We start from the raw sequence: 97,627 nt of genomic DNA, 5'->3' as shown, positions 1-97,627 counted from the left end.
CATCAATCAAAGGAATCCCACCCGGCCAAAAGACCGGGACAGGGTTCAAAAATTGGCATTGAACATAGTGCACGCTGTTGAGTTCTCAAGGAACGGACGCACCCGAGTTTCGGCCTCGCGGCCTGCCCTCAGGGCAACCTATCTACCATACCACTTCAATCGCCGGACCCGATCACTCGGATTCACACGGCTGTCGCTCTCACAACAAGAACACGACTCGAGAGCCATGTTCGTTCTGAAGTGGGGGTTTCATCTTAGGCTTGAAATCACCGAGTCGCAATGCGACTTCGAGGCTATTTGGCTAAGAGTGTCGCCGTCTCGGCCGAGAAGCCCTGATCTCTCAGCCGCTTCCCGCACCGCCGTGGCGATAAGTAAGAATTTACGCGGATCCCCGCACCCCGGCAAATCCGCCGTGCATCCCGGGCGTGTCGCGCGGAAATGCGCGGATCCGCGGCATCCGCTCAGCTCACGTCGTCGGGATGCGAACTCACTCGGCCCTCACGCTCGAGCGCGGTGATCGCGTGCATCTCGGCGCCGCTCAGTTCGAAGTCGAAGACGTCGAAGTTCTCGGCCATGCGCTCGCGCCGGTTCGACTTCGGGAAGACGATGTGGCCGCGCTGGAGGTGCCATCGGATCACGACCTGGGCAGGACTCTTGCCGTGCGCGGCAGCCGCTTCGGCCACGTCAGGCAACTCGAACAGCGGGTACTTGCCCTGGCCGAGCGGCCCCCAGGCCTCAATCGCGATACCGTGCGCCTCTGCGAACGCCGTGGTCGCCGGCTGCTGGTGCGCGGGATGCAGTTCGATCTGGTCGACCGCGGGCACGACGTCGGTCTCGTCGAGCAGCCGTTCGAGGTGCGGGACCAAGAAGTTCGAGACGCCGATCGAACGCACCCGCCCGCTCGCGCGGAGCTGCTCGAACGTCTTCCACGTCTCGACATAGCGGTCGTTGGCCGGTGCCGGCCAGTGGATCAGGTAGAGGTCGAGATACTCGAGCCCCAGCCGCTCGAGGCTCGCGTCGAACGCGTCGAGGACCGACTGCGTGCCCTGATCGTCGTTCCACAGCTTCGTCGTGATGAAGAGCTCTTCACGAGGGATGCCGGAATCGGCGAGCGCGGCACCGACTCCGGCCTCGTTGCCGTAGATGCGCGCGGTGTCGATGTGGCGATAGCCGACCTCGAGCGCATCCGTCACGATGTGCTCGGTCTGCTTCGGGTCGACCTTGAAGACGCCGAAGCCGAGCTGCGGAATCGAGTGGCCGTCGTTGAGCTGGATGAGTGGCACAGAAGTCATCCTCCATCCCACCACGCCGCCTGCAGCATCCGACAGACCGTTCGCTGCCCGCGAATCAGGCCGCAGCGTCGCCACCACGCCGCCTGCAGCATCCGACAGACCGTTCGCTGCCCGCGAATCAGGCCGCAGCGTGACCTTCGTCGTCAGCACCGGCACCAGCACCGGCGGAATCGAGCAGCGGATGCCTCGTGGCGAGCCGCTCCCCCGCCCGCAATGCGACCGGCCAGCGGTTGCCGGCGGGCGGCAACGGGCAGACGTACTCGTCGGAGAACGCACAGGGCGGCAGGTATGCGCGGTTGAAGTCGACGGCCACCCGGCCATCGGAGTCGGGCTCTGGCACTCGCAGGAAGCGGAACCGGTAGCTCTCGCTGCCGCTCGTCGCATCCGCGAGCACCGCCGAAAGGCCGTACGAATCACGCGTGACGGTGAGCGTCACGGCAACCCCGTCGATCTCGAGCGCGATCGTTCCCCCGAGCTCGTCGATCGACTCGTGCCCGTCGACCGAGGTGACATCGAGCGTGGAGCCGGCGCCGGCCGGCGTGAATCCGCCGATCACGACTCGGCCGCGCGAAGGCTCGTAGGCGTCGATGCACTCGAGGCTCGTGCGGCTCGGGGCATCCGGATCGATGACGCGAAGGGCGAGCGAACCATCGCGCTCGAACACGCGCAGGCGGATGCCGTCGAGCTCGAGTTCTTCATCCGCCGCGAGCCGCACGACGTCGTCGGAGAGCGGCACCCGGTCGTGGCGCCCAACGCCGACGATGCCGGCCGGCAAGGATTCACCGACGACCTCGGTGCCCTGCACTCGCCAGCGACCGGGCGCACCGGCGAACTCGGCGGAGTCTGTCGTGAGCCAGTGCGTGTGACGGAGAGCGGCCGTGCCGTACGGCGCCGACACCGCCTGCCATCGACTCCGTCGCCACTCGTGCCACTCGTTCTCGAAGTCGCTCTCGCCCATGCGGAGACGGTATCCGCCCGGCGGGCCCGATCGAAATCGTGTTCGCCAGGAGGCGAGCGCGAGCCATGTACCGAGCGTCGCGTGCCCGAGCCCACCGGCGCCGCGACATCCGTCGAGGGAGTTCGACCACGACCTCGCTCGCGCCGCATACGATGGAGGGCTGTGCTTGCCGCGATCACCTACCCCGCCGAGCTGCCCGTCTCCCGGCAGCGTGAGGAGATCGCGCGCGCCATCCGCGAGAACCAGGTCGTCATCGTCGCCGGCGCGACCGGCTCAGGCAAGACGACGCAGCTGCCGAAGATCTGCCTCGAGCTGGGCCGTGAATCGATCGGGCACACGCAGCCGAGGCGGCTCGCCGCGCGCACGATCGCCGAGCGCATCGCCGAGGAACTCGGCGAAGAGGTCGGCGGGCTCGTCGGCTACCAGGTGCGCTTCACCGACAAGGCGACGGCCTCGACTCGCATCAAGCTCATGACCGACGGCATCCTGCTGAACGAGATGCACCACGACCGGATGCTGCGTCGCTACGACACGATCATCATCGATGAAGCCCACGAGCGCAGCCTCAACATCGACTTCCTGCTCGGCTACCTCAAGCAGTTGCTGCCGAAGCGGCCCGATCTCAAGGTCATCGTCACGAGCGCGACGATCGACCCCGCGAGCTTCGCGAGGCACTTCGCGGATGCATCCGGCGAACCGGCCCCGATCATCGAGGTCTCGGGCCGCACCTATCCGGTCGAGATCCGGTACCGCCCGCTCGTCGCGGAGGAGTCCGCGAGCGACGACCCCGACGAGGTCGCGACGATCGGTTCCGGTTCGACGAACTCCAGCGGGCGGGCCGCGGCCGACGACAAGGACTACCTGCAGGGCATCATCGAGGCGCTCGACGAACTCGACCGGGAGTCGCGCGGCGACGTGCTCGTGTTCCTCTCGGGCGAGAACGAGATCCGCGACGCCGAAGAGGCGGTTCGCGGGCACTACGCCGGCGGCGGGGCATCCGTCACCGAAGTGCTGCCGCTCTATGGTCGCCTGTCATCGGCCGAGCAGCATCGCGTCTTCCAGCCCTCGACGGTCGCCGGGGTACGCCGTCGCGTCGTGCTCGCGACGAACGTCGCCGAGACGAGCCTCACCGTGCCCGGCATCAAGTACGTCATCGACGCAGGAACCGCCCGCATCAGCCGGTACTCGGTGCGCTCGAAGGTGCAGCGATTGCCGATCGAGGCGATCTCCCAGGCCTCGGCGAACCAGCGATCGGGCCGCTCGGGCCGCACGAGTGACGGCATCGCCATCCGCCTCTACTCCGAAGAGGACTTCGCACGGCGACCCGAGTTCACCGAGCCGGAGGTGCTGCGCACCAACCTCGCCGCCGTCATCCTGCAGATGATCTCGCTCGGCCTCGGCGACATCGAAGCCTTCCCCTTCCTGACCCCACCCGACTCACGCGGCGTGAAAGACGGCGTCGAGCTGCTGCGCGAGCTGGGCGCGGTCGACCCTTCGACAAACTCAGGGAGCGGATCTGCCGGGTCAGGGAGCGGATCGACCGCGTCGGGAGCCGGGCCACGGCTGACGAAGGTCGGTCGCGCACTCGCGAAACTGCCGATCGAGCCTCGTTTCGGGCGCATGGTCGTCGAGTCGAAGCAGCACGGCGTGAGCCGCGAGGTGCTCGCGATCGTCGCGGGGCTCACGATTCAGGATCCGCGCGAGCGGCCGCTCGAACGGCGTCAGCAGGCCGACGAGCGCCACGCCCGCTTCGTCGACCCGACGAGCGACTTCATCACGCTCCTGAACCTTTGGAACCACCTCGAGACGCAGCAGCGCGAGCTCGGCTCGAGCGCGTTCCGGCGCATGTGCAAGAACGACTTCCTGAACTACCTGCGCGTGCGCGAGTGGAACGACGTCTATCGGCAGCTGCGGCAGATGGCGAAGCCCCTCGGGCTCACGATCGACGACAAGACTCCCGGTGGCAAGGCGGCGCCCGACGCGGATCTCATCCACAAATCGCTGCTCGCCGGCCTCCTCAGCCACATCGGGTTGAAGGATGCCGCGGCGAGCACGCAGCAGTCGGGGGCGCGAGGCCCCGCGGCATCCGGCGGGCGCAAACCCAAGGGCGAGTACCTCGGCGCCCGGCAGTCTCGGTTCCTGATCTTCCCGGGTTCGGCGCTCGCGAAGAAGCAGCCCGACGCCATCATGAGTGCCGAACTCGTCGAGACGAGCCGTCTCTTCGCTCGGATGAACGCGGCGATCGACCCCGCGTGGGCCGAACCGCTCGCGGGTTCGCTCGTCAAGCGCAGTCACAGCGAGCCGCACTGGGAGAAGCGGCAGGGATCCGCGGTCGCCTACGAGAAGGTCACGCTCTACGGAGTGCCGATCGTGGCGCGCCGGCGCATCCAGCTCGCACGCATCGACCAGGCGTACGCCCGCGAGCTCTTCATCCGGCACGCACTCGTCGACGGCGACTGGCCGAACGACATCCGCCGCGACCGGCTCTTCGACTTCGATCGGCAGAATCGCAAGCTCCGCGCCGAGCTCGAAGCGCTCGAGGAGCGCAGCCGCCGGCGCGACATCCTCTTCGACGACGAAGCCGTCTTCGAGTTCTACGACTCGCGCATCCCGGCCGACGTCACCTCGACCCGGCTCTTCGAGACGTGGTGGCGCGCGACGAAGCAGGAGTCGCCCGAACTGCTGACGATGACGGCCGAGACGCTCGCTCCCGATGACGCGCCGACGATCGACGAAGCTGCGTTCCCGCCGACCTGGCGGCAAGACGACCAGACGCTGACGCTGCGCTACCGCTTCGAGCCCGGGGCATCCGACGACGGCGTGACCGTGCAGGTGCCACTCGTGCTGCTCGCCCGGCTGCGGCCGGAGGGCTTCGACCGGCAAGTGCCGGGGCTCCGCACCGAACTCGTCACCGCGATGATCAAGGCGCTGCCGAAGATGATCCGCCGAAACGTCGTGCCCGCCGCCGACTGGGCCACGAAGATCGTCGCCGAGTTGGGTGAGACGGATGCCCCGGCGGGCATGTCGTTCGCCGACGAGGTCGCCGCCGTCATCAATCGCCTCACCCACACGCCGGTGACCGCCGCCGACTTCGCGATGGACCGCATCCCGCCCCACCTCCTGATGTCGTTCCGCGTCGTCGACGGCCGGGGCAAGCAGCTCGCCGTGGGCAAGGACCTGCGGGCGTTGCAGGCCCAGCTCGCAGAGAACGCACGAGATGCCATCGCCGACACGTTCGCGAACCCCGCCCGCGGAGAACGCGGGCCCCGCGGGCCGAAGCCGGTCGACGGCCGGGCGACGCCCGACACGATCGCGGCAGCCGGTGAGGCACCGGGCGCCGGCATCGAGCGCAACGGCCTCACGAGCTGGGACTTCGCCGAGCTGCCCCGGTTCGTCGACACGACCGTCGGCGGCAATCGGGTGCGCGCCTACCCCTCGCTCATCGACGACGGCACGACCGTGAGCATCAGGCTGCTCGCAACCCCCGAGGAGCAGGCCCGGGCGATGCCCGGCGGCATCCGTCGCCTGCTCATGCTCGCGACGCCGTCGCCGGTCAACTACGTGCAGCAGCACCTCACGGGCAACGAGAAGCTCATCCTCGCCACGAGCCCGTACCCGAGCACGGCCGCCCTGTTCGCCGACTGTCTCGTCGCCTGCGTCAACGACGTGCTCTACCGCGTCAAGGACGACGGCATGCTCTTCACGAAAGTGGAATTCGAGACCGTGCGCGACCGCGTCTCGGGCGTGGTCATGGACACGATGTTCGAGACCGTCGGACTCGTGGCCGGTACCCTCGGCGCCCTCCGCACCGCAGAGAAGGCGGTGAAGTCGGCGACCAGCCTGGCACTGCTGCCCGCCCTCAGTGACGCGAAGGAGCAGCTCGCCGGGCTCGTGTTCCCCGGCTTCGTCTCGCGAACCGGGCTCGAACGGCTGCGACACGTGCCGCGCTACCTCGAGGGCGTCACGATGCGGGTCGGCAAGCTCGTCGACAACCCGGGGCGCGACCGGGTATGGATGAACGAGGTGCAGACGGCTCTTGCTCGGTTCGCCGACGCGGGCGGCACGATCCCGCTCGCCCCTGACGCCTCGACGAACCTCGTTCGCGCGCGCTGGCTGATCGAGGAGCTGCGCATCAGCCTCTTCGCTCAAGAACTGCGCGCCGCCGAGAGCGTCTCGCTGCAACGCATCACGAAGCTGCTCGCCTGAGCGGCGTCGGGCGGTAGTTCGCACGCTCGGAGCGCTGGTCGTGATCCGCGTGCGAGGTGCGTGCCTCCGCGGCATCCGCCTCGATAGAGTGATCGCACCGTGGGAAGCTACTCCGATCTATTGAAAACCTCGGGCGTCGCTCGCATCATCGCCGCCCAGCTGACGGCACGGTTCCCGTCGGGAATGCTCTCGCTCGCGTTCCTGCTGCACGTCGAACAGCAGACGGGTTCGTACGGTTACGCCGGACTCGTGCTCGCGGCCACCTCGATCGGCCAGGCGATCGCCGGTCCGATGACGAGCCGGCTCATGGGACGACTCGGCATGCGACCCGTGCTCATCACGACCCTCATCGTCTGCGTCGCGGCCGTCGTCGCGATCGGCGTGCTGCCGCTCACGGTGCCCCTCTACATGGCGGTCGGCTTCGTCGCCGGCATCGCGACACCGCCGGTGCAGCCGGCCGTGCGCACGATCTACCCGAAGATGGTGAACTCCCGTCAGCTCACCCCGTTGTTCTCACTCGACGCGTCGGCACAAGAGATCATCTGGGTCGTCGGACCCGTCGTCACGACCTTCGTCGCGACGCAGGTCGGCACGGTATGGGCGATCCTCCTCGCCGCCGTGCTCATGGTGATCGGCGGCATCTGGTTCATCTCCTCTCCCGAGCTCGGGCGCGTCCGCATCCCGCGTTCGAAGCGGCGATTCGGCGTCGTGCTCGGCAGGCCGCCGGTGCTCCTCGCGACGATCGTCGGCTTCCTCCTGATCGGAGCGACCGCGGCGATCGAGGCCGGCGTCGTCGCCGTGTTCGGCCACGGCGGTGCCGAGGCCGGCATCGTGCTCGCGATCTTCTCGCTGGGTTCGCTCGCGGGCGGCCTCTTCCTCGGGCACGTGCCGATCGGCCCCTGGTCGACCGCGCGCCGCATGTTCATCGTGTTCGCGGGCACGGCGCTCGCTGCCGGGCTCATGGACTTCTGGTGGCTCTCCGCCACCCTCTTCATCGCGGGCCTCGGCATCGCGCCGGCGCTCGCCGTGCTCTTCGCGATCGTCTCGGCGAGCGTGAAGTTCTCCGACACCGCCGAAGCGTACGGTTGGGTCGGCACCGGGCAGCTCATCGGCGCCGCCCTCGGCTCGGCCCTCGCCGGATTCCTCATCGACGGCTACGGGGCGCAGGGCGCATTCTGGGCAGCCGCGGCGCTCGCGCTGCTCGGGTTCATCGTGCCGGTACTCGGTCGGCGATGGCACCCCGACCTCAGGGGCCGCGATGCGAGCCCGATCCCCGATACCGAGCCCGTTCCACTGCAACCGAGCTAGACCAATTCAGAGAGGCGCTCCGGATGCCGCAACCACTCCCTCCCGCACCGCGCGTGCCGCTCGCCGACGGTGCGAGCATCCCGCAGCTCGGCTATGGCCTGTACAAGGTGCCGCCGACGGATGCCGCACGCCTCTGCCTCGACGCGATCGACGCAGGCTATCGGCATCTCGACACGGCTGCCTTCTACGGCAACGAGCGTGAGGTCGGCGAGGCGGTGCGCGCATCGGGCCTGCCTCGCGAGGAGCTCTTCGTCACGACGAAGGTGTGGAAAGACGACAACGGTTACGAACTCGCGCTGCACGCCTTCGACCTGTCGATGCGCGCTCTCGCGCTCGAGCAGCTCGATCTCCTCCTCATCCACTGGCCAGTGCCGTCGACCGACCGCTACGTCGAGACGTGGCGCGCGCTCATCCGGTTGCGCGACGAGGGACGGGTCCGCTCGATCGGCGTCTCCAACTTCCACGCGCACCACATCGAGCGGCTCGTCGCGGAGACCGGTGAGGCGCCCGTCGTCAATCAAATCGAACTGCACCCGTGGCTGCCGCAGACGGCGCTGCGAGAGTTCGATGCTGCGCACGGCATCCGCACCGAGGCATGGTCACCGCTCGCGCGCGGCCGGGTGCTCGGCACTCCCCTGCTCGACGACCTCGCGGCCAAGCACGGTCGCACGCCCGCGCAGATCGTGCTGCGCTGGCACGTGCAGCTCGGCAACCTCGTGATCCCGAAGGCGTCCTCGCCCGAGCGCATCCGCGAGAACCTCGACGTCTTCGGCTTCGAACTCGACGCCGACGACTTCGCCGCGATCGCCGCGCTGGAGACGGGCGAACGCACCGGGCGCGACCCCGACGACGACTGACGGCAGCGACGAACGACGGCTGGAATCGACGTGTTGAACGGGCGAACCACGCCGAACGTTGGGGCCTCTCCTCGATTCACAGTGAAGCGCAATCCGATCGTGACCCGACTCCCAGCGGGGTTCCAGACATCGGGTTCCGGCCGCGGAATACAGTGAGCGCATGAGACGACGACTCGCACCAGCGGCGGCCGCGGCCGCGCTCACCGCCCTCCTTCTCGCCGGCTGCTCGGCCGGCGGCGCCAGCTCGTCGTTCGAACCCGGCGTGGCCCCCGGCGAGATGATGCCCGCACCCGATGCGCCGCAGAGCGCCGAGGGCGACGCTGCTGCCGGCGGCACCGAGGTCACCGCCGAGGCCGAGCGCAGCGTCATCACGACCGGATCGATCTCGGTCACCGTCGACGACCCGATCGCGACGGCCGAAGACGCGGCCGACATCGCCGAGCAGGCCGGCGGACGGGTCGACAACCGCCGCGAGACGCCCGCCACCGACACCCGGCTGCCGAGCGCGTCGCTCACGATGCGGGTGCCCTCCGACGAGCTCGACGGGGTGGTCGCGAAACTCCGCGAGCTCGGCACCGTGAACTCCGTGTCGATGAACGCCTCGGATGTCACGCAGCAGCACCAAGACCTCGACGCTCGCGTCGAGGCGCTCACCGCATCCGTCGCCCGGCTGCGCGAGCTTCTCGGCACCGCCACCTCGATCGCCGACCTCATCGCGATCGAGTCCGAACTCACGACCCGGCAAGCCGAGCTCGACAGCCTCACCCAGCAACGCGACTGGCTCGTCGACCAGGTCGACTACTCGACGATCACTCTCGAGCTCATCACGGAGGACGTGGCTCCCGATGCGGCGCCCGGCGATTTCTGGAGCGGCCTCGTCGCGGGGTGGGGCGCACTCGTCGCGTTCGCATCGTGGCTCGGTGTCGCGTTCGGCGTGCTCCTGCCCTGGCTCCTCACGGGGCTCGTCATCGCCGCGATCGTCGTCGCGATCGTCGTGGCCTCGACGCGCGGCCGGCGCAACGGGCGAGCGGATGCCGCGGCATCCGTCGACCCTGAAGCGGTCGTCGACGGGTCCGCCGTCTCGGCCACGCCGCCCCGGTCGGGCACCACGCCCGAGGCGTAGTCTGGCGGCGTGAGCACCACGCCGGAGACCCCGAGACCCGAGACCCTGCTGCACGACGATCTGATCGAACGCATCCGCGAACGGGCGGCCGGCTACGACCGGGCGAACGCGTTCTTCGACGAGGATCTCGCCGAACTCCAAGAGGCGGGCTATCTGACGGCGCTCGTTCCGGTCGAGCTCGGCGGGCTCGGCTGGAGCCTCGCCGACGCCGTTCGCGGGCAGATGCGGCTCGCGGGCGCGGCGCCGGCGACCGCGCTCGCCGTGAACATGCACCTCGTGTGGACGGGCGTTGCGAAAGTGCTCCGCGACCGCGGTGACGACTCTCTCGAGTTCGTGCTCCGCGAGGCGGGCGCGGGCGAGATCTTCGGTTTCGGCATCAGCGAGGCCGGCAACGACCTCATGCTCTTCGGATCGCGCACCGACGCCGAACCGCAGGAGGGCGGCGGCTACCGGTACACCGGTCGCAAGATCTTCACCTCGCTCTCACCGGCGTGGACCAGGCTCGGCACGATGGGCCTCGACACGGCCTCGGCCGACGCGCCGAAGATCGTCTACGGCTTCATCGACCGCGAAGATCCCGACGTGCGCATCCTCGACGACTGGGACACCATGGGCATGCGGGCGAGCCAGAGTCGCACCACCGTGCTCGACGGCGCGTTCGCTGCGGCCGACCGCATCGTGCGCCGGCTCGACCCGGGGCCGAACGCCGATCCGCTGATCTTCGGCATCTTCGCGAACTTCGAACTGCTGCTCGCCTCGGTCTACGCCGGCATCGGCGACCGCGCCCTGCAACTCGCCGTCGCGGCGGCGCACCGGCGTACTTCCCTGAAGAACGACGGCAAGCCGCTCTCGCAAGATCCAGACATCCGCTGGCGCATCGCCGATGCCGCACTCGCTCAAGAGGCCATCGAGCCGCAACTCCTCGCCATCGCACGCGATCTCGACGAACTCGTCGACCACGGCGGTTTGTGGTTCGCGAAACTCGTCGGCGTCAAGGTGCGCGCAACCGAGACCGCCAAGCACGTCGTCGACCAGGCCGTGCGCGTCTCAGGAGGCTCGACGTACTTCGCAGGCTCGGAACTCGGCCGCCTCTACCGCGACGTACTCGCGGGCATCTTCCACCCCTCCGACGACGAATCGGCCCACTCGACCGTCGCGAACGCATGGCTCGGTCCGCTCGAGTCGTGACCCTTCGGCGCGTGGTGTTCGAACGTTAGACTTGGCCGGGCGGCGCGGACCGCCACCGGAATTCAGGAGGTCGCTGTGAACGTCGTCGCCTTTGTCATCTCGATGGGACTCTTCATCTTCGGCCTCTGGCTCATGGGCACGGCGCCCGTGCTGACCGAATTCCAGGCACCGCTGTTCTTCGGCGGCATTCTGAGCGTGTCGATCGCGATCGGCATCCCCTTCCACGTGCTCGGTCGCAGCGACGGCGTCTGAGCCTCGATGGCACTGCCTGCGCGCGATACCCGCGTGACCTATGCCGACGGCGCCCTCGAGGCCGAGTCGGTGGTGCTGCACGTCGAGGCCGCCGGTGACGGGCTCTTCGCCGTCATCGCCGAGACGACGAGCTTCCATCCCGTCGACGCGGCCTGGCCCGACCAGCCGGCCGACACGGGTTCGATACTCACGCGCGGCACCGAGTACCCGATCGTCGACGCCGTTCTCGCCGCGACCGACGGTAGCGCCCTCTTCCTCGGCGCCGACATCCCCGTGCGCAAGGGCGCTGAGGGCTGGGCGTTCCTCGTCGCGCACCTCGTTCGCGGCGAAGCCGCGATCAACGAGGGCGATGCGGTGACGGTGCGAGCGGATGCCTCGACGCGACGCGCGCTCTCGATCGGACACACTGCCTGCCACGCGGCCTCGCTCGCGTTGAACCGCGCGCTCGCCGGGCACTGGTCGAAGCCCGCCCGCGAGGACGCGCTCGGCAATCCCGACTTCGACGGCATCGCGATCACCTCGAGCCGCATCCTGCAGGGCGGCTCCGTCGACGTCTATCGGCTGAATAAGTCGCTGCGCCGCGCCGGGTTCGACACCGGGGCGCTCGCGGCCGACGGGCTCGGCGAGCTCGCGGCATCCGTCACCGCCGCCATCGCCGACTGGGCCGGCGCCGGCGTCGCGGTGCGCGTCGAACGCGAGGGCGACGGCCTCACCGACCGCCGGTTCTGGGTGGCCGCCCTTCCCGGCGGCGACGCCCGCATTCCGTGCGGCGGCACGCACGCGGGCTCGCTCGCGGAGCTGGGTACTGTGACGGTCGAGTTCGAGGTCGGCGACGACGCCGGCACGCCCGTACTGACCATGCGCACGCAGGCCAAGTCGCACGGCTGAGCGCGGTGGGCCGCGACGCGCCCGCGCGGGGTTACGATTGCCACGTGGGTATTCGCATAGAGAAGGTCGACCTGCCCGGAATCGGCATTCGTCACGACCTCGTCACCGAAAGCGGTCGACGCATCAGCGTAGTTTCACACCGGGATGGTGAGCGCGACCTCGGCCTCTTCGATGAAGACGACCCCGACGCTTGCCGTGACTCGATTCCGCTGAACGACGACGAGGCTGCAGCCCTCGCCGACGTGCTCGGCGCCTCGGTCATGCTCAGCCGACTCACGAGCCTCAGCGATGAGACGGCCGGCCTCTACACCGAGCAGATCGCATTGCCGACCGACTCGCCGTACCTCAATCGCACGCTCGGGGCGACGAAGGCGCGCACCCGCACCCATGCCTCGATCGTCGCCATCGTTCGCGACGGCACGATCATCCCCTCACCCACGCCGGCAGAGACGCTGCGCGCGGGCGACGTCATCGTCGTCGTCGGAACACGTGAAGGACTCGACGGGGTAGCCCGGCTGCTCGCCAACGGCCCCGACTGAGGCCGCGCGTATGCACGAGACCACGCTGCTCCTCATCGAAGTCGGCGCGCTGCTTCTCGGCATGAGCCTGCTCGGACGCCTCGCGAACGCGCTCGGAATCTCGCCGATCCCGTTCTATCTGGTCGTCGGTCTCGCCCTTGGCGAGGGCGGACTGATTCCACTCGACGCGAGCTCCGAATTCTTCGAGGCCGGCGCCGAGATCGGCGTCATACTCCTGCTCGCACTGCTCGGTCTCGAGTACACCGCTTCCGAACTCTTCGGGAGCCTGAGGTCGGCGCGCACCGCCGGTCTGCTCGATGCGGCGCTGAATGCCACACCGGGTGCCATACTCGCGCTGCTGCTCGGGTGGGGGCCGATCGCCGCCGTCGCCCTGGCGGGCGTGACCTGGGTGTCGTCATCCGGGGTCATCGCGAAGCTCCTCCGCGACCTCGGTCGGCTCTCGAACCGCGAGACGCCCGCGATCCTCGCGGTGCTCGTCATCGAGGACCTCGCGATGGCGTTCTACCTGCCGGTGCTCTCGGCGCTGGTCGTCGGCGTGAGCCTCTTGCAGGGATCCATCGCGGTAGCGATCGCCGTCGGAGTCGTCGCCCTGCTCCTCTACATCGCGCTGCGCCACGGCCACATCGTGTCGCGCCTCTTCCCGGCCGACCAGCACGAGCCGTTGCTGCTCGGTGTGCTGGGGCTCACGATGCTCGTGGCCGGCATCGCCGCAGAGGTCAGCGTGTCCGCCGCGGTCGGCGCGTTCCTCGTCGGCATCGCACTCTCGGGCCGGGTCGCGGCCAACGCGAGCCAGGTGCTCACTCCACTCCGCGATCTGTTCGCCGCCATCTTCTTCGTCTTCTTCGGTCTCACGACCGATGCGTCCGCGCTCTTGTCGATGCTTCCTGCGGCATTGGCCCTCGCGCTCGTGACGGTGCTCACGAAGCTCATCACCGGCGCGTTCGCAGCCCGCCGCGCCGGGGTCGGTACGCTCGGCCAATGGCGCGCCGGGCTCACCCTCGCGCCCCGGGGCGAGTTCTCGATCGTCATCGCCGGCCTCGCGGTCGGCGCTGGCGTGGCGCCCGAACTCGCGCCGCTCGCCGCGGCCTACGTGCTCATCACGATCATCGCGGGCACGTTCCTCTCGAGGCTGCCCGACGCCAAGTGGTTCCGCGCGGCCGTGCGCAAGCGACGCCCATCACCGGTGTCGAGCCCGACGCCGCCTGCGGCGTGAGTTCCGAAGCGGGTAGCCGGTCGAGCCTGTCGAGACCTCGAGGGGCCGCCGTGCCGTTCGACAGGGTCGATCTGCAGCGCCCGCGGGTTCAGTCGAGCGGCCGGTCGGCGGATGCCGCTGCATCCGCTCGATCGGCGGCGCCGAGGTCTGCGACCGCCGCGAGTTCGGAATCGGATGCATCGGCCGCGGCGAGGAGTTCGCGCACGCGCGGAACCACCTCGGTGGCGTACAACTCGATGCTGTGCATCATCGCCTCGTGCCCCAGCCCTCCGTTGGAGTACTTGAGGTCGAAGCGGGTCGCACCGATCGCGCGCATCGCTCCGGCGATCTTGGTGGCGACCTTCTCGGGCGAGCCCGCATACAGGGCACCGTTCGGGCCGGCCTCGTCTTCGAAGTGCTCACGGCTCACCGGGCCCCAGCCGCGTTCGCGGCCGATGCGATCGATGATGATCTTGTAGTGCGGCCAGAGCGTGTCGAGCGCCTCGTCATCGCGGTCGGCGATGAAACCGGGCGAGTGGATCGCGATCGGCTGCAGCGGATTGCCGAACTGCTGGAGCGCGCGGCGGTAGAGGTCGGCGAGTGGCGCGAACCGGGCCGGGCTGCCGCCGATGATCGCGAGCACGAGCGGCAGGCCGTAGCGTGCAGCGCGGACGACCGATTCGGGGCTGCCGCCGACGCCGACCCAGGTCTTCAGCCGGCCGTGCTCGACGGGTGGGAACACGAGTTGGTCGGTGAGGGGCGCGCGGAGCTCGCCGGTCCACGTGACGGGCTCCTGCGGGAGCAGCGCGGCGAAGAGGTCGAGCTTCTCGTCGAAGAGCTCCTGGTACTGGTTCAGCTCGAAACCGAAAAGCGGGAACGACTCGATGAACGAGCCGCGGCCGAGGATGACCTCCGCCCGCCCGCCCGAGATGCCGTCGAGGGTCGCGAAACGCTGGAAGACCCGCACGGGGTCGTCGGAGCTCAGCACGGTGACGGCGGAGCCGAGGTGGATGCGCTCGGTGCGCCCCGCGATCGCGCCGAGCACGACCTCGGGCGCCGAGACGGCGAACTCCTCGCGGTGGTGCTCGCCGAGACCGAAGAAATCGAGGCCCAGACGGTCGGCGAGCACCGCCTCCTCGACGACGTTGCGCAGCACCTGCGCGTGCGACAAGGGGGCGCCATCGGGCCCGATCGTGACGTCGCCGAAGGTGTCGAGACCGAATTCGTAGCGCTCAGGCATCCTGTTCCCTTCCGTGGTTCCATGCGTCCGCATGCACATGGCGGAACCCCCGTGAGGTCGAGACTATTCCCCGGATGCCTCGCGGTCACGAACCCGGGAATTCCCGCACCAGGCGCCACGTTCACTTCCATGACGACGCATCGATCCGATGCGCCGATGGATGGGAGAATCGAAGCGTGACGGATCGGCCGATCATCGGAATCTACGGCGCGGGCAAGGTGGGCACCGCCCTCGCTCGCCTGCTCGTGGCATCCGGTCATCGCGTACTCATCGCCGGATCCCCGCGCCAGACCGCCCTCGACCTGCTGGTCGAGGTCGTCGCTCCGGGCGCAGAGGTCACCACACCCGAGACGCTGGCCCGCACCGCCGACGTCATCATCGTGGCTGTGCCGTTCGGCAAAGCGGGTACGGTGCCGTGGCCCGAGTTCGACGGACGCATCGTGATCGACGCCATGAACTACTGGCCCCCGGTCGACGGCAACATCGCCGAGATCGACGACGACCCGCGCACGACGAGCGAGATCAACGCCGCCCGCAACCCGCGCGCCCGTGTCGTGAAATCCTTGAACCACCTCGGCTACCACGAGATGGAAGACGACACCATGGAAGCCGGCTCCCCGCTCCGACGGGCACTCGCGGTCGTCGGCGACGACCTCGAAGCGCGCGCCGTCGTCGCCGCGATCATCGACGATCTCGGGTTCGACCCCGTCGACGGCGGAGACCTCACCCACGGCATCGCCCTCGAGCCCGGCCACCCGGCCTTCGGCCGCGAGCTCTCCGCCGGCGAGCTCGCCGCGCTCCTGACGCCCGCCGCGCATCTCGCCGCTTGAGGCACCGGTAGGGTGTGTTGCACCTCACCCGAAGGAGCCTCGATGTCGCGCGCTGTCAGACTCGGACCCGTCGCCGCGATCGTCGGATTCCTCGCCTTCGTCGAATTCACGAGCGGCATCCTGCAGGGCTTCTACACTCCGCTGCTGACCGACATCGCGCGGCACCTCGGCATCCACGACGCCGACGTGAACTGGCTCGAGGGCACGCAGCTCATGCTGTCGGCGCTCGTCGTGCCTGCGTTCGCAAAACTCGGCGACATGGTCGGGCACAAGCGCATGCTCGTCTGGTCGACGGCGGTCACGGCCATCGCCTCGATCGCGCTCGCGTTCACCGACCAGTTCTGGGTGTTCCTCGCCGCGTGGGCGCTGCAGGGCTTCTACGTCGTGTGGCTGCCGCTGGAGATCGCCCTCATCTGGTCTCGGAGTCGTTCGGCCGACCGTCCGGCGGCGATGACACGCAAGGCCGCGGGCCTCCTGGTCGCGGCGCTCGAGCTCGGGGCCATCGCGGGCGCACTCTCCGCGGGCGCACTCGCCGAGGCCCTGCCCATGCAGCTGCTCCTGCTCGTGCCCGCGATCGCCGTGGTCGCGTGCTTCTTCGTCGTGCTCTTCGGGGTGAAGGAATCGCCCGATCTCACAGGCGGAACGCTCGACACGGGCGGTCTCATCCTCATCTCGCTCGCACTGCTCTCGCTCACGGGCGGTCTCAGCTTCATGCGCCTGAACGGGCCGGCCGACCTCCTCTCGTGGGCGCTCGTCGCGCTCGGCGCCCTGCTCGTCATCCCCTTCGCCCGCTATGAGCTGAAGCACCCCGATCCGCTCATCGACGTGCGCCTGTTCCGCCAACCGACACTCTGGCCGGTCTTCCTCACCGCCGGCCTCTTCGGGGTGAGCGTGCTCGGCGCCCAAGCGCCGCTGTCGACCTTCGCGCGAACGGATGCCTCGGTGTACGGTTTCGGTCTGAGCGCGACGACCGGGCAGACCTCCATCCTCGTCGGCGCCTATGTGCTCTCACTCGTCGTCGGCGCGATGCTCTTCCCGCTCGCGACGCGCTGGGTCACGCCGCGTGTCGCGCTCATCGGCGCCAGTTCGCTCGTCGCGGTCGGGTATCTCCTGTTCCTGCCCTTCCACGACGGCTACGTGCAGGTACTCGCGAACATGGTCATCGCGGGCATCGGCTCGGGCGCGCTCGTCGCCGCACTTCCGGCCGCCGCAGCGGCTGCGGCACCCTCGCACCAGACCGGCGTCGCGACCGGCCTCACCAACTCGGTGAAGACCGTCGGCGGGGCGATCGCCTCCTGCGTGTTCGGCATCGCACTGCTCGGAGCAGCCGGCGAGGCAGCCACCGGCACGGCCGGCGCGTTCAGCGGCTACGTCACCGTGTGGCTCGTTTGCGGGCTCACGGCGGCCGTCGCAGCCGTGCTCCTCGCATTCGTGCCGAAACTCGCGTTCTCAGACAGCCCAGTCGCCGAAGCATCCGCCGTGCGCTGATTCCCGAAGATGCGGACTTGGTCGCTTCTGACCTGATCCATGCTTTACTACCTTGCTGTGCTACGGTAGCAGCATGGAAGACGATAGCAAGCTCGCGGCGCTCCGCCGCGGCATGCTCGAACCCCTCGTGCTCGCATCGATCGAAAGTCGGCGCCGCTACGCGGCCGAGATCGTCGCCGCCCTGCGAGAGGCGAAGTTCCCCGTTCAGGAAGGAACCCTCTACCCGCTTCTGAACAGGCTGCGGCGCGACGGGCTCGTGGGGCACGAATGGGAGGAGTCGCCATCCGGGCCACCCAGGAAGTACTTCTCCCTCACCGAAACGGGACGAGCGCAACTCACCGATTTCCGTGACTACTGGCGGACGCTCACTGCAACTCTCGAAACGATTGGACGTTGACGGTGGAACAGACTCGATACATCAGATTGAGCGGACATGCGGAAGCGATCCCTCTGACGGCCGCCGCACACGAGCGTCTCCTTCGATATCTCGAGGACGCCCGCCTGGCGCTGACGTCGGACCCCGACGCGGACGAGACCATCCGCGATCTGGAGGCCTCGCTCGGCGAGCAGATGCGCCACGGCGTCGACGCATCCAGAGACCCGATCAACGATACGCGCATGAGTGAGCTGCTGACTGACACCGGCACGGTCCGCACCCCAGACGACCGGACTGGGTCCTTTCGAGCGCAAGTACGAGGTCCGTTCTGGTGCCGCATCGACCAGGGAAAGTGGTTCGGTGGCCTCTGCCTCGGCATCGCAGCCCAAGGCGAGTTCCGCGTCGACTGGGTGCGCACCATAACCATTCTCCTCGCACTGGTCACCGGCGGCCTCATCGGCATCGTCTACCTTGCGCTGCTCCTCTTCATTCCCCGCGTCGACACGCTCGAGGAATATCGGAACCTCCGCGGTGCCCCGAAAGCGCAAGCAGCTCGGACATAGCCCATCAGCTCTCGGGGCGTGGCACGAGATCGGCACGCTCCCGCCTCATCACCGACGATAGGAAGCGATCGATGCCGGATGCCGCTGATCTGATCCTCACGCTCGAGAAGCTCGCGAGCGACGAAGAGCGTGAGAAGTACACGAAGTACTTCCCGCCCGACCCCGACGCTCCGTTCATCGGGGTGCGCATGGGCGCGGTGTTCGAGCTCGCGAAGACTGCGCTCGACCTGCCGCCCGCCGAACTCGAGCTGCTGCTCGAGCAAGCGACGCACGAAGTGCGCGCGCTCGCCTGCAGCATCATGGGCAAGTCGGGTGCGCGAGCCAAGACCACCGAGGCCCGGCGCACCGAGCTGTATGAGCTCTACCTCCGGCGACACGATCGAATCGACCAGTGGGACCTCGTCGACCTCGCCGCACGCGATGTCGTCGGCGGCTACCTGCTCGAACGCGATCGTGCGCCGCTCGCCGGGCTCGCGGCATCCGCGTTCTGGCCGGAGCGCCGCACCGCGCTCGTGGCGACCTTCGCTTTCCTCCGTCGCGGCGAACTCGACGATGCGTACCGGTTCGCCGAACTCCTCGCCGACGACCCCGAACCGTACGTGCAGAAGGCGCTCGGCTGGGTGCTGCGCGCGGCGGGCGACCTCGACCGGGTACGGCTCACCGCGTTCGTCGACGCACATGCGGCGACCATGCCGAGGGTCGCACTCCGAGCGGCCATCGAACACTACGACAAGCCGGAACGCACTCGAATCCTCGCGCTCCGCTGAGGCCTCGAGGTCTCCCGCGGTCAGGCCTCGCCTGCCTCCGCCGCGCCGAGCGCACTGCGCTGACGTCGACGCGCGCCGAGGTCGGCAATGCCGATCGCGAAGGCGATCGCGACGAGGATCGCGACAGCGAGCATGCCGACGCCGTAGGCGTCGTGGTAGACGGCGAGGTCGGGGGCGCCGTTGGACTCGCGGAAGATCGTCGAATAGAAGAGCGAGAGCGTGACCGCCGTGCCGATCGCCGTGCCGATGCGCTGGCCGAGCTGGCCGACCGAGCCGGCGAGGCCGCCCTGCTTCACGGGGATGTCCATGAGCGTCAGCGTCTGGTTCGGCGAGACCACGAGACCGCCGCCCGTACCGCCGATCACCATCGCCCCCGCCATCGCCCACGGGGTCATCTCAGGCGGCGTCACGATCGCGAACAGCACGAGGAGTCCGATGCCGACGAGCAGCAGCGCGAGACCCCACACGACGAGCGGCCGCCCGATGCGGTTCACGAGCGTGCCGCCGACCCACGACCCGACCGCGCTCATGAGCGCGAAGCCGATGCTGACCATGCCCGCGAAGACGGCTTCGAGGCCGAGCCCGAGCTGCAGATAGAGGGTCGTGAGCAGGAACATCGACGGCATCGCCGCGAAATACACGCTCGCGAGCGCCGTCCCGTTTCGAAACGAACTCACGCCGAAGAGGCTGAGCGGCACGAGCGGGTGCTTGCCGGATGCCGCGTACCGTCGCTCCCACGCGATGAAGCCCGTGATCGCGAAGACGAAGACGACGAGCACCCACCATCGGGCCGGGTCATCGCTCGGCGAACCCGTCGTGAAGAGGAACGGCCACAAGAGCGAGATGACGGTCACCGCGAACAGCGCGAGCCCGACCGGATCGAGCGACAACGGCTTCGTCGACGGACGCCTGGTGACGGGCAACAGCCAGATCGCGGCCGCGATCGCGACGAGCGCGAGCGGCACGTTCATCCAGAAGATGCCGCGCCAGCCGTCTTCGGCGCCCCCGATCGCGATCGCGAGGCCACCGAGCGTCGGCCCGAATGCGGTCGCGAGTCCGATCGTCGCGCCGAACAGACCGAACGCCTTGCCCCGTTCCTTGCCGATGAAGAGCTCTTGGATGAGGCCGAGCACCTGCGGCATCTGGATGCCGGCGGCCACGCCCTGCAACAGCCGGGCGACGAGGAGTACCGTGATGTTCGGTGCGAGCGCCGCGACGAGGCTCGTGATCGTGAACAGGCTGAGCCCGACGATGAACAGGGTCTTGCGCGAGCGTTGGTCGCCGATGCGCCCCGCGGGCACGAGGGTGAGGCCGAAGGTCAACACGTAGCCGGCGACGATGAGCTGCAGCTCGGTGGAACCCGCACCGAAGGCTTCCTCGATCGCGGGGAGGCCGACGTTCACCTTCGACAGGTCGAGGATCGTCAGCGCCGCAACCGCGACGCACACCCAGTACGCGCGCCACCGGTGACCTTCGGGCAGGGTGATCGACCGGGTCTCAGGCGCTTGCGTCATCTGTTCCACCATACGCCCGGGCCACCCGGCGCCGCGGGAGGCGGCCGACGTGACGGCTGCAATGCGGGAAACGTGGTTGCGGTGTTAGCTCGCGTGCCGTACCAGCCGGGTCCTCGACGTTCCAGACGGCGTACGACTGCACGGCATCGAGAGCTCACGCGTCGCTGCGTCGGCCGCTGGAATCACAGCTCGAGCAGAGCGAGACACCGCCGGAAACCGCGACAGCCCTGCTCTCAACGGGGCAGGGCTGTCGCAGCGTATCGGTGGACCCAGGGGGATTCGAACCCCCGACCTTCTCATTGCGAACGAGACGCGCTACCAACTGCGCCATGGGCCCGAGCGAGAAAAAGCTTATCATCTCGCGAGCGTTGACTCGGACCGGCGCGGTCGTCAACCGGCCTGCCGACGGCGGCGCAGCACTGCATCGAGGTCGTCGATGCCGGGCCGCGTGTCATCGACGATGCCCATGCGGGCATACGGACTCGCGGGAGCCTTCTCACGCCCTGCGCCGGCGACCTGCCGAGCACGGTCAGCGGATGCCGCAGCCGGCGCGACCGGTCTGATCGCGGGCACCTCGGGCACGAGCTCGGCGGCCCGACGCGCGATATCGTCGCCAGCCTCGGCGCGCTTCAACTCGGCAGCTGCTTCGATGGAGGCCATCGCCGTCGCAGCGATCGTGCCGCGTGAGAGGTGCAGCGGTCGCGGGAGCGGTTGCGGGGTCCAGCTCTCGGTGATCGGCTCGGCTTCGGGCAGATCGATCGGTTCGAATGACGCGGTTTCGACGGTGCGCACGGGTTGCGCCGCTGCGGTGCGGGCCGGGCGCACGCGCGCGAGTCGGACGACACCGGCGATCGCGAGTACGACACCGAGGGCGCCGGCGCCGGGCGCGATGAGCGTCGCGCCGAACGCAGCGGCGATGCCGCCGGCGACCAGGGTGACCAGCGAGACGAGCAACACGAGCGAGCACAGCGCCCGTTTGCGCCGAAGCGCACGGCGTGCCGCGGCGCCGGTGCGGACCGTGGCTCGTTCGCTCGTCGACGAGCCGGGCTCTTCTGCTGCGGCGTGCGCGACCACGGAGATCGGCTCGGTGACGGCTGCTTTGACGGCGAGCGCTTCGACGGCACGACCACGCGCGGCATCCGCTGCCCCCTCTGCTGCGCGGAACTCGGCGAGGGCCTGCTGCTCGGCGGCCTCGGCGGCGAGCCTGGCCGTTGCCTCGCGCTGCTGCAGGATGCGTTGCTGGGACGCGACCTCGCGCGCCGTCGCCTCGATGCGAACCGGTTCGGGCGTCTCAGCCGTCTCGGCGAGGATGCGGAGGGTCTGCTGGAGACGAACGGCATTGCGCTCGGTCGCGAGGTATTGGCGGCGCCCCAGCCAGCTCGGCAGCAGGTACGCGATCCACAGCGCGGCTGCCACAGCCACGAGCAGTCCCCCACCGATCACGTCCATGGGACAACGCTAGGTCACTGCATGCCTTCAGCCGTACTCGACGCCCGCGTGTTCACCGATCGGCGAGCGGCAGGGGGTGTGCGGATGCCGCGCGGTCCTCTGCGCTCACCCGCGCGACCCCCTCGGGCACCCGCCCGTCACGCCAACGGCGTAGGACTCCATGTGCCACTTCTTCGGACACGAGCGCGAACGCGAAATGGTCGCTCCACACGCCGTCGATGTGAATGTAGCGCCGCCGGAAGCCCTCGTAACGAAAGCCGAGCTTCTCGACCACGCGGAGCGACGGGCCGTTCTCGGGGCGGATGCAGATCTCCATGCGGTGCAGCCGGAGCACGCCGAAGCAGTAGTCGGTCGCGAGCGCGACGGCCGTCGGCGTGATGCCGCGCCCCGCCACGTTCTGCGCGACCCAGTATCCGATCGTCGCCGAGGAGAGTGAGCCGTAGGTGATCGACGACACGTTCAGTTGGCCGACCAGGTCGCCGTCGACTTCGAGGATGAACGCGAGGGCGTGCCCGGTGCGAGTGTGCGCCAGCAGATTTCGAATGCTCGCGCGCGTGTCGATGACCGAGCCGCCGCCCGGATATGTCGCCTCCCACTGCCGCAGCCAACCGCGATTGGCCAGCAGCACCCGCTCGAGCGGCTTCGCATCGCGAACGCGGATCGGGCGCAACGTGACGTCTCCGTCGCGCAACGTGGGAACGGCGACTGCGGGCATGCTCAGACTGTATCGAGTCCTGCGGCGTCCGTATCGAGTCCTGCGGCGTACTCGATGAGCCAGGGCCGCAGCTCGGGTCCGATGTCGTCGCGATCCGAGGCGAGCTGCACGACCGCCTTGATGTAGTCGAGCTTGTCGCCCGTGTCGTAGCGACGCCCTCGGAAGATGAGTCCGTAGACGCCGCCGGTGCCCTCGACGTCGTTCGCCATCGTCATGAGCGCATCGGTCAGCTGGATCTCGCCGCCCTTGCCGGGCGGGGTGTGCTCGAGGATCGCGAACACCTCGGGCTTCAGCACGTACCGGCCGATGACGGCGAAGTTGGACGGTGCGACCTCCTTCGCGGGCTTCTCGACCATTCCGGTGATGCGCACCACGTCGGGATCATCGGTGGACTCGATCGCGGCAGCGCCGTAGAGGTGGATCGAATCGGGGTCGACCTCGAGCAACGCGACGATCGAGGCATCCCTCACGCCCTGCTCCTCGAGCATGCGGGTGAGCAGCGTGTCACGGGCGTCGATGATGTCATCGCCGAGCAGCACGGCGAACGGCTGGTCGCCGACGTGCATGTGGGCGCGGAGCACCGCGTGTCCGAGCCCGAGCGGGTCGCCCTGTCGCACATAGTGCATGTCGGCGAGGCCCGTCGACTCGTTCACCTTCGCGAGCTTGACCGTGTCGCCCTTGGCTTCGAGGGTCGCCTCGAGCTCGGCAACGCGGTCGAAGTGGTTCTCAAGGGCATTCTTGTTGCGCCCCGTCACCATGAGCACGTCGGTGAGTCCGGCGCTGACGGCCTCTTCGACGACGTACTGGATGGCCGGCTTGTCGACGACGGGCAGCATCTCTTTCGGCATGGCCTTGGTGGCGGGCAGGAACCGCGTTCCGAGTCCGGCTGCGGGGATGACGGCCTTCGTGATGCGTGAGCTCATGCATTCGAGCGTATCGGTGGAGGCGGCGCACCACACAGGACCAGCGGCGCGTCAGCCTATGATGTGTGACATGCCCGAGGACCCGGACGTTCAGAAGCGCGTACTCCGCGCGGAGCTCCGCGAGCGGCGGCAGAACATGCCCGCACACGAGCGCGAGCTCGCGACCGAAGGCTTCACCGCTCGGCTCGAAGAGCTCATCGGTTCGACCGGGGCCGAGTCCCTGTCGTGCTATCTCTCGATGCCGACCGAGCCCGACACCCGGCCGTTCGTGAACTGGGCCGAGGCCCGCGGCATCCGTGTGCTGTTCCCTGTGACCCGCGAAGACGGCCTGCTCGACTGGACGGTCGGCGAGGAGGAGACCGAGACGCTCGGCCTCTACGGCATGCCCGAGGCCGTCGGCGAACTGCTCGGCCCGATGGCGATCAACGACGTCGACCTCATCATCGTGCCGGCAGCGGCGGTCGATGCAACCGGCATGCGGCTCGGCTGGGGTCGGGGCTATTTCGACAAGACCCTCGGATCAATGGGAAAATGTCCTCCGGTGTACGCCGTCGTCTTCGACAGCGAGTTCGTCGAGACCGTGCCACGCGAGGTGCACGACCAGCCCGTGAACGGCGTCGTGACGCCCACACGCATCATCGCGTTCTGACCGGCCCGGTGCCGGCGCGCGACCAGAAATCGGAAGAAGCTCCATGCCCACGTATTCATACCGTTGCACCGAGTGCGACAACGCCTTCGACATCCACCAGGCGTTCACCGACGACACGTTGAGCGTCTGCGATGTCTGCGGCGGCAGATTGCGCAAGCTCTTCAACACGATCGGCGTGACCTTCAACGGATCGGGATTCTACAGCACCGATTCGCGAAGCAACGGATCCGGGTCGGGTTCGAAGGCCGGCTCCGGCGGTTCGAGCGGCTCGTCGGAGTCCGGCTCGGGCTCCGGTTCGTCGGGGTCCGGTTCGTCGGGGTCCGGTTCGGGCGGCTCCGGCTCGTCGGGCTCCGGTGGCGGATCCTCCGCAAGCGGTTCCGGGTCGTCATCATCGACGGGCGGCAACTCCTCCGCTAGCGTGGCCTGAAGGAGGCCGCCCACGCGGCCTCGACTCCAGGAGGAACCATGCTCAAGGGTTTCAGGGATTTCATCACGCGAGGCAATGTCATCGACCTCGCCGTCGCGGTCGTCATCGGTGCCGCGTTCACCGCAGTCGTGAATGCGATCGTCGACAGCCTCATCAATCCGCTCGTCGGACTCCTGTTCAACGCCGAGAGCCTCAATGACGCGATGATCGTCGCAGTCGGCGACGCGCAGCTCAAATTCGGCGCCGTCCTCGCCGCGATCATCACCTTCCTCGCGGTCGCGCTCGTCGTCTATCTCGTCTTCGTGCTCCCGATGAACACGTTCCGAGAACGTCAGGCAGCGAAGGCCGCGGCCGGACAACCGACCGACGAGCCACTCACCGAGGCCGAGCTGCTGACGCAGATCCGCGACCTCCTCGCCGAGGCGCGGGGTGGCAGCGGAGCCCACCGCGACTGATCAGGTCTGCTTCCAGTGAGGCGGCCGGTCCCGCGTCAGTCGTTCGTCATCGGATGACGCGGGGCCGGCCTTCTCCGCCTGCGTCGGCGCCGGTTCGTCGGGCCGGTCGACCGGCACCTCGGGCGAAGGATCGGAGCCCGGTGCCGGCGTGAGCCTGGCACGGCGTGCCCGACCCGCGGCACGCTCGACGCGCTGACGTGGCTCCTTGCTCATCGGGGCGCGGCTGCGGCATCCGTCGACCGCTCGGCCTCGGGCCGCCCGAGCAGTGACGCGACCCTCGAGGCGACCGCCTCGGGGTCGCCGAAGAGTTCGAAGCTGTGCACGCGCAGGTAGTGCCAGCCGAGGCGGCGCAGCACGTCGGGGCGCAGTCGGAGCGACTCGCGAAGGCTGAGACCGGCGAGGGCGTCGTCGGTCTCGACGACGACGGCCTTGCCCGCGTTCGCGGCGGCGAGGGCGAGCCGGCCCCGATGACCGACGCTCACCCGGATTCCGCGGCGCTCGAGTCTCCCCGCGAGGTCGCGCAGCATCGACGGCCCGTCACCGGTCTCGCCGGCTTCCGCCGCTCGCTCTTCGGTCTGGGTGAGCACGTTCGCGAGGGCGAGCACGCCGTGGCTCTGCCGGTCTTCGTCGATGTCATCGGGGTGGAACGCCGAGACGAGGTCCATCGATCGCCTGGCGCGGGTCATGCCGACCGCGAGCAGGCGGTCGCCACCCGGTTCGCCGAGCGAGCCGAAATTCGAGAGCAGCCGGCCGTGCGGCGTGCGACCGTAGCCGACGGAGAAGATCACTCGGTCGCGGCTCTGTGCAACGGCCTGCTCGAGCGTGAGCACCGTGAACGGCTCCGCCCGGTCTTTCAGGATGAAGTCGGAGAGGTCGGTGCGCTTGGCGAACGCGGCGAGCACCGACTGGTGCACGCGGGCGGCGTGCCTCGTGCTCGCGGTGATGACCATGAGCGATTCGCGTGGGCGCTTCACCGCATGCTCCATGACGAGTTCGACGACCTTCGCGACCTCGGAGTCGATCGACTCCACTGTGCCGGTCACCGAGTCGGGCAAGCCGTTGCCCGAGACGTAGTGCAGGCCGAGACTGCCGTGGCCGAGGAAGCTGCCCGCCCACGGCAACGACACGATGCGCCCCGCGTAGAAGCGGTTGTTGACGAGTTCGGCGAGGTCTTCGCCGCCCGCCCGGTAGCTGCGCGTGAGCGTGAGGGTGGGCAGCAGCTCGCCGAGTCGGGCGAGGGCCGAGTCGGCGTGCAGGGCGTCGACGCCGTGCTCTGTCACCGGCGCGCCCGTCTGCTCGACGTCGTCGATACCGGTCTCGAAGAGGGTCGGTGTCTGCGTCACGGGGTCGCCGAACGCGACGACCTGCTTCGCACGGCGGATCGCACCGAGATTCTCGGCGATGCTCGTCGCGCCCGCATCGACGAGGATCACCGTGTCGAAGCCGATCGAGTCGTCGATCGCGGCGACATCGTAGGGCGACGCGAGCCAGACGGGGGCGAGCGCGCGGAACAGGTGCGGCGATTCGGCCTGCAGCGCTTCGGGGCGCACGCGGTCGCCACGGAGCATCCGCTTCAGTCGACCTGCCTCGTCGGGGTGGTCGACGAGCGCGACCTTCCAGTTCTCGGCGAGCCGCCACGCGAGTTGCGGCCCGGCGGCGGAGGCATGGGCTTCGTCGACGAGTCGGAAGTCGCTCTCGAGCCGGTCGAGCACCGTCGTGTTCGCACCGAGCAGGGCCTTCTCGCCGGCGAGCACCGATTCCAGCACCGACTGCCACCAGGCGAGTTCGAGCTCGGCAGCGACGGACCGCTCGGGCACATGGCGCTTGGCGAGGTCGAGGAGCAGGGGGTCCAGACCCAGGTCGCGAAGGCGCCCGAGCACCGCGGTGCGTTCCTGCAGGTTGGTGAGCACCTCGGACTCGGCAGCGAGCCCGGAGAGGGTCGAGGTCAGCTCGCGCACCGGTCGGGCGGCGAGCTGCCGCGGCGTGCCGACGATGCCGAGCGGGGCGTCGAGGGCCGCGAGATCGGTGGCGACGTGCTGGAGGGCGACGTGTACGTCGTCGATGCCGACGGGCACGCCGGGGATCGCCCCCGCCTCCGAGTAACGCTGCCAGAGCGTGCGCTGCTGCTGGATGCCGCGGAGGGCGGAGTTCAGGTCGGTGACGTGCACGCCGGGGCGCACGTATTCGAGCGCGTGCCGGCGCAGACGCCGTCGGTTCGCTCCGGACATGCCGGCCGAGTCGCGCCGCGACGAGGTCGCGGCGATGAGTTCGCCGAGCGGCCGGTCGAAGACGGCGGGCTGGAACCGGTCGAGCGTCTCGCGCACGTCGAGGAGCAGCCTGAGGAACACCCCGAGCTCGGCGACCGACTCGAACTCGCGCAAGCGCGTCTGCGCGATGAGCGCCCGGCCGCGATCGAGCAGTCGCGGTAGATCTCTCGCCGAGAGGCGCTTCGCGAGACTGTGCGCATTGCTCGCCTCGTCGGACGAGGTGAAGGAGGCGCCGTACCAGGGGGAATCACCGGGGCCGTAACGGAATTCGCCGAGCGCTGCCGCGCGAGCGAGGTCGCGAGCGACCTCGTCACGGTCGTCGGCGATCGCGACGAGCGCGTGATGGTCGAGCCGGGCGGTGGTCGATGGCGACTCGGGCGCGAGGGCGAGCCGCGCGAGCTCGCTGAGCGCGTCGAGCACCGAGACATGCAGCTCGGGGTCGGCGCGGGTGAGCGCTGTGCGATAGTCGAGGAGCACCTTCCGCAGGCGCACGAGCGCGTCGTCGACGTCGGCGACCCTGGGGCGCTCGGCCTTCTCGTTGCGCGAGATCGACTGGATGAGTTCACGGCGCAGGCCCGCGGTCGTCACCGCGGCTCCGCCCAACCCGACCTGGCCGAGTCGGTGGGCGATGCCGTCGAGGCTCGCCCTGCGGGAGCCGACGACGAGCACGCGCTTGTCTTTCGCGACGAGTGCGCCGATCGCGTTCACGATCGTCTGGGTGCCACCGGTGCCGGGCAGGGTCTTCACGACGACCGAGGTGCCGGCCTCGATCTCGGCGACGGCCTGCTCCTGTTCGGGGTCGGCGTCGAGCAGCAGGGTGTCGGTCGATGGCGGGCGGGCGTCCTGCGCCACCGCGCGCACTCGTTCGCCCGTCGCGGCGATGACGGTCGCGCGAGCAGCGGGGTTGCCGGCGATCGCATCGATGACGGGGTGGTCGAGTTTCGCGGCATCCGCTGCCATCGACGGCCCGACCTCGGCGAACGAGGAGACGACGAGCCGCGGCGCGACGTGGAACCACGGCAGGTGGCTCGTGAGGCCGCGGAGCCGGTCGATCACGGGCTGCGGCTTGAATACGCCGTTGGTGATGGCGAGCGCGACGAACGCCTCGGCGTCGAGCGTGATCTGGAACTGCTCGCGAAGCTCGCGGGCGAGGGCGGGGTTCAGGAACGGCTGGCCCTTGAGCTTCAGTTCGAAGTCGCGGCCGTAGCGACGGATGGCGAGCGGTCGCAACAGCACCGGGGCGAGATACTCTTCACCGGCGTTGCGCCACGACGCGAGCCCGATGGCCAGGTGCACCGACTCGATGCCGCGCACGGAGCGCAACTCGATGCCCTTCTGGGTGATCTCGGCTGCGGCGAGCCGGGCGTTGCGCAGAGCCAGCTCGTCGCGGATCAAGCTCGAGAGCAGGGTCGACTTGCCGGTGATGAACTGCGGCAGGCCTCCCGGGTGCGTCGTCGAGAGCTCGATGCGGGTGCGCGGGGTGTCGACGAATCGAGCGAGCGGCGAGCGGGCGCCCACGCCGGCGAGCTCGCCGTGCCAGCGACGCCACGCGGGCTCGGCAACGTTGCCTGCGACGAGCTCTGGGTCGCCGAGGCTGAGGCTGTCAGGGCTCGTGGTGTCGTGTCGCATGGGATCCGGTGTGAGTTGTTCCGCGGCAGCATCGGTCTCGGGATCGAGGATGTCATCCTCGTCGTGATTCCGATCGAGCCGCCGCACACGGACACCATACGTGGTATCGCGCGGAATCCATGTCAGCATCGCCGCGGAGCGCTGTGTCGAGACCGCGGGTAACGTTGGACGGACCCCGCCCGACCATTCCAGGAGCTCCGATGCGATCCGCCATTCCCCACGACGTGCACGCGATCGCCGACGCCGTCATCCTCGATGTGCGCGAACCGCACGAGCTGGTACAGGCGCGCATCGACGGCACGCTCGACATCCCGCTCGGCGAGCTCGTCGACCGAGTCGGCGAAGTGCCTCGTGACACGACCGTCTACGTGATCTGCCATGTCGGCGGGCGCAGCGCTCAAGCCGTGGCGTACCTCGAGTCGCAGGGCGTCGACGCCGTCAACGTCGAGGGCGGCATCATGGCGTGGCACCGGGCGGGCCTGCCGGTCACCCTCGACGCCCCGACGGTCGAGTAGCGCGAAGCGCGTATCGAGACCCCTCGCAAGGCCTCGACACTTCGCCTGTCGAGGAGCGCGAAGCGCGTATCGAGACCCCTCGCAAGGCCTCGACACAGTCGTGGCTGCGCCACGACGAGGTGCAGCTCAGATCGACGCGAGCTCGAGCCCGTGCGCCGCAGCGACGCCCTCGTTCGTGAGGCGGCCGGCCGTGGCGTTCAGCCCCTTCGCGAGCGCCGGGTCGGCGGCGAGCGCGCCCTGCCAGCCGAGATCGGCGATCTGCAGCGTGTACGGCAGCGTCGCGTTCGTGAGCGCAGGAGTCGAGGTCGCGGGCACCGCCCCGGGCATGTTGGCGACGCAGTAGTAGATCGCGTCGTGCACGCGGAACGTCGGCTCGGTGTGCGTGGTCGGGCGTGAACCCTCGAAGCATCCGCCCTGGTCGATCGCGATGTCGACGAGCACCGAGCCCGGCTTCATCGCGGCGACCATCTCGTCGCTGACCACCTTCGGTGCCGCGGCGCCCGGCACGAGCACCGCGCCGACCACGAGGTCGGCGTCCTTCAGTTGGCGCGCGATCTCGTACGGCGACGACGCCAGCGTGTGGATGCGGTGGTCGTAGCGGGCGTCGATCTCGCGCAGCTTCGGCAATGAGATGTCGAACACGGTGACGTCGGCGCCGAGGCCGAGTGCGGTCGCGGCCGACTGCTCACCCGCGACGCCGCCGCCGATGACGACGACCTTCGCGGGCGAGGTGCCCGGAACGCCCGCGAGGAGCACGCCGCGCCCACCCCGCGAGGCGAGCAGCTCGGCGGCACCGACCTGCGGCGCGAGGCGGCCCGCGACCTCGCTCATAGGCGTGAGGAGCGGCAGCGAGCGGTCGGCGAGTTGCACGGTCTCGTACGCGATCGCCGTGACGCCCGAGTCGAGGATCGCCCGCGTGAGCGGCAGGTCGGCCGCGAGGTGGAGGTACGTGAAGAGCGTCAGGTCGTCGCGCAGGAAGCCGTACTCGGCGGCGATCGGCTCCTTGACCTTCAGCACGAGGTCGGCCGACCACGCCTCCTCGGCGGTCGCGACGATCGTGGCGCCCGCGGCGGCGTACTCGGCGTCGAGGTAGCCGGCGCCCGTGCCGGCTCCGGCCTCGATCGCGACGTCGTGACCGCGCCCCGCGAGCGCGTGCACCCCGGCGGGCGTCATCGCGACGCGGAACTCGTTGTTCTTGATCTCTGCGGGCACGCCGATGCGCATGGGTTGCTCCGATAACTGTGGGCCGAATGTCGTGATGACGAGTGCCATTATTTTCGCCGCTTGTTCGATTGTCCGAAAGATCAACCGCACAGAATTCGGTAGAATGGATGCATCCGCTGCACTCATTCGAATCAAGGATATCCCGATGCCCGATGCACCGCAGATCAGCGCACCCGGCGCCGAACCGACGCCGGTCGTGCTCGATGCTGTCGACCGTCAGATCATCGCCCGGTTGCACGAGAACGCCCGCACGCCGAACGTCGACCTCGCGCGCGCCGTCGGAATCTCCCCGTCGACCTGCCTCGCTCGGGTGCGGTCGCTGCGCGAGCGCGGGGTCATCGTGCGCTATACCGCCGAGATCGACCCCGCCGCGCTCGGCTACCATCTGCAGGCGCTCGTGAGCGTGCGCATCCGCCCTGGCGCCCGGCACCTCATGGAGCAGATCTCCGACGAACTGCGCACCCAACCCGAAGTCGCGCAGCTCTTCTTCCTCGGCGGCTCCGAAGACTTCCTCATCCATGTGCGCGTGCGCGACAGCGATCACGTGCGCCAGTTCGTGCTGAAGAACCTCTCGGCGAACCCGGCCGTCGCCCTCACCGAGACGAACCTCGTCTTCGAGCACCACACCGCGCTCTCCGCGGGGCTCCGCGCGGTGATCTGAGCGGGCACACCGAATCGACGACAGATGCCTCGAGCTCTCGCCAGCCGCGCCATCCGGTCATATCGTTGACGCCATGGCGCCCACCGAGATCGTCGCTCCCATGCTCGCCAAGGCCGTGCCGACCGTGCCCGAGCCCGACTCCGTTGCCGGCGGTCTCGCCTACGAGCCGAAGTGGGACGGCTTTCGCGGCATCGTCGCATTCGACGGCGAGCACGTCGAGATCGGCAGCCGCGGGGCGAAGCCGCTCACTCGGTACTTTCCCGAACTCGTGGAGGCGTTCGCTCGCATGCTGCCCGGGCCGTGCGTGCTCGACGGCGAGATCGTGGTCGCCGCCGGGCCGGCCGGCAGCGCGCGCCTCGATTGGGAGGCGCTCTCCCAGCGCATCCATCCCGCTGCGAGCCGTGTCGAGATGCTCTCCCGAGAGACGCCCGCGATGTTCGTCGCCTTCGACCTGATCGAGGAGGCCGGCGTCTCGCTCATCGACGAGCCGTTCTCCGCACGCCGGGCCGCACTCGAACGACTCGTCGGCGAACTCGGCGACCCGATCAGCTTGACCCGCATCACGAGAGACGTCGCGCTCGCGCGTCGCTGGTTCGAGGAGTTCGAGGGCGCCGGGCTCGACGGTGTCGTCGCCAAGCCGCTCGCGGCACCGTACTCCCCCGGCAAGCGCGTCATGCTGAAGGCGAAGCACCACCGCACCGCCGACGTGGTCGCACTCGGCTACCGCATCCACGCCTCGGGCAACGGGGTCGGATCCATCCTCCTCGGCCTGTACGACGACTCCGGGCAGTTGCGCAACGTCGGCGGCATGTCGGCATTCAGCAACGCGCGGAGACTCGAGTTGATCGACGAACTCAAGCCCTACGTCGTCCGCGACGACGACGGCGGGGCCGTTACCGGCGAGACCGAGCGCAGCCGCTTCTCATCGGGCCGCGACGTCTCCTTCGTGCGCCTGCGCCCCGAGCTCGTCGCCGAAGTGCGTTTCGACCAGCTCGAGGGCGAGCGTTTTCGGCACACGGCCCAGTTCGAGCGCTGGCGCCCCGATCGCGAGCCCCGCTCGTGCACATTCGAGCAGATCGATCGTCCGGTCGCGTACGACCTCGGCGAAGTGCTCGGCTGAATCTGATCGCCTGAACCGTCTCGGGCTCCGCGAGTAGCATGCGCCCCTCGAAGGGTCAATCCCCTGTCGATGCCGACTCCGCGCGCGTACGTTCGAAGATGTCGGCTCCGATGCCGCAGCCGACTCGAACGAGGAGTACACACCGATGAGCGATCCCGCCCCTTCCGTATCGCGCCCGGAGGACGAACTCGACCAGGCCGTCTATGCCGTCGAGCAGCACCAGCAGGCCGAAGAAGACGCCGACCCGAACGAACAGGTCGTCGTCCGCGACCCCGAGACGGGCCGCACGAGCGAGGAGCCGGCACAATGAGCTCGATCCTCGACGAACCCGCACACGATGAGCGTGCCCGGCGCTCGCACGGACTTCCGCCGATCGGACTCTGGTGGCCGATGCTCGAACGCCCGCTGCAGATGGAAGTGCTCGAGAACCTCGATGCACCGCTCCGAGCCGTCGTCGTACGCCGCATCTTCGAGCTCTGCGAGCTCGAGCCCGGGAGCACCCCGAACCTCGGCGTGCGGCTCGGCGAGAACGAGCGCGCGTACATCGCCGGCTGGATGCACGCAGCCGACTGGGACTGACGCCGATCCGACTGACGCCGATCCGACTGACGCCGATCAACGGCGGGTCGGGCGCTGAGCGGCGCGCGCCCGCGGCAGACTCGACCCGTGAGCGCGACAGCAGAGCCCGAGCGAACGTACGGACGGGATTCAGTCGAGTTCGCACGAACCTTCGCGTTCCTCGACGCCGTCTACGCCATCGCGCTGACCCTGCTCGTCGTGAACATCGACCCGCCCGCGGCATCCGACTGGAAGAGCCCGACGACCCTGCTCGACAGCGGACTCGGCTGGCAGCTCCTCGGTTTCGCGATCAGCTTCGCGGTGATCGCGGTGTTCTGGCGGGTGAATCATCGCATCGTCGCCGGCTTCGACGCGATCACCTCGGCCACCATCGTGGTGAGTCTCGTGGCGATCGCCTTCGTCGTGCTCATCCCCTTCTCGACGCAGGGCATCAGCGACTCCGAGACCGCCGACCAGCCCCTCGCGGTGTCGGTGTACGCGCTGAACATCAGCGTGGCCGTATTGGCCCAGGCCGCGGTCTTCTTCGTGGCGCGTCGCGATGGCGTCCTGAAGGATCCCCTCCCGCGCCGAGCCGACACCGTCAAGCTGCTCGACACCCTGACGACTCCGGCTGTGTTCCTCGCCTCCATTCCCATCGCGTACCTGTTCGGCACCGATTGGGCGCGGTACACGTGGGCGCTCCTCATCGTCATCAGTCCGCTCACCGGGAGATGGGCGGCGCGTCGAATCGCGCGGATCCGGGCTTCGGCGAGCGCGCATCCGTCAACGCCCGTCGGCACGCGCTGAACCCTTCGCCGTGCAGCGGAACCGTCCACGAGTGTCTGCGAGGAGTGCGACGATTGAAGGATGACCGTCGACACGTACCCGTTCGTGGAGGAGCTCGCGATCGCCAGGTTCGTCGGTCCGCTGGCCCTGAGCCGGGGGCGCACGGTCGAGCGCGCCGGGGGCGTCGTCTCGCTCACCTGGGATCCCGCGCATTTCCGGCTGAGCGCCGACGTCCGCGGAACCGCGCCCGAGCCCTACCGCTCGAGTGTGAAACTCGACCTCGGCATGCCGGGGCGTGCAACGATCCTCGCGGGTGCCTGCACGTGCCCGGTCGGCCGCAACTGCAAGCACGTCGCCGCGACGCTGCTCGCTGCCGCCGAACATCATCGCCGTGCGCAGTCCGAGGCCGCGGAGTCGGCGTCGCGCGATGCCACGAGCGCGGCGGAAGATGGATGGCGCGGCGAGCTGGCGGCGCTCGCGGGCGCAACCGGCGGTTCGGGCGAAGCGGATGCCGCCGCCCCGCGCAAGCCGTTGGCGCTGCAGTTCGAACTGCGTGAGCGCGTCGCGCGTCGCGGCAGCCGGCGCCAGTCGGCTCGCGACGAGCCGGCGTCGTCTGCGGCATCCGTCGACCGTCTCGCGGTTCGTCCCGTCACGCGCGGGACGCGCGGCGGCTGGATCAAGAGCAACCTCACGTGGCAGAACGTCGGGTTCCAGGGGCGCGCTGGCGGGTTCGACCCGGCGCAGGCGCGTTGGTTCGCCGAGTTCTCACTGCTCAAGGGCGCGCGGCATTCCGCGTTCGCCGAGTTCGGATCGGCGTGGATCTCCCTCGACGAGTACGAGAGCCACACACTCTGGGCGCTGCTCGAGGCGGCGCCCCGCCTCGGCATCGGGCTCGTCCCTGCCACGGCGCGGGGCATTGTCGACGTCGCGGGGGCCGCGGTGATCGGCCTCGACGCTCGTCGCGGCGAGCGCGAGCCCGCGCCCGCGGCCTCGGCTGCCGCCGCGAACGGCCTCGATGTCGAGCCGGCGACCACGGCCGGCCTCGAGCCCGAGCCGGAGCCCGATCTCGTGTTGACACCTTCGGTCACCGTCGACGAGCGGGTGTACCCCACCGACCTGGTGCGACTCATCGGCGACCACGGCGTCTACGTCTACGACTTCGCCCGCGGCACGATCACGCTCGCGCCGCTCGCCGCGCCATTGACGCCCGCCGGGCGCGCGGCGGTTCGGCGCCGATCGCCGATCGTGGTTCCGTCGGCCGAGGTCGCGGCGTTCGTCGAGCAGCAGTACGCGCCGCTCGCCCGATCGCTCAAGCTCGGCAGCGGCGACGGAAGCTTCGACCTGCCCGAACTTCCGCCCGCGACCCTCGTCGTCACGATGCATCATGAGCCGCAGCACGTGGTGCGACTCGAATGGGAGTGGGAGGCCGACGGCGGGCGGCGATTCGCCCTCGACGCACCCGACGCCGAGTTCCACGACCCCGAGCAGGAACGGCTCGTCGCAGCATCCGCTGCCGCTGTACTCGCCGACGACCCGGCCGGGCTGCCCTCGGTGACCTCCGGTGCAGAACCCGTGCTTCGTGCCGGGGCGGTGCTCCGCGGCCTCGCGAGCGCCGAGTTCACCGCGCGACTGCTGCCGCGACTGCAAGAACTCGAGCGGCTGCGCGTCGACGTCGTCGGCGATCCGCCGGCCTATCGTGAACTCGTCGAGGCGCCGAAGCTCACGGTCACGACCGTCGAGAGCGAACGCACCGACTGGTTCGACCTCGGCGTCGTCGTCACCGTCGAGGGCAAGCGGGTGCCGTTCGGGCCGCTGTTCAGTGCGCTCGCCAAGGGGCGGGCGAAGCTCATGCTGATCGACGGCACCTACCTCTCGCTGAAGCAGCCCGTGTTCGACCCGCTGCGCGAGCTCATCGAAGAGGCCGGGTCGCTGCGCGAATGGGAGGTCGGGCTGAGCATCAGCCGCTACCAAACGAGCCTCTGGGCGGAGTTCGAAGACCTCGCCGACGAGTCGGAGACGGCCGTCGCCTGGCGTGAGACGGTCGCGGGGCTCCGCGCAGCCGACCGGGTGGAGGAGATCGCGCCGCCTGCGGGGCTCGCCATGGAGCTTCGGCCCTACCAGCTCGCGGGCTACCGCTGGCTCGCGTTCCTCCATCGGCACGGGCTCGGCGGCATCCTCGCCGATGACATGGGCCTCGGCAAGACCGCGCAGACGCTCGCGCTGATCGCGCACGTACACGAGACGAGCGACGAGGCCACCCGCCGGCCGTTCCTGGTCGTCGCTCCGACCTCCGTCGTCTCGAACTGGGCGATCGAAGCCGCACGCTTCGTGCCGGGCCTCCGAGTCGAGTCGGTCACCACGACACGGGCGGCGAGCCGCACTCGACTTGCGGATGTCGCGGCACGCGCCGACATCATCGTCACGAGTTACGCGATCCTGCGCCTCGACGCCCCCGAGTTCGCGGGCCTCGACTGGGCCGGTCTCGTGCTCGACGAGGCGCAGTTCGTGAAGAACGCGTCATCGAAGGCGAATGCTGCAGCACGCGACATCCGTGCCCCCTTCAGGCTCGCCGTCACCGGCACGCCCGTCGAGAACAATCTCATGGAATTGTGGGCGCTGCTGAAGATCGTCGCGCCCGGACTGTTCCCTTCGGCTCGCGGGTTCGCCGAGCGATTCGCCCGGCCGATCGAGAACGACCACAACGCCGATCGGCTGACGACGCTGCGCCGCCGCATCCGCCCGTTCATGCTGCGCCGTACCAAAGAGGTCGTCGCACCCGAGCTGCCGCCGAAGCAGGAGCAAGTGCTGACCGTGCAGCTCGACCCCGAGCATCAGCGCATCTACGACGCGTTCCTGCAGCTCGAACGGCAGAAGCTGCTCGGGCTCATCGAAGATCTCGATCGCAACCGGTTCACGGTGTTCCGATCGCTGACGCTCTTGCGCATGCTGAGCCTGCATGCCGGGCTCATCGACCCCGAACAGTACGCCGACGTGCCGTCGGCGAAGCTCGACGCACTGTTCGAGCAACTCGACGAGGTCGTCGCCGAGGGGCACCGCGCGCTCGTCTTCAGCCAGTTCACGTCGTTCCTGCAACTGGCCGCCGCCCGGCTCGAGGCGGCAGGGGTGCCGTACGCGTATCTCGACGGATCGACGACCAGACGGGCCGACGTCATCGCGAAGTTCCGCGAGGGCGACGCACCGGTCTTCCTGATCAGCCTGAAGGCGGGCGGGTTCGGCCTGAACCTCACCGAGGCCGACTACGTCTTCCTCCTCGACCCGTGGTGGAACCCGGCGAGCGAGGCGCAAGCCGTCGACCGGGCGCATCGCATCGGGCAGTCGAAGTCGGTCAACGTCTACCGAATGGTCGCCGAGGGCACCATCGAGGAGAAGGTCATGGCGCTGAAGGCGCGCAAGGCGAAGCTCGTCTCCTCCCTCATGGACGACGGCGAGCTCTTCAGCGAGACGCTCACGGCCGACGACATCCGGGGGCTGCTCGGCGGGTGACCCGCTGACGGTACCGCCTTCCCGACCGGGCCTAGCCCGCTGCATCGCATCGGGCTATCGTGGGGCCAGGGGGACGAGGGACCCGTTTCGGGTTCCGCGGAGGGGGCTGGGCCATGCATGTACCCGATGGATTCCTGGACATACCGGTGTCGATCGCGACCGGAGTCGTTGCGGCGGGGGCGATCGGAATCGCACTCACCCGGGCCCGCAGGGAGATCGTCGACGATCGCAAGGCCCCGATGGTGGGCATCGTCGCGACCGTCGTCTTCGCGGCGCAAATGATCAACTTCCCGGTCGGGGCCGGCACGAGCGGCCACCTCATGGGCGGGGCGCTCGCCGCCGTGCTCGTCGGCCCATGGACGGGCGTGCTCTGTCTCGGCGTCGTGCTCATCGTGCAGGCATTCCTCTTCGCCGATGGCGGCATCACGGCGCTCGGCACGAACATCACGCTCATGGGCGTGGTGACCGTGGCCGTCGGCTGGGGGGTGTTCCGCCTCATGATGCTGGTGCTGCCCGGTCGGCGATGGTCGGTCGCTCTCGCCGCGGGTCTCGGCGCCCTCGTCTCGGTTCCCGCCGCCGCTGCGGTGTTCGTCGGCCTGTTCGCGATCGGCGGCCACGTCGACGTGCCGCTCGACGCCGTGTTCGCGGCGATGGTGGGTTGGCACACCGTCATCGGGCTGGGCGAAGCCGTGATCACGATGCTCATCGTCTCGGCCGTGTTGGCCACCCGTCCCGACTTGGTCTACGGGGCCCGATTCGCGCGTGTCGACGGTCGATCACTCGATACCGCCATCACTCCGAAGGAGGCGTCCGTATGAGCAGACGCCGCATCTCCACTCGAGCGTTCACGATCGGTGCGCTCGCATTCGCTGTGCTGCTCGCGTGCATCGTCAGCCTCTGGGCCTCGAGCCACCCGGACGGCCTCGAATTCGTCGCCGAGTCGAACGGATTCCTCGGCGCCGCCGAGGACAGCGCCACCACGGGAAGTGCGCTCGCCGACTACGGCGTCGTGGGAATCGCCAACCCCTGGCTGTCGGTCGCGATCGCGGGCGCGGTCGGCTGCGCGGTCACCTTCGCCCTGGCCTGGCTGATCGGGCGGGCGTCGAAACGACGTGCCGGCTGACGTGGCCACTCCCGCCGGCGTGGAATGGGGCTATCTGAACGGCAGCTCCCCGCTCCACCGAGCGACCGCACGCAGCAAGGTGCTCGCACTCATCGGCTTCGCCCTCATCGTGGTGGCGACCCCGCGCGAGTGGTTCGCCGCGTTCGCGGTCTACGCGGGGGTGCTCATGGCGCTCGCCATCAGGGCACGGATCCCAGCCGGGTTCATCGCGCGAAAGCTCGTGTTCGAGGTGCCTTTCGTGGTGTTCGCGATGCTGATGCCGTTCATCGCGACCGGACCGCGTGTCGAGGTGCTCGGCCTGTCACTCTCGATCGGGGGGCTCTGGGGTGCCTGGGCGCTGCTCGTGAAGGCCACCCTGGCGCTCCTCGCATCCACCGTGCTGATCGCGACGACACCGCCGCGCAAGGTGATCCAGGCGTTCGAGCAACTGCGCCTCCCCCGTGCGCTGACCTCGATCATGGGGTTCATGCTGCGCTACCTCGACCTCATCATCGAAGAAGGGCGGCGCATGCGCACCGCACGGCTCTCGCGCGGCTTCCAGGCGACCGGCCCGGCGTCGTGGAAGGTCATCGCGCGCGGCGTCGGCAGTGGTTTCGTGCGGGCGCACGGCCGGGGCGAGCGTGTTCACCTCGCGATGCTCGCCCGCGGCGGGGAGGGCGGGGCGTGAGCGCGATCTCGGTTCGCGGCCTCGGCTTCGCCTACCCCGACGGCACCGAGGTGCTGCGCGGCGTCGACCTCGAGGTCGAACCGCACGAACGCGTCGCCGTGCTCGGCCCGAACGGGGCAGGCAAGACGACCCTCATGCTGCACCTGAACGGCATCCACGCTGCACAATCGGGTTCGGTCTCGATCGGCGGCCTCACGATCGACCGCACCACGGTGCGCGAGGTGCGCCGGCGCGTCGGTCTCGTGTTCCAGGATCCGGACGACCAGCTCTTCATGCCGTCCATCGGCGAAGACGTCGGCTTCGGCCCGGCGAACTACGGCGTCACCGGCCCCGATCTCGAGATGCGGGTCGCCGCCGCGCTCGAGCGTGTGGGTCTCGCCGATCTCGCCGAGCGGGCACCGCAGCACCTGTCGCTCGGCCAGCGTCGACGAGCCGCGATCGCCACGATCCTCTCGATGGACGTCGACGTCGTCGTGCTCGACGAACCCACGTCGAACCTCGACCCCACCGCGCGGCGCGAACTGTCGACCGCGCTCGACGCGCTCTCGTCGACGATCCTCGTGGTGACGCACGATCTGCCCTACGCCCTCGAGTTGTGCCCCCGCGCCGTGATCCTCGACGGCGGCAGGATCATCGCGGACGGACCGACGAGGGAGATCATGGCCGATGCCGCGAGCATGGCCGCGCACGGCCTCGAGCTGCCGTACGGCTTCGACCCGACGGTTGCGCCGCCGCGGGCCTGACATCCGGGGGCTGCTCGGCGGGCGACGCCCGAACAGCACACGTACCTCTCCGACGGCGGTGCGACCATCGAGTCGCGGCCGGCATCCCCGGCTGGTTCGAGCGGCCCCTCGCCGACGTGAGGCCTGCGCGGTTCGTTCAGGCTCGACCGTCGCGTTCCGCCGGCGGTGCGCGAGCGGCTCGATGCCCCATTCACGACACGCGATCGTCTCGAATACGGAAGCGAGTCACGCGCTACGGCGGCACCCGTCGGGAGTGGTTCGACGCCGTCGTCCACGCTCAACAGGTCGGCCCCGCGCACCCGCTGCGACCGCGAATGCCGGGCGCGGGCGCTGACGGCCGCTGCGCCCGGCGTTGGTGCCCCCGGCAGGATTCGAACCTGCGCTTCCGACTTAGGAGGTCGGCACTCTATCCCCTGAGTTACGGGGGCGGCCGTAAGAGTCTACTTCCTGCGATTGCACCACCCGGACGCTACCGTGACCCATCGCGAGAACGTCGCGCGGTCTGCCCGACTCCGCCCGCGGTAGCGTGTTCAGCGGCGCGCGTGCGCCTGGCGAACAGCGGCATGGCCGCAGAACGGGGCGGCATGAGCCAGTCGACGGGCACGAGGTTCTGGGTCGGCGCTTCGACGACCGGCGCGCTGGGGTCGGCGGCACGAGGCATCCGGCCACTGGATGTCTCCGCCGACGGCCGAACGACCCTCGGCGAGCCCGTCGACGTGGGGCCGAACCCCATGTTCCTCGCCCTCTCCCCCGCGACCGGCGTGCTCGGTGTCGTGCACGAACTCCCCGAGGGCCTCGTCTCGACGTGGATGCTCGAGGGCGACGGGCCCGTGCCGTTCGGCCGGCCCGGCGTCACCGGCGTCGCGGGCCCCTGCCACCTCGCCTTCGACGAGTCCGGCGGCCTCATCTTCGTCGCGAACTACTCGGGCGCCCGGCTCTCGGTGCACCAGGCGACGTGGGATGCCGCGGCCGACGTCGTCGTCGCTGCCGACTTCACCGGCAGCGGCCCGAACCACGAGCGGCAGCAATCCTCGCACCCGCACCAGGCCGTGCTCGACTCGGTGCGCAACCACCTGCTCGTACCGGATCTCGGCACCGACCGCATCCGCGTGCTCGGCCTCGGCGGGCTCCCCACGACCCTCGACCATGACGACGTCGACGACATCGTGCTGCACGCCGGCGCCGGCCCCCGCCACCTCGTGATCGACGGCGACCTCGCGATCACCGCGAACGAACTCGACCGCACGGCGAGCATCGTCGACCTCGCCGAGGGTCGCGAGGTGGCGTGGTTCTCGATCGGCGACGACGTCGAGCCGAGGGGACTCGGCTGCTCGGCGATCCGGTTGACGCGGGGCGGCATCGTGCTCATCGGCGACCGCGACGCCGACGCGCTGCGGGCGCTTCGCTTCGACGCGGCGGCACGCACTCTCCAACTCGTGGCGACGGTGAAGACCGGCGGGCGGCATCCGCGCGACCTGAATGTGACGCATGACGAGCGATTCGCGCTCGTCGCCGACCAGGAGTCGGACTCGATCGCGGTGATCGCGCTCGAGAGCACGGGAGTGCCGACCGAGGTGGTCGGCGTCGTCGAGACTCCGGCGCCGGCGTGCTTGGCGCGGGTGTAGGTCTCGATACGGCCCTGGCGGGCCTACTCGACCGGCGAAAGGAGTCAGGCGGGCGGGTAGAGGTACAGCGCCTCGCTGGTCTGGATCGTGCGCCGATGATACGAGTGGTCGGAGTTCTGGTTGTATTCCTCGATGTTCACGGTGCCGTCGCCATTGACCGACTGCACGTAGGCCACATGGTTGTAGGGGAACCAGGCGACCGCGCCGACGACGGGTTCGCTCGACGTCGGCCAGCCGCGGCTGGCCCACTCGTCGGCCCATGCATAGGCGCTACCCGACGCGAGGTTGCTCCAGTCCCACTTCCAGGGCGCACTCGTCACGCCGGCATCGCGGTTCATGCGCCAGGCGACGAAGTCGACGCACTCGCGGAAGAAGTACCGCAGCGGCGACAACCCTCCACCGTAGTCGTCGGGCGTCTGATCCCACCAGGGGTAGTCGTCACCCTCGGCCTTGACCGTGTAGACCGCGTACTCGCCGGTGCCGCGCGAGGCGAGGTTCGCTGCCCAGGCCGCCTTGTCGAGTGCCTCCTGATCGAGGCGAGCCGACTCGATCTCGGCCTTCGTCGTGACCGCATACGAATCGCCCGAGAGTGGTGCGCCACTCGCGAGCGAGGAGACCTCGATGTCTTGTGCCTCGGCCTTCGACAGGCTGAAGGCTCCGGATGCACCGAATGTCTCGCCGCCCGGCATGAACGCGTAGGCCGGCAGGGCCACGGTGCCCACGATTGCGGGCACCACGAGCACAGTCGCGAAGACGCGCATCGGCCCATTGCGGCGAGTGGTGCGCGGACCCTGGGCCACGGCTTTCGCGACGTCGGCGGCCGGAGCTGCAGGACGCGCTTGGACGGCAATGGATGCCGCGGCATCGGTTCTACCCTGCCCTCGCCGTTTCGGCGCCGTGGCGGCGCTTCGTCGCGCGCGACCTCGGTCGGCCGACCGACGCGCTGAGCGGGGGCGCTCGTGTGCGTCGTTCGTCTCGTCACCGTTCAACAGCTGGACCTCCGGGCACCGTGCCAAGGCCGCAGTGCAGCCCTGTTACGGAGTGGCTTCTCGGGTATCGGCGACTTGTGAGCCGCCAGACTCGTACCACCATAGGGCACGTCGCGTGCCTTTGTCACGACTCGATCACGCGGCCATTGCGAGGTATTCGTCCCACTGCGGCAGCGGGCGCTCGAAGCCCCGGGCCACCCAGCCTCGCCCATTGGGCCGGCCCGGCGTGATGCGCAGCTCCCAGCCCATCTCGGCAGGAGTTCGGTCGCTCTTCGTGTTGTTGCAGCGCAAGCAGCACGCGACGAGGTTCTCCCACGTGTCGCGGCCGCCCCGCGATCGAGGCAGCACGTGGTCGATCGTTGCGGCGGACCTGCCGCAGTAGGCGCAACGGTGATCATCGCGGCGCAGCACGCCTCGCCTGCTCACCGGCGCTTGGTTCGCCCGTGGGGCGCGCACGTACCGGGTGAGCAGGATGACGCTCGGCCGTTGCCACGAACCGCTCGCCGCGCACACGGGGTTGCCCTCTTCGTGCTGAATGACGGTGGCCTTGTGGTTCATGACGAGGAGCAGCGCCCGCTTGAAGGAGACGATGGCGAGGGGCTCATAGCCCGCGTTGAGCACGAGTGTGCGCATGGAGTGCCTTTCGATCGGAGCTGGATGGCTTCCAGCCGCGTGAACGGTTCGGCGTTCCGAGAAAATGATCGGGCCTGGTCTGCGCCGCCGGAATTCGGCGGGTCGAACCGCCCGGAGAACAGAGAACGGGCACCGTCGTGATGACAGTGCCCGTCGGAGCGTTCGCCCGGTTCGTGCTCGACTGACTACTGCGCCGTTGGTCGAAGAGCGCGCGCGCACCCGCGGAATGGATGCTGCGCGACTTGACCATCGGCTTCCCCTGCCTGGTTTTCTCGGATCGTCAGGGTCTCAGGTTAGAACACGAATGGCGCGCCGGGAACTTCCGGCGCGCCATTCACGTGCGGGATCACGCGATGTTCATCGATCAGATGCCGATGCGCACGATGTAGTAGTCGCTCGACCAGATGGGCTGCACACGAACGGCTGCCCCTTCGTAGGGCGCGTGCAGAATCATGCCGTTGCCCGCGTAGAAGCCATCGTGGCCGGGCATGATGACGAGGTCGCCGGGCTGAGCATCGGCCTCGGAGATGCGGGTGCCCATGGCGCCCTGACCGGTCGACGAGTGGGGCATGCCGACGCCGAACTGCGCGTAGACGTACATCACGAAGCCCGAGCAGTCGAAGCCGGCCGGCGTTGCACCGCCGTAGACGTAGGGCGTGCCGATGTACTGCGTCGCGACGTTGTAGACGCTCGCGAGGTCGAACGTCGGATACGGGGGGTTCGCGAGGAAGTCGCCGACCGACGGACCGGAGTACGACGCGGCGTACGAGGTCATCGCCGTCTCTGCCGCGACGCGGGCCGCTTCGGCCTCTGCTGCGGCCTGCGCGGCAGCCTGGATCTCGGCACCTGAGACGGCGGCGTAGCCGTCTTTCGTCATGGGTGCGGCGATGACGTCATCGGTCACCTCGACGGACTGCGCCTGCGCCTTCGTGCGCTTCGTCTCGTCGGTCTGGGCGAACTGCGGGCCACCGCTGCCCGGCGCGAACGCGTATGCCGGAATGGCGAGCGTGCCGACGATGCCGGCAGCGACCGTCATGACGAGCACGTTCGCGAGTCGGCCCCGGCGCAGCCGACGAGTCGACGGCAACGTCGACGCGGCGACGCGAACCGCCGCATCCGGCTGCGCGGCAGGGGAAACGGGAGGCTTCGAGGCGATGATCGCCTTCGTAGCGGCCCCGCGAGCGTGGTTTTCGGTGAACCGACGCCGAGAGAATCGAGCCAAAATGTGTACCTCCGTCGCCCCACGACATCGAATGTCACCCCACCGGATGCGCTCGAGGGCGCTTACGGGTACTTGATCGAGCGGTGGGCTTGGGAGGCGTCTCGACCCTGGTCCTCCGACTGGCTTCTCGCCGGCGGACTCGAATGAGACTACGCGAGCCGTGCCCGAATGTCACATTCCGATCACGGCGCGGCCCTGAACGGGATCATTCCGCGATGAAGATATGGCTGGCGACCTCGCTCGGCAGCTCGAGCCCGCCGTCGATGCCGTCGACCTCGACGAGCACGTAGCCACCGGCGCGACTGAACGACGCCATGGCGCCGGGCATGACACCGGCCTGCCTGAGCTGTCCGAGCAGCTCGGGGTCGAACTGCACGGGTTCGGCGAGGCGGCGAACGACGCCGCGCACCGGGGTCTCGCTCGCGTCGACGGCCTCGACCACGTTGATGACACCCCACATGAACGCATCTGCTGCCGGGAGGCCGAGCTCTTCGAGGCCCGGGATGGGGTTGCCGTACGGCGATTCGCGCGGACTGCCGAGGATCTCGATGAGGCGACGCTCGACCTGTTCGCTCATGACATGCTCCCAGCGGCATGCCTCATCGTGCACGAACTCCCACTCGAGGCCGATGACGTCGGCGAGCAGCCGCTCGGCGAGCCGATGCTTGCGCATGACGTGCACCGCCTTGGAGCGCCCATCGGGAGTGAGCTCGAGATGCCGGTCGCCGGAGACGACCACGAGTCCGTCGCGCTCCATGCGGGCAATGGTCTGCGAGACCGTCGGTCCGGAGTGACCGAGTCGTTCGGAGATGCGTGCCCGAAGCGGCACGATGTTCTCCTCCTCGAGGTCGAGGATCGTGCGGAGATACATCTCCGTGGTGTCGATCAAGTCCGTCACGCGCGCCATCCTCCCGTTGTCACAGCCCGCCGTCCAGCCTACCGGGCTTGCCCCGTCGCTAGACTCGACCGCATGCCGAGCATCGTGATTCCTCGTGACCTGCTGCCCGCCGACGGACGTTTCGGTTGCGGTCCGTCCAAGGTTCGGAGCGAGCAGCTCGCACACCTCGCCGAGGTGGGCCCCTCCGTGCTCGGCACCTCGCACCGACAGGCACCAGTCAAGCAACTCGTCGGTCGGGTTCGTGGTGGGCTGAGCGATCTCTTCGCTCTGCCCGAGGGCTACGAGGTCGTGCTCGGCAACGGTGGATCGACGGCGTTCTGGGATGCCGCGGCATTCGGTCTCATCGAGCAGCGCGCCCAGCTCGCCTCGTTCGGCGAGTTCGGCGCCAAGTTCGCAGCCGCAGCCGCAGCCCCATGGCTCGACGCCCCCGACGTGCTCAAGGCCGATCCGGGCTCGCGGGCCGAACCCTCGCCACTCGAGGGCGTCGATGTCTACGCCTGGCCGCAGAACGAGACCTCCACCGGCGTCATGGCGCCGGTCACCCGCGTGGCCGGCGACGAAGGCGCACTCACGGTGATCGACGCGACGAGTGCCGCGGGCGGCATCCACGTCGACCCCACGCAGTTCGACGTCTACTACTTCGCTCCGCAGAAGAACTTCGCCTCCGACGGCGGCATCTGGTTCGCCCTCCTCTCACCGGCGGCGATCGAGCGCGTCGAGCGCGTCGCCGCGAGCGGTCGGTACATCCCCGAGTTCCTGTCGCTGAAGAACGCCGTCGACAATTCTCGGCTCGACCAGACCTTGAACACCCCGGCTCTCGCCACCCTGGTGCTGCTCGAGAACCAGCTCGAGTGGATGAACGCCTCGGGTGGTCTCACGTGGGCCGACGCCCGCACACGCGAGTCGTCGTCCGTGCTCTACGACTGGGCCGCGCGCACCCCGGTCGCCACCCCGTTCGTCGTCGACCCCGCGCACCGCTCGCAAGTGGTCGTCACGATCGATTTCGACGAGTCGACGGATGCCGCGGCGCTGGCGTCGGTGCTCCGCGAGAACGGCATCGTGGACACCGAGCCGTATCGCAAGCTCGGACGCAACCAGCTGCGCGTCGCGACCTTCACCGCCATCGAGCCCGACGATGTGCGTGCACTCACGGCATCGATCGACTACGTGCTGGCACAGATCGGTTGACCCGCGTGCGATTCTGGCTCAACGATGACGAACGACGCCCCGATCCGGCGCCCGCGCGCGCCGACGCCCGCAAGGCGGTCGTCGCCGGCACCGCTGCATGGGTGGTCGCGCTCATCGCCTGCCTCGTGTTCCGCGAACCGCTCGAGTCCGCGGGATTCGGCTGGTTCACGGCCGCCACGGTCACCGGCATCGTGCTCGGCCTCATCGGCCTCGCGGTCGTGCAGGTGATCCGCCGGCGGGCCGGTCAGTCGACGGGGCGCTCCTCGACCTGATCATCGTCGGGCCCGTCGTCGGAATCGCCATCTTCATCGTCGTCCGAGTCGTCGTCATCCGACTCGTCGAGTGCATCGATGTCGATGCCGTCGAACTCATCTTCGTGGTCGTGATCGTCGACATCCTCGTCGTCGTCGTGCTCATCGTCGTCGAGATCATCGTCGTCGAGATCATCGTCGTCGTCGAAGTCGTCGTCGGCGCCCTCGGTGCCCGCGGCATCGCCGGACTCTCCGGCGGCTGCGGCCGCCGCGTCTTGAGCGGCACGGTAATCGGCCAGTCGCTCCGACCACGGCACCCAGTCGGGCGCGAGCAGGGCCGTCTCGCCGGGCATGAGCTCCGTCTCGAGAACGGTCGGCTCGGCGTCGCCGTCGACTCGCGAGAGCGTGACGCTCCAACGCCAGCCGGGGTAGCCGCTGAGATCGGAGGCGAAGAGCAGCGTCAGCACGTGCTCACCCTCGACGAGGTGTCCGACCACCGACCCGACCGTCTCGGGCGGGGTCACCTCGAGCAGCGCGCGCCGCGCAAGATCGGCCGACGCCAGGAGCACGTCATCGGCAACGATGACGGGTGCGCTGTCGGGTTCGGTCGGCTCAGGCATCCAGATCGTCTGCCACCTTGCGCAGCACCGCGGAGACGGTACGTGCCTTCGACTTCTCGGGATAACGGCCGCGACGCAAATCCGCTCCGATGCCATCGAGCACCTTCACGACGTCTTCGACGATGATCGCCATGTCGTCGGCTGGCATGCGGTTGATCTTGGTGAGGCTCACGGGCGTGTCGAGCACGCGCACCGAGAGAGCCTGCGCGCCGCGCTTGCCCTCGGCGACGCCGAACTCCAGGCGACTGCCCGCACGCACGGTCGCGCCGGCGGGAAGAGCGGATGCATGGAGGAAGACCTCTTGGCCGTCATCGGAGCTGATGAAGCCGAATCCCTTCTCCTCGTCGTAGAACTTGACCTTGCCGGTGGGCATCGTGGAAACCTCGCTCATGTTGCAGGCGCGCTGAAACGCTGCGCCGTCCACCACCCAGTCTAGGGCTCCGGGGCACCCGCGAGTGGGTCGCCTGGCCTATTCTGGACGAGTGAGCGATTCCGGCCCCGTCATCGACAATCGCGCCGAGCGCGTCCTCGCCTATATGTTCGCCGCCGTGGTCGGTCTCTCGATCATCTGCTTCTTCGCCGTCATGATCGGCACGTTCTCGGGCGTCACACGCGACGAGATGGGCTCGGGCTTCTGGGCCGTCGTCACGATGCTGCCCTGGTTCGGCCTGCCGATCGCCTTCCTCCTGCTCATCGCCCTCCTCATCATCAACGGCATCCGCCGGGCCCGCACCTCGCGCGCCGGATCGAGCTGAGCGGAGACCATGCTCGAGCTCGCCGCACGACTCCGCGAGCTGTCGCGAGACTCTCTCGCAACAGCATTGCAGTCGCGCGAGTTCGAGCCGTCAGGCGTGCGCGACCTCTTCGACCTCGCTGAGGCCGTACTCACCCCCGATTCGATCGACCACGCGGTCGGCCGCCTCAACCGTCGAAGGCTCGCGGTGCTCGCCGTCGCGGTCGACCTCGCCGCAGGCGGCGACACCACGGCCGAGGCGGTACGCGACGAACTGGTGCGTCTCGCGGCATCCGCAGAGCTGTCGGATGCCGCCGGCGAACTGCTCGACGTGCTCGACTCGCTCCTGCTCCTGGTGCGCGTCGACGACCGGGTGCACGTTCCGGCGGCGATCATCGCGCGGGTCGCGCCGAGACTCGGCGACGACCTGCCCACGGTAGCCGAGCTCGCGGCGCCCGCGCCGCCCGTGCTCGTCTCGGGCGACGCGATCGACCGCACGATCCTCGAGCGACGTGCGGCCGAGACCGCGTACGCGACCGTGGCGGCAACCGCCGAGGTGCTCGCAGCACTCGGTACGCAGCCCGCGCGCGAACTCGCGAAAGGCGGGCTCGCGCTGCCCGACTCCAAGCGCCTCGCCGAGGCGAGCGGCACGGCGCTCGACGCGTTGCCTCGACTCTTCCACCGCGCCGACGAAGCCGGTCTCGTCGTGCGCGAAGGTGCGTTCTGGCTCGAATCCGAGAACGGAGCCGCGTGGGCGCTCGAATCGGCCGAGGGCCGGTGGCGGCGTCTCGCGGAGTGCTGGCGCGACCGCATTCCCGAGGCCCTGCGAGAACTCGTGGCGCGACGCAGCGAGTCGCTCACCGCGAGCACCCTTCGTGACGACGTGCGCTGGTTCTACCCCGCGGGCGGGCGATGGCTCGATGAAGGGCTCGAGCGACTCATCGGCGAAGCCGACGCGCTCGGACTGGCGGTCGCCGGCGAACCGGGCACGATCGCACTCCTCGTCCTCGGCGGCGACCTCGACCAGGCAGCAGGCCGACTCGCGGCGCACTTCCCCGCGCAGGTCGACAAGGTGTACCTGCAGCACGATCTCTCGATCGTCTCTCCCGGGCCGCTCGAACCCTCGCTCGACGCCCGGCTCCGCAGCTTCGCCGACGTCGAGGGTCGAGACCTCGCCTCGACGTACCGCGTCAGCGCGGCATCCGTCAATCGCGGGCTCGCCGCCGGCGAAACGGCCGACTCGATCCTCGCGTTCCTCGGCGGACTCTCACTCACCGGCATCCCCCAGCCCCTCTCGTATCTCGTCGGCGAGGCCGCCGCGCGCTTCGGCTCACTGCGGGTCGCCGTCGCCGCCGAGACGGATGCCCCGGCGCGCGCCTCGATCCGCTCCGACGACGAGCAACTCGTGCGCACCCTCGCCGTCGACCAGTCGCTCGCACCGATCGGCCTGCGGCAGACCGGGCCGCACCGCTTGCTCTCCCGGTTCGCCCCCGAAGTCGTGTTCTGGGCCCTGTCCGACGCCCGCTACCCCGTGGCGGCAGAAGACGCAGCAGGCAATATCATCCGGCTGCGGCGGCATCACCTCGCTGCGGCACCCGAACCCGCTCCGAAAGCCGATCCCATCGAGGCATTGCTCGATGTCGTCCTCGCCGAGGGCGAGGCAGGCGCGACCGAACAAGCGTGGCTCGCGCGGCAGCTCGAGGCGGCGGCGCGGTCGAAAGAGACCCTCACGGTCACCGTGCGCATGCCAGGGGGCGACACCGCCGACTACCTCCTCGCCCCCGCGAGCGTCGCCAACGGCCGGCTGCGAGCGCGCGACCGCAAGGCCGACATCGAGCGCACCCTTCCGCTGTCGGCGATCGCAGCAGTGTCCCCGGCGCCCGCCGGCGCCTGACCGGCGCCGCTTCTCCGACCGATCCAACGGCCCTGGCCGTCCAGTCCTGAACACAGGACGACACTCCGCCACGGCGACGAGAACAGGCGTGGTGCGGGCGTCTCCGGCGGCCCTGCAGGTTCTCGTGCCATGGCCACGCGGCCGTCCTCCCATGAACCGGGCGTAGACTCGACCGCTATGTCAGACGGCCCACTCATCGTGCAGAGCGACCGAACCGTCCTCCTCGAGGTCGCCCACCCGCTCGCCGAAGATGCGCGCCACGATCTGGCGGTGTTCGCCGAACTCGAGCGGGCTCCCGAGCACGTGCACACCTATCGCATCACGAGGCTCGGTCTGTGGAACGCGCGGGCTGCCGGCCACGACGCCGCAGACATGCTCGCGACGCTCGAACGGTACGCGAAGTTCCCGGTGCCGCAGACGGTCGCGGTCGACATGCGCGAGACGGTCGGCCGGTACGGCCGGCTCGTCGTCGATCGCACCGACGACGGCGCGCTTCGCCTGCACAGCGATGACGCCGCGGTGCTCACCGAGGTCGCCGGCGCCAGGCGCATCGCACCGCTCCTGACCGAACGCCTCGACGAACGGAGCTTCCTCGTCGCCGCCTGGGCACGAGGCGCCCTCAAGCAAGAGCTCGTGAAGCTCGGCTGGCCGGCCGAAGACCTCGCCGGTTACACCCCCGGCACACCGCACCAGATCGACCTCGATCAGGCCGACTGGCACTTGCGCGACTACCAGCAGAAGGCCATCGACAACTTCTTCGACGGCGGCTCGGGCGTCGTGGTGCTGCCCTGCGGTGCCGGCAAGACCCTCGTCGGGGCCGGCGCGATGGCGACCGCGAAGACGACGACGCTCATCCTCGTGACGAACACCGTCTCGGCGCGTCAATGGCGCGACGAACTGCTGAAGCGCACGACCCTCACCGCCGACGAGATCGGCGAGTACTCGGGGCAGGTGAAAGAGGTCAAGCCCGTCACGATCGCGACCTACCAGATCCTCACCGCGAAGCGGAAGGGCGAGTACGCGCACCTCGCGCTCCTCGACGCGCTCGACTGGGGCCTCGTGGTCTACGACGAGGTGCACCTGCTGCCTGCACCCGTCTTCAAACTCACCGCGGAGCTGCAGGCACGCCGCAGGCTCGGGCTCACGGCGACGCTCGTGCGCGAAGACGGCCGCGAGGGCGACGTCTTCAGCCTCATCGGCCCGAAGCGTTTCGACGCTCCATGGAAGGAGATCGAAGCCCAGGGCTTCATCTCCCCGGCCGCCTGCTACGAGGTGCGCATCGACCTCCCGCAGTCCGAGCGACTCACGTACGCGGCATCCGCCGACGACGAGCGCTACCGGCTCGCCGCCACCGCGCCCGCGAAGCTCAGTGTGGTGAAGGAACTGGTGGCGAAGCACTCCGGCGAGCGCATCCTCGTGATCGGGCAGTACCTCGACCAGATCGACGAGCTGGCCGATGCACTCGGCGCCCCGAAACTCACGGGCGCGACGCCGGTCGACGAACGTGAACGGCTCTACCAGGAGTTCCGCGAAGGGCGCACGCCCGTGCTCGTGGTCTCGAAGGTCGCGAACTTCTCGGTCGACCTGCCCGAGGCGACGGTCGCCATCCAGGTGTCAGGATCGTTCGGCTCACGACAAGAGGAGGCGCAGCGACTCGGTCGCCTGCTGCGGCCGAAGGAGTCGGGCCTCTCTGCGAACTTCTACACCCTCGTCGCACGCGACACGGTCGACCAGGACTTCGCGCAGAACCGTCAGCGGTTCCTCGCGGAGCAGGGTTACAGCTACACGATCCTCGACGCGCACTCGCTCGAGGCTGCGTGACCCGGCGCGGCGCTCAGGCGCGCGAGTAGCGCAAGAGCAGGAGGTCGCCTGCGGGGATCGCGTGCACGAGGTGCATGCGCCGCTCGAACTCGGGGGTGCCACGCACGATGCGACCCGCCGTTCCTCCAACCAGCAGCGGACTGAGCGAGAGGCAGAGTTCGTCGACGAGGTCGGCCTCGAGCAGCGAGCCGAACAAATGCGGCCCGCCCTCGCAGAGCACCTGCCGAAACCCCCGCTCGGCGAGCACATCGAGCATGGCGCGCAGATCGATGGAGCGTTCGCCGACGATGACGACGTCGGCGACCTGCGCGAGCGCCTCGCGGCGCGCAGCGGGAGACGCCGCGTGGGTCACGACGATCGGACGGGTCACGGCCGCCGTGAAGAACGCGGCATCGGGATCGAGCTCGAGCGCGGAGGAGACTACGGCGACCCTCGGCTGCGGCGAGAGCCCGTGAGCCACGCGCCACGCGACATCCGTTTCGCCGACCGCGAGCCCGCCGTAGCCTTCGGCGCGCACCGTGCCCGCGCCGACCAGCACGACATCGGCGAGCGCGCGCAACACCTGCATCGTGAGACGGTCGTTCGCGTCGCCGAGACCGCCGCTGCGACCCTCGATCGTCGCCGCACCGTCGAGGCTCGCCACGAAGTTCATGCGCACCCGCCGCGACTCGCGGTCGGGCAACGCGTTCGCCGCGAAGAGCTCGTCGCGGTCGAGCGCCGGCCCTGCGGCGCTCATCGGTTGTGTTCCAGGAACACCGGCTCGCGCCACCCTTCGATCGCCCCGATCATGCGCATCGCGTCGACGGTCTCGCGCACGTTGTGCACCCGCACGATGCGGGCGCCCCGCATGACGCAGTACACGGCGGCGGCGATCGAGCCTTCGATGCGCTGTTCCCGCGGGCGGCCGAGACTCTCGCCGACGAAGTCCTTGTTCGAGAGCGCCACGAGCGTCGGATAGCCGAGCGCGGTGATCTCACCGAGGCGGCGAGTGAGCTCGAGCGAGTGCAGCGTGTGCTTGTTGAGGTCATGGCCCGGGTCGACGATGATGCGATCGGATGCCACACCTCGCGACTCCGCGAGGGCCACCCGCTCGGCGAGGAACGCCGACACCTCGGCGACGACATCGCCGTACTGCGGCGAGGGATACGGCGTGCGCGGCTTCGCGAGGCTGTGGGTGACGACGATCGTCGCCCCGGTCTCGGCGACGACGTCGGCCATGGCCGGGTCGTGGATGCCCGTCGTGTCGTTGATGACGTGGGCGCCCGCCGCGATCGCGGCCCGAGCCACCTCGGGATGGAACGTGTCGACCGAGATCACGGCACCTGATCCCGCGAGCGCAGCCACCACGGGCACCACGCGGTCGATCTCTTCGGCGGGCGGGATCGACGGACCCGGCGCGAACTTCGCACCGCCGACGTCGATCCAGTCGGCGCCGAACTCGATCGCCCGATTCGCAGCGTCGACTGCCGCCTCGAGCGCCTCCGTACGGCCTCGGTCGTAGAACGAGTCCGGCGTGCGGTTGACGATCGCCATGACGGCGACCTCTCGTGCGAAGTCGAATTCGCGCGGGCCGATGCGCCGGATCACCTGTGTACGACTGGCCATGTTGCCGAGTCTTCCACGTCGCGGGCTGCCCGGCGCGCGCGGCATCCGACACTCCGGAATCGCGACCCTCGAAGAATGTTCAGGAAAGTTTCAGCCGATGCGCAGAGAATCATCACATGAGCGACGGACCACGAATTCTCATCGTCGACGACGAGCCCAACATCCGCGACCTTCTCACCACCAGCCTTCGATTCGCCGGCTTCGCCGTGCGTGCGGTCAGCAACGGCGCGCAGACCATCTCCGCGGTGCTCGAAGAGGAACCCGATCTCATCATCCTCGACGTCATGCTGCCGGATATGAACGGCTTCGGCGTGACCAAGCGCCTGCGCTCGGCCGGCTATACCGCGCCGATCCTCTTCCTCACCGCCAAAGACGACACCGAAGACAAGATCACCGGCCTGACGGTCGGGGGCGACGACTATGTCACCAAGCCCTTCAGCCTCGACGAGATCGTCGCGCGAATCAAGGCGATCCTGCGCCGTACGATGCACGCCGAAGAAGACGCGGTGATCCGCACCGGCGAACTCACGATGGACCAGGACACCCACGAAGTGCTCGTCGGCGACGTGCCGGTCGAACTCTCCCCGACCGAGTTCAAGTTGCTGCGCTACCTCATGCTTAACCCCAACCGGGTGCTGTCGAAGGCGCAGATCCTCGACCACGTGTGGGAGTACGACTTCAACGGCGATGCCGGCATCGTGGAGAGCTACATCTCCTACCTCCGACGCAAGCTCGACCAGCACTCCGCCGAGCCGCTGATCCAGACCAAGCGCGGATTCGGCTACATGCTGAAGTCCTCCAAGCCCTGACTCAGGAAGGCCAACCTAGACTCGGCCAGCCATGAATCAGATCTCCGAGCGGTGGAACCGCATCTCGCTGCGTACCAAGATCACGGGTGTCACCGTGCTCATGCTCACGCTCGGACTTCTGGTTTCAGGAATCGGAACCGCGGCGATGCTGCGCTCGTACGTCGAAGAGCAGATGACCTCCAAGCTCGAGTCGATCGCATCGGGTGAACTGAAGAAATACTTCACCGATGAGAAAGACCTCGACAAGCGCGAGTTCATGCCCTCTGACGATGTCTTCATCGCGATCTACGATGCAGCGTCCGGCGAGCTGCAGCAGACCAACTGGGATGACCGCCCTCCCGAGTCGCGTCCCGTCATTCCCGAGATGCTCACCCAGGCCAAGGTGAACGAGCTCAACAGCTCGACGTACACGGTCTTGAAACTGGAGGATGCGCAGGGATCGCCGAGCTTCCGCGGTGTCACCACGATCACGCTCGCCGACGAGCACGGTGCCTACTCGGCGGTCATCATCGCCGTCTCCTCGAAAGACACCGAGCAACTGCTCGCCGTCTACCTGACGATCTTCCTCGGATTCGGATTCGGCGTCGTGCTCGTCGGAGCGCTCCTGACCCGCATGCTCGTGACCACGACTTTCATGCCGCTCCGCGAGGTCGAGCGCACCGCTGCCGCGATCGCCGACGGCGACTTCAGCCAGCGCCTCGGCGGGGCGACGCCGAACACCGAGGTCGGGCGGCTGAACCGTTCGCTCAACACGATGCTGAACCGCATCGATCGCGCGTTCCGTGATCGCGCGCGCACGATCGACCAGATGCGCCGGTTCGTCGGCGACGCCTCGCACGAGCTCCGCACTCCTCTCGTCTCGGTGCGCGGCTATGCCGAGCTCTACCGCATGGGCGCCCTGCAGAGCCCGGAAGAAGTCGGTCAGGCGATGGAGCGCATCGAGAAGGAGGCGATCCGCATGGGCGGCCTGGTCGAAGACCTGCTCGCCCTCGCCCGTCTCGATGAGGCCAAGCCGCTCGAACTCGCCGAAGTCGACCTCGTGCCGCTCGCGCGCGACGCCGCCCTCGACACGATGGCCGCGCACCCCGCTCGCACGATCACGGTGATCGCGCCCGAAGATGTCAGCCGGGCGGATGCCGCGGGCGAGCCCGCCCCCGACCTCGAGGTCGAGCTCGAACCCGCTGCCGACCGCGCCAGCACGCTCACCGGACCGATCTCATTCGCGGGTGCGACGCTCGCACGGTTGCGCGGCCGCCGTCCTCGCGGCGAGGCTGCGACGACGACCGGCAGCCGACGGGCGACGGGGAAGACCGGAGGCGGAGCATCCGCGCCCTCGAAACGCGCTGTTCGCGCATCGGCCGCTGCGGCCGCTGCGTCGGCCGCTGCCGCTGACGCGCTCGCCGCACCGGCGACGGCGGAGGCTCCCTCGGCTCAGGGCCGCCAGAAACCCGTGCGGCGCACGGTCGTGCTCGCGGAGGAGAACAAGATCCGCCAGGTGATCACGAATCTGATGGGCAACGCGATCCGCTTCACCGCCCCCGACAGTCCCATCGAAATCCGCATCTCCGTCGATGAATCCGCCGAGCGCGCGATGATCGAGGTCGTCGATCACGGTGAGGGCATCCCGCCGCAGATCCGCGAGAAGATCTTCCAGCGTTTTTGGCGCGCCGACACGTCCCGCACGCGCGAGACGGGTGGGTCCGGCCTCGGACTCGCGATCGTGTCCTCGATCGTCGCCGCGCACAACGGCACGGTCGACGTCGTCGAGACACCGGGCGGTGGGGCGACCTTCCGGGTGTCGCTGCCTCTGGCCGGCGCAGCGGCATCGCCCCGGTCGGTCAACACCGACTGAGCGACCGCGCATCCTTCTGCGCGCCCCGACTCGTCCTCAACATGCGGCGGGCGACGGATGCCGGGCACCGATGGTGCCCGCGCGGTTCCCCTCGGTCGATGCGCGCGTAGCGTGGCGACACACCGAACGAAGGGAACACCATGACCACGTACCAGGTCGACTCCGAGCAGGTCGCCGCTGCGACCCAGACGATGCGCGGCACGATCGGACGCATCCAGTCCGAAGTGGCGTCGCTGCTCGGTCAGCTCACGGGCTTGCAGTCCTCGTGGTCGGGGCAGGCCTCGTCCGCGTTCCAGGGAGCCGTCGCCGACTGGCGAGCCACGCAGACGCAGGTCGAAGAGAGCCTCGCCGGTCTCAACACCGCCCTCGGCACCGCTGCGGTGCAATACTCCGACGCCGAGCAGTCGAACGCCCGGCTGTTCCTGCGCTGAGCCGGTCAGCTGAGCGCCGCCGCAATGGCGGCGGCGACGTGAGAGGCCTCGTCCTCGAGCGGGCCCTGGGTCACGCCGGACGATGCTGCGAGAACTCCGACCCATGCGTTTCGGACTGGGAAGTACACCGTGCAGTTTCCAGTGCCCGCTTCGAACGGCTCGGCGTTGCTCGAGCATTGCATCAGGCCCGCGCCAGATGCTCCGGGCACATCGACGGTTGAGCGATCATCGCCCGGCGGGACTGCGCCCAGCGCCTCGGCGCCGTCGGGCAAGATCCAGATCGAGCCTGTTCCGAGGCCGCCGACATACCTGCAGGAGAAGCCACCTGCGGCGAGGAGCGCGACATCCCAGCCGTTCGACTCTTCATAGGCGTACCCGATTCCGTAATTCGCACCTTCGACGTCGAGTGCAGCCGCCAGAACCTCGACCGGCAGCATGTCGGCACAACTGGCGGGGCCGGCGCCCCATTCGTCGGAGAGCGGCGGCAGCGGCTCAGCCGCCTCGATGGAGTCGAGATGCGCTGCAACCTCCTCACGCAGCGACACCACCCTCGACGCCTCTCGCACGGCTCCCTCGTCCCGCGGCATGTCGTAGACGATGAGGTTCACGTCGGTGGTGCCGTGGAAGCCCTTCACGCCGCAGTAGTCGTAGATGCAGAAATCGAAGAGCGACGTCCTTGAAGACGGGGCCGTACCGTCGAACTCCGCGAACTCCAAACGGATGCGCTCATCAGCGGCAACCGCTTCCGGAACGAGCGTGAGCGAGGCCCTGACCGCACCTGTCGCGACATCGGACCACGCGCACGCAATTCCACCCGCGTTTTCGACAGCGGTCGGGAGGAGCACGGCCCTGATCGAGTCGTCGTGCAACGAGCCGCCCGGTACGAGCGCAACTTCGGTGATGGCTTCGAGAGCAGCGATCGAGACGATGCTCTCGCACGAGGTGGCGATCGTCTGGAACGGTCGCGTCGGCTCGGGCACCGAACTCGGGACTGCGGTGTCAACCGCCTGCGAGGGAGGGGGTTGCGCGGCATCTGAGACCGTCGCGCAGCCGGACAACATCAGGGCGGCGACCGCCACCACGATCGGAGTCCTCCAGGCTTTCATGGTCGCTGACAAGGTACTCCATACAGGTCGCGCGGCGGGGAGACCTTCAACCCACATTCGGAACAGTACCTCCGAGCGTCACTCCAGATCGAATTAACCGCATCTCCATTCGGTAACGGCGCTGCCCCTGCGCCGATCCGCGTGCGACTGAGCTTTCCCCACACGACGATGGGCGCCTCCCGTGTGGGAGACGCCCATCGTGCGTGTCGTGTGAGGCGCGGACTAGAAGTCCATGCCGCCCGTGGGGTCGCCGGCCGGAGCCGAGTTCTTCTCGGGCTTGTCGGCGACGACGGCCTCGGTGGTGAGGAAGAGGCCAGCGATCGACGCAGCGTTGAGCAGCGCCGAACGGGTGACCTTCACCGGGTCGTTGATGCCGGCAGCCAGCATGTCGACGTACTCGCCGGTCGCGGCGTTCAGGCCGTGGCCGATCGGGAGGTTGCGCACGCGGTCGACCACGACGCCCGGCTCGAGGCCGGCGTTGAGGGCGATCTGCTTGAGCGGCGCGTCGATGGCCACGCGCACGATGTTCGCGCCGGTCGCCTCGTCACCCGTGAGTTCGAGCTTCTCGAACGCGGTCTTGCCCGCCTGGATCAGGGCGACGCCACCACCGGCGACGATGCCCTCTTCGACGGCGGCCTTCGCGTTGCGAACGGCGTCTTCGATGCGGTGCTTGCGCTCCTTGAGCTCGACCTCGGTCGCCGCACCCGCCTTGATGACGGCGACGCCGCCCGCGAGCTTGGCGAGGCGCTCCTGCAGCTTCTCGCGGTCGTAGTCGGAGTCGGTGTTGTCGATCTCCTTGCGGATCTGCGAGACACGGCCTGCGATGGCCTCTTCTTCGCCGCCACCCTCGACGATGGTCGTCTCGTCTTTGGTGATGATGACCTTGCGAGCGGTGCCGAGCAGGTCGAGGGTGACGTTCTCGAGCTTGAGGCCGACCTCTTCCGAGATGACCTGGCCGCCGGTGAGCGTCGCGATGTCCTGCAGCTGCGCCTTGCGACGGTCGCCGAAGCCGGGAGCCTTGACGGCGACCGACTTGAAGATGCCACGGATCTTGTTGACGATCAGCGTGGCCAGAGCCTCGCCGTCGACGTCTTCAGCGATGATCAGGAGCTGCTTGCCGGTCTGGATGACCTTGTCGACGATCGGCAGCAGGTCTTTGATGTTCGAGACCTTGCCGTTGACGATCAGGATGTAGGGGTCTTCGAAGACCGCTTCCTGACGGTCGGGATCGGTGACGAAGTACGCCGAGAGGTAACCCTTGTCGAAGCGCATGCCCTCGGTCAGCTCGAGCTCGGTGCCGAAGGTGTTCGACTCCTCGACGGTGACGACACCCTCTTTGCCGACCTTGTCGATCGCCTCGGCGATGAGTGCACCGATCTGCTCGTCGGCGGCCGAGATCGAAGCCGTTGCGGCGATCTCTTCCTTCGTCTCGACGTCTTTCGCGTTCGCGAGGAGCTCGGTCTCGACGGCCGCGACGGCCTTCTCGATGCCGCGCTTCAGCGAGATGGGGTCGGCGCCTGCTGCGACGTTGCGAAGGCCCTCGCGCACGAGCGCCTGGGCGAGCACGACCGAGGTCGTGGTGCCGTCACCGGCGACGTCGTCGGTCTTCTTGGCGACCTCCTTGACGAGCTCGGCACCGATCTTCTCGTACGGGTCGTCGAGCTCGATCTCTTTGGCGATCGACACGCCGTCGTTCGTGATCGTGGGCGCGCCCCACTTCTTCTCGAGCACGACGTTGCGGCCACGCGGGCCGAGGGTCACCTTCACCGCGTCGGCGAGCGTGTTGAGGCCACGCTCGAGGCCGCGACGGGCCTCCTCGTTGAAAGCAATGATCTTTGCCATGTGTTTCTCTCGTCCTTTCCCGGACGTCTTCAAAGATTCGTTGGGTTAGCACTCAAAACGAGTGAGTGCTAAGACGATTCTGGCACTCGACCGTCGGGAGTGCAAGCGAGCGCCGGGCTGTCCGCTCAGGGCGTGAAGCTCGCCGAACCCTCGTCCGGCACGAGCTCCACCCAGGTGTTGCCGGGGGCGAGGCGCAACGGTGAGCCGTCATCGGCGGTGAGGGTGATCGGCGACGCCGCGGCGTCCTTCGACCAGGTGCCGTGCGCTGTGCGGCCCGCAACCGAGACCCAGGCCTCGCCCGAGCCGATCAGAACCGTCCTCGGCACGTCTTCGTAGCTCTCGTCGATGCCGACCCGCAGGGTCACCACGTTCGTGGCCCGCACACGCTCCCCCGAAGCTTCGAGATCAGGGGCGCCTTCCTGCGAGCGCAACCACACGGATGCCCCGCCGTCCCACTCCCATGCAGGGAAGCGCGCATCGGAGAACACGAGATCGATCCGCGACGTCGGGGCCGCAGCGAGGGCCGGCGCAGCCAACGGGTCCGCCGCGCCGTACGCGAACTGCGCCGGCGGCGGCGCAAGCGACGCGTTTCGCGAAACGGCCTCGCCGGCACGGAGGATCACGTCGTGCGGCCCCGGCCGTTCGTCGGCGCGGTAGAAGAGACCGGTGTCGTCGTAGTCGAAGACGATGTTGAGGAGCGGCGTCGCCATCATCATCTCGACGAACCGCTCCTGCCCACCCGAATACGAGATGATGCCGCCGAACGGCGTCGCGATGTCGGGATCCATCGGACGAATCGAGCGCACGGGGCCGAGCTCGTCGGGGACATCCGAATGCCAGACCGCGAGGTACCGGGTGATGCCGCCCTCGACGAGCTCCTCGAAGACGATGTCGGTTCGATTCATCGCAATTTGCGGGCGAGCCTCTTCGTGGTTGTCGATCTTCACGGCGAGCGAGGGATGCGCGAGCCCCGCAGCATCCGCCGCCGTGCCTCGGAGCGGCGCGAACGCCACCGCCACTGCGGACGAGTCGGCCACAGGACGCGACGTCACTCCGCCGGATTGCGTGTCGGGGTTGGACGCCGACGGCTGGCACCCGACGAGCAGCACCGCGGTCGAGGCGAGCACGGCCAACGCTGCTGCCCGCCGAAGCGGTGTCGGCCGGGCCCGCGCTGCCATGCGGTCAGCGTAGTCGAGCGGGCGTCGGAGTCGGTCTGCGGCACGCCACGGACCTACGGCGACCTGCCGGGCGGATCAGGTGGAACCGGCTCAAGCTGGGCGGACCGCCTCGGCCTGAGGGCCCTTCGAGCCTGTGCCGACCTCGAACACGACCTGCTGGCCCTCTTCGAGCACCTTGTAGCCGGACATGTCGATCGCGGAGTAGTGGACGAAGACGTCTTGACCCCCCTCGTCGACGGTGATGAATCCGTAACCCTTTTCAGCGTTGAACCACTTCACGGTTCCGTTCGCCATGCGTTGCTCCCATGTTGCCGTGTGTCGATCAGCACGTGCCTGTCGCCTGTACCGGGCCCTCGTTCGTGCTGACGGGGCGCCGAGACGGCACCGGGCGTTCACACGGGTAGAGCGACCGAGTCCAGATACTCACGACGAGGCGTGCGGGCACAAGAGCATCGACCGGCCAACAGGTCTCGGAATGGCAACGATTGGATCGACGGTCAGCCCGCCGTGGCGTCCGCGTAGTCGGATCCGAGCACGACGACGAGCTGGTTGCCTGTTGCCACGAACTGGTCGGACATCCGCACGTCGGCCTCGGGCAGGAACTGCGCGACGCCTCGAGCGGCCCCCTCGAGGTCGGGTGTCGCGTAGTACACGACGGTCTCGGTCAGGGTGTCGTCGCTGGCGTTCGCGGTGGAGCCGACCGGCACGCCGCTGGCGACGAGGGTCTCCTCCGCCCTGGCTGCGAGGCCCGACGTGGCCGTGCCGTTCAGCACGAGCACCGGGATGTCGGGGGCGACCACGGGCTCGGCGGTGACGACCGGCTCGGCGCTCGGCCCTGCGGCCGTCGGATCGCCGACGTTCAGCCGGTCGTTGAAGAGCATGACGGCGGCGATCCCCACGCCCACCAGTACGACGGTCGCGAGCGTCGCCCAACCGAAGGTGATCCAGCCGGCACCTTTGCGTGCGGGCGCCCGATGCGCGCCGACGCGATCGATGCCATGCGGAATCGAGTCGAAACGATCACGGGGGAACTTCTGCGCCATGGGTCCAGTCGTCGGGTCGGGGCCGCGCTCAGTCGAGCGGTCGGCCGATCGAGAGGGAACGCCGCGTTCGCGCCGCCGCCCGGGCCGCACGCAACCGCTGCAGTCGCTTGACGAGCATGGGGTCGTGCCGGAGGGCCGCGGGCGAATCGATGAGTTCGCCGAGTATCCGATAGTAGCGGGCGGCGGAGATCGCGAACTCGTCGCGGATCGCCTCCGCCTTCGCGCCCGGCTGCTGCCACGCACGTGACTCGAACGCGAGCACGCGTACAGCGCGTTCGTCGAGTGCCGACTCGGGGGGACGGCGCTGCGTGCGCTCGGCGCTCATACGACCTCCCATCGAGGCGAGCCGGATGCACCGCCTGCACAAATCCTAGACACTCTCGCCCGTGCACGAGCCGAGTGGCGGCGGCGTGTGTCCCGTCCGCTCGCGGTCCATCCCGCGCACCCGCCCGCAGCTCGGAACATCGGAGCGCGTCGGTGCGTTGCAACCGATGTCGGAACCCGCCGCCGGACCTGCGAGCATGGTCGAGCACCGACGCGAGGACTGAGAGAGGACCGCACATGGCGTACAACGTGGACAAGACCGAAGAGGAATGGCGTTCCGAGCTCGGTGACGAGCAATACTCGGTGCTCCGGGAGGCGGCGACGGAGCGCCCCTGGACGGGTGAACTCCTCGATGAAGAGCGCGCCGGCGTGTATGCGTGCGCCGCGTGCGGCGCCGAGCTCTTCCAGAGCGGCACGAAGTTCGACTCCGGCTGCGGCTGGCCGAGTTTCTACGAGTCGGTTCGCCCCGAGGCCGTCGAGCTCATCGAAGACTCCTCGCTCGGCATGGTGCGCACCGAGGTGCGCTGTGCGAATTGCGGCTCACACCTCGGCCACGTCTTCCCCGACGGGTTCGGCACCCCCACCGGCGACCGCTACTGCATGAACTCGCTCTCCCTCGACTTCACGGCCGAGGCCTGAGTGGCGGCTTCCGTTCGCGAGGCCATGCTCGCGAGACGGTCGGCGCCGAAGGTGACGGATGCCTCGCCCGATGACCCCCAGATCATCGCGTTGCTCGAGGCGGCAGGCCGGGTCGCCGATCACGCCGCGCTACGGCCGTGGCGGGTGATCGCCCTTCGCGGTGACGCTCGCGTTCGACTGGGCACTGCGCTCGCAGGTGCGGCCGGACTCGACGGCGAACACGGCGCCCGGCTCGCGGGCAAGCCGCTGCGGGCGCCGTTGCTGCTCGCGATCGTGGCCGTCACCTCACAGCACCACAAGGTGCCGGAGTGGGAGCAGGAGGCGGTTGCGGCGGGCGTCGCCCATCAGCTGAGCCTGCTACTCGACGAGGCGGGATGGGGCGTGATGTGGCGCTCGGGCCCGCACACGCGGCATCCACTCGTCGCCGAACTGCACGGTCTCGCGTCCGGTGAACGACTCCTCGGCTGGCTGTACGTCGGCGGACTGCCAGACAGCCCGCGACCCGATCGCGGCCCCGACGTCGCGGCCGCCTCGCGGTTCAGTTCGCTCGACTGATCCCGGTGTCGGTCGTCGCGTCGTCGGCGGCCGTCACGTCGACACCGCCCGTCGCGTCGGCCACGTGCGGAGCTGCATGCTTCCGCCGACCCCAGCGGATCGATGCGACCACGACGGCGACGAGCGCCAGTGCCGTGCCGCCGATCGTCGCGAGATCGACCGGCCGACCGGCCGTCGGCAGCAGTAGATCGAGGGCGAGCGCTGCCGTGAGCTGCCCAGCAACCCCGCAGAGGGCGAGCAGGAGCACCCCGATGACGCGAACGAGCATCGCCTGCCCGGCGATGAAGATGCAGCCGATCGCACCTCCCGCGTAGAGCCATGGTTCGGTCGGCATCGCAGCGGGCCACCCCGCGGATGCCGCGTGCACGAGCATCACGACGACGAGGGCCGTGGTGCCGACCGCGAAGTTGAACACCGTCGCGGTGAGCGCGCTGCCGGCGAGCACCTTGACCCGACCGTTCACCGCCTGCTGCCACGCCGAGCCGAGGCCCGCGACGAACGGCAGCACCATGAGGAGCACCGGCACCTCGTTCGCGATCTGAGCCGACACCGCCCAGCCGATCGCGGCGAGCGCGAGGACCGCGCCTGCGACACGCGTCGCGCTGAGCGGCCGGCGACCGCCGGGCCCGAGGCCGACGAGGTCGAAGACGATTCCGCCGATGGTCTGCCCCGCGACGATGGCGATCGTGAACAGGGCCACGCCGATGACGCCCGCGGACAGGCCCTGCGTGGTCACGAACCAGGCTCCCGCGAGGCCGCCGAGCACGATCCACCACGCGAGTTCCCGCCGGCGCAGTGCGCCGATGACACGTGCCGTGCCGACCCGCCCTGGCCGCCACAGGCTCAGCACGGCGAGCAGGATGACGAGGCCGCTGCCGAAGGAGATCGCCGCTGCCGTGAACGGGTCGTCGAGCGCAGCCGCGAGCTGGCCGTTCACTCGCGACTGCAACGCCGTCAAGGCTCCGAAGGCGAGCGCGAGCACGAGTGCGAGCCACATCGGCAGACGGGAGCGATCAGCATGAGCATGCTCGTGGTTCGTGCGGGCGATGCGGTCCGTCTCGTCGACGGTCTTCGCGGCTGAATTCTGCATCAAGAGCCGGCTATGGGACTCGAACCCACAACCCCCGCTTTACAAGAGCGGTGCGCTACCAATTGCGCCAAGCCGGCGAGGCGTGCCTCTCCGACATCCTATCGATCGCATGCACGCCGAACGCGCGGAGGCCCGGCAGCAGCCGGACCCCCGTTGGGCGCTGCGGTCGTCAGGACGCCGGCGTGGGCGTCGGAGTCGGCGTCGAGGTCGACTCCGAGAAGGTCTCACCCGTCGCCTGCAGCACGAACGACTGGAACTCGGCCGGATCCGTGAGCGAGCCCTCGTACTGCTTGCCGTTCACGAGCACCGTCGGGGTGCCCTTGATCGACTCGAGGTCGGAATTGGGCACCGGCTCGGTCAGCGCGCGCGTCGTGGCATCCTGAACCCACTTCTTGAACTGGGTGTCGTCGATGCACTTCTCGATCGTCGAGAGGGAACTGACACCCGCCTCTTTCGCGAGCGCCTTGATCTTGGAATCGTCGAGGCCGGTCGACGTCTCTTCGGGCTGGTTCTCGAAGAGCAGTGCGTTGAAGTCGAAGAACGACTCGGGCGAGGCATCCGCGACGCATGCCGCAGCGTTCGCGGCGCGCAACGAGTACTGCGTGCCGGCCGACTTGTTGGTCAGCAGTGCGATCGGGTGCACCTCGAGCGTCGCAGCCCCCGACTCGACCATCGTTCTGATCGACTCGGAGTTCGTCGACTCGAACTGGCCGCAGAACGGGCACAGGTAGTCGATGTACATGACGATGTTGGCCACGGTGCCGCTGTCGTCGGGCACGGTCGGGGTCGGGGTGCCGCCGGCAGCCAGCGCAGGGGTCTCGGTCGCCGTGATGACGCCGTCGACACCCGTGAGCAGAATGCCGTCGCTCGCCATGTTGGCGGGGCCGGGGCCCGCCGGCTTGACGCTCTGGAAGATCAGCGTGCCGATGACCGCCGCGATCGCGACGACTGCGACGATGACGCCGCCCTGAAGGAGCACCTTGTTGCGGCGCTCGCGCTTCTTCTGGTCCTCGCGGAGAACTCGCGCCGTCTCACGTGCCGCTTCGCGCTGCTCGTTACGGGTGGGACGTGGCTGATTCGATCCGCCGTTGCTCATCGATGGTCACTCCGGTCGCTGTGTGGGCGCGCGCTTGTGCATGCGGACGCAAAGACGATAGTAGGGAGGATGGCTGGGAATCACCCAAACGGATGCCGCGAGCGCGCCGAGTTCCGACTGGATGCCCCGGCCGGAACGTGTGCATCGCGGCCACCCGTGCATGCGATACTGAGTGGGCGTCAGCGTCGACGCAGTCCATCACAACGGATCGTCCGGCACGTACCTGCCGGTGAAGGAGAAACAGAATCATGGCGTCAGTCACGTTCGACAAGGCCACCCGCATCTACCCCGGAGGCAACCGGCCGGCCGTCGATCAGCTCGACCTCGAGGTGGCAGACGGCGAGTTCCTCGTCCTCGTCGGCCCCTCTGGTTGCGGCAAGTCAACCTCGCTCCGCATGCTCGCCGGCCTCGAAGAGGTCAACGAGGGCAACATCTTCATCGGCGACCGCAACGTCACCGACGTGCCGCCGAAAGACCGCGACATCGCGATGGTCTTCCAGAACTACGCGCTCTACCCGCACATGACCGTCGCCGAGAACATGGGCTTCGCGCTCAAGATCGCGGGCATCGGCAAAGAGGAGCGCGCTGCTCGTGTACTCGAGGCGGCCAAGCTCCTCGACCTCGAGCCCTACCTGGCACGCAAGCCGAAGGCACTCTCGGGCGGCCAGCGTCAGCGCGTCGCCATGGGCCGCGCGATCGTGCGCCAGCCCCAGGTGTTCCTCATGGATGAGCCGCTGTCGAACCTCGACGCGAAGCTCCGTGTGCAGACCCGTACGCAGATCGCCTCGCTCCAGCGTCGTCTCGGCGTCACCACGGTCTACGTCACGCACGACCAGACCGAGGCGCTCACCATGGGCGACCGCATCGCCGTGCTGAAAGACGGCGTCCTGCAGCAGGTCGGCACCCCGCGCGATCTGTACGAAGCCCCGAAGAACGTGTTCGTCGCCGGCTTCATCGGCTCGCCCGCGATGAACCTGTTCCACGCCGACCTCGTCGACGATGGCATCAAGTTCGGCACCGCAACGGTGCCGGTCGACCGCGAGACGCTCGCCCAGTCGAGTGGCAAGGTCGCCACCATCGGCGTGCGCCCCGAAGACATCGTCGTGTCGGCCACTCAGGGTGAGGGCCTCGCAGTCGAGGTCGACCTCGTCGAAGAGCTCGGCGCCGACGGCTACCTCTACGGCCACTCCACGGTCGAGGGCAAGCGCACCGACATCGTCGCTCGCGTCGACGGACGCCTGCACCCGTCAGCCGGCGACAAGGTGTACCTCACTGCCACGCCGAACCACGTGCACCTCTTCGACGCAGAGTCGGGCGACCGCCTCGGCGGCAAGGTCGTGGTGAGCTGACCGACGCAGTCACCGGCGATGCCGGCCGGGCCTCGGCCCGGCCGGCATCGTTGTTCTCCGCCCGTTCTGCGCCCACACCATCTGCGCCCGCTCCATCTGCGCCCGCTCCATCGGTGTCCGCTCCATCGGTGTCCCCTCGCAACCGCGACTACGCTGAAGCACAAATGAGCGGCTCACTCTCCATCACCTCGGCCATGGCCGACCCTGCACTGCTCGACCTGCCCTGGGACCTCCCTCTCGAGGCGTGGCCGAACGACACCATCGCGGCACTGCCCAAGGGAATCTCACGCCACCTCGTGCGGTTCGCGCACCTCGGCGCCCACGTCGTGGCGATCAAGGAGACGACGGCCGACATGGCCAAGGGCGAGTACGAGATGCTGCGCACGCTGCAGCGTCTCGACATCCCGTGCGTCGAGCCCGTCGCGTTCATCACCAATCGCACCGATGCCGAAGGCGACGCACTGAAGCCCGTGCTCGTCACTCGGCACCTCCGCTTCTCACTCCCCTATCGGGCACTCTTCTCGCAGACCCTCCGGCCCGACACCGCGACGCGGCTCGTCGACGCCCTCGCCGTGCTGTTGGTGCGCCTGCACATCGTCGGATTCTTCTGGGGTGACGTCTCACTCTCGAACACACTGTTCCGCCGCGACGCGGGTGCATTCGCGGCATACCTCGTCGACGCCGAGACCGGCAAGCTCTACGAGGGCGGACTCTCGAACGGCCAACGCGAGAACGACCTCGAGATCGCCCGGGTCAACATCGCGGGCGAACTGCTCGACCTCGAAGCGGGCGGCAAGGTGGCCGACGAACTCGATCCCGTGAATATCTCGAACGGCATCGTCGAGGCATATCGAAGCCTCTGGATCGAACTCACCGGATCCGAGTCGTTCTCGAGCGCCGAGCGATGGCGCATCAACGAACGCGTGAACCGCCTGAACGAGCTCGGCTTCGACATCGAAGAGCTCGCGATCAAGACCGACGAGACCGGCACGACCGTGCGCATCCAGCCGAAGGTCGTCGACGCCGGCCACCATCAGCGGCGCCTGCTGCGACTCACCGGCGTCGACGCCGGCGAGAACCAGGCCCGGCGACTGCTCAACGACCTCGACTCGTACCGGGCCGCCTACGGCAAGACCGAGCTCGACGAGGAGATGGTCGCGCACGAGTGGCTCATGCGCGTGTTCGAACCTGTCGTACGGGCGATTCCGCTCGAGCTGCGCGGCAAGCTCGAGCCGGCCGAGGTCTTCCACCAGTTGCTCGACCACCGCTGGTATCTCGCCCAGCAGGCCGGGCACGACATCCCGCTGGCTGAAGCGGTGACCTCCTATATCAACACCGTGTTGCGGCACCGGCGCGACGAGGCGACCGTGATCGGGCCGCCGACCGGCGCGTTCACCATGCCGGTCGAGACGATCCCCTCGACCGATACCGCGGCCTTCGCCGCCCTCGATCCCGACGACGACGGCGACTGGCGAATGAACGTCTGACCCACACCGATACCCGCCGTAACGAGCGTATACAGGTCCGTTGGTCGAGTAGCGAGCGCCAGCGAGCGTATCGATCCCCCACAGGAACCCGCCGGTCGAGTAGCGAGCGCCAGCGAGCGTATCGAGACCCCCTGTGGACAACGTGGATCCCCTGGGCGGAACATCGGCAGACTTGCGGGCATGGCCCACATGTACATCCTCGAATGCGCGGACGGAAGCTACTACGTCGGCAGCACGATCGACCTCGAACGCCGGATCGCGCAACACAATGCAGGTGAGGGCGCCGCGTATACGCGCGTCAGACGCCCCGTACGCCTCGTCTTCGCAGAGGAGTTTCCACGGATCGACGAAGCGTACGCTCGTGCGGGTCTCGATACGCTCGCTGACGCTCACTACTCGACCAACGAACCCTCGATCACGGGCGGGTCTCGATACGCTCGCTGACGCTCACTACTCGACCAACGAACGCGAGTAGTGCTCGGCGGGTCTCGATACGCTCGCCGACGCTCACTACTCGGCCGACGAACGGCCTTATTCGGCGCGGAGCTTGGAGATCTCGTAGAGGGTGACGGATGCCGCGATGCCAGCGTTCAGCGACTCGGTCGCGGCACTGATCGGGATCGAGACGATCGCGTCGCATGTCTGGGCGACGAGCCGCGAGAGCCCCTTGCCCTCGCTGCCCACGACGATCACAATCGGACGATCTGCCCATGAAAGGCCAGGCAGCGAGACATCTCCGCCGCCGTCGAGGCCGAGCACGAAGACCCCGCGTTCCTTCAGCGCCTTGAGCGTCTGCGTGAGGTTCGGCGCCATCGCCACGGGCACCCGTGCCGCCGCACCTGCCGAGGTCTTCCACGCTGCGGAGTTCACTCCGACCGAGCGACGCTGCGGCACGATGACGCCCTGGCCGCCGAACGCTCCCGTCGAGCGGAGGATCGCGCCGAGGTTGCGCGGGTCGGTGATGCCGTCGAGCGCGACGAACAGCGGGGTCTCGTCGCGGGCCAACACCTCGTCGAGCAATTCGATCGGATGCGCGTACTCGTAGGCGGGCACCTTCAGCGCGAGCCCCTGATGCACGCCGCCGTCGCCGGCGAGCCGATCGAGTTCGGGTTTCATGACCTCGAGAATGGGGATGCCGCGGTTCGTGGCGACCTTCATCGCCTCGCGCACGCGGTCGTCCATCTCGACGCGCGCGCCGACATACAGCGTCGTCGCCGGAATACGCGCTCGAAGCGCCTCGACAACCGAGTTGCGGCCGGTCACGATCTCGGACTCGTCGCCCGACTTCGGCCGTCGAGCAGCACCCGACGTGCCGCGCGGAGCGCCCCCACGCTGCTCCTGGCCCGCAACCCGCTTGCCGCCGGACGAGCGATAGCGCTCTTCCGCCGCCTTGCGCTTGCCCGCGGGATGCCAAGCACGATCCTCCGCCTTCGGCGTCGGCCCCTTACCTTCGAGCGCCTGACGCCCCTGGCCTCCGGAGCCGACTTGCTTGCTCGTCCCCTTGCGCACGGCTCCGGCGCGCGACTTGCCGCTGCTGCCTTTCATAGTCCCAAGCTCCAATGCGTTCCGGTCTGGCTGTCTTCGATGGTGATGCCCGCGGCCGAGAGTTCGGTGCGGATGCGGTCTGCGGCAGCGTAGTCCTTCGACTCGCGCGCAGCCTGGCGGTCTTCGATGAGGCCGGTGACGAGGGCGTCGAGGGCGGATGCCGCGGGGCCGGCGTCGGCCGCCGCCCACTGGGCGTCGCGCGGATCGATGCCGAGCACCTCGACCATGGCGACGACCTGCCCGTGCGCCACTGCCGCGTCGTGCAGCTCTTCGGCGTCGAGCGCCTGATTGCCGGCGCGTACCGTGTCGTGCAGCACGGCGAGTGCCTGCGGCACCCCGAGGTCGTCGTCCATCGCCGCGGCGAAGACGTCGGGAATCACCGGGGCGCCGATTCCGGCGTACCTGGTGCCGGCGAGCCGCCGCTCGACTCGGGACAGGAAGACGCGGATGCGGTCGACGACCGCCTCGGCCTCGGTGAGGGAACCGGGCACGTAGTCGAGCGTCGACCGGTAGTGCGCGGCGCCGAGAAGGTAGCGCACGGCGAGCGGCGAGGCGAGCTCGAACAACTCCGCCGCGTACACGGAGTTGCCGAGCGACTTGGACATCTTCTGCCCGCCGATATTCACGAGTCCGTTGTGCACCCAATATCGGGCGTACTCGTCGCCGGCCGCGGTCGACTGCGCGAGTTCGTTCTCGTGGTGCGGGAAACGCAGGTCGAGGCCGCCGCCGTGAATGTCGAATTCGGTGCCGAGGTATCGTGTGGCCATGGCCGAGCATTCGATGTGCCAGCCGGGGCGACCATCGCCCCACGGCGAGGCCCAGCTCGCCGAATCCGGTTCGGCCTCCTTGCGGCCCTTCCAGAGGGCGAAGTCGCGCGGGTCGCGCTTGCCGCGCGGGTTGGCGTCGGCCGCGGCCTCCATGTTGTCGAGGGTCTGACGCGTGAGCTCGCCGTAGGCGGGCCAGCTCGCAGTGTCGAAGTACACGTCGCCCGAGGCATCCGGGGCCGCGTACGCATAGCCGCGCTCGATGAGCCGCTCGATGAGCTCCTGCATCTGCGACACGCTCGCGGTCGCCCGCGGTTCGTATGTGGGCGCCAAGATGCCGAGCGAGGCATACGCCGCCGTGAACTCGAGTTCGACGCGGTAGGCGAGCGCCCACCACTGCTCACCGGTCGACGAGGCGGCGGCCGCGTTCAAGATCTTGTCTTCGATGTCGGTGACGTTGCGCACGAACGTGACGTCGTTGCCGCGGTATGCGAACCAGCGACGCATGATGTCGTAGACCAGTGCACTGCGCAGGTGCCCGATGTGCGGGCTCGACTGCACCGTCGGTCCGCAGACGTACATGCCGACGTGCCCCTCACGGAGGGGTACGAAATCACGGAGGGCCTGCGCCTTCGAGTCGTAGAGTTGCACGGTCACTCCGCAAGCCTACCGGCCGGGCGTGTCCGAGACCTCCGCGACTGCGCCTCAGGCGACGGGCAGCAACAGGGCCGTCGCAATCGCCGCGACGCCCTCACCGCGGCCGGTGAATCCCAGCGCATCGCTCGTCGTCGCCGACACGCTGACGGGCGCGTGAAGGATGCGAGACAGAAACGCCTCGGCCTCGGCCCGGCGCGGCGCGAGCTTCGGCTGGTTGCCGACGAGCTGCACCGTGACGTTGCCCACGCGCCAGCCCGCGGCTTCGACGAGCCGGCGCGTCTCGGTCAGGAACACCTCGCCGTGCGCCCCCTCGAATCGTGCGTCGGCCGTGCCGAACACCTGACCGACGTCGCCGAGCCCCGCAGCGGCGAGGAGGGCATCGCAGATCGCGTGCGCCGCGGCATCGCCGTCGGAGTGGCCTGACAGACCGCGCTCGCCCGGCCATTCGAGACCGGCGAGCCAGAGCGGCACGTCGGCGTCGTCGGCGAACGCGTGCACGTCCGTGCCGGTGCCGATGCGCGGCGCTCCACGGCCGACCGCGACCGTAGCCCGCCGTTCGTTCACGAGCTGCTCTGCGCGGTGGAGGTCGGCCGGCACGGTGATCTTGAATGCACGCACGTCGCCGGGCACCACTTCGACGGTGAGCCCGGCGGACGCCACGAGCGCCGCGTCATCGGTGAAGTCTCCGTGAACCGTGGCGTAGGCGTGATCGAGCGACCCCCGCGGGAATCCCTGCGGCGTCTGCACCGCGCGCAGCGTCGACCGGTCGACGGTCTCGAGCACGTGCCCGTCTTTCGAGACCCGTTTGACGGTGTCGACCACGTCGAGTGCCGGCACGATGCCTCGCCGCCGGGCTCGAACGGCACCGGCGACCTCGTCGAAGAGGAGAGCGGGTGCGAGGGCCCGCGCCGCATCGTGCACGAGCACGGTCTCGACCGAGGGCGGGAGCGCCGCAAGGCCGCGAGCAACGGATTGCTGACGAGTCGATCCGCCCGCCACGACGACGAGCTGGACGGATGCCTCGGCAGCGGCCTGCTCGAACGCCGCCTTGGCGGCATCGACCAGATCGGCCGGCACGACGAGCACGAGGTGCGGCGGTTCGCGCATGCCGAGCACGGCATCGACGGCGATCGAGAGGATCGTGCCGTCGCCGAGCGGTACGAACGCCTTCGGCTCGGTGTGGCCGAGCCGGGTGCCGCTGCCCGCGGCGACGACGATGACGGCGGTCGCTGAACTCACCATTCGAGCGTAGCCGCGTCTGCCGTCGGGTGGGTATCGATACGGCACTTGCGCGATCAACACAGGTCGAGTAGCGACGTGGGAGCGTGGCGAGACCTGGCGCGGGGTCTCGATACGGCGCTGGAGCGCCTACTCGACCGACGTGGGCCTATTCGACCGACGTGGGAGAGACGCGAAACGGCGGGCGCTCTCGCGCCCGCCGTTCGTGAGGACTCGCTAGGAGGCGAGCACCTCATCGAGCACGGTCGAAGCCGCCTCTTCATCGGTCTTCTCGGCGAGCGCGAGCTCGGAGATGAGAATCTGGCGCGCTTTCGCGAGCATGCGCTTCTCACCGGCCGAGAGGCCGCGATCCTGATCGCGGCGCCAGAGGTCGCGAACGACCTCGGAAACCTTGATCACGTCGCCCGAAGCGAGCTTCTCGAGGTTCGCCTTGTAGCGACGCGACCAGTTGGTCGGCTCCTCGGTGAACGGGGCGCGCAATACCTCGAAGACCTTGTCGAGGCCCTCTTTGCCGATGACGTCGCGAACGCCGACCAGGTCGACGTTCTCAGCGGGCACCTCGATGACGAGGTCGCCCTGCGTGACGTTCAGCTTGAGGTAGAGCTTCTCTTCACCCTTGATGATGCGTTTCTTGACCTCGGTGATCGTTGCGGCACCGTGGTGGGGGTAAACGACGGTTTCGCCAACCTCAAAAAGCATGAATAGATGTCCTTTCGGCAACTAACAGGATATCACATTCAGGATCATGCTAAGGTTCCGCCTCCCTTCTCGAGCGGCATCTTCCGTACGATATGCTCGGTTCCGATCCCATTGCGCCCGGGCCACCGCTCGCGCGCACGCTTGCACTTGGAGGTTCTGTGAAGGCGCGTCTCGCGGCATCCGCTGCTCTGGCCCTCGGCATCGCGCTCGGCGCGAGCGGATGCTCGATGCTGACATACCAGGCGACGACCGAGCATTACGACGCGAGCGACGGCGTTTCAGTCGACGTGGGCGAGCTCGACCTCCGGAACATCCTCGTCGTCTCCGACGACGGAGTCGACGGCACCCTCGTGATGACCATCGTGAACAACGGCACCGATGATGTCGAACTCGGCGTGCAGTTCGGCGCCGGAGGCGGCGACACTCAGACCATCGAGGTCGAGGCCGGAAGCACGGTCGCATTCGGCACCGACGACATCGAAGGCATCGACGTCGTCGAGCCGCTGCTGCTCGAGGACATCGACTCCATACCCGGCAGCCTCATTCCCATGTTCTTCCAGTACGGCTCGGTCGAGGGCGTGGAGAAGCTCATCCCCGTGCTCGACGGCCGCCTGCCCGAGTACGCACACCTCGTACCCTGACGTCACCGCGAAGGGGTGGTGGATGCAAGGCATCCGCCACCCCTTCTGCGTACCGTTCCGCTGGGCGCGACCGTTGCCGCGCCGCGCTCACGCCTCGAAGCGGTAGCCGAGCCCGCGCACCGTCACGAGCTGCACCGGCTCCGAGGGCTGCAATTCGATCTTCGAGCGGATGCGCTTGATGTGCACGTCGAGCGTCTTCGTGTCGCCGAAGTAGTCGGAGCCCCAGACCCGGTCGATGAGCTGGCCCCGCGTCAGCACGCGACCGGGATTGCGCATCAGCAATTCGAGCAGCTCGAATTCCTTCAACGGCATGGGCACGGGCGTTCCGTCGACTTCGACGGTGTGCCGATCCACGTCCATGCGTACTCGGCCGCCTTCGAGCACCGCCTCGTCGAAGTCCTCGATCTCGATGCGGCGACGCAGGACCGCCCGGATGCGGGCGAGCAGCTCACGCGTCGAATACGGCTTCGTGACGTAGTCGTCGGCGCCGAGTTCAAGGCCCACCACGATGTCGATCTCGGAGTCTTTGGCCGTCAGCATGATGATCGGCACCGTCGAGCGGCTGCGGATCTCACGGCACACCTCGGTGCCCGGCAGACCCGGCAGCATGAGGTCGAGGAGCACGAGGTCGGCGCCCGACTGGTCGAACGCGGCGACCGCCGCGAGGCCGTCGGCCGCGACCTCCACCTCGTAGCCCTCCCGCTCCAGGAGGAAGCTCAGGGGGTCGCTCAGGGCGATCTCGTCTTCGACGAGCAGGATGCGGGTCACGTATGGTCTCCTCGATCGGAGGCTGCGAGCTTCGCAGCCGGTATTGCCGATGACGGCTTGGACTTCGCGGCGTGCCCCGGCGCGACATCCGCAGGGCTCTCGAGCTCGCCATCGCCGGATTCCGGCTCGATCGCGGCCTCGGCGAGCGGCAGTCGGATCATGAATGTCGAGCCGCGACCAGGCTGAGACCACACCCGAACGTCGCCACCGTGATTCTGCACGGTGTGCTTGACGATGCTGAGGCCGAGTCCGGAGCCGCCGGTGTTGCGCGAGCGCGCCTGATCGACGCGGTAGAACCGCTCGAAGACGCGCTCGAGTTCGTCGGCTTCGATGCCGATGCCCTGGTCGGTGACGGCGATCTCGACGACGTCGCCGACGACCTTCGCGCCGACGCCGACGCGGCCGCCCGAGTTCGAGTAGGCGATCGCGTTCGCGACCAGGTTGTGGACCGCCACGACGAGGAGCGCACGGTCGCCGTAGACCTCCGCCTTCGCCGAGGCCTTCACTGCGACTTCGACCTGCTTCGCCCCGGCGACCACGCGGTTCTGGTCGACCGCTGCGGCGATGACCTGGTCGACGCGCACGCGCCGGTCGGGCCGCAGCGCGTCGCGCGCCTGCAACCGCGACAGCTCGATCACCTCGCTCGTGATGTGCGCGAGACGCGCGGCCTCGACCGAGAGGCGCCCGACGAACCGGCGCACCTGCTCGGGCTCGTCGGCCGCTTGTTCGAGTGCCTCGGCGAGGAGGCTGACCGAAGAGATCGGCGTCTTCAGTTCGTGACTGATGTTCGCGACGAAGTCGCGGCGCACCTCGTCGAGGCGGTGCGCCTCGGTGCGGTCCTCGGCGAGCAGCAGCACGAAGCGCGTGCCGAGGCGCGCGACCCGTACGTGCAGGCGCACCGTTGATTCGCCGAAGGGCCCGCGGGAGACGGTCACCTCGTCGTCGATGGCATCGCCACGGCGGCGAACGGATGACACGAGTTCGAGCAGTTCCGGGTGCACGAGCGCCTGCTGGCGCACGAGCCCCATCGCGAGCGCCCCGGGCGAGGCCCGAAGCACGTTGTTCGAGGGATCGAGCACGACACCGGCGGACTCCAGCACGTCGAGCACCTGGTCGACCCCATCGGGGATCGTCGGCGCGACGACCTTCGCGGCATTCGAGCCGCGGCGCTCTGCCACGTGCAGCACGATCATGAAGGCGGCGCCGAGGAAGGTGCCGAAGGCCAGTGCGGTGAGCACCAACCAGGTGGAGTCCATGGAACCAGACTAACCAGCCGATCCGGTGCTCTCCGCCGTTATCTGCATGTGCGGCGGTACGTTAGTGAGTGTTCAGGGTCCCGGCACCAGTTGTTCACCTTGCGCCGGGAGGATGTCCCGGGGCCGGATCGTCCCGGGACATCCGTGTCCCGTCACAGACCAGAGCAGACCAGAGCAGACAAGGATTCACAGACATGCGTGAGGTGTTCCAGCAGGAACTGCGCGAGGTGCAGGAGCGGCTCGTCGAGCTCGCCGAACTCGTGGCCGAATCGATCGACAAGGCGACACGTGCATTCAACGAGTCCAACGTGAGCCTGGCCGAAGAGGTGATCGCCGACGACGACCGCATCGACCAGGAGACGGTCGCACTCGACGAACTCGCGATCACGATCCTCGCCCGCCAGCAGCCGGTCGCACGAGACCTGCGCATCGTCGTGAGCGCATTGCGCATCAGCGCATCGCTCGAGCGCATGGGCGACATGTCGACGCACATCGCCCAGCTCGCGCGCTACCGCTTTCCCGACAAGGTCGTACCGAAGTCGCTGCGCCCGACGTTCGCCCAGATGGGTCGTCTCGACGTCGAGATCGCCCGCAAGCTCGTCGAGCTGCTCCGCATCGAAGACGTGCACCTCGCCGAGGAGATCCGCAACGACGACGACAAGATCGACGCCCTGCACCTCCAGGTCTTCGACAAGGTGCTCGGCGAGACGTGGAAGGGCCAGGCGGTCGACACGGTCGACGCGACCCTCGCGAGCCGGTATCACGAGCGTTTCGCCGACCACGCGGTCTCGATCGCCAAGAAGGTGCAGTATCTCGCGACCGGCGACTGGGACCCCGAGAAGTCGGCACTCTGACACCGACCACGTCACTGGTGGTCGAGGAGCGGCGCAGGAGCGTATCGAGACCCTCGTTTCCGGATCTCGATACGCTCGCCGGCGCTCGCTAGATCTCGATACGGCGCTGGTGCGCCGACTCGATCCGGCGCTCGATCAACGAGCGGCTACTTCTTGCCCTGCGCAGCGACCGCGGCAGCACCGGCGGCGGCGGCCTCGGGGTCGAGGTACTCCCCGGCACCGAGCGGCATGAAGTCGTCGCCCAGTCGGTAGACGAGGGGGATGCCGGTCGGAATGTTGAGCTCGGCGATGTCGTCGTCGCTGATGCCGTCGAGGTGCTTGACGAGCGCGCGCAGCGAGTTGCCGTGAGCCGTCACGAGCACCGTCTTGCCAGCCTCGAGGTCGGGGATGATGTCGGAGCGCCAGTACGGGAGCATGCGCTCGATGACGTCTTTCAGGCACTCGGTGCGGGGCAGCTCCGTGTCGTCGAGGTTCGCGTACCGCGGGTCGCCGACCTGGGAGTACTCGGCGTCGTCGGGCAGCACCGGCGGCGGCACGTCGAATGAGCGGCGCCAGAGCTGGAACTGTTCGGGGCCGTACTTCTCGAGCGTCTCGGCCTTGTCGAGACCCTGCAGCGCGCCGTAGTGGCGTTCGTTGAGGCGCCACGAGCGTCGCACGTCGATCCACGCACGATCGGCGACGTCGAGAGCGATGTTCGCGGTCTGGATGGCGCGGGTCAGCACGGAGGTGTGCTGCACATCGGGGAGCAGGCCGGATTCGGCGAGCAGCTCGCCGGCGCGCACCGCTTCGGCCGTGCCGAGTTCGCTGAGTCGCACGTCGACCCATCCGGTGAACAGGTTCTTCTGGTTCCATTCGCTGTTGCCGTGGCGAAGCAGCACGAGGGTGTGAGACATGCGAACAGCCTATCGACGAGGCATCCGCTGCTGCGTTCACGCCTGCACCGTTGTGTCCTTGTTCACACAGAATCATCATGCCGAACAAACGAAATCAGTTCCGCAATTTACATCTTTCGCTTGACGAATGCTAAAAGTCCCCCCTAGGTTCGTGACGGACGCGCGGGGGCTCGGTTCCCGGATGCACGTTCGGCATTTGGAACCGATGGAGGTCTCATGCACACCCAGCTTCACAACGTCGTGGCTCGCCTGGTCGCCGGATCGCTCGCCGCACTGCTCGCCGTGGGATTCATCGCGGGCACCGCGACTCCGGCACAGGCGCACGACGGCGCGCACGTCTTGATCTTCACCAAGACGACGCAGTTCCGGCATACGGACGCGATCGACAAGGGCACTCCGCTGATCACCGCGGCGCTCGAGGCCGAAGGCATCGAGGTGACGCATACCGAGGATTCGACGACCTTCAATGACACGGATCTCGCGGGCTTCGACGCTCTGATCATGTTCCAGGCATCCGGTGACCCGTGGAATGCCGACGAGAAGGCCGCCCTGGAGCGCTATCAGGAAGCCGGCGGCGGCATCGTCGCCATCCACAACGCGACGGACATGCGCGGCAACTACCAATGGTGGGACGAACTGGTCGGATCCCTGATGCCCGGCCACGCCGCCACCGGAACCGACCCCGGACAGCCGGGCACCGTGCGGATCGAGGATCACACGCACCCCTCCACCGGGCACTTCGAGGGCAGCCGCTGGGATCGCGCCGACGAGTGGTACAACTTCTCGAACAACGTCAGGGGCACGGCGCACGTGCTCGCCTCGATGGACGAGACGAGCTACGACGCCGGCGGTAACGCGATGGGCTACGACCACCCGATCTCGTGGTGCAAGCCCTACGACGGCGGACGCGCCTGGGCGACCGCGATGGGCCACTTCGGATCGCACTACGAGGAGCCCGCGTTCATGCAGCACGTCGTCGGCGGCGTGAAGTATGCGGCGGGCCTCGAGGAGGGCGACTGCGGCGGCACCGTCTGGGACAGCTTCGAGAAGGTCGCGCTCGACCAGAACACCTCCGCGCCGTTCGCGATGGACATCGCCGCCGACGGGCGCGTCTTCTACACCGAACTCGTGCGCGGCCAGATCCGCGTGTGGGACCCCGCCACGAACAACGTCACGACCGCGCTCGAGCTCGACGTCTACTCGGGCGGCGAAGACGGTCTGTTGGGCATCGCCCTCGACCCGGCCTTCACCGAGAACGGACGACTCTACGTCTACCGCTCCCCCGACGCCGCCGACAACAGCGACCCGTCGAGCTTCTTCAGTCGCGTCTCGCGATTCACGATGGTGAACGGAGTCATCGACCCGGCGACCGAGGAGCTCATCATCGAGGTGCCGGCGCGCCGTCTGCCCGACGAACCCGGCCACACCGGTGGCGGCCTCGACTTCGACGCCGACGGAAACCTCTACCTCAGCGTCGGCGACGACGTGAACCCGCACTCCGAGCCCTCGGGCGGGTACGCACCGATCTCGACCCGCGAGGGCACGTTCCACGACGCCAGGGCGACCTCGGCCAATACGAACGACCTACGCGGCAAGCTGCTGCGGATCACCCCGAACGCCGATGAACCCGGCTACACCATCCCCAGCGGCAACCTGTTCGCCGAAGCGGACGACACCGACGACAAGACTCGTCCCGAGATCTACGCGATGGGCTTTCGCAATCCGTTCCGCTTCTCGGTCGACCAGTCAACCGGAGCGATCAGCCTCGCCGACTACTCCCCCGACAACGGCAACGACGCACCGTCGACCCGCGGCCCGGCCGGCATCTCCGAGTGGAACCTGATCACCTCGCCTGGCAACTACGGCTGGCCGCTCTGCATGGGCGACAACGAGCCGTTCCGCGACGTCGACTACACGACGAACCCGGTCACCGTTGGCGACTACTTCGACTGCGACAACCCCGTGAACGACTCCCCGCGCAACACGGGCCTCACCGAACTGCCCGCGGCTCGCGCCGCCGACATGTGGTACGGCTACCAGCGCTCCTCGGTGCCGGAGGTCATCCCGCAGGGCGGCGGTCTCGCGCCGATGGGCGGGCCGGTCTACGACTACGACCCCGACCTCGAGTCGGACACGAAGTTCCCGGCCTCGTACGACGGCAAGCCGTTCTTCTACGAGTGGGCCAGGAACAAGATGTACTCGATCCAGCTCAAAGATCCGGCCGCCGGCTCGGGCTCGCAGGTGGAGAAGGTCAACGCGTTCCTGCCCCAGGAGCAGTTCCTCGCCCCGATCGACTCGAAGTTCGGCCCTGACGGGGCGCTGTACGTGCTCGACTGGGGCGGCGGCTTCGGCCGCGACAACCCCGAATCGGGCCTGCACCGCATCGACTACATCTCAGGTTCCCGCTCACCCGCGGCGAAGATCGCCGTCGACCGGGACTCCGGCCCGGCCCCGCTCGCGGTCGCATTCGACGGATCCGGTTCGTCGGACCCGGAGAATGCAGCGTTGTCGTACGCGTGGGACTTCGACGGGGACGGCTCCGTCGACTCCACCGACGCCGTGACCGCCCACACCTACGAAGTCGACGGCGTCTACGACGCCAGACTCACGGTCACCGACCCCGACGGCAAGACCGCGACGACCACTGCGCCTATCACTGTGGGCAACACCCGACCGACGGTCGCGTTCTCGCTGCCGCCGAACGGCTCGTTCTTCGACTTCGGCGACGACCTCTCGTGGGATGTCGCGGTGAACGACGCCGAGGACGGGGTGGTCGACGGCGACGACGTCATCATCCAGCCGGCACTCGGGCACGATGAGCACGCCCACCCGACGACGCCGCTCAGCGGCCTCACGGGCACCACCGAGACGAGCCTCGGCGGTCACGCGCCCGACGAGGACATCTTCTTCGCGCTCGACGCCCGCTACACCGACGGCGGCGGCGCAGGTGGTGCGAACCCGTTGATCGGTTCGCAGACGACGCTCGTCTTCCCCAAGATGAAGCAGGCCGAGTTCTTCGATTCCGCGTCGACCGATATGACGACGGCACCGAGCCGAGATTTCGAGGGCGTCGAGAGCGACCGAGTGATCGTCGGCGGCGACGGCGCCTGGGCGCATTACGACCCCGTGAGCTTCCACCGGATCGACCGACTCGCGCTACGGGTCTCGGCGGTCGCCGAGGGAGGCTCCATCGAGCTTCGCCGTGGCGCGCCCGACGGCGAGCTGCTCGCGACGGCCGCGGTGCCGGCGACCGGCTCGACGCGGTTCGCCGACGCGATCGTCGAGACGAGCGAGTTCCCGGCGGAAACGCTCGATCTCTATCTCGTCTTCCATGGCGGCGAGATCAAGGTCAACTTCCTCGAGGCGATCGGCCAGGGCTCATCGCCCGTGTCCTCGCCGACTGTGGCCATCACGACGCCTGAACAGGACGTCGAGCTCGAGCCGGGTCAAGATGTCACAGTCGAGGCGGATGCCGCAGACACCGCGGGCGAGATCGAGCAGGTCGAGTTCTTCGTCGACGGCGAGTCCATCGGCGTCGACGACGCCGCACCGTATGCCGCGGAGTGGTCTGCACCCGAGGAGGGTCTCTACGAGCTCACCGCGGTCGCGACGAGCGCGGCAGGCAAGTCCACCACGTCGCGCATCGTGCTGGCGCAAGTGGGTGAGCTCTTCGGCGACCTCGTGCCCTTCACGAACGCCGACGGCACCTTCGAACGGATCGGCGACGGTCGATTCCGCGTCACGGGCGCCGGCGCCGACACGTGGCAGGGCGTCGACGAGTACTCGACGTTGTACGCACCGGCCGGTGGCGACGAGGACTGGGAGGCGGTCGTCAGGGTCGATGCCCAGGAGAACACGAACGGTTCGGCCAAGGCCGGCATCATCGTGCGCAACGACGTCACGCTGCCCGGCACGTCACCGGGCTACGCGATGGTCGGCATCCGGCCGAACAACGGCATCGAATTCCTCTCCGACCCCGACGGGAATGGTCAGCTGAACACCTCGGTCGCCGGCGGAACGACGAGCTACCCGGTGTGGGTCAAGCTGAAGCGGAGCGGGGCCGACTACACCGCGTACTCCTCGAAGAACGGCACCTCGTGGACCCAGGTCGGCGGCACTGTCAATCTCGCGGGCGCGACCGCAGTGCAGGACGTGGGCATGTTCACGGTCTCGCACGCCAGCGCTGCAGGAACGGTCGACTTCGCGGAGTTCGCGATCGACACCGACCCGCAGGGGCCGGAGCCCGTCGACCCGCTCGAGCCGCTCAGGTGCCCGGCGAGTCCGCTCTCCGATGAGTTCGACGGCCCCGCGCTCGCGCCGTCTTGGGCGCTCCGTTTCGATGATGCCGCCCCCATCACCCAATCCGACGGCGTCCTCGAACTGCCCGTCACCTCCGGCGACATCAACGAGGCCTCGACCGGCCCGGTGAGCTTCGCCGGCAAGCCGCTGCCTGCGGGTGCGTGGGAGGCGACGACCGAGATCACCTTGGAGCACACCTCGCACTGGCAATGGGCCGGGCTCGTCGTGCACCAGAGCGACGACGAGTACAACAAGCTCGCCTTCGTGCGCCACCAGAACGGCGGCCGCATGGTGGAGTTCCAGAGCGAGACGGCGGGTGCGCGCACCACACCGGCAGCTCCGGTGCTTCCGGCCGACTTCCCGTCGACCATCCACCTCAAGCTGTCGAGCGACGGCACCACGCTGACCGGGGCGTACTCGACGGACGGCGAAACGTGGACCGCGCTCGACGGGCAGTTGCAGCTCAAGCAGGATGCGCGGATCGGCGTCATGGCCGCCGGCGATCTCGGCACGACGCCGGTGACGGCGAAGGTCGACTCGTTCCGGTTCAGCCCCGAGCCGGCCCCAGGAGAGCCCGTCGCCACGAGCGACGAGTTCGACGGCGACGCACTCGACGGATGCCGCTGGGACCGGAGTGTGCGCTACGACTCCAACCACGCCGAGGTCGCCGAGGGTCACCTGAAGATCGAGACCCAACTCGGTGACATCAACGGCGACAACCCGGTTTCGCCCCGCAACTTCATCCTCACCGAGGCGCCTGAAGGCGATTGGGTGGCGACGACGAAGTTCACGGCGCCGCTCGAGCACCGCTACCAGCTGGCGGGCCTCATGATGTGGGCCGACGACGACAACTACGTGAAGGCGGATGTCGTCGCCTACAACTCCCCGGGCACGGCGCTCGATCTCAGGGCCGAGCTCGCGGGCGAGGTGGATGCCGCGGGCATCGGCAACACCAACGTCGACATCGCCGACTCCTCGGAGAGCGGGTACTGGTACATCCGGGTCACGAAGACCGGCGACCTCTACACAGCCGAAGTGAGCGACGGCGGCGTCAACTGGACACCGATCGGCGACACCGGGATCACGTTCGACCAGCCCCTCCACGGTCTCGGCCTGATGGCCATCGGACCGCAGCAAGAGGAGCCGGTCGTGGTGGAGTTCGACTACGTTCACCTCGAGACCCCGCAGGTCGACACCACGGCCCCCACGACGAGTCTCGCCTGGACGCCCGCCACGCCCGACGGCGGCGACGGCTGGTACCGCACGACGCCGACGTTCGCGCTCACCGCGACCGATGCCGGCGGATCCGGCGTGGCATCCACCGAGTACGCGATCGGCGGCGGCGAGTGGACGGCGTACACGGAGCCGGTCGAGTTCGCCGGCGAAGGCGAGGTCGCGGTCGCGTTCCGATCGACCGATGCCGTCGGCAACGTCGAGGCCGAACTCGCCGCGACCGCGAAGGTCGACACCGTGGCACCCGCCACGACGGCCACCGTGGAGGACGTCGATTCCGGGGTCAGGGTCACCCTCGCCGCGATCGACGACACCTCAGGTGTGGCGGCGACCGAGTACCGCCTCGACGGCGGGGACTGGGCGGCATACGCCGATCCGATCCTCGTGACGGGGGCAGGCGAGCACACCGTGGAGTACCGCTCCACCGACGTCGCAGGCTCGGTCGAAGCAGACCAGGCCGCGACCGTCACCGTCGGGGAGGAACCCGGCCCCGTCGATCTGAAGGTCGTGACCAACGCCGCCTCCCAGTGCATCAACGGGAACGCACACGTCGCGGTCTACGCCATCAACACGGGCAACGTGTGGGCCGACATCCGGCTCACGACCGAGTGGGGAACCTACAAGGTCGTCAAGGTCGCGCCCGGTGCGGCGGTGTACCACCTCTTCGACACCGGGTCGGCGAAGGTGAAGAAGGGCACGGCGACGGTGGCGGCCTACCACTGGGACGGCAGCCAGGGTCACTACACCAGCCAAGTGAGCGCGTTCGCCAAGGCGAACTGCAAGAAGTAGCCTGCCCGACGCTCGGCGGCCCGACATCTGCGGATGCCGGGCCGCCGACGCAGTCCGGCCCGGGCGCCCGGCACAGCACGGGACGGGAAGTACGGCTAGCGCTTGTGGACGCCGAGCCGCGGCAGGCGCGGCACCTCGACGGCAGCCCCGGAATCGGCGGGCACGATCTCGACCTGCGCCGCCGCGACGTCGATGCCGTGGCTCAGCACGATGAGCGGCAGGTCGGCCGGCACGGCGCGCTTGACGACCGCGAGCGCGACGGGGCCGAGTTCGTGATGCATGACCGCCGTCGTGATGTGACCGACGACCTTGCGCTCGGGCTCCGCACCGGCGGCGGGCTCGGGGCGGACCTTCTCGCCGACGACCTCGTCTCCGGGCATGGGCAGCACGGTATCGCTCCCGTCGAGGTGCAGCAGCACGAGCCGCCGCGGCGGACGCCCGAGGTTCAGCACCTTGGCGACCGTCTCCTGGCCCTTGTAGCAGCCCTTGCCGAGGTCGACGGCGCTTCGCAGCCAATCGAGTTCGTGCGGGATGGACCGCTCGTCGACCTCGGTCGCGAGGCGGGGACGCCATGCCGCGACCCGCAGGGCCTCGGCGGCGAGCGCACCCGCAACGTCGACCCGGCCGGCGCGCACAGCTTCCGCCGCGTCGGCCAGCGCAGCGCGCGGCACAATGCGTTCGATCCAGTGCCATTCGGATGCCGGGTGGCCGGCGTCGTTCGCGTACTGATGAGCCCCCGGGCGGAGGTGCTCCCACGGGTCGACCCAGTCGAGGGAGACACCGTTCGGGGCGAACGCCGGCGCCGCGGCATCCAGTGGAGTCGTGGACATCGCGCCGAGCACGGCGACCTCGCCACTCGCGTCGGCGACCTCGACCCGCAGCATGAACCGCATGCGATCGAGGAAGGCGGCGAGCGGCGCAGCCTCGTCGCCCTCGACGACGAGCCACGTGGTGGCGCCGTCGTCGACGATATGCGCCGCGTGCTCGATGCGCCCCGATGCGTCGAGGAAGAGGGCCTCGGCGCTCTCACCCGGAGCGAGCCGGTCGAGCGCCTGACTCGCCATGGAATGCAGCCACGAGAGCCGGTCGGGGCCGGTCACGGTCACGACGCCACGGCCCGAGAGATCGACGATCGCCTGCCCGCGTTCGAGGTGGCGCTGCTCGACGATCGGGTTGCCGTAGTGGCCGGCGACGCCCGCATCGACGCCTTCGGCTGCGACGGCGCCCGACAGGCCGAGAAAAGGGGAAGTAGTCATCAGTCGACCTTCGCGAGTCGGGCCGACGCGTGGGTGCGCAGCTCGTTTCCGAGGGCGGCGATATCCCACGCCCAGAGCAGATGGCCGTCGACGAGGCCGTAGAGCCTCGTGGCGGCCGCGTAGTCTTTCGCGCTGCTCGTGCGCAGCACTGCATCGGTCGCGAGGTCGATCCGGGGGCCCTTGACCTGGCCGAGGTAGAGCTCGCTGACTCCATCGGGGTGCACGATCGACACCTCGATGTCGAAGCCGCCGTCGGCGTTGCGCAGTGACTCGACGGCCTCGGCATCGGTGAAGCGCGACTCGCCGACCCCCGGCAGCATCCCCGGCCCCGGGTCGCCCTCACCGAGCTCGCGGGCCAAGCGCCAATACCCCGTCTCGGTGACGAGCGGTGTCGGTTCACCGCCTGCTTCGGCCGGGAACAGCCAGGAGTACGAGGTGTAGTTCAGGTGCGGGAGACCGTCGTGACTGAAGCTCACCCGCTGCCCGAATTCGTGCGTCACCGGCTCGGCGCCGCCCTGGTAGTCGATGACGCCCGAGCCCTCCCAGACCCCGAGCAGCCAGGAGAGCGGCGCGAGCTCTGCCGGAAGGTCGACGGGCAGGTCGATCATTGCCACGTCCTCACGGGCACCTAGCGCTGGCCCTTGAAGAGCTTGTAGACGACCACTCCGCTGACCCACGCGATCGCGAGGCTCGCGAGGCCGAGCAGGCCGATGAAGAGGAGTTCGAGGGCGAGCAGCTCAGACATGCTCTGAGTCTATCCGCTCACGGCACGGCGACGGGCGTCACCACGAGGGCCGCGATCGCGATGACCGCGACGGCGCCGGCGATGCTCCAGCTCGCCCGCACGACGAAGCCCTCTGGCCGTCGCGTGGCGAGCTGGGTGACGAGAGCGGCGATGACGGATGTCGCGAGCACCACGCCGAGCGCGCCGTAGACGCCGAGCCGCGTCGTGTCACCGAACCAGGCCGCGGTTCCCGCGTAGGCGAGCGTCACGACCACGACCGCGCCGACGAGCGCGATCGCCCAGACGAGCGCGATGCCGAGCCATCCGCTGCCGGTGTCGGTCTCGTCGATCATCGTCTCCCCATTCGTGTCGCGGCGCGCCCGTCGGCGTCCCGTAGTATTGACCGCACCTTACTACTGGAGGGTGAGCGTGGCGCAGCTCCTGATCTTGTCGCCGGCGGCCAACGACGATGTTCTTCCGGCTCTGTCACTCCTGACTCATCGAACGCGGATCATTCCCGCTTCGCCTGAGCAGTTGGTCAGGGCGCCCGAATCCGATCTCGTCTTCCTCGACGCCCGCACGAACCTCGCCGGTGCCAAGGCACTCTCGCAGATCCTCCGCACGACCGGGCTCTCCGTGCCGCTCATCCTGATCGTCACCGAGGGTGGACTCGCGGCGGTGACGCCCGACTGGGGAACCGACGACGTCGTGCTCGAGCACGCCGGCCCCGCAGAGCTCGACGCGCGCATCCGCCTCGCGATCGGTCGTTCGCAGTCGTCGCAGCCGAGCGAGCGCATCCAGACCTCCGGCGTCGTCATCGACGAGGCGAGCTACTCGGCGAAGGTGCACGGTCGCACCCTCGATCTCACCTACAAGGAGTTCGAACTCCTCCGTTTCCTCGCAGCGCATCCCTCGCGGGTGTTCACCCGCGAGCAGCTGCTCAGCGAGGTGTGGGGCTACGACTACTTCGGCGGCACCCGCACGGTCGATGTGCACGTGCGACGGCTCCGTGCGAAGCTCGGCGACCTCGACAGCCTCATCGGCACAGTACGCAACGTCGGCTACCGCTTCAACGTGCACGAGGAAGACGACGAAGGCGCATCGGTCACCGCCCGTTGACGAACACCTCATCTGCCGGTCACAGGCCAGTGGCATGATGAGGGGATGACCGCCGACAGCATCCTCGACGACCGCACGTCGAGCGACTTCGACGACGACTTCGAGCCGTTCGACCTCGAGGGCGCGCCCGAGCTCGCACCTGAGCGCTACCTCGACCGCGAGCTCAGCTGGCTCGCGTTCAACCAACGCGTGCTCGAGCTCGGAGAAGACCCGAGGGTGCCCGTGCTCGAACGGGCGAACTTCCTCGCGATCTTCGCCTCGAACCTCGACGAGTTCTTCATGGTGAGGGTCGCCGGCCTGAAACGCCGCATCGTGACCGGGCTGGCCATGCCGTCGAACGTCGGGCGGTCGCCACTCGACGTGCTCAGCGACATCTCCAAGAAGGCGCACGAGCTGCAGGAGCGGCACGCCGCCGCCTATCAAGAACTCGTCAAGCCGGCGCTCGCCGAGTCCGGCATCCGCATCATCACGTGGGCCGAGCTCGGCGACGACGAGCACGCCCACTTGCGCGACTACTTCTCCAAGCAGATCTTCCCCGTGCTCATGCCGCTCGCGGTCGACCCCGCGCATCCCTTCCCCTACATCTCGGGGCTCTCGCTGAATCTCTCGGTGCGTGTGCGCAACAGTCGCACGGGGCGACAGGAGTTCGCGCGCGTCAAGGTTCCGCAGATGCTGCCCCGGTTCGTGCGCGTCGATCCGGGCGAATCGATCGAAGACGCCCGCTACATCGCCCTCGAAGACCTCATCGCCAACCATCTCGGCGACCTCTTCCCCGGCATGGAGATCGTCGAGCACCACGTCTTCAGGGTCACTCGCAACGAAGACGTCGAGATCGAGGAGGACGAGACCGAGAACCTCATCAAGGCGCTCGAGAAAGAGCTGCTGCGCCGCCGGTTCGGGCCGCCGATCCGGCTCGAGATCACCGACGACATGGACGACGTGACCCTCGGGCTCCTCGTGCGCGAACTCGACGTCACCGAGCAGGAGGTGTTCCGCCTTCCCGCGCCGCTCGACCTCGGCGGCCTCTTCGACCTCTCGCGTCTCGACCGGCCCGAGTTGCACTACCCCACCCACGTGCCGACCACCGCGCTGCAACTGCAGCCGAGCGAGTCGAGCCTTCGGGCCGACGTCTTCGCCGCGGTCTCCCGCCAAGACGTACTGCTGCACCACCCCTACGAATCGTTCGCCACGAGCGTGCAGGCGTTCCTCGAGCAGGCTGCCGCCGACCCCGACGTGCTCGCCATCAAGCAGACGCTGTACCGCACCTCGGGCGACAGCCCCATCGTCGAAGCCCTCATCGATGCGGCGGAGTCGGGCAAGCAAGTGCTCGCCCTCGTCGAGATCAAGGCGCGATTCGACGAGCAGGCGAACATCTCGTGGGCGCGAAAGCTCGAGAAAGCCGGCGTGCACGTCGTCTACGGCCTCGTCGGTTTGAAGACGCACTGCAAGCTGGCACTCGTCATCCGCCAGGAGAAGGGCGTGCTTCGCCACTACAGTCACATCGGCACCGGCAACTACAACCCCAAGACGAGCCGCATCTACGAAGATCTCGGTCTGCTCACCGCCGACGACCAGGTCGGCAAAGACCTCACCCGGCTCTTCAACGAGCTCTCGGGCTACGCCATCGAGAAGAAGTTCAAGCGGCTGCTCGTCGCACCCCTGCACCTGCGCAAGGGGCTACTGAAGCTCATCGCCGGCGAGATCGGCAATGCCGAGGCCGGGCGCCCCAGCGGCATCCGCATCAAGGTGAACTCGATCGTCGACGAGGCGATCATCGACGCGCTCTACCGCGCGTCGAACGCGGGAGTGCCCGTCGAGGTGCTGGTGCGCGGCATCTGCAGCCTTCGGCCCGGCATCCCGGGGCTCAGCGAGAACATTCGGGTGCGTTCGGTGCTCGGCCGCTACCTCGAGCACTCGCGCATCTTCTCCTTCCTCAACGACGGCGACCCGCAGGTCTACATCGGCTCGGCCGACATGATGCATCGAAACCTCGACCGCAGAGTCGAGGCGCTCGTGCGGCTCGCCGATCCCGTCCACCTCGGTGAGATCGACTCGCTGTTCGACCTCGCGATGGCCGAGACGACGAGCGCGTGGTGGCTCGACGGCTCGGGCGAGTGGGCCAGGCGATCGGTGGATGCTGCCGGGCATCCACTCGATGACATGCAGAATAGGCTCATGCAGCAGATCGGCCAACGCACTCGTTCCGGACAGCGCCCTCGCTCGGGACCGAGGCGGTGACGACGGCGGTCTACGCCGCCGGCGCCGTCTGTTGGCGGGTCATCGACGGCAAGATGCACGTGCTGGTCATTCACCGTACCGTGTACGGCGACGTGACGATCCCGAAGGGCAAAGTCGACCCCGGCGAGTCGTTGCCGCAGACCGCCGTGCGCGAGATCGCCGAAGAGACGGGGCTCGAGGTCGCACTCGGGGTGCCGCTCGGGGTCTCGCGGTATCCGCTGCCGAGCGGGCGCGAGAAGATCGTGCACTACTGGGCGGCCGAAGTGAGCGAACGGGCCGTGCAACGCTCGACGTTCAAGCCGAACGCCGAAGTCGCCGCCCTCGAGTGGGTCACGATCAAGCGGGCTCGTGGATACCTCAGCTACGAGCCCGACGTCGAGATCCTCGACGCCTTCGCGACGCTGCTCGACCATGGCGTCACCTCGACCTTCTCGCTCGCAGTCGTGCGGCACGGCAAAGCCGTCGGTCGCTCGGGTTGGAAGAGAGCCGATGCCGCGCGGCCGCTGACCGAACGAGGCATCGAGCAGGCGGCGGGACTCGTGGAAACGCTCGGCGCGTGGGCACCGAAACGCATCGTGTCGAGCCCGGCCGTGCGATGCGTGACGACGGTGACGCCGCTTGCCGCCGCGACCGGCATCGAGATCAAGCGCGATGCGGGCATCAGCCAAGACGCGTGGGAGTCCGGCGACGCCGAAGTGCGCCGCGTCGTCGGCAAACGGGTGCGGGCCGGCAAGAGCGCGATCATCTGCAGCCACGCCCCGGTGCTGCCCGAGATCATGCGCGAGGTGGCTCTCGCCACCGGCACTCCCCTGGGCGCGTACGTCACGGATGCCGCTGAGCTCGAGGCCGGCGCGTTCAGTGTCGTGCACCTCTCGGCGACGAGTCCGGGATCGGGCATCATCGCGATCGAGACGCACGCACCGCGGGCGTAGGCGCGGCCGCAATACCGGTGGCCGCAGACGACCGATCGAGGGTTCACCGAGGAGAATAGGACGATGACCGACGCAATCGCGATCGACGTGCCACAGGCCGAACTGGACGATCTGCGAGATCGGCTTCAGCACACTCGCTGGTCGCGTGAGTGGCCGGTCACCGGGTGGGTGGCGGGCACCGACCCGACCGAACTGCGACGCCTGACCGCCTATTGGGCCGACGGTTTCGACTGGTACGCACAGCAGCGGGCCATCAACGACCTGCCCTGGGCCGTCGCGACGATCGACGCGATCCCGCTCCGCTACCTGCGATTCGAAGCTGAACGCCCCGGCGCCATGCCGCTGATCCTCACGAACGGTTGGCCGAGCACCGCGTTCGAGCTCGTCGAGGTCGCCCGGCGGCTCGCCACCCCATCGCACTACGGCGGCGACGCGGCCGACGCGTTCACCGTCGTTGTTCCGGCGCTGCCGGGTTTCCCGTTCTCGCCGCAGCGAGACATGCATGAAGAGCAGACGCACGAACTCTGGCACCGCCTCATGCACGACGAGCTCGGGTTCGAGCTCTACGGGGCGCACGGGGGCGATCTGGGTGCGGGAATCACCTCGAGACTGGCGCAGGCTCACCCCGAGGCGGTGATCGGGATCCACCTGCTCGCGGTCGCCGCTCTCGCCGCCGTCGACGAGACGACCCTGTCTGCAGCAGAGCGTCTCTATCTCGACGAGGTGAAAGCCTGGGTGGCGGTCGAAGGCGGTTATCAGCATGAGCAGCAGACACGGCCGCTCAGCCTGGCTCCCGCACTGTCCGATTCGCCGACCGGTCTGCTTGCATGGATCATCGAGAAGTACCGCGCCTGGAGCGATTGCGACGGCGATCTCTCGTCACGGTTCAGCGACGACTTCCTGCTGACGCAAGCGTCGCTCTACTGGTTCACGAACTCGATCTCCACCTCGTTCCGGCCGTACTGGGAGTTCGCAGCCGGCCTGACCACACGCGTCGCCCGAGTCGAGGTTCCCACCGCCGTCGCCGTCTTCCCGCGCGACCTGACTCACCCGCCACGTGCGTGGGCGGAGCGCACCTACAACGTCGTGCGATACACCGAGCTGCCGCGAGGCGGCCACTTCGCACCGCATGAAGAACCCGAGCTCCTCGCGGCCGATCTGCGCGAGTTCTTCCGCCCCCTCCGCTGAGTCGTGCGCTGATGCCGGCGATAGCGGCCGCGGCATCCGCATCGACAGCGGTCGTTCACCTGCTGTTTACCGTCGTGGCGGAAGCTCGTAAGGCGCGCTCATTAGCGTCGCAGGCGGGTCGGCACCGGCCCACAACCTGCAATCGAACCCCGGAAGGGAATTCACGTGAACCTCAAGCGTTTCGGCGTGCCCGCCGTCATCGCCGTCACTGCGGTGATCGCACTCAGCTCCTGTGCTTCGAACGAAGGCGGCGCAACTCCGTCTGACTCGGCATCGACGCTCTCGGGCAACCTCGTCGGCGCGGGCGCCTCCTCGCAGGACGCCGCACAGCAGTCGTGGATCGCCGGCTTCCAGACCGCGAACCCCGACGTCACCATCGACTACGACCCCTCCGGGTCTGGAGCGGGTCGTGAGACCTTCCTCGAGGGCGCCAGCGACTTCGCCGGCTCGGACCGCGCGTTCAACGACGAGGAGCTCGCCGCCGGCGGCTTCGCCAAGTGCGCGCCCGACTCGACCATCGTCCAGCTGCCGCTCTACATCTCGCCGATCGCCGTGATCTTCAACCTCGAGGGCGTCGACTCGCTCGAACTCGACGCGGCGACCGTTGCGGGCATCTTCGCCGGCACGATCACGAACTGGAACGACCCGGCGATCGCCGCGACGAACCCCGACGTGACGCTGCCCGACCTCGCCATCACGCCCGTGCACCGCTCCGATGACTCGGGCACGACCGAGAACTTCACCGAGTACCTCGGCGCCGCGGCATCCGACGTCTGGAGCTGGGAAGCCGACGGAGTCTGGCCGTTCGAAGGCGGCGAAGCCGCTCAGGGCACCTCGGGCCTCGTCGACGCCGTGACCAACGGCAACGGCACCATCGGTTACGCCGACGCCTCACGCGCCGGTGACCTCGGCACCGTCTCGATCCAGGTCGGCGACGAGTTCGTGCCGTACTCCCCCGAGGCCGCTGCCGCCATCGTCGACGCTTCGCCGTTCGCCGAGGGCCGCGCCGATGGCGACCTCGCCATCGAGATCGACCGCACCTCGGAAGAGGCGGGCGTCTACCCGATCGTGCTCGTGAGCTACCTCGTCGCGTGCGGCCAGTACGAGGACCCGGCGAACGTCGAACTCGTCAAGGGTTACCTCTCGTACATCGCGAGCCCCGAGGGCCAGGAAGTCGCCGCGACCGACGCAGGCTCCGCCCCGATCTCGGACACGCTCCGCGAGAAGATCACGGCTGCGATCGACTCGATCGAGTAGTAGGTTCGTGCCCGACCCCGATCGTTCACGACGGGGTCGGGCACGATCGCCACCCAGAATCCCTCCCTTGAGATCCGAGGATCGCACCAGATGACCGTAACGGCCCCGATCAAGGCGAAGCTCCGCGTCGGCGACCTCGTCTTCTCCCGCTCGGCGGTCTTCGCGGGATCGATGATCCTCGTCACCCTGGCCGCCGTGGCCATCTTCCTGATCGTGCAGGCACTGCCTGCGATGGTCGCTTCCAACGAGGATGCCTCCATCCTCAAGACGAACTTCTGGGACTACGTCGGGCCCCTCATCTTCGGCACCATCTGGGCCGCCACACTCGCACTCATCGTCGCGCTGCCCGTCTCGATCGGCATCGCCCTCTTCATCTCGCACTACGCACCGCGCCGGCTCGCATCGGTGCTCGGCTACATCGTCGACCTGCTCGCCGCGGTGCCGTCGGTCGTCTTCGGCCTCTGGGGCATCGGCGTCTTCGCTCCGGCCCTCGTCTCGGCCTACGCCTGGCTCAACGAGAATCTCGGGTGGATCCCGCTCTTCAGCGGCACCCCGTCTGCCACCGGCCGCACGATCCTCACGGCGGCGCTCGTGCTCGCGGTGATGGTGCTGCCGATCATGACCGCCATCTGCCGCGAGGTGTTCCTGCAGACGCCCGTGCTGCACGAGGAGGCGGCACTCGCCCTCGGCGCCACCCGCTGGGAGATGATCCGCACCGCAGTGCTGCCGTTCGGGCGACCCGGCATCATCTCCGCATCGGTGCTCGGCCTCGGGCGCGCGCTCGGCGAGACGATGGCCGTCGCAATGGTGCTCTCGGCATCGCCGGTGATCACGTTCCAGCTGCTGACCTCCGTCAACCCGAACACGATCGCGGCGAACATCGCGCTGAGCTTTCCCGAGGCGTACGGCCTCAACGTCAACGTGTTGATCGCCACCGGCCTCATCCTCTTCATCGTGACCTTCGCGGTCAACGCCTTCGCGCGCTGGATCGTCAACCGCCGCAAGGAATTCTCGGGAGCCAACTGATGACCGTCCAGACCACTCGGGCCCCCGAGGCCGGCACGCCGATCGCCAATTCGCTCACCGCTGGGCGGCTTCCGAAGTCGGCGCCGTGGACGATCCTCATCGCCGCGATCGCCGTCGCCGCCGCCGTGTTCGGCGTCGTCGCCGTCGGCACGGGCGCCGGCTACAACTGGGGCGGTGCGCTGTTCATCGGTGCGCTGCTCTACATCCCCTCGATCTGGTTGTTCTCGACCCTCGTCGAAGGCCGTCGCCGCGCGATGGACCGACTCGTCACCGCGCTCGTCACGGGCGCGTTCCTCCTCGCGATGATCCCCCTCGTCTCGCTCGCGATCACCGTCGTCACGCTCGGCGCCGCGCGCTTCGACGCCGACTTCTTCTCGATGTCGATGCGCAACGTCACCGGCGAAGGCGGCGGCGCGCTTCACGCGATCATCGGCACCCTGCTCATGACCGGGGCGGCGGCGATCATCTCGATCCCGATCGGCCTGATGACCTCGATCTACCTCGTCGAATACGGTCGGGGCAAGCTCGCCCGCGGTGTGACGTTCCTCGTCGACGTCATGACCGGCATCCCATCGATCGTCGCCGGCCTCTTCGCCTACTCGCTCTTCGCCATCTTCCTCGGCCCTGGCACCCGCACCGGCATCGCCGGCGCCGTCGCCCTGTCGCTGCTCATGATCCCCGTCGTCGTTCGCTCGAGCGAAGAGATGCTCAAGCTCGTGCCGAACGAGCTCCGCGAGGCGGCCCTCGCCCTCGGCGTGCCGAAGTGGCTGACGATCGTCAAGGTCGTGCTGCCCACCTCGATCGCCGGCATCACCACCGGCATCATGCTCTCGATCGCCCGCGTCATCGGCGAGACCGCGCCGCTCCTCATCGCGGCCGGCTTCACCGCGAGCGTGAACTACAACATCTTCGACGGCCGCATGCAGTCGTTGCCCGTGTACGTCTACACGCAGTACGCGAACCAGGGCAACCCGGCCGAGGCGTTCATCGACCGCGCCTGGGCCGCCGCGCTCACCCTCATCCTCATCGTCATGGCGCTGAACCTCATCGCGAGGCTCATCGCCCGAATCTTCGCGCCGAAGTTCGGCCGCTGAGACCCGCAAGCAAAGGAAACCCGTGTCCAAGCGCATCGAGGTCCGCGACCTCAACGTCTACTACTCGAAGTTCCTCGCCGTCGAAGGCGTGACGCTCTCGATCGAGCCCCGCAGCGTCACGGCGTTCATCGGCCCCTCGGGTTGCGGCAAGTCGACCTTCCTCCGCACGCTGAACCGCATGCACGAGGTCATCCCCGGCGCCCGCGTCGAGGGCGAGGTGCTCATCGACGGCAACAACCTCTACGACCCCGACGTCGACCCGGTGCTCGTGCGTCGCCAGGTGGGCATGGTGTTCCAGCGGCCGAACCCGTTCCCGACGATGTCGATCAAAGAGAACGTGCTCGCGGGCGTGAAGCTCAACAACAAGCGCATCTCGAAGTCCGACGCCGACGAGCTCGTCGAGAAGTCGCTCCGCGGGGCGAACCTCTGGAACGAGGTGAAGGACCGCCTCGACCGCCCCGGCTCGGGCCTCTCGGGCGGCCAGCAGCAGCGCCTGTGCATCGCCCGCGCGATCGCAGTCTCTCCCGAGGTGATCCTCATGGACGAGCCGTGCTCGGCGCTCGACCCGATCTCGACGCTCGCGATCGAAGACCTCATCGAGGAACTGAAGCAGCAGTACACGATCGTGATCGTGACGCACAACATGCAGCAGGCCTCGCGGGTCAGCGACCGCACCGCGTTCTTCAACATCGCCGGCACCGGCAAGCCCGGCAACCTCATCGAGTACGACGACACCACGACGATCTTCTCGAACCCGTCGGTGCAGGCGACCGAAGACTACGTCTCGGGCCGCTTCGGCTGAGCCCCGACCCGTCGCGGTTCAGTCGCGAGGCGAGAGCAGGTAGGTGTTGAACGCCCGGGTCTCGTCGGCGTCGTAGGCGACGGATGCCCCGTTGAGCCGGGTCACCCCGACGGCGAGCCGCACACTCGACACGAGCCACAGTGCGTCGGCGGAAGCGAGTTCGGCGATCGGGAGGTCTCGGTACTGCGTCGCCCGACCCGTCGCGGCGAGATGCTCGAAGAGGCTCTGCTGCGTGGTGCCGTGCAGGATCGCACCCGACGGTGCCGGCGTCGAGTAGACGTCGCCGTGCCGGAGGATCACGCTCGACGTCGGCCCCTCCATGACATAGCCGTCTGAAGAGACGAAGATCGTGTCGTCTGCGTCGCGTCGATGCGCTTCGCGGAGCGCGGCCATGTTCGTCGCGTAGCTCAGGGTCTTCGCCCCGAGCAGCAGCCACGGCGCACGCTCGGCCGCGTCGTGCGAGTACCCGCGGTCGAGCGTGACGACGGAGACCCCGCGCTCGCGCACCTCGCTGAAGTCCGCGGCCGGCGCCGCGTGCAGCCAGGCGGTTGGAGCCGGCCCGTGCTCGACGCCGCGGCTCAGTACGAGCTTCATCGCCCATGGGCCGGCGACGGGCAAGCTCCCGAGCGCGCGATCGATCGCGGCGCGCCATTGCGGCAGGTTCGGCTCCGGCAGTTCGCAGATGAGCGCCGAATTGCGGAGGCGCTCGAGGTGCGGCCCGGCCTCCTGCGCGTGGCCGTCGATCACCGCGATCGTCTCGAAGACGCCGTCGCCGCGTTGCGTCGACAACTCGCCGACACGCAGCGCCGGGGCCGCGGCATCGACTTCGCGGAGCGTCGAGCCGAAGTCCGTGGCGCGGGTGTCGGCGGGCACGGGTTCGATGAGCAGGGTGACGGTCTCGGGCATCTTCCGATGCTACGCGGATGCCGCGCGCACGCGCGGCTCCGGGGCATCCGTGCACCGTGGTTCGTGGTTGGCGTACGCATGAACGCGGGCCGACGCCGGAGACGAGGAAGGCCGGCCGCAGAACGCCTCTCGGCGCGAGGCCGCTCGGAGCGGCGAATATTGGAGCCCGGGGTTACTGCGGCCGGCCTCGTCAAGTGTAAACGAGGTCGGGTGCCACTTCATTCCCGAGACTCGTGGTGACGAGAATCGGGAATCAGTCGAGCGAGTCGGTGCGCCAGAGTCGTGCGCACGAAGTGAGCTCTTCGGCGAGTTGTGTCAGACGGAGGGCTCGCTTCGTGAGTTCCCGGGAGCGGACGGGGTTCGCGGCGTCGGTCGCATCGGCGTCGTCGGCGAGACTCGCCATGCCCGCCGCGGTCACCCGCGCGAATGCGGACGCTCGGTCGAGCGCGACGGCGAAGTCCCCGGTGAAGAGGCCGTGCAGGATGCGGTCGGCGAGTTCGCGGACCTCGTCAGGGCCGGCGGGGATGGCCGCACCCGCGACGACCTGGTCGATCGTGTGGGAGACCTCGGTGCCGCGCTGGAAGGCGAGGCTCAGGCCCTGCGGATCCTGCCGGATCAGGGTGCGCAGCAGGTAGACCCGCCACAGCGCACCGGGCAGGCTCCTCGGCGATGCCGGCGCCCAGAGCTCGGCGATCGCATCGATGCCGTGTTCGTCGGTGTACGTCACGAGGCGGGCGACGACCTCGGGATCGGGGTCGGCACGAACTCTCGCCAGCAACGCGGCAGCGGTGTCGTGCGCCACGCGGCTGATCTGTGCGGGATCTTCGGCGCCGAGGAACCCCTCGAACTTGCCGGATGGAAAACGAGTGGGGCGATGGAAATCGGAAGACATCGCCGCACACACTACTCGCACGAGCCGAGCTCCGCCCGGACGGGCTCAGCCGGCGAGGTCCGCCGGCGAGCTCCGCCGAGACCAAGTTTTCATCGAATCCTCCGCGCAATCGACTGCATTCACCGAATCGCCGACGAGACAAGCAGCAGACATTCGACTTCGTCGCACCGAGCGCACCCGCGAGCAGGCTATTCTGGTTCGGCGGGCCTCTAGCTCAGTTGGCAGAGCAGCGGACTTTTAATCCGCGGGTCGTCGGTTCGAGCCCGACGGGGCCCACCCA

Annotated in this window: 91 protein-coding genes and 4 tRNA genes; 54 read left to right on the top strand and 41 right to left on the bottom strand. The window is 68.6% G+C overall.

What is annotated here, in order from left to right; translation table 11 throughout:
• Positions 1-461 precede the first annotated feature (461 nt).
• Together AC1C2S_RS14195 and AC1C2S_RS14190 are read right to left on the bottom strand one after the other, a co-directional pair.
• Positions 462-1,292, bottom strand: a complete 831-nt coding sequence (locus AC1C2S_RS14195) for an aldo/keto reductase (RefSeq protein WP_495353160.1) — start codon at positions 1,290-1,292, stop codon at positions 462-464.
• A gap of 118 nt (positions 1,293-1,410) precedes the next feature.
• Complete coding sequence (locus AC1C2S_RS14190; protein ID WP_495353159.1) at positions 1,411-2,250, bottom strand: DUF1684 domain-containing protein; 840 nt, start codon at positions 2,248-2,250, stop codon at positions 1,411-1,413.
• 162 nt (positions 2,251-2,412) lie between these two features.
• Here AC1C2S_RS14190 and hrpA point away from each other — a divergent pair, with 162 nt between their 5' ends.
• The 9 genes from hrpA (at position 2,413) to AC1C2S_RS14145 (ending at position 13,824) form a co-directional block, all read left to right on the top strand.
• Positions 2,413-6,456: an ATP-dependent RNA helicase HrpA gene (gene hrpA, locus AC1C2S_RS14185; protein WP_495353158.1), complete on the top strand. Its 4,044-nt coding sequence runs from the start codon at positions 2,413-2,415 to the stop codon at positions 6,454-6,456.
• Between the two features lie 99 nt (positions 6,457-6,555).
• Entirely contained in the window at positions 6,556-7,764 is a 1,209-nt protein-coding gene (locus tag AC1C2S_RS14180; protein ID WP_495353157.1) for an MFS transporter, read from the top strand.
• A 23-nt stretch (positions 7,765-7,787) separates the two neighbouring features.
• Positions 7,788-8,621 (top strand): aldo/keto reductase, encoded by an 834-nt coding sequence (locus AC1C2S_RS14175; RefSeq protein WP_495353156.1) that lies wholly within the window; start codon positions 7,788-7,790, stop codon positions 8,619-8,621.
• A gap of 160 nt (positions 8,622-8,781) precedes the next feature.
• A complete protein-coding gene (locus AC1C2S_RS14170) occupies positions 8,782-9,744 on the top strand; it encodes a DUF4349 domain-containing protein (protein WP_495353155.1) in 963 nt (320 codons plus the stop codon).
• A gap of 9 nt (positions 9,745-9,753) precedes the next feature.
• Positions 9,754-10,932, top strand: coding sequence for an acyl-CoA dehydrogenase family protein (locus AC1C2S_RS14165; RefSeq protein WP_495353154.1), 1,179 nt, complete (start codon positions 9,754-9,756; stop codon positions 10,930-10,932).
• Positions 10,933-11,007: 75 nt separating this feature from the next.
• Entirely contained in the window at positions 11,008-11,184 is a 177-nt protein-coding gene (locus AC1C2S_RS14160; protein WP_495353153.1) for a hypothetical protein, read from the top strand.
• Positions 11,185-11,190: 6 nt separating this feature from the next.
• The gene (locus tag AC1C2S_RS14155) at positions 11,191-12,072 is read left to right on the top strand and encodes a metal-dependent hydrolase (protein WP_495353152.1); all 882 of its coding nucleotides are present in this window, start codon (positions 11,191-11,193) and stop codon (positions 12,070-12,072) included.
• Positions 12,073-12,116: 44 nt separating this feature from the next.
• The gene (locus AC1C2S_RS14150; RefSeq protein ID WP_495353151.1) at positions 12,117-12,611 is read left to right on the top strand and encodes a cation:proton antiporter regulatory subunit; all 495 of its coding nucleotides are present in this window, start codon (positions 12,117-12,119) and stop codon (positions 12,609-12,611) included.
• Positions 12,612-12,621: 10 nt separating this feature from the next.
• Positions 12,622-13,824 carry a cation:proton antiporter gene (locus tag AC1C2S_RS14145; RefSeq protein ID WP_495353150.1) on the top strand — a complete coding sequence of 401 codons (1,203 nt, stop codon included), beginning with the start codon at positions 12,622-12,624 and terminating at the stop codon, positions 13,822-13,824.
• An 88-nt stretch (positions 13,825-13,912) separates the two neighbouring features.
• On the opposite strand, the gene AC1C2S_RS14140 is transcribed toward AC1C2S_RS14145, so the two are convergent.
• Positions 13,913-15,043, bottom strand: coding sequence for an LLM class flavin-dependent oxidoreductase (locus AC1C2S_RS14140; RefSeq protein ID WP_495353149.1), 1,131 nt, complete (start codon positions 15,041-15,043; stop codon positions 13,913-13,915).
• Positions 15,044-15,219: 176 nt separating this feature from the next.
• Between AC1C2S_RS14140 and AC1C2S_RS14135 the strand changes: the two genes are divergently transcribed.
• From AC1C2S_RS14135 to AC1C2S_RS14115, 5 genes are all read left to right on the top strand, one after another.
• Positions 15,220-15,873 carry an NADPH-dependent F420 reductase gene (locus AC1C2S_RS14135; protein WP_495353148.1) on the top strand — a complete coding sequence of 218 codons (654 nt, stop codon included), beginning with the start codon at positions 15,220-15,222 and terminating at the stop codon, positions 15,871-15,873.
• Between the two features lie 42 nt (positions 15,874-15,915).
• Positions 15,916-17,361, top strand: a complete 1,446-nt coding sequence (locus tag AC1C2S_RS14130; RefSeq protein ID WP_495353147.1) for an MFS transporter — start codon at positions 15,916-15,918, stop codon at positions 17,359-17,361.
• 73 nt (positions 17,362-17,434) lie between these two features.
• A complete protein-coding gene (locus AC1C2S_RS14125; protein WP_495353146.1) occupies positions 17,435-17,758 on the top strand; it encodes a PadR family transcriptional regulator in 324 nt (107 codons plus the stop codon).
• Positions 17,759-17,760: 2 nt separating this feature from the next.
• On the top strand, positions 17,761-18,300 hold the full coding sequence (locus AC1C2S_RS14120) for a PspC domain-containing protein (protein WP_495353257.1): 540 nt from the start codon (positions 17,761-17,763) through the stop codon (positions 18,298-18,300).
• Between the two features lie 71 nt (positions 18,301-18,371).
• Positions 18,372-19,067, top strand: coding sequence for a DNA alkylation repair protein (locus tag AC1C2S_RS14115; RefSeq protein ID WP_495353145.1), 696 nt, complete (start codon positions 18,372-18,374; stop codon positions 19,065-19,067).
• 20 nt (positions 19,068-19,087) lie between these two features.
• Here AC1C2S_RS14115 and AC1C2S_RS14110 read toward each other — a convergent pair whose 3' ends face one another.
• The 5 genes from AC1C2S_RS14110 to AC1C2S_RS14090 form a co-directional block, all read right to left on the bottom strand.
• Positions 19,088-20,581, bottom strand: a complete 1,494-nt coding sequence (locus AC1C2S_RS14110) for an MFS transporter (protein ID WP_495353144.1) — start codon at positions 20,579-20,581, stop codon at positions 19,088-19,090.
• Between the two features lie 264 nt (positions 20,582-20,845).
• Positions 20,846-20,918 (bottom strand) — tRNA-Ala (locus AC1C2S_RS14105).
• Between the two features lie 53 nt (positions 20,919-20,971).
• Positions 20,972-22,030: a hypothetical protein gene (locus tag AC1C2S_RS14100; RefSeq protein ID WP_495353143.1), complete on the bottom strand. Its 1,059-nt coding sequence runs from the start codon at positions 22,028-22,030 to the stop codon at positions 20,972-20,974.
• Positions 22,031-22,082: 52 nt separating this feature from the next.
• Complete coding sequence (locus AC1C2S_RS14095) at positions 22,083-22,745, bottom strand: GNAT family N-acetyltransferase (protein WP_495353142.1); 663 nt, start codon at positions 22,743-22,745, stop codon at positions 22,083-22,085.
• Positions 22,746-22,747: 2 nt separating this feature from the next.
• Complete coding sequence (locus AC1C2S_RS14090) at positions 22,748-23,668, bottom strand: UTP--glucose-1-phosphate uridylyltransferase (RefSeq protein ID WP_495353141.1); 921 nt, start codon at positions 23,666-23,668, stop codon at positions 22,748-22,750.
• A 70-nt stretch (positions 23,669-23,738) separates the two neighbouring features.
• Between AC1C2S_RS14090 and AC1C2S_RS14085 the strand changes: the two genes are divergently transcribed.
• The 3 genes from AC1C2S_RS14085 to mscL are packed head-to-tail and all read left to right on the top strand — an operon-like array spanning position 23,739 to position 25,199.
• On the top strand, positions 23,739-24,317 hold the full coding sequence (locus AC1C2S_RS14085) for a 5-formyltetrahydrofolate cyclo-ligase (protein WP_495353140.1): 579 nt from the start codon (positions 23,739-23,741) through the stop codon (positions 24,315-24,317).
• A gap of 43 nt (positions 24,318-24,360) precedes the next feature.
• Positions 24,361-24,744 (top strand): FmdB family zinc ribbon protein, encoded by a 384-nt coding sequence (locus AC1C2S_RS14080; RefSeq protein WP_495353139.1) that lies wholly within the window; start codon positions 24,361-24,363, stop codon positions 24,742-24,744.
• Positions 24,745-24,782: 38 nt separating this feature from the next.
• Positions 24,783-25,199, top strand: a complete 417-nt coding sequence (mscL, locus tag AC1C2S_RS14075; protein ID WP_495353138.1) for a large conductance mechanosensitive channel protein MscL — start codon at positions 24,783-24,785, stop codon at positions 25,197-25,199.
• Here the strand turns inward: mscL and AC1C2S_RS14070 are convergent, their stop codons facing one another.
• Both AC1C2S_RS14070 and AC1C2S_RS14065 read right to left on the bottom strand, forming a co-directional pair.
• Positions 25,200-25,412 (bottom strand): hypothetical protein, encoded by a 213-nt coding sequence (locus tag AC1C2S_RS14070; RefSeq protein WP_495353137.1) that lies wholly within the window; start codon positions 25,410-25,412, stop codon positions 25,200-25,202. It abuts the gene before it with no gap.
• Entirely contained in the window at positions 25,409-29,095 is a 3,687-nt protein-coding gene (locus AC1C2S_RS14065) for an AAA family ATPase (protein WP_495353136.1), read from the bottom strand. The genes AC1C2S_RS14070 and AC1C2S_RS14065 overlap by 4 nt, the downstream gene beginning before the upstream one ends.
• Positions 29,096-29,295: 200 nt before the next feature.
• Between AC1C2S_RS14065 and AC1C2S_RS14060 the strand changes: the two genes are divergently transcribed.
• Positions 29,296-29,610: a rhodanese-like domain-containing protein gene (locus AC1C2S_RS14060; RefSeq protein ID WP_495353135.1), complete on the top strand. Its 315-nt coding sequence runs from the start codon at positions 29,296-29,298 to the stop codon at positions 29,608-29,610.
• A 126-nt stretch (positions 29,611-29,736) separates the two neighbouring features.
• Here AC1C2S_RS14060 and ald read toward each other — a convergent pair whose 3' ends face one another.
• Positions 29,737-30,834: an alanine dehydrogenase gene (gene ald / locus AC1C2S_RS14055; protein WP_495353134.1), complete on the bottom strand. Its 1,098-nt coding sequence runs from the start codon at positions 30,832-30,834 to the stop codon at positions 29,737-29,739.
• A 145-nt stretch (positions 30,835-30,979) separates the two neighbouring features.
• On the opposite strand from ald, the gene AC1C2S_RS14050 reads away from it, so the two are divergent.
• From AC1C2S_RS14050 to AC1C2S_RS14005, 10 genes are all read left to right on the top strand, one after another.
• Positions 30,980-31,495 carry an Lrp/AsnC family transcriptional regulator gene (locus tag AC1C2S_RS14050; RefSeq protein WP_495353133.1) on the top strand — a complete coding sequence of 172 codons (516 nt, stop codon included), beginning with the start codon at positions 30,980-30,982 and terminating at the stop codon, positions 31,493-31,495.
• 73 nt (positions 31,496-31,568) lie between these two features.
• Positions 31,569-32,615: an ATP-dependent DNA ligase gene (locus AC1C2S_RS14045; protein WP_495353132.1), complete on the top strand. Its 1,047-nt coding sequence runs from the start codon at positions 31,569-31,571 to the stop codon at positions 32,613-32,615.
• A gap of 145 nt (positions 32,616-32,760) precedes the next feature.
• Positions 32,761-32,925, top strand: a complete 165-nt coding sequence (locus AC1C2S_RS14040; protein WP_495353131.1) for a hypothetical protein — start codon at positions 32,761-32,763, stop codon at positions 32,923-32,925.
• Positions 32,922-33,194: a hypothetical protein gene (locus AC1C2S_RS14035; RefSeq protein WP_495353130.1), complete on the top strand. Its 273-nt coding sequence runs from the start codon at positions 32,922-32,924 to the stop codon at positions 33,192-33,194. Before AC1C2S_RS14040 ends, AC1C2S_RS14035 begins: the two co-directional genes overlap by 4 nt.
• 87 nt (positions 33,195-33,281) lie before the next feature.
• Positions 33,282-33,980: a TMEM175 family protein gene (locus AC1C2S_RS14030; RefSeq protein ID WP_495353129.1), complete on the top strand. Its 699-nt coding sequence runs from the start codon at positions 33,282-33,284 to the stop codon at positions 33,978-33,980.
• Between the two features lie 60 nt (positions 33,981-34,040).
• Positions 34,041-37,463 carry a DEAD/DEAH box helicase gene (locus AC1C2S_RS14025; RefSeq protein WP_495353128.1) on the top strand — a complete coding sequence of 1,141 codons (3,423 nt, stop codon included), beginning with the start codon at positions 34,041-34,043 and terminating at the stop codon, positions 37,461-37,463.
• 113 nt (positions 37,464-37,576) lie between these two features.
• Complete coding sequence (locus AC1C2S_RS14020) at positions 37,577-38,281, top strand: energy-coupling factor ABC transporter permease (protein ID WP_495353127.1); 705 nt, start codon at positions 37,577-37,579, stop codon at positions 38,279-38,281.
• Positions 38,278-38,586, top strand: coding sequence for a PDGLE domain-containing protein (locus AC1C2S_RS14015; protein WP_495353126.1), 309 nt, complete (start codon positions 38,278-38,280; stop codon positions 38,584-38,586). The genes AC1C2S_RS14020 and AC1C2S_RS14015 overlap by 4 nt, the downstream gene beginning before the upstream one ends.
• On the top strand, positions 38,576-39,253 hold the full coding sequence (gene cbiQ / locus AC1C2S_RS14010) for a cobalt ECF transporter T component CbiQ (RefSeq protein ID WP_495353125.1): 678 nt from the start codon (positions 38,576-38,578) through the stop codon (positions 39,251-39,253). Before AC1C2S_RS14015 ends, cbiQ begins: the two co-directional genes overlap by 11 nt.
• Entirely contained in the window at positions 39,250-39,996 is a 747-nt protein-coding gene (locus AC1C2S_RS14005) for an energy-coupling factor ABC transporter ATP-binding protein (RefSeq protein ID WP_495353124.1), read from the top strand. Before cbiQ ends, AC1C2S_RS14005 begins: the two co-directional genes overlap by 4 nt.
• Before the next feature lie 353 nt (positions 39,997-40,349).
• On the opposite strand, the gene AC1C2S_RS14000 is transcribed toward AC1C2S_RS14005, so the two are convergent.
• A tRNA-Arg gene (locus AC1C2S_RS14000) sits at positions 40,350-40,424 on the bottom strand.
• Between the two features lie 135 nt (positions 40,425-40,559).
• Between AC1C2S_RS14000 and AC1C2S_RS13995 the strand changes: the two genes are divergently transcribed.
• On the top strand, positions 40,560-41,621 hold the full coding sequence (locus tag AC1C2S_RS13995; protein ID WP_495353123.1) for a lactonase family protein: 1,062 nt from the start codon (positions 40,560-40,562) through the stop codon (positions 41,619-41,621).
• A gap of 44 nt (positions 41,622-41,665) precedes the next feature.
• Here the strand turns inward: AC1C2S_RS13995 and AC1C2S_RS13990 are convergent, their stop codons facing one another.
• The 4 genes from AC1C2S_RS13990 to AC1C2S_RS13975 form a co-directional block, all read right to left on the bottom strand.
• Positions 41,666-42,355: a CHAP domain-containing protein gene (locus AC1C2S_RS13990; protein ID WP_495353122.1), complete on the bottom strand. Its 690-nt coding sequence runs from the start codon at positions 42,353-42,355 to the stop codon at positions 41,666-41,668.
• A gap of 390 nt (positions 42,356-42,745) precedes the next feature.
• Positions 42,746-43,243, bottom strand: a complete 498-nt coding sequence (locus AC1C2S_RS13985) for an HNH endonuclease (RefSeq protein WP_495353121.1) — start codon at positions 43,241-43,243, stop codon at positions 42,746-42,748.
• Between the two features lie 364 nt (positions 43,244-43,607).
• A complete protein-coding gene (locus AC1C2S_RS13980; RefSeq protein WP_495353120.1) occupies positions 43,608-44,279 on the bottom strand; it encodes a C40 family peptidase in 672 nt (223 codons plus the stop codon).
• A gap of 391 nt (positions 44,280-44,670) precedes the next feature.
• Positions 44,671-45,363, bottom strand: coding sequence for an iron-dependent transcriptional repressor DtxR (locus tag AC1C2S_RS13975; protein ID WP_495353119.1), 693 nt, complete (start codon positions 45,361-45,363; stop codon positions 44,671-44,673).
• 72 nt (positions 45,364-45,435) lie between these two features.
• Between AC1C2S_RS13975 and serC the strand changes: the two genes are divergently transcribed.
• Positions 45,436-46,551 (top strand): phosphoserine transaminase, encoded by a 1,116-nt coding sequence (serC, locus tag AC1C2S_RS13970; RefSeq protein WP_495353118.1) that lies wholly within the window; start codon positions 45,436-45,438, stop codon positions 46,549-46,551.
• A 5-nt stretch (positions 46,552-46,556) separates the two neighbouring features.
• Positions 46,557-46,823, top strand: coding sequence for a DUF2530 domain-containing protein (locus AC1C2S_RS13965; protein WP_495353117.1), 267 nt, complete (start codon positions 46,557-46,559; stop codon positions 46,821-46,823).
• Here the strand turns inward: AC1C2S_RS13965 and AC1C2S_RS13960 are convergent.
• Both AC1C2S_RS13960 and AC1C2S_RS13955 read right to left on the bottom strand, forming a co-directional pair.
• The gene (locus tag AC1C2S_RS13960; protein WP_495353116.1) at positions 46,796-47,422 is read right to left on the bottom strand and encodes a DUF3027 domain-containing protein; all 627 of its coding nucleotides are present in this window, start codon (positions 47,420-47,422) and stop codon (positions 46,796-46,798) included. The two genes, AC1C2S_RS13965 and AC1C2S_RS13960, sit on opposite strands and share 28 nt — an antisense overlap.
• On the bottom strand, positions 47,415-47,795 hold the full coding sequence (locus AC1C2S_RS13955) for a cold-shock protein (protein WP_495353115.1): 381 nt from the start codon (positions 47,793-47,795) through the stop codon (positions 47,415-47,417). Before AC1C2S_RS13955 ends, AC1C2S_RS13960 begins: the two co-directional genes overlap by 8 nt.
• 109 nt (positions 47,796-47,904) lie before the next feature.
• Between AC1C2S_RS13955 and AC1C2S_RS13950 the strand changes: the two genes are divergently transcribed.
• The 3 genes from AC1C2S_RS13950 (at position 47,905) to AC1C2S_RS13940 (ending at position 51,870) form a co-directional block, all read left to right on the top strand.
• Positions 47,905-48,177, top strand: coding sequence for a multidrug ABC transporter ATPase (locus tag AC1C2S_RS13950; protein WP_495353114.1), 273 nt, complete (start codon positions 47,905-47,907; stop codon positions 48,175-48,177).
• A 9-nt stretch (positions 48,178-48,186) separates the two neighbouring features.
• On the top strand, positions 48,187-50,049 hold the full coding sequence (locus AC1C2S_RS13945; protein ID WP_495353113.1) for a helicase-associated domain-containing protein: 1,863 nt from the start codon (positions 48,187-48,189) through the stop codon (positions 50,047-50,049).
• A 177-nt stretch (positions 50,050-50,226) separates the two neighbouring features.
• Complete coding sequence (locus AC1C2S_RS13940) at positions 50,227-51,870, top strand: DNA repair helicase XPB (RefSeq protein ID WP_495353112.1); 1,644 nt, start codon at positions 50,227-50,229, stop codon at positions 51,868-51,870.
• A 13-nt stretch (positions 51,871-51,883) separates the two neighbouring features.
• Here the strand turns inward: AC1C2S_RS13940 and AC1C2S_RS13935 are convergent, their stop codons facing one another.
• Complete coding sequence (locus tag AC1C2S_RS13935; RefSeq protein ID WP_495353111.1) at positions 51,884-52,606, bottom strand: pyrimidine reductase family protein; 723 nt, start codon at positions 52,604-52,606, stop codon at positions 51,884-51,886.
• Positions 52,603-53,475, bottom strand: a complete 873-nt coding sequence (gene folP, locus AC1C2S_RS13930; RefSeq protein WP_495353110.1) for a dihydropteroate synthase — start codon at positions 53,473-53,475, stop codon at positions 52,603-52,605. Before folP ends, AC1C2S_RS13935 begins: the two co-directional genes overlap by 4 nt.
• Positions 53,476-53,591: 116 nt before the next feature.
• On the opposite strand from folP, the gene AC1C2S_RS13925 reads away from it, so the two are divergent.
• From AC1C2S_RS13925 to AC1C2S_RS13915, 3 genes are all read left to right on the top strand, one after another.
• Positions 53,592-54,284, top strand: a complete 693-nt coding sequence (locus AC1C2S_RS13925) for a response regulator transcription factor (protein ID WP_495353109.1) — start codon at positions 53,592-53,594, stop codon at positions 54,282-54,284.
• A gap of 31 nt (positions 54,285-54,315) precedes the next feature.
• Positions 54,316-56,136 carry a sensor histidine kinase gene (locus AC1C2S_RS13920; RefSeq protein WP_495353108.1) on the top strand — a complete coding sequence of 607 codons (1,821 nt, stop codon included), beginning with the start codon at positions 54,316-54,318 and terminating at the stop codon, positions 56,134-56,136.
• A gap of 140 nt (positions 56,137-56,276) precedes the next feature.
• Positions 56,277-56,567: a WXG100 family type VII secretion target gene (locus AC1C2S_RS13915; RefSeq protein WP_495353107.1), complete on the top strand. Its 291-nt coding sequence runs from the start codon at positions 56,277-56,279 to the stop codon at positions 56,565-56,567.
• A 5-nt stretch (positions 56,568-56,572) separates the two neighbouring features.
• On the opposite strand, the gene AC1C2S_RS13910 is transcribed toward AC1C2S_RS13915, so the two are convergent.
• The 6 genes from AC1C2S_RS13910 to AC1C2S_RS13885 all read right to left on the bottom strand — a co-directional run bounded on the left by AC1C2S_RS13910 (position 56,573) and on the right by AC1C2S_RS13885 (position 62,061).
• Entirely contained in the window at positions 56,573-57,547 is a 975-nt protein-coding gene (locus AC1C2S_RS13910) for a hypothetical protein (protein ID WP_495353106.1), read from the bottom strand.
• Between the two features lie 348 nt (positions 57,548-57,895).
• Positions 57,896-59,515, bottom strand: a complete 1,620-nt coding sequence (groL, locus tag AC1C2S_RS13905; RefSeq protein ID WP_495353105.1) for a chaperonin GroEL — start codon at positions 59,513-59,515, stop codon at positions 57,896-57,898.
• A 125-nt stretch (positions 59,516-59,640) separates the two neighbouring features.
• Complete coding sequence (locus AC1C2S_RS13900) at positions 59,641-60,693, bottom strand: DUF3048 domain-containing protein (RefSeq protein ID WP_495353104.1); 1,053 nt, start codon at positions 60,691-60,693, stop codon at positions 59,641-59,643.
• A gap of 90 nt (positions 60,694-60,783) precedes the next feature.
• Entirely contained in the window at positions 60,784-60,987 is a 204-nt protein-coding gene (locus AC1C2S_RS13895; protein WP_108595877.1) for a cold-shock protein, read from the bottom strand.
• Positions 60,988-61,190: 203 nt separating this feature from the next.
• Positions 61,191-61,736, bottom strand: coding sequence for a LytR C-terminal domain-containing protein (locus tag AC1C2S_RS13890; protein WP_495353103.1), 546 nt, complete (start codon positions 61,734-61,736; stop codon positions 61,191-61,193).
• 28 nt (positions 61,737-61,764) lie between these two features.
• Complete coding sequence (locus tag AC1C2S_RS13885) at positions 61,765-62,061, bottom strand: DUF3263 domain-containing protein (RefSeq protein ID WP_495353102.1); 297 nt, start codon at positions 62,059-62,061, stop codon at positions 61,765-61,767.
• Positions 62,062-62,297: 236 nt separating this feature from the next.
• On the opposite strand from AC1C2S_RS13885, the gene msrB reads away from it, so the two are divergent.
• Together msrB and AC1C2S_RS13875 are read left to right on the top strand one after the other, a co-directional pair.
• The gene (gene msrB, locus AC1C2S_RS13880; protein WP_495353101.1) at positions 62,298-62,699 is read left to right on the top strand and encodes a peptide-methionine (R)-S-oxide reductase MsrB; all 402 of its coding nucleotides are present in this window, start codon (positions 62,298-62,300) and stop codon (positions 62,697-62,699) included.
• Positions 62,700-63,254, top strand: coding sequence for a nitroreductase family protein (locus AC1C2S_RS13875; protein ID WP_495353100.1), 555 nt, complete (start codon positions 62,700-62,702; stop codon positions 63,252-63,254).
• On the opposite strand, the gene AC1C2S_RS13870 is transcribed toward AC1C2S_RS13875, so the two are convergent.
• The 3 genes from AC1C2S_RS13870 to AC1C2S_RS13860 all read right to left on the bottom strand — a co-directional run bounded on the left by AC1C2S_RS13870 (position 63,238) and on the right by AC1C2S_RS13860 (position 65,440).
• Positions 63,238-64,344, bottom strand: a complete 1,107-nt coding sequence (locus tag AC1C2S_RS13870) for a DMT family transporter (protein WP_495353099.1) — start codon at positions 64,342-64,344, stop codon at positions 63,238-63,240. The genes AC1C2S_RS13875 and AC1C2S_RS13870 overlap by 17 nt on opposite strands.
• Positions 64,345-64,348: 4 nt before the next feature.
• A tRNA-Thr gene (locus AC1C2S_RS13865) sits at positions 64,349-64,421 on the bottom strand.
• A gap of 92 nt (positions 64,422-64,513) precedes the next feature.
• On the bottom strand, positions 64,514-65,440 hold the full coding sequence (locus AC1C2S_RS13860; RefSeq protein WP_495353098.1) for a DsbA family protein: 927 nt from the start codon (positions 65,438-65,440) through the stop codon (positions 64,514-64,516).
• 248 nt (positions 65,441-65,688) lie between these two features.
• Here AC1C2S_RS13860 and AC1C2S_RS13855 point away from each other — a divergent pair, with 248 nt between their 5' ends.
• The 3 genes from AC1C2S_RS13855 (at position 65,689) to AC1C2S_RS13845 (ending at position 68,720) form a co-directional block, all read left to right on the top strand.
• Positions 65,689-66,789, top strand: coding sequence for an ABC transporter ATP-binding protein (locus tag AC1C2S_RS13855; RefSeq protein ID WP_495353097.1), 1,101 nt, complete (start codon positions 65,689-65,691; stop codon positions 66,787-66,789).
• A 164-nt stretch (positions 66,790-66,953) separates the two neighbouring features.
• Positions 66,954-68,276: a DUF4032 domain-containing protein gene (locus tag AC1C2S_RS13850; RefSeq protein WP_495353096.1), complete on the top strand. Its 1,323-nt coding sequence runs from the start codon at positions 66,954-66,956 to the stop codon at positions 68,274-68,276.
• Between the two features lie 180 nt (positions 68,277-68,456).
• Complete coding sequence (locus AC1C2S_RS13845; protein WP_495353095.1) at positions 68,457-68,720, top strand: GIY-YIG nuclease family protein; 264 nt, start codon at positions 68,457-68,459, stop codon at positions 68,718-68,720.
• 87 nt (positions 68,721-68,807) lie between these two features.
• Here AC1C2S_RS13845 and rlmB read toward each other — a convergent pair whose 3' ends face one another.
• From rlmB to AC1C2S_RS13825, 4 genes are all read right to left on the bottom strand, one after another.
• Entirely contained in the window at positions 68,808-69,821 is a 1,014-nt protein-coding gene (rlmB, locus tag AC1C2S_RS13840; RefSeq protein ID WP_495353094.1) for a 23S rRNA (guanosine(2251)-2'-O)-methyltransferase RlmB, read from the bottom strand.
• The gene (gene cysS, locus AC1C2S_RS13835) at positions 69,818-71,242 is read right to left on the bottom strand and encodes a cysteine--tRNA ligase (RefSeq protein ID WP_495353093.1); all 1,425 of its coding nucleotides are present in this window, start codon (positions 71,240-71,242) and stop codon (positions 69,818-69,820) included. The genes rlmB and cysS overlap by 4 nt, the downstream gene beginning before the upstream one ends.
• A gap of 48 nt (positions 71,243-71,290) precedes the next feature.
• Entirely contained in the window at positions 71,291-72,484 is a 1,194-nt protein-coding gene (gene ispD, locus AC1C2S_RS13830) for a 2-C-methyl-D-erythritol 4-phosphate cytidylyltransferase (RefSeq protein WP_495353092.1), read from the bottom strand.
• Positions 72,485-72,697: 213 nt separating this feature from the next.
• The gene (locus AC1C2S_RS13825; protein ID WP_022889889.1) at positions 72,698-73,180 is read right to left on the bottom strand and encodes a CarD family transcriptional regulator; all 483 of its coding nucleotides are present in this window, start codon (positions 73,178-73,180) and stop codon (positions 72,698-72,700) included.
• Positions 73,181-73,338: 158 nt separating this feature from the next.
• On the opposite strand from AC1C2S_RS13825, the gene AC1C2S_RS13820 reads away from it, so the two are divergent.
• Positions 73,339-73,821: a hypothetical protein gene (locus AC1C2S_RS13820; protein WP_495353091.1), complete on the top strand. Its 483-nt coding sequence runs from the start codon at positions 73,339-73,341 to the stop codon at positions 73,819-73,821.
• Between the two features lie 87 nt (positions 73,822-73,908).
• Here the strand turns inward: AC1C2S_RS13820 and AC1C2S_RS13815 are convergent, their stop codons facing one another.
• Together AC1C2S_RS13815 and AC1C2S_RS13810 are read right to left on the bottom strand one after the other, a co-directional pair.
• Positions 73,909-74,589: a winged helix-turn-helix domain-containing protein gene (locus AC1C2S_RS13815; protein ID WP_495353090.1), complete on the bottom strand. Its 681-nt coding sequence runs from the start codon at positions 74,587-74,589 to the stop codon at positions 73,909-73,911.
• The gene (locus AC1C2S_RS13810; RefSeq protein ID WP_495353089.1) at positions 74,586-75,845 is read right to left on the bottom strand and encodes a sensor histidine kinase; all 1,260 of its coding nucleotides are present in this window, start codon (positions 75,843-75,845) and stop codon (positions 74,586-74,588) included. Before AC1C2S_RS13810 ends, AC1C2S_RS13815 begins: the two co-directional genes overlap by 4 nt.
• A 194-nt stretch (positions 75,846-76,039) precedes the next feature.
• On the opposite strand from AC1C2S_RS13810, the gene phoU reads away from it, so the two are divergent.
• On the top strand, positions 76,040-76,699 hold the full coding sequence (phoU, locus tag AC1C2S_RS13805) for a phosphate signaling complex protein PhoU (RefSeq protein WP_495353088.1): 660 nt from the start codon (positions 76,040-76,042) through the stop codon (positions 76,697-76,699).
• Positions 76,700-76,845: 146 nt separating this feature from the next.
• Here phoU and AC1C2S_RS13800 read toward each other — a convergent pair whose 3' ends face one another.
• Positions 76,846-77,592, bottom strand: a complete 747-nt coding sequence (locus AC1C2S_RS13800; RefSeq protein WP_495353087.1) for a phosphoglyceromutase — start codon at positions 77,590-77,592, stop codon at positions 76,846-76,848.
• A gap of 216 nt (positions 77,593-77,808) precedes the next feature.
• Here AC1C2S_RS13800 and AC1C2S_RS13795 point away from each other — a divergent pair, with 216 nt between their 5' ends.
• Positions 77,809-83,913: a ThuA domain-containing protein gene (locus AC1C2S_RS13795; protein WP_495353086.1), complete on the top strand. Its 6,105-nt coding sequence runs from the start codon at positions 77,809-77,811 to the stop codon at positions 83,911-83,913.
• 95 nt (positions 83,914-84,008) lie between these two features.
• On the opposite strand, the gene ygfZ is transcribed toward AC1C2S_RS13795, so the two are convergent.
• The 3 genes from ygfZ to AC1C2S_RS13780 form a co-directional block, all read right to left on the bottom strand.
• On the bottom strand, positions 84,009-85,169 hold the full coding sequence (ygfZ, locus tag AC1C2S_RS13790) for a CAF17-like 4Fe-4S cluster assembly/insertion protein YgfZ (RefSeq protein WP_495353085.1): 1,161 nt from the start codon (positions 85,167-85,169) through the stop codon (positions 84,009-84,011).
• Positions 85,169-85,777: a heme-binding beta-barrel domain-containing protein gene (locus tag AC1C2S_RS13785; protein ID WP_495353084.1), complete on the bottom strand. Its 609-nt coding sequence runs from the start codon at positions 85,775-85,777 to the stop codon at positions 85,169-85,171. The genes ygfZ and AC1C2S_RS13785 overlap by 1 nt, the downstream gene beginning before the upstream one ends.
• A gap of 154 nt (positions 85,778-85,931) precedes the next feature.
• Positions 85,932-86,246, bottom strand: coding sequence for a hypothetical protein (locus AC1C2S_RS13780; RefSeq protein ID WP_495353083.1), 315 nt, complete (start codon positions 86,244-86,246; stop codon positions 85,932-85,934).
• 76 nt (positions 86,247-86,322) lie between these two features.
• Between AC1C2S_RS13780 and AC1C2S_RS13775 the strand changes: the two genes are divergently transcribed.
• The 8 genes from AC1C2S_RS13775 (at position 86,323) to pstB (ending at position 95,549) form a co-directional block, all read left to right on the top strand.
• Positions 86,323-87,012 (top strand): response regulator transcription factor, encoded by a 690-nt coding sequence (locus AC1C2S_RS13775; RefSeq protein ID WP_495353082.1) that lies wholly within the window; start codon positions 86,323-86,325, stop codon positions 87,010-87,012.
• Between the two features lie 45 nt (positions 87,013-87,057).
• Positions 87,058-89,250, top strand: coding sequence for an RNA degradosome polyphosphate kinase (locus AC1C2S_RS13770; protein ID WP_495353081.1), 2,193 nt, complete (start codon positions 87,058-87,060; stop codon positions 89,248-89,250).
• Positions 89,247-90,182: an NUDIX hydrolase gene (locus tag AC1C2S_RS13765; RefSeq protein ID WP_495353080.1), complete on the top strand. Its 936-nt coding sequence runs from the start codon at positions 89,247-89,249 to the stop codon at positions 90,180-90,182. The genes AC1C2S_RS13770 and AC1C2S_RS13765 overlap by 4 nt, the downstream gene beginning before the upstream one ends.
• A 63-nt stretch (positions 90,183-90,245) precedes the next feature.
• A complete protein-coding gene (locus AC1C2S_RS13760) occupies positions 90,246-91,370 on the top strand; it encodes an epoxide hydrolase family protein (protein ID WP_495353079.1) in 1,125 nt (374 codons plus the stop codon).
• Positions 91,371-91,535: 165 nt separating this feature from the next.
• Complete coding sequence (locus AC1C2S_RS13755) at positions 91,536-92,627, top strand: phosphate ABC transporter substrate-binding protein PstS (RefSeq protein ID WP_495353078.1); 1,092 nt, start codon at positions 91,536-91,538, stop codon at positions 92,625-92,627.
• Between the two features lie 90 nt (positions 92,628-92,717).
• Complete coding sequence (gene pstC, locus AC1C2S_RS13750) at positions 92,718-93,653, top strand: phosphate ABC transporter permease subunit PstC (protein WP_495353077.1); 936 nt, start codon at positions 92,718-92,720, stop codon at positions 93,651-93,653.
• Positions 93,653-94,747: a phosphate ABC transporter permease PstA gene (gene pstA, locus AC1C2S_RS13745; protein WP_495353076.1), complete on the top strand. Its 1,095-nt coding sequence runs from the start codon at positions 93,653-93,655 to the stop codon at positions 94,745-94,747. The genes pstC and pstA overlap by 1 nt, the downstream gene beginning before the upstream one ends.
• Positions 94,748-94,769: 22 nt before the next feature.
• The gene (gene pstB, locus AC1C2S_RS13740; protein ID WP_495353075.1) at positions 94,770-95,549 is read left to right on the top strand and encodes a phosphate ABC transporter ATP-binding protein PstB; all 780 of its coding nucleotides are present in this window, start codon (positions 94,770-94,772) and stop codon (positions 95,547-95,549) included.
• 18 nt (positions 95,550-95,567) lie between these two features.
• Here pstB and AC1C2S_RS13735 read toward each other — a convergent pair whose 3' ends face one another.
• Entirely contained in the window at positions 95,568-96,455 is an 888-nt protein-coding gene (locus AC1C2S_RS13735) for an aminodeoxychorismate lyase (RefSeq protein ID WP_495353074.1), read from the bottom strand.
• A gap of 253 nt (positions 96,456-96,708) precedes the next feature.
• Positions 96,709-97,347, bottom strand: coding sequence for a DNA-directed RNA polymerase subunit beta (locus AC1C2S_RS13730; protein ID WP_495353073.1), 639 nt, complete (start codon positions 97,345-97,347; stop codon positions 96,709-96,711).
• Positions 97,348-97,550: 203 nt separating this feature from the next.
• Here AC1C2S_RS13730 and AC1C2S_RS13725 point away from each other — a divergent pair.
• Positions 97,551-97,623 (top strand) — tRNA-Lys (locus AC1C2S_RS13725).
• Positions 97,624-97,627: the final 4 nt, after the last annotated feature.

The sequence above is a fragment of the Agromyces sp. Y782 genome (genome assembly GCF_059445405.1).
Note: the sequence above shows the minus strand (reverse complement) of the source record. Positions and strands in the feature narration are given on the sequence as shown.

What these genes read in the sequence shown, in the direction of transcription:
- AC1C2S_RS14195 (WP_495353160.1), bottom strand. Translation starts at nt 1,292, where the DNA reads ATGACTTCTGTGCCACTCATCCAGCTCAACGACGGCCACTCGATTCCG.
- AC1C2S_RS14190 (WP_495353159.1), bottom strand. Translation starts at nt 2,250, where the DNA reads ATGGGCGAGAGCGACTTCGAGAACGAGTGGCACGAGTGGCGACGGAGT.
- AC1C2S_RS14175 (WP_495353156.1), top strand. Translation starts at nt 7,788, where the DNA reads ATGCCGCAACCACTCCCTCCCGCACCGCGCGTGCCGCTCGCCGACGGT.
- AC1C2S_RS14170 (WP_495353155.1), top strand. Translation starts at nt 8,782, where the DNA reads ATGAGACGACGACTCGCACCAGCGGCGGCCGCGGCCGCGCTCACCGCC.
- AC1C2S_RS14155 (WP_495353152.1), top strand. Translation starts at nt 11,191, where the DNA reads ATGGCACTGCCTGCGCGCGATACCCGCGTGACCTATGCCGACGGCGCC.
- AC1C2S_RS14145 (WP_495353150.1), top strand. Translation starts at nt 12,622, where the DNA reads ATGCACGAGACCACGCTGCTCCTCATCGAAGTCGGCGCGCTGCTTCTC.
- AC1C2S_RS14140 (WP_495353149.1), bottom strand. Translation starts at nt 15,043, where the DNA reads ATGCCTGAGCGCTACGAATTCGGTCTCGACACCTTCGGCGACGTCACG.
- AC1C2S_RS14130 (WP_495353147.1), top strand. Translation starts at nt 15,916, where the DNA reads ATGTCGCGCGCTGTCAGACTCGGACCCGTCGCCGCGATCGTCGGATTC.
- AC1C2S_RS14125 (WP_495353146.1), top strand. Translation starts at nt 17,435, where the DNA reads ATGGAAGACGATAGCAAGCTCGCGGCGCTCCGCCGCGGCATGCTCGAA.
- AC1C2S_RS14115 (WP_495353145.1), top strand. Translation starts at nt 18,372, where the DNA reads ATGCCGGATGCCGCTGATCTGATCCTCACGCTCGAGAAGCTCGCGAGC.
- AC1C2S_RS14110 (WP_495353144.1), bottom strand. Translation starts at nt 20,581, where the DNA reads ATGACGCAAGCGCCTGAGACCCGGTCGATCACCCTGCCCGAAGGTCAC.
- AC1C2S_RS14100 (WP_495353143.1), bottom strand. Translation starts at nt 22,030, where the DNA reads ATGGACGTGATCGGTGGGGGACTGCTCGTGGCTGTGGCAGCCGCGCTG.
- AC1C2S_RS14095 (WP_495353142.1), bottom strand. Translation starts at nt 22,745, where the DNA reads ATGCCCGCAGTCGCCGTTCCCACGTTGCGCGACGGAGACGTCACGTTG.
- AC1C2S_RS14090 (WP_495353141.1), bottom strand. Translation starts at nt 23,668, where the DNA reads ATGAGCTCACGCATCACGAAGGCCGTCATCCCCGCAGCCGGACTCGGA.
- AC1C2S_RS14085 (WP_495353140.1), top strand. Translation starts at nt 23,739, where the DNA reads ATGCCCGAGGACCCGGACGTTCAGAAGCGCGTACTCCGCGCGGAGCTC.
- AC1C2S_RS14080 (WP_495353139.1), top strand. Translation starts at nt 24,361, where the DNA reads ATGCCCACGTATTCATACCGTTGCACCGAGTGCGACAACGCCTTCGAC.
- mscL (WP_495353138.1), top strand. Translation starts at nt 24,783, where the DNA reads ATGCTCAAGGGTTTCAGGGATTTCATCACGCGAGGCAATGTCATCGAC.
- AC1C2S_RS14070 (WP_495353137.1), bottom strand. Translation starts at nt 25,412, where the DNA reads ATGAGCAAGGAGCCACGTCAGCGCGTCGAGCGTGCCGCGGGTCGGGCA.
- AC1C2S_RS14065 (WP_495353136.1), bottom strand. Translation starts at nt 29,095, where the DNA reads ATGCGACACGACACCACGAGCCCTGACAGCCTCAGCCTCGGCGACCCA.
- AC1C2S_RS14060 (WP_495353135.1), top strand. Translation starts at nt 29,296, where the DNA reads ATGCGATCCGCCATTCCCCACGACGTGCACGCGATCGCCGACGCCGTC.
- ald (WP_495353134.1), bottom strand. Translation starts at nt 30,834, where the DNA reads ATGCGCATCGGCGTGCCCGCAGAGATCAAGAACAACGAGTTCCGCGTC.
- AC1C2S_RS14050 (WP_495353133.1), top strand. Translation starts at nt 30,980, where the DNA reads ATGCCCGATGCACCGCAGATCAGCGCACCCGGCGCCGAACCGACGCCG.
- AC1C2S_RS14045 (WP_495353132.1), top strand. Translation starts at nt 31,569, where the DNA reads ATGGCGCCCACCGAGATCGTCGCTCCCATGCTCGCCAAGGCCGTGCCG.
- AC1C2S_RS14040 (WP_495353131.1), top strand. Translation starts at nt 32,761, where the DNA reads ATGAGCGATCCCGCCCCTTCCGTATCGCGCCCGGAGGACGAACTCGAC.
- AC1C2S_RS14035 (WP_495353130.1), top strand. Translation starts at nt 32,922, where the DNA reads ATGAGCTCGATCCTCGACGAACCCGCACACGATGAGCGTGCCCGGCGC.
- AC1C2S_RS14025 (WP_495353128.1), top strand. Translation starts at nt 34,041, where the DNA reads ATGACCGTCGACACGTACCCGTTCGTGGAGGAGCTCGCGATCGCCAGG.
- AC1C2S_RS14020 (WP_495353127.1), top strand. Translation starts at nt 37,577, where the DNA reads ATGCATGTACCCGATGGATTCCTGGACATACCGGTGTCGATCGCGACC.
- AC1C2S_RS14015 (WP_495353126.1), top strand. Translation starts at nt 38,278, where the DNA reads ATGAGCAGACGCCGCATCTCCACTCGAGCGTTCACGATCGGTGCGCTC.
- AC1C2S_RS13995 (WP_495353123.1), top strand. Translation starts at nt 40,560, where the DNA reads ATGGCCGCAGAACGGGGCGGCATGAGCCAGTCGACGGGCACGAGGTTC.
- AC1C2S_RS13985 (WP_495353121.1), bottom strand. Translation starts at nt 43,243, where the DNA reads ATGCGCACACTCGTGCTCAACGCGGGCTATGAGCCCCTCGCCATCGTC.
- AC1C2S_RS13980 (WP_495353120.1), bottom strand. Translation starts at nt 44,279, where the DNA reads ATGACGGTCGCTGCCGGCATCGTCGGCACGCTCGCCATTCCGGCATAC.
- serC (WP_495353118.1), top strand. Translation starts at nt 45,436, where the DNA reads ATGCCGAGCATCGTGATTCCTCGTGACCTGCTGCCCGCCGACGGACGT.
- AC1C2S_RS13960 (WP_495353116.1), bottom strand. Translation starts at nt 47,422, where the DNA reads ATGCCTGAGCCGACCGAACCCGACAGCGCACCCGTCATCGTTGCCGAT.
- AC1C2S_RS13955 (WP_495353115.1), bottom strand. Translation starts at nt 47,795, where the DNA reads ATGCCCACCGGCAAGGTCAAGTTCTACGACGAGGAGAAGGGATTCGGC.
- AC1C2S_RS13945 (WP_495353113.1), top strand. Translation starts at nt 48,187, where the DNA reads ATGCTCGAGCTCGCCGCACGACTCCGCGAGCTGTCGCGAGACTCTCTC.
- AC1C2S_RS13940 (WP_495353112.1), top strand. Translation starts at nt 50,227, where the DNA reads ATGTCAGACGGCCCACTCATCGTGCAGAGCGACCGAACCGTCCTCCTC.
- AC1C2S_RS13935 (WP_495353111.1), bottom strand. Translation starts at nt 52,606, where the DNA reads ATGAGCGCCGCAGGGCCGGCGCTCGACCGCGACGAGCTCTTCGCGGCG.
- folP (WP_495353110.1), bottom strand. Translation starts at nt 53,475, where the DNA reads ATGGCCAGTCGTACACAGGTGATCCGGCGCATCGGCCCGCGCGAATTC.
- AC1C2S_RS13925 (WP_495353109.1), top strand. Translation starts at nt 53,592, where the DNA reads ATGAGCGACGGACCACGAATTCTCATCGTCGACGACGAGCCCAACATC.
- AC1C2S_RS13920 (WP_495353108.1), top strand. Translation starts at nt 54,316, where the DNA reads ATGAATCAGATCTCCGAGCGGTGGAACCGCATCTCGCTGCGTACCAAG.
- AC1C2S_RS13915 (WP_495353107.1), top strand. Translation starts at nt 56,277, where the DNA reads ATGACCACGTACCAGGTCGACTCCGAGCAGGTCGCCGCTGCGACCCAG.
- groL (WP_495353105.1), bottom strand. Translation starts at nt 59,515, where the DNA reads ATGGCAAAGATCATTGCTTTCAACGAGGAGGCCCGTCGCGGCCTCGAG.
- AC1C2S_RS13900 (WP_495353104.1), bottom strand. Translation starts at nt 60,693, where the DNA reads ATGGCAGCGCGGGCCCGGCCGACACCGCTTCGGCGGGCAGCAGCGTTG.
- AC1C2S_RS13895 (WP_108595877.1), bottom strand. Translation starts at nt 60,987, where the DNA reads ATGGCGAACGGAACCGTGAAGTGGTTCAACGCTGAAAAGGGTTACGGA.
- AC1C2S_RS13890 (WP_495353103.1), bottom strand. Translation starts at nt 61,736, where the DNA reads ATGGCGCAGAAGTTCCCCCGTGATCGTTTCGACTCGATTCCGCATGGC.
- AC1C2S_RS13885 (WP_495353102.1), bottom strand. Translation starts at nt 62,061, where the DNA reads ATGAGCGCCGAGCGCACGCAGCGCCGTCCCCCCGAGTCGGCACTCGAC.
- msrB (WP_495353101.1), top strand. Translation starts at nt 62,298, where the DNA reads ATGGCGTACAACGTGGACAAGACCGAAGAGGAATGGCGTTCCGAGCTC.
- AC1C2S_RS13870 (WP_495353099.1), bottom strand. Translation starts at nt 64,344, where the DNA reads ATGCAGAATTCAGCCGCGAAGACCGTCGACGAGACGGACCGCATCGCC.
- AC1C2S_RS13860 (WP_495353098.1), bottom strand. Translation starts at nt 65,440, where the DNA reads ATGAGCAACGGCGGATCGAATCAGCCACGTCCCACCCGTAACGAGCAG.
- AC1C2S_RS13855 (WP_495353097.1), top strand. Translation starts at nt 65,689, where the DNA reads ATGGCGTCAGTCACGTTCGACAAGGCCACCCGCATCTACCCCGGAGGC.
- AC1C2S_RS13850 (WP_495353096.1), top strand. Translation starts at nt 66,954, where the DNA reads ATGAGCGGCTCACTCTCCATCACCTCGGCCATGGCCGACCCTGCACTG.
- AC1C2S_RS13845 (WP_495353095.1), top strand. Translation starts at nt 68,457, where the DNA reads ATGGCCCACATGTACATCCTCGAATGCGCGGACGGAAGCTACTACGTC.
- rlmB (WP_495353094.1), bottom strand. Translation starts at nt 69,821, where the DNA reads ATGAAAGGCAGCAGCGGCAAGTCGCGCGCCGGAGCCGTGCGCAAGGGG.
- ispD (WP_495353092.1), bottom strand. Translation starts at nt 72,484, where the DNA reads ATGGTGAGTTCAGCGACCGCCGTCATCGTCGTCGCCGCGGGCAGCGGC.
- AC1C2S_RS13825 (WP_022889889.1), bottom strand. Translation starts at nt 73,180, where the DNA reads ATGCTTTTTGAGGTTGGCGAAACCGTCGTTTACCCCCACCACGGTGCC.
- AC1C2S_RS13810 (WP_495353089.1), bottom strand. Translation starts at nt 75,845, where the DNA reads ATGGACTCCACCTGGTTGGTGCTCACCGCACTGGCCTTCGGCACCTTC.
- phoU (WP_495353088.1), top strand. Translation starts at nt 76,040, where the DNA reads ATGCGTGAGGTGTTCCAGCAGGAACTGCGCGAGGTGCAGGAGCGGCTC.
- AC1C2S_RS13800 (WP_495353087.1), bottom strand. Translation starts at nt 77,592, where the DNA reads ATGTCTCACACCCTCGTGCTGCTTCGCCACGGCAACAGCGAATGGAAC.
- AC1C2S_RS13795 (WP_495353086.1), top strand. Translation starts at nt 77,809, where the DNA reads ATGCACACCCAGCTTCACAACGTCGTGGCTCGCCTGGTCGCCGGATCG.
- ygfZ (WP_495353085.1), bottom strand. Translation starts at nt 85,169, where the DNA reads ATGACTACTTCCCCTTTTCTCGGCCTGTCGGGCGCCGTCGCAGCCGAA.
- AC1C2S_RS13785 (WP_495353084.1), bottom strand. Translation starts at nt 85,777, where the DNA reads ATGATCGACCTGCCCGTCGACCTTCCGGCAGAGCTCGCGCCGCTCTCC.
- AC1C2S_RS13780 (WP_495353083.1), bottom strand. Translation starts at nt 86,246, where the DNA reads ATGATCGACGAGACCGACACCGGCAGCGGATGGCTCGGCATCGCGCTC.
- AC1C2S_RS13770 (WP_495353081.1), top strand. Translation starts at nt 87,058, where the DNA reads ATGACCGCCGACAGCATCCTCGACGACCGCACGTCGAGCGACTTCGAC.
- AC1C2S_RS13760 (WP_495353079.1), top strand. Translation starts at nt 90,246, where the DNA reads ATGACCGACGCAATCGCGATCGACGTGCCACAGGCCGAACTGGACGAT.
- pstC (WP_495353077.1), top strand. Translation starts at nt 92,718, where the DNA reads ATGACCGTAACGGCCCCGATCAAGGCGAAGCTCCGCGTCGGCGACCTC.
- pstA (WP_495353076.1), top strand. Translation starts at nt 93,653, where the DNA reads ATGACCGTCCAGACCACTCGGGCCCCCGAGGCCGGCACGCCGATCGCC.
- AC1C2S_RS13735 (WP_495353074.1), bottom strand. Translation starts at nt 96,455, where the DNA reads ATGCCCGAGACCGTCACCCTGCTCATCGAACCCGTGCCCGCCGACACC.
- AC1C2S_RS13730 (WP_495353073.1), bottom strand. Translation starts at nt 97,347, where the DNA reads ATGTCTTCCGATTTCCATCGCCCCACTCGTTTTCCATCCGGCAAGTTC.